This window comes from Micromonospora violae (genome assembly GCF_004217135.1).
In the GTDB taxonomy this organism is placed as follows: domain Bacteria; phylum Actinomycetota; class Actinomycetes; order Mycobacteriales; family Micromonosporaceae; genus Micromonospora; species Micromonospora violae.
This window is the reverse complement of sequence record NZ_SHKK01000001.1, coordinates 6,461,434-6,576,242: the sequence shown is the minus strand read 5'-3', so window position 1 is coordinate 6,576,242 and position 114,809 is coordinate 6,461,434. Positions and strand designations below refer to the sequence as shown.

Genomic DNA, 114,809 nt, shown 5'->3' with positions numbered 1-114,809 from the left:
GTGTTCGGCTTGACCCGCTCCAGGTCCAGGAACTCCGCGACACCCTCGTCGTACGAGCGCAGCAACTGCTCGTAGACCGGCTGCGGCACCGGAGCGCCGTCGATCTCGCGGAAACCGAACGAGCCGAAGAACCGGGTCTCGAAGGTGAGCACGAAGATCCGTGCCACGCCCAACTCCCGGGCCGCCTCGATCAGCTCGCCGACCAGCCGGTGACCGATCCGCCGCCCCCGGCAGGACGGGTCCACCGCCACCGTGCGGATCTCGGCCAGGTCCTCCCACATGACGTGCAGCGCGCCACACCCCACCACGACGTCGTCCTCGGCCCGGACCGCGACCCGGAACTCCTGCACGTCCTCGAAGAGGGTGACGGTGGCCTTGCTCAACAGCCGCCGGTCGTCGGTGTAGGTGTCGACGAGCCGCCGGATGCCCCGCACGTCCCCGGTGCGGGCCCGCCGTACCGTGATCTGGTCTTCGGCCTGGCCGCTCATTCGGCTGACGGCACGTCCACGCACGGCCCCGCCGACCACCAGGGCTCGACCAGTTCCAACGTCTCGTCGCCGAACGGGTTCACCCCGGGACCGGCGCCCAGCGCGTGACCCAGGTGCACGTGCAGGCACTTGACCCGGCCCGGCATCCCGCCGGCCGAGATGCCGGCGATCTCCGGCACCTCGCCGATCGCGTCCCGGCGGGCGAGGTAGTCCTCGTGCGCGGCACGGTAGTGGGCCGCCAGCTCCGGGTCGTTGGTCAGCCGGTCCGCCATCTCCTTCATCAGCCCCGCCGACTCCAGTCGGCTGCACGCCGCGGTGGCCCGGGGGCAGGTCAGGTAGTAGAGGGTCGGGAACGGGGTGCCGTCGGCGAGGCGGGGGGTCGTCTCCACCACGTCCGGAAGGCCGCACGGGCAACGGTGGGCGACCGCCCGGGTGCCGCGGGGCGTCCGGCCGAGCTGCGCGGCCACCGCGGCCAGGTCGGCCTCGGTGGCCGGCTCACGCTGCGGCAGGGGAACGGAATCCGCCGCCGGCTCCGACGGTGGTACGACAGTCACGGTGCCCATCTCTCCTGGTGTGCTGGTCGGTGGCTCACTTGCCCGGCTGCTGGCTGTCCGCCGCCCGCACGCTCGACCAGAGCGTGTCATACCAGGTCACCGGGCCGGTCGGCTCGGCGGATCCGGCCGGCTTCCCGGCGTCCCGGGCAGCGCCCTCCGGGTCGTGCAGCACCACCATCATCTTCTCGCCCGGCCGGCCCATGAAGAACCGTTCCCGAGCCTGCGTCTCGATGAACGCGCGGTCCTGCCACTTCGCGGCCCGCTCGGCGAGGTTGGCGATCTCCCGCTCCTGCGCCGCCTGGGCGGCCTCCATCCGCTCGATGTTGGCCTGCTGGTCCAGGTAGACCCGGACCGGGTAGGTGTAGGCCAGCGCGAGCGCGATCAGGACCGCGAACAGCACGGTGGCCCGACCGGTGAAGCGACGGGGGTGGGGGGCGGCGAGCCGTTTGACGGCACCACCGGCGGCGGTCCGACGAGCGGCGGCCGGGCGATTCGCGGAGCGCACCCCTTCGGCGCCCCGGGCAGCACCCGGAGCGCGACCGGCGGCGCGCGGCTCGGCGCGTACGCCGGCCTCCCGGACCGATCCCCGGGTGACGCGCGCGCCGCCCGGCCGACCGGACTGACCCGGCCGACGGGCGGGACGCTGACCACCCGGTGTGCGGCGCTGCGGCATCGTCACACCCCTCCCCCGAGGCTTCGAGCGTTACAGAGTGTGTCGGGAAGCCCCGCAGCGGGGCTTCCCGACAGCGTCTCAGGCCGAACGGTAGCGCGGGAACGCGCCGGCGCCGGCGTAGCGCGCCGCGTCGGCCAGCTCCTCCTCGATCCGGAGCAGCTGGTTGTACTTGGCGACGCGGTCCGAGCGGGCCGGCGCGCCGGTCTTGATCTGGCCGCAGCCGGTGGCCACCGCCAGGTCGGCGATGGTGGTGTCCTCGGTCTCGCCGGAGCGGTGGCTCATCATGCACTTGAAGCCGGCCCGGTGGGCCAGGTCCACCGCGTCCAGGGTCTCGGTCAGCGAGCCGATCTGGTTGACCTTGACGAGGACCGCGTTCGCCGCCTTCTCCGCGATGCCGCGGGCGATCCGCTGCGGGTTGGTCACGAACAGGTCGTCACCGACGATCTGCACCCGGTCGCCGATCGAGGCGGTCAGGGTCTGCCAGCCGCTCCAGTCGTCCTCCGCCAGCGGGTCTTCGATCGACACGATCGGGTACTCGTCGGCCAGCTTCGTGTAGTAGGTGCTCATCTCCTCGGCGGACTTCGCGGCACCCTCGAACGTGTAGGTGCCGTTGTCGAAGAACTCCGTGGCCGCCACGTCGAGCGCGAACACGATGTCGGTGCCGAGCTGGTAACCGGCCTTCTCGACCGCCTCGGCGATCAGGTCCAGGGCCGCCGCGTTCGTCGGGAGGTTCGGCGCGAAGCCACCCTCGTCGCCGAGCCCGGTGGACAGGCCCTTCTTCTTCAGCACCGACTTCAGCGCGTGGTAGACCTCCGCGCCCGAGCGCAGCGCCTCACGGAACGTTGGCGCGCCGATCGGCGCGATCATGAACTCCTGGATGTCGACGTTCGAGTCGGCGTGCGCGCCACCGTTGAGGATGTTCATCATCGGCACGGGCAGGAGGTGCGCGTTCGGGCCGCCCAGGTAGCGGAAGAGGCTCAGCTCGGCGCTGCCGGCAGCGGCCTTCGCCACCGCCAGGGAGACCCCGAGGATGGCGTTCGCGCCCAGCTCCGACTTGCTGTCGGTGCCGTCGATGTCGAGCATCTTCTGGTCGATCAGCCGCTGCTCGCTGGCCTCGTACCCGATGATCTGGTCGACGATCTTGTCTTCGACGTTGGAGACCGCCTTCTCCACGCCCTTGCCCTGGTAGCGGTCGGCGTCACCGTCGCGCAGCTCGATCGCCTCGAAGGCGCCGGTGGAGGCGCCGGACGGCACGGCGGCGCGGGCGACCGTGCCGTCGTCCAGACCGACCTCGACCTCGACCGTCGGGTTACCCCGCGAGTCGAGAATCTCCCGGGCGACGATTCCCTCGATGGTTGCCACTAAGTCGCTCCTCGTTGTTGTGATCCGGTCCGTGGGTGGGCCGCGACGGTGCGGCTGAGGCAGGTGTTGAACGCAGCGTATCGGGCGGCGCGAACGGGCACGGCGTCGCCCGCGCACCCGGGTCACCCCGCGCTGACGGACATTCCCGGATTTCCGGGCGTCAACCGGCAACGGGTTTGCGCTGCACGGACCAAATCCACCAGGCTGGTCGCCATGCCCGCCGCCTCGACCACCCTCCGCATGCTCGCCGTGTCGGTCATCGCGTCGCTCACGGTCACCGGCTGTCAGACATTCGAGGACGCCGGAGTCGCCATGGGCCGCTCCGAACTCGTCAACGACCTCGCCGCCCGGCTCGATCGAGCACTGGAGTTGACGTACTCGGCCGACTACCAACTGCCCGGCGGCCAGCGCGCCGCGATCGTGCAGGCACAGGACCCGGCCCGGTCCGCCTACACCTACCCGGGCGGGCAGCTCACCGTCACCCCGGAGGCCATCACCCGGTGCACGACCACCGGCGCCCGCCCGCAGTGCACGTTGACCGTCCCGCCCACCCCGGGCGGCAAGCCCACGGTGACGCTGTTCGGCGAGGCCAACCGGCAGGGCCTCGTCACACCGCCGGTGGTCATCGGGCTGCTCACCGCCGCCGCGCTCGACCCGCAGGCGGTCCTCAAGCCGGGTGACACCACCGTCGCCGGGCACCACGCCGCCTGCGTGGCGGTGGAGAGCGCGTCCGGCGACTTCACCGCCTGCGTGACCACCGAGGGCGTGCTCGGCAGCTTCACCGGGTCGGTCGACGGCAAGCCCATGGAACTGGCCCTGAGCGACTACTCCACGACGGTCGACGAGGGCGCGTTCGAGCCGCCCGCCGGGGCCGGCGTCGTCGACCGCCGACCCGGCGGCTCCTGACCGACCCGCCGCCCCAGCTGCGCGTGCTCAGAGGCCGAGCAGGGTGCGCAGGTGGCGCGGGGGCGGGCAGTCGTGGGCGAGCATCGCGTCGTGCCAGTCGCGGACCGACACCCCGTCCGGGCGGGCGGCGGCGATCTCGGCCATCTCGCTGTACCCGACGAAGTACGTGGAGAGCTGGGTGGAGGTGAGCTGCGCGCGCCGCCACTTGCCGGCCGCCTCGCCCTCCTCCTGGAAACCGCGCCCGGTCATCAACGCCATCGCCTCGGCCTCGGGCAACTCCTCGGCGTGCACCAGCTGGTCGAGCAGCGCGTTGATGGTCATCCGGAGTTGCATCTTGAGCTGCTGCAACCGCACCGGCAGACCGCCGAAGCCGAGGCCCGTCATCACCTCCTCCGCGTAGACCGCCCAGCCCTCGATGAACGGGCCGGACTCGGCCAGCGCGCGGACCCGGGTGCCGCCGACGTAGCGGCGGGCGTGGGCGAGCTGGAGGAAGTGCCCCGGCACCGCCTCGTGCACCGTCAGATTGCGGATCATGTGGTCGTTGTATTCGCGGTAGAACGACTCGACCCGCTGCGCCGGCCAGTCCGACGGGGTGGGCGCGATGCAGTAGAAGGTCGGTAGCGCGGCAGCCTCCAGCGGGCCGGGCGCGTCGCAGTACGCCACCGCCACCCCCCGGGCGAACTCCGGCATCTCCTGGATCACGCACCGGTCGTCGACCAGGGTGACCAGGTCGTGCGCCCGGACGAAATCGGTCGCCTCGTCCAGCGTCACCCCGGCCAGCTCGACGATTGTCGCGTCGTTCGGGTGCTCGGCGGCGAGCAGGTCCAGCGCCCGACGTACTGTCGCGTCGTCGGCCGGGCCGCCGACCAGCTCGACGGCGGCCTCGCGGATCTGCGCGGTGACCCGGTCCAGGTTGGCCCAGGCGCGCCGCTGGATCTCGGCGGCGCCCAGCTCGGTGTCGAGGGTGTGCCAGAGTCGGGCCTCCCAGCGACGCCGGCCCAGTCGCGGGTCACGGCCAGGGCCGGCATCGGCGGCCAGACCGGTGCGCAGCCAGGCGACGAACTCGTCCAGCGCGGCGATCGCGGCGGTGGCCGCCGGCTCGACCCGGTCGAGGTGACTCGGTGCCTGGGCGAGCAGCGCCGGCAGCTCGTCGCGGATCAGGGCGGCCGTGCCGGTGAACTGCCCGACCGCCGTCTCCGCATGGATCCGCGGCATGTCCCGCAGCGTCGCGCGGGCGGTGGCGAGGGCGTCCGGTACGGCGGCGAGCCGGCCGGCCAGTTGGGTCAGCCGCACCTCCACGGGGGCGTACGGGCGGGCCAGCAGCGGGTGCAGGAGTGGGCCGGGGTTGTGTCGCAGCGGATCCCACTCGTGCGCGCGGATCTCGGTCAGCTCGAACAGCTCGCGGTCCACGAATGAGGTGAGCAGCGCGTGGTCGACCTGCTCGTCGACGTCGAGGGAATCCGGGTCCAGTTCGGACAGCGCGTTGGCCGCGTCGGAGAGCATCGCCCGGTCGGCGGTCAACCCGTCGGCGGACAGGTCCGGCAGGCGATCGTCGAACCGGTGATCCCCGGCAGCGGTGGCGACCCCCGGCCGCGACTCCAACAGCGCTTCGACGACCCGCTCAGCCAGCACCCCAAACGCTTCCACCCGCCCACCCTACCGACCACCCCGCCCCACTCGACCGGTTCCGCCGGTTCCGTCGATCATGAAGTTATTGCCGTCCGCCTCGGCGGGTCAGGGCAACAACTTCATGATCAACGCGGGTCTGGGGCTTCGGTTTGGCGGATTAGTTCGGCCTGGGTCAGGGTGGTGCGGCGCAGGGCTGCTTCGGGGTCCAGGCCGGCCTCGCGGGCTGCGGCCACCGCGGCCAGCAGGCTGGCACCCAACCTCGCCTCGGCGTCCGGCTCGGCGTCGGCCAGCGGCAGCGGCACCTCGACACCCCGGCGGGCGGCGCGGTCCAGGATCTGCGCCGCCAGGGCCAACGCGGGCTGACTCAGGGCCACGCCGTCCAGCACCGAGTGCCGGGCCTTCTCCCCGCGCTTGATCCGCTCCCAGTTCTCGGTGATCTCCTCCAGGCTGCCCACCTCGGCACCGGCGAAGACGTGCGGATTGCGCCGGATCATCTTGTCGACCAGGCCACCGGCCACGTCGTCGATGGTCCACCGCTCATCCTCGGGCAACTCCTCGGCGAGCCGCGCGTGCAGCACCACCTGCAACAACACGTCGCCCAACTCCTCGCGCAGCGCGTCGGTGTCGTCGGCGCTGATCGCGTCGTACGCCTCGTAGCTCTCCTCCAGCAGATAGCCGGCGAGGCTGCGGTGCGTCTGCGCCCGCTTCCACGGGTCGCCACCCGGAGAGGCCAGCCGATCCAGCACCGCCACCGCGTCGAGCAACCGGGCACCGGGCGGATCCCACGAGCCGTACATCAGCTCCATCTCGGCCAACCCCGGCTGCCGGGCCAGTCGCAGACCCAACTCCCGGGCCAGCGCCTCGTCGCCCGTCGGACCGGCCAGCCACACCACCGTGCCGTGCGTCGCCACCGCGTCCAGCAACGGCTGCGTCGCCGGGCCGTCCACCACCGTGACCTCCGCGCCCGCCTGGCGCACGGCCGTGACCAACTCGCCGTCCGCGCCGGTCAACACCGGGTGCTGGCGTACGACGTCCCAGGCCGCGGCGGTCAACAGGCCGGCGGGCAACCGGGGTGAGGTGACCAGGAGGACGATCCGTGCGGTCATTCTCAGCTGGCCGTGCCCTCGGCCTCCGGCGCCCCGGTCGGCTCCTCCGGGGTGGAAATGTCAGTGACCACGTCGGAGCCCGGCTCACCCAACGGCACGCTCACCGCGTGTGCGTCCTCGGTGAAGCTGAGCAGCGGCAACTCGAGCGGACGGTACCGAGGGCTGATGCTGACGTCGTAACGACCGACCGCCTCGGCCAGGATCCGCTTGGTCGCCAGCGCGCCGCGTAGCTGGTTGCCGTCGAGCTGCTGGGCGACCGCCTCATCGGTGACGTCGGCGGGGATCTTGCCGGCCGCCCGCCCGGCGGCGATCACGTCGGCGAGCTCCTCCTTGGTCGGCTCCACCGACTCGGCCGGCAACCCGGACAGGCAGGTGTACAACTTCGCCACCTGCCGCACGTAACCGGTTTCCGGGTCGAGGCGGAGCTCTTGGGCGGTCTGCTCAGCCGTCACCTGGCTGCGCGGCTGGTAGTTCTTCTCGGCGGAGAGCTTCTCGCACACCTTGGTCAGCACCATGGTCCGAACCACGTCGGCCACCCTGGGCAGCTTCGGTTGTGGCGCCTCGGGCTGCTCGCTGGCGGAGGATTCCGGCGTCGGGTTCTTCGTCCGCAGGTCCTTCATCGCGGCGGTGACCTGAACGTCGGTGATGCGCTGGTCACCGACGTAAGCGGCGATACCAGGCTCAGCACGGCAACCGGAGAGGGCGACGAGGCCGAGCGCCACAGTGGCGACGGCGGCAAGACGGCGAGCACGCATAGCCGTCACTCTCTCACGCCGTCACCCGGGGTTGTGACACCCCCCACCTCCGCCCATCCCACGACCAGGGACGGCGTCGACGCGCGACCGTCCCTGGTCGAGAGCACGCCGCCGGCTCAGGCGCTCGCGGCGACGGCCAGTGGGGCGGGGGCACCGAGCACATCGGAGAGCAGCTGCGCGCACCACTGGAGCAGCGCCTGATCCCGCAGCGGCTCACCGCCGATCCGACGCGTGCTCGGTCGGGGCACGCTGACCTGGTCGGTGGCCTGCTTGTAGACGGCATCCGGGTGGTAGCGCTTGAGCCGCAACTGCTTCGAGTCCGGCAACGGCAGTGGACCGAAGCGTACGTGCTTGCCCTGCATGGACACGTCGGTCAGACCGTAGCGGCGGGCCAGCAACCGGAACCGGGCCACCTCCACCAGGTTCTGCACTGGGGCCGGCGGCTCGCCGTACCGGTCGGTCATCTCGGCGATCACCTCACGCAGCCGCTCCTCGTCGCGCGCCTCGGCGAGCTTGCGGTACATCTCCAGGCGCAGCCGCTCCACGGCCACGTAGTCGTGGGGCAGGTGCGCGTCGACCGGCAGGTCGATCTTGACATCGGTCTCCTCCTCCGGCCGCTCACCCTTGAACGCGGAGACCGCCTCGCCGACCATCCGCACGTACAGGTCGAAGCCGACGCCCTCGATGTGCCCGGACTGCTCGCCGCCGAGCAGATTGCCGGCGCCCCGGATCTCCAGGTCCTTCATGGCCACGTACATGCCGGCACCCAACTCGGTGTGCTGGGCGATGGTCGCCAACCGCTCGTGAGCGTGCTCGGTGAGCGGCTTCTCCGGCGGGTAGAGGAAGTAGGCGTACGCCCGCTCCCGGCCCCGGCCGACCCGGCCCCGGATCTGGTGCAGCTGGGCCAGGCCGAGCAGGTCGGCCCGCTCCACGATCAACGTGTTGGCGTTCGGGATGTCGATGCCCGACTCGACGATCGTGGTGCAGACCAGGACGTCGAACTCCTTCTCCCAGAAGCCGACCATGACCTTCTCCAGGGCGTCCTCGGTCATCTGGCCGTGCGCCACGGCGACCCGCGCCTCGGGGACCAGCTCCCGCAGCCGCCGCGCGGCCCGGTCGATCGACTCGACCCGGTTGTGCAGGTAGAAGACCTGCCCGTCGCGGAGCAACTCGCGGTGGATGGACGCGGCCACCTGCCGGTCGTCCTGCGCGCCGACGAAGGTGAGCACCGGGTGCCGCTCCTCCGGTGGGGTGGCGATGGTGGACATCTCCCGGATGCCGGTGATCGCCATCTCCAGGGTGCGCGGGATCGGCGTGGCGGACATGCTGAGCACGTCGACCGACGCGCGCAGCGTCTTCAGGTGCTCCTTGTGCTCGACACCGAAGCGCTGCTCCTCGTCGACGATCACCAGACCCAACTGCTTGAAGCGGGTCGCCGTCTGCAACAGCCGGTGCGTACCGATGACGATGTCGACGGTGCCGTCGGCGACCATCTCCAGCGTCCGCTCGGTCTCCTTCGCCGTCTGGAACCGGGACAGCTGCCGGATCTGGACGGGGAACTGGCTCATCCGCTCGGCGAACGTGTTGTAGTGCTGCTGCACCAGCAGGGTGGTCGGCACCAGCACCGCCACCTGCTTACCGTCCTGCACCGCCTTGAACGCCGCCCGGACCGCGATCTCGGTCTTGCCGTAGCCGACATCACCGCAGATCAGCCGGTCCATCGGGACGGTCTGCTCCATGTCCCGCTTGACCTCGTCGATCGCGGCGAGCTGGTCCGGGGTCTCCTGCCAGGGGAAGGCGTCCTCCAGCTCACGCTGCCACGGCGTGTCCGGGCCGAACGAGTGCCCCTTGGACGCCTTGCGGGCGGCGTAGAGCTGGATGAGCTGCGCGGCGATCTCTCGAACCGCCTTGCGGGCCCGGGCCTTGGACTTCTGCCAGTCCGAGCCGCCCATCTTGTGCAGGGTCGGCTGCTCCCCGCCCACGTAGCGGGAGAGCTGGTCGAGCTGGTCGGTCGGGACGAACAACCGGTCGCCGGGCTGGCCCCGCTTGCTGGCCGCGTACTCGATGACCAGGTATTCGCGGCTGGCGCCGTTGACGGTGCGCTGCACCAACTCCACGTACCGGCCGATGCCGTGCTGCTCGTGCACCACGTAGTCGCCGGCCTTCAGCTCCAGCGGGTCGATGGTGTTGCGCCGACGGCTCGGCATCTTGCGCATGTCCCGCGTCGAGGTGCCCCGACCGCCGGTCACGTCGTTGCCGGTGAGCAGCACGAAGCGGGACGCCTCGTCGACGAACCCGCTGCTCAGCGCGCCACAGGTGACCACCAGATCGCCGGGGACGGGCGCGGTCGGCACCTCCTCGGTCAACCGGGCACCCAGGCCGGCGTCGCGCAGCACCTCCACCGCCCGCTGGGCGGGGCCGTGCCCTTCGAAGACCAGCGCGATCGACCAGCCCTCACCGGACCAGCGCTTGAGGTCCTCGACCACCCGTGCGGTCTCGCCGTGGTAGAGCGGTGCCGGCTGGGCGGCCAGGGTCACCGCGATGGCGTCGTCCGGCGTGACGGCGGCCTCCTCGGGTGCGTCCTCCCAGGGCTGCCGCGTCTCGGCCGTCTCCCCCTCCATCAGACCGAACGGGGACAGCGTCCACCACGGCTGACCGAGCTTGCCGGCGGCCGCGCGTACCTCGCCGAGGGTGCGGAAGGCGGCGGCGCCGACGTCCACCGGGGCCTGGCCGCCGACCGCGGCGGCGGCCCAGCTGGCCTGCAGGAACTCCTCCGAGGTACGCACCAGGTCGTGCGCCCTCGTGCGGATCCGCTCCGGGTCGCAGAGCAGCACGTGGGTGCCGGCCGGCATGGCGTCCAGCAGCAACTCCAGCGAGTCGGGGCCGACCAGTACCGGAGCGAGGGACTCCATCCCCTCCACCGGGATGCCCTCGGCCAGCTTGTCGAGGATCTCGGCCAGCTCGGGGTGCTGCTCGGCGAGCGCGGCGGCCCGGTCACGGACCGACGGGGTGAGCAGCAACTCCCGGCAGGGGGGCGCCCAGAGCAGCGGAACCTGCTCGATGGTCCGCTGATCGGCCACGGCGAAGGTGCGGATCTCCTCCACCTCGTCGCCCCAGAACTCGACCCGGGACGGGTGCTCGTCGGTGGGCGGGAAGACGTCCAGGATGCCGCCGCGCACCGCGAACTCGCCGCGCTTGGTGACCAGGTCGACCCGGGCGTACGCCATGTCGATCAGCCGGCGGGCGACGTCCTCCAGATCCGCCTCCTCGCCGGCGGCGAGCTGCACCGGTTCCAGATCACCGAGGCCCTTCAGCTGGGGCTGGAGCAGTGAACGGACCGGGGCGACGACCACCCGCAGCGGCCCGGTGCGGCCGTGCGCGTCGGCCGAATCGGGGTGCGCCAGCCGGCGCAGCACGGCCAGCCGCCGGCCCACCGTGTCCGAGCGTGGGGACAGCCGCTCGTGCGGCAGCGTCTCCCAGGAGGGGAAGACGACCACCTGCTCGGCCGGCAGCAACCCGCCGAGCGCGGCGGCCAGGTCGTCGGCCTCCCGGGTGGTGGCGGTCACCGCCAGCACCGGTCGCCCGGCGCCGTCGTTGTCGGCGGCGACCGCCGCGACGGCGAACGGGCGCAGCGCCGCCGGGGCGGTGATGTCGAGGCCGTCGACCTGGGCGGCACCGGAGCGCGCCAGGTCACGCGCCCGGGCCAGCCCGGGGTCGGCCAGGGCGGCGGTGAACAGACCGGTGAGCATGTGATCACATCCAGGGGAGTCGACGCACACGACGGCGGCCCCTCGTCCAGCCGGACGGGGGGTGCACGACAGCCAGCCTATCTCCGTCGACCCGCCAGCTCCGGCTTCCTGATCCACTCGACTTCACGGAAGTCGGGGCATCCGCGACACATGGACACCACGCCTTCCGTGAACCCGAGTGGATCTTCCGCCGGGCGACCGGTTGTCGCGCCGTCCTGGCGACTCTTGACCGCCGCCGGCAGGGCGTGGTCGGGTTTCGGGATGGGTGAGCAGTGGCGGGCGCAGTTCGACGCGGAGGTGACCTTCGCCAACGGCGGCGGGCTGCGTACCGAGGGCTTCCGGCTGGACATTCCTGGTCAGAACATCAGCGACGAGGATCTGGCGGCGCTGTTCGTCCGGCACCTGGGGCTGCTGATGGTCGCCGACGTGCGGATCAGCGCCAAGACGATCATCGAGGAGCCGCACAAGGGCGGCCGGGGTGTCGCCGTCGATCAGCCGACGCCCGCCCGGAGGCTGGTCGAGCTGAGCCACGTGATCAGCGACGGGATGACCACCCTGCCGGGTTGGCCGGGCCCCCGGATCACCGACTGGTTGACCTTCGCCGCCTCCCGGGAGCGGTACGCCCCGGGCACCGAGTTCCACGTGGCCCGAATCGACATGATCGCCAACACCGGCACCTACCTGGACACGCCCGCCCACCGCTGGGCCGGCCAGGACGACCTGACCGCTGTGTCGCTGGACCGCCTCGCCGACCTGCCGGGGGTGGTGGTCCGGGTGCCGGCCGGCACCCGAGCGGTGGACCGGCTCATGCTGGCCCCGTACGAGGTGGCCGGCCGGGCGGTGCTGCTGCACACCGGGTGGGACGTGCACTTCGGCACCGAGCGGTACGGCGCGCCGGAAGCGCCGTACCTGACCGGGGACGCCGCCCAGGCGCTGGTCGACGCCGGAGCGGCAGTGGTCGGCATCGACTCGATCAACATCGACGACATGAGCGCGACGGCTGGGGGCGTACGCCCCGCGCACAGCACTCTGCTCGCCGCCGGCATACCGATCGTGGAGCACCTGACCGGCCTGGACGCATTGCCGCCGAGCGGGTTCCGGTTCACCGCGGCCCCGCCGAGGGTGGCCGGCATGGGCACCTTCCCGGTCCGGGCCTTCGCCATCGTCAACCCCTGACCTCGCCCGCGACGCCGGCGAACGGTCGGACCGGACGTAGATCCACCGGCCACCCGGCCCGCCGGATCGCCCGGCGCGCCACAAAACCGGCCATAAGCTAACAAGGTGGACAAGGAATCGCCCGGCACGGCTCGCGACTGGTCACCGCGCAGCATCGGCCTGCTGTTCGGCACCTTCGTGCTGGCCACGGCCTTCATCGCGGCCTACGTCGGCGCGCTGCACCAGCCCACACCCCGCGACCTGCCGATAGGCGTCGTCTCCGCCGACCAGCGCGCCCAGGCGGCGCTCGACGCCATCCGCGGCCAGACCACCATCCTCAAGCCCGTCGAGTACGACGACGCGAGCGCCGCCGAGCACGGGCTGCTCAGCCGCGCGGTGTACGCCGTACTCAGCACCGGACCCGACAACGGCCTGCTCCTCACCGTGGCGAGCGCCTCCGGCCCGTCCGCCACCAGCGCGATCAAGGAGGTGCTCAGCACCGCCGCCGGCCGTACCGGCACCCCGTTACAGGTCGTCGACAAGGTGCCGGTCACCTCGGCCGACCCGCGCGGGGTGGTGCCCTTCTACCTGAACGTCGGGTACGTGCTCGGCGGCTACCTCGGCTCGACCGTGCTCGGGATCTCCGGCGGCACCACCCCCCGTACGGGCCGAAGAGCCGGGCTGCGCATCGCCGTCCTCGCGGTCTACAGCGTGCTGGTCGGCATCGCCGGCGCGGTCGTGGTCGGACCTGTGCTGGACATCTGGCACCACGACGTGCCGACGATCGCCGCCATCGGCGCGTTGGCCGTCTTCGCCGCCGCGATGTTCGCCAGCGCCATCCAGGGCTGGCTCGGTGTCGCGGGCACGGCGCTGGTCATCCTGCTGCTGGTGGTGCTCGGCAATCCGGGCTCCGGTGGCATCTACGCGCCCGAGTTCCTGCCGGGGGTGCTGCGCAGCATGCACCGGTGGAACGTCCCCGGGCTCGCCAACGACCTGACCAAGGCCGCGGTGTACTTCGACTGGCGATCGGCGGGTTGGCCGGCCTTGGCCCTCGGGATCTGGGCGGTGCTCGGCGGGCTCGGCCTGGTCAGCGCGAGCCTGGTCCGCGGTCGCCGGGCCGCCGCGTCCGCCCCCGGGACGACCCGCGCTGGCTCCTCGCCGGGCCACGGTGGCTGAGATCACGTCGGAAACACCCTCCCGACGGCAGTGGATCACCAGGGGGCCCTCCAGACATCCCCTGTGCGCGGATACCATCCAGTAAGTCGGACAGCGCTGTCCTTCGTACCCACGCAAGGGAGCGCATCGTGACCGACCAGCACGACCACGACGGCCCGGACGCCGCACTGCGCGCCGACATCCGCCGACTCGGCACCCTGCTCGGCCAGACCCTGGCCCGCCAGGAGGGTCGCCCACTGCTCGACCTCGTCGAGGACATCCGCGCCCAGGTCCGCTCCGACGCCCCGGCAGCCGCCCAGCGTCTCGGCGGGCTCGACGTGACCACGGGCACCAAGCTGGCCCGCGCCTTCTCCACCTACTTCCACCTGGCCAACATCACGGAGCAGGTGCACCGGGCACGGGATCTGCGCCGCCGCCGCGCGGTGCAGGGCGGCTGGCTGGACCAGGCCGCCAAGATGATCGCCGAGCGCGGGGTGCCGGCCGAGGAAATCGCCAACGCGGCTCGCCGACTGGCGGTACGACCGGTCTTCACCGCGCACCCGACCGAGGCGGCCCGTCGCTCGATCCTGTCCAAGCTGCGGGCGATCGCCGACGAGTTGGACACCGAGACCGCCAACGCGATCCTCTACGGCGCCAGCGACGAGGGCCCGGCCAACCGCCGGCTGGCCGAGTTGCTCGACCTGATGTGGCAGACCGACGAGCTTCGGCTCGACCGGCCGGACCCGACCGACGAGGCCCGCAACGCCATCTACTACCTGCGCGACCTGTACGCCGAGGCCGCCCCGCAGGTGCTCGACGACCTGGCCGACACGTTGCGCACGCTCGGTGTGGAGACCTCACCGACGGCCCGGCCGTTGAGCTTCGGCACCTGGATCGGCGGCGACCGGGACGGCAACCCGTTCGTCACCCCGGCGGTCACCCGCGAGGTGCTGACCATCCAGCACGAGCACGGCATCGCCGCCACCGAGAAGGCGATGGACCACCTGATCAACGAGGTCTCGGTCTCCCGCCGGCTGCGCGGGGTGTCCCTGGACCTCTCCGCCAGCCTCGCCGCCGACCTGGACGTGCTGCCCGAAGTGGCGCAGCGCTTCCGCCGGGTCAACGCGGAGGAGCCGTACCGGCTCAAGGCACGCTGCGTGAAGGCGAAGCTCGCCAACACGCGGCTGCGGTTGCGCCAGGGCACCGCGCACGTGCCCGGCCGGGACTACCGGGGCTCCGCCGAGCTGATCGCCGACCTGGACCTGCTGCGTGCCTCGCTGGCCCGCAACTCCGGGCAGCTCACCGCCGTCGGTCGGCTGGCCTCGACCATCCGCACCGTCTCCGCGTTCGGTCTGCACCTGGCCACCATGGATGTCCGGGAGCACGCCGAGGCGCACCACGCGGTGCTCGCTCAACTCTACGAGGCGGTCGGTGAGGTCTCCGACTACCCGGCGCTGACCCGGCTGGAACGCACCAAGCTGCTCGCCGACGAGCTGACCGGCCGCCGCCCGCTGTCGACCCTGGACACGTCGCTGTCGGAGCAGGCCCGCAAGACGTTCGACGTGTTCGGCACCATCCGGGAGGCACAGGACCGGTTCGGCACCGAGGTCATCGAGTCGTACATCATCTCGATGACCCTCGGCGTCGACGACGTGCTCGCCGCCGTGGTGCTGGCCCGCGAGGCCGGCCTGGTGGACGTGCACAGCGGGCGGGCCCGGATCGGGTTCGTGCCGCTCCTGGAGACCCCGGCCGAGCTGAACGCCGGCGGCGAACTCCTCGACGAGTTGCTGTCGCTGCCCGCGTACCGGGCGCTGGTGAGCGCCCGAGGCGACGTGCAGGAGGTGATGCTGGGCTACTCCGACTCGAACAAGGAAGCCGGGATCACCACCAGCCAGTGGTCGATCCACCGGGCGCAGCGCGCGCTGCGCGACGTGGCCGCCCGGCACGGGGTGCACCTGCGGCTGTTCCACGGCCGGGGCGGCACCGTCGGGCGCGGTGGCGGGCCGACGCACGAGGCGATCCTGGCGCAGCCGTACGGCACGTTGGACGGCGCGATCAAGGTGACCGAGCAGGGCGAGGTGATCTCCGACAAGTACACCCTGCCCTCGCTGGCCCGGGAGAACCTGGAGCTCACCCTCGCCGCGGTGCTCCAGGCGACCCTGCTGCACACCGCACCCCGGCAGCCAGCCGAGATGTTGGAGCGCTGGGACGCGACGATGGACGTGGTCTCCGAGTCGGCGTTCCGGTCCTACCGGTCACTCGTCGAGGATCCGGACCTGCCCGCGTACTTCTGGGCGTCCACCCCCACCGAACTGCTCGGCGCGCTCAACATCGGCTCCCGGCCGGCGAAGCGCCCGAACACCGGCGCCGGGCTGTCCGGGCTGCGGGCCATCCCGTGGGTGTTCGGCTGGACGCAGACCCGCCAGATCGTGCCGGGCTGGTTCGGCGTCGGCTCCGGGCTGGCCGCCGCCCGCGAGGCGGGGCTGGCGGACGTACTGGCCGAGATGCACCGCAACTGGCACTTCTTCCGCACGTTCCTGTCGAACGTCGAGATGATGCTGACCAAGACCGACCTGAGCATCGCCCGCCGGTACGTCGAGACGCTGGTGCCGAAGAAGCTGCACCCGATCTTCGAGCAGATCGAGCGGGAGTACGAGCTGACCAAGCGGGAGGTGCTGGCGGTCACCGCCGCACCGGCCCTGCTGGAGAACTCGCCGGTGCTCCAGCGCACCCTGGCCGTCCGCGACACCTACCTGGAGCCGCTGCACCACCTCCAGGTGGCGCTGCTGCGGCAGTACCGGGAGTCGGGCGCCGCCGGACGGGCCGTCGCCACCGCCCCGGGCGGCCGACGCGCGCCGAGCGACGGCACGGCCCTGGAACGCGCCCTGCTGACCACGGTGAACGGCATCGCCGCCGGAATGCGCAACACCGGCTGACCCGTCCCCAGCCCTCCAGCCCTCCAGCCCTCCAGCCGATCATGGAGTTGTGGTGCCTCGCGAAAGCCGCTAACAGCGGCAAAGCGGCCACCACAACTCCTCGATCGACCGATTGGGCGGGGGTCAGACCGATCGGGCGGGGGTCAGACCGACTGGGCGGGGGTCAGACCGACTGGGCGGGGGTCAGAAGTCGCCGCCGAAGTCGCCGAAGCCACCGAAGTCGCCGCCGCCGAAGTCCCCACCGGCGTAGTCGCCGCCGCCGAAGTCCCCACCCTGGTCGCCACCGCCGAAGTCGCCGCCGGGGTCGCCGCCTCCGTCGCCCTGGTCGAAGCCGTCACCGAAGCCCTCCTGATAGCCGGCGTCGTAGCCGTACCCGGGGTCGGCGAAGGCGGGCGAGAAGAGCGCATCGGCGATCAGGATGCCGCCGAGCACACCGGCGCCGGCACCCAGCGCGGTCTTCCACCACGGTGTCGAATACCAGCCGGCGGGCACCGGGCGACCCTGATAACGCCCACCGGGGTAGTAGTAGGGCGTCTCCCGGCCGGGTTGCGGCCCGGCCCGGAAGGTCTGCCCCTGCACGTCGACCTCGCGCTCCTTGGTGAGCTGCCCCACGCCCCGGGCGGCGACCAGGGTCGGCACTTCCGGGCCCGGGTCGATGCCCAGCGCCGTACGCGCCGCCCGGATGTAGGCCAGCCCTTCCAGCGCGGTCTCCCGGGCCAGCCCGAACTGGTGCGGCGTGGACGCCTGCTCCAGCTGAGAACCTGCCGCGTTGTACCGCTCACCGGCGTCGGCCAGCGCCTGACGTACCGCCGGTTCGTCGCCGTGCAGGTTCATCAGCTGGCCGCCGAGGCGCTCGTACCACCGTTGGGCCTCAGCGCGGGCGTCGCCGAGCTCGGTGCGCCGACGGGCGCCGGCCTGGGCGCGGATGAGCGCCGCGGCGCCCAGCGCGCCGACCAGCACGACGGCAAGGCAGAGCACAAGTTCCATGTCATCGAACGTACCCCCGGGTGTCACGTCGTATCCGTCTGGCAAGCTCCGGTGATGGACGTCTCGACGCTGCTCCTGGTGGTCGTGTGCCTCGGTGCCGGCGGGGCGGTGGGCTGGTTCGCGGCCCGGTCCCGTTCGGCGGCCGACATCGCCCGGCTGGACGCCACCCTGGCCGCCACCAGGGAGGGCGAGGGGCGACTGGAGCAGTCCATGCGGGCGTTGAGCTACGAGGCCACCGCGCAGTCCCAGGAGGCGGTGGCCCGGGCGGTCGCTCCGCTGCACGACACCCTGCGCCGTTACGAGCAGCGGGTGGCCGAGCTGGAGCACGACCGCGTCGACGCGTACGCCGAGCTGCGTGAGCAGGTCCGTTCGATGACCGCGGTCTCCGGTGAGCTGCGCACCGAGACGAAGCAGTTGGTGGCGGCGCTGCGCGCACCACAGGTGCGGGGCCGCTGGGGCGAGCATCAGCTACGCCGGATCGTCGAGGCTGCCGGCATGCTGGAGCACTGCGACTTCGCCGAGCAGGTCACCGCCGCCACCGACCAGCAGGTCGTCCGACCGGATCTGGTGGTCCGACTGCACGGTGGTCGTTCGGTGGTGGTGGACGCCAAGGCCCCGTTCGACGCGTACCTGACCGCCATGGAGGCCCGCGACGAGCGCGGCCGGGACACCCACCTCGACGCGCACGCGCGGCACCTGCGCGGGCACGTCGACGCGCTGGCCGCCAAGTCATACTGGTCGGCGTTCGACAGCGCACCCGAGTTCGTGGTGCTGTTCGTCCCGGCCGACCCGTTCCTCGACGTCGCGCTCCAACGTGACCCGACGCTGCTGGAGCACGCCTTCACCCGCAACGTGGTGCTCGCGACGCCGGCCACGTTGGTAGCCCTGCTCCGGACGGTCGCCTACTCCTGGCGGCAGGAGGCGCTGGCCCGCAACGCGCTCGCGGTGCACACCCTCGCCCGGGAGCTGTACGGCCGGCTCTCCACCCTGGGCGACCACGTGGGCAAGCTCGGGTCCTCGCTGGCCGGTGCGGTGACCGCCTACAACCGGGCGGTCGGCTCGCTGGAGGCCCGGGTGCTGGTCAGCGCCCGCAAGCTTGCCGAGTTGGGCGTCTCGGACGACGAGTTGGCCACGCCGGCCCAGGTCGAGTTGACGCCCCGGCAGCCGCAGGCGCCCGAGTTCACCGACGGTGAGGTGGGGGCCCGCTCGACCTCGATGTGACGGTGCGTATATCCACATGTCACGAGGTGGCCACAAGGGGCTGACCGGTAGTGACAGTACTCCAGGTCAGGGGTGAGTTGTCAGGACCGGCGGGCGCTCTCCACCACGAACGGGGTGCCCTGCTGGCAGGTGGTCATCATGCCGCGCTCCACCCGACCGGTGACCTCGACCCGCGCACCCGGCGTCAGCACGTCACGCGGGCCGTTGAGCAGCAGATAACCGTCGAGCAGTACGCAGCCGGGCTCCACGCCGCCCTGCACGGTGCCGCTCAGGGTGGTGGCTCCGACGCCCGGCGGCGTGCTCGGGCCGCCCGGTTTCGCGGTCTTCACCCCGGGCGGCGGGGTGGGGGTGACGCTCTCGGGCAGGCCGGTCGGGTCGGGCGTGGGCTGGCTGGTCACCGGCTGCGCTCCCGTCGGTGTCGGGGTGGGTGTGCCGTCCCCGACGCCCTGGCCACCGCAGGCGCTCAGCGCCACGCAGACGGCCAGCGCGGGAACGACGAGCCGAAGAGTCCTCATGCCGGATCTGACGTACGCCAACCTGGGTTCGTTCCCGTGCTCAGCCGCGCGCCGCGGCGGCCTTCATGTCCCGCTTCAGCTCCTGCGGAAGCGAGAACGTGAGCCGCTCGTTGGCGGTGGTGATCTCCTCGACGTCGGCGAAGCCGCGCGCGGCGAGGTGCGCCAGCACGTCCTGGACCAGGTCGTCGGGGACACTCGCGCCCGAGGTCAGGCCGACCGTGGTGGCCCCCTCCAGCCAGGCGTCGTCGATCTCGTGCGCGAAGTCGACCAGGTGACCGGCGCGAGCGCCGGCGTCGAGCGCGACCTCGACCAGGCGCACCGAGTTGGAGGAGTTCGTCGAGCCGACCACGATCACCACGTCGCAGTCGGCGGCGATCTCCTTGACCACGTGCTGCCGGTTGGAGGTGGCGTAGCAGATGTCGTCGCTGGGCGGGGACTGCAACAGCGGCAGCCGCTGCTTGAGCCGGGCCACCGTCTCCAGCGTCTCGTCGACCGAAAGCGTCGTCTGGGAGAGCCAGACCACCTTTTCCGGATCACGAACGGTGATCTTGTCGGCGTCGTCCGGGCCGTCCACCAGCTGGATGTGCGCGGGGGCCTCGCCAGCGGTGCCGATGACCTCCTCGTGCCCCTCGTGGCCGATGAGCAGGATGTCGTAGTCCTCGGCCGCGAAGCGTCGCGCCTCGTGGTGCACCTTGGTGACCAGCGGACAGGTCGCGTCGATCGCCTTCAGCGAGCGCGCCTTGGCCTGCTCGTACACCTCCGGCGCCACGCCGTGCGCGGAGAAGATGACGGTGGCGCCCTCCGGCACCTCCTCGTTCTCCTCCACGAAGATCGCGCCCTGGGCCTCCAGGGTCTGCACCACGTGCTTGTTGTGCACGATCTGCTTGCGCACGTAGATCGGAGCGCCGTAGAGCTTCAGCGCCTCCTCCACGGTCTGCACCGCGCGGTCGACACCCGCGCAGTAGCCGCGGGGCTTGGCCAGGAGCACGCGCTTGCCGGTCCGGTGAGTCGCCTGAGCCTCAGTCACCACCCCATCGTACGTGCCGGCTTTCCCACCGGCAGCGGGCCGCGACCCGCCCAGAATCCCGGTGATCAAGAGGTTTGCGTCAAAAACGCGCCCCGCGCTGACGCAAACCTCTTGATCACCGGGAGGGTCCGTAGGGTGGGCGGGTGAGCGGAGACGGGCGGGTGGGGAGCGGCGGGGCCAGCAGCGCCGAGGAGCCTTGGCCGGTACGGGTGGTCAGCCAGAAGGTGGGGGCCTGGATCGCCAGGCTGGGCTGGGTGTGGGTGGACGGCCAGGTGGCGCAGATCAGCCGTCGCCCCGGGGCCAGCACCGTCTTCCTCACCCTGCGTGACCCGTCGGCCGACCTGAGCCTGACCGTCACCACCAACCGGGACGTCCTGGACGCCGGCGCGCCGGAGCTGCGTGAGGGCGCCCGGGTGGTGCTGCACGCCAAGCCGGAGTTCTACGCCGCCCGGGGCACGCTGAGCCTGCGGGCTGACGAGATCCGCCAGGTGGGGCTCGGGGAGCTGCTGGCCCGGCTGGAGAAGCTCAAGAAGCTACTCGCCGCCGAGGGGCTCTTCGACCGCGCCCGCAAGCGTCGACTGCCGTTCCTGCCCGGCCGGATCGGGCTCATCACCGGTCGCGCGTCGGCGGCGGAACGGGACGTGCTGACCAACGCCCGCCGGCGCTGGCCCGCGGTGGAGTTCCGGACGGTGAACGTGGCCGTGCAGGGCCCGTCGGCGGTCCCGCAGATCGTCGACGCGCTCAAGGTGCTCGACGCCGACCCGAGCATCGATGTGATCATCATCGCCCGGGGTGGCGGCGGCATCGAGGACCTGCTGCCCTTCTCCGACGAGGCGCTCTGCCGCGCGGTGTTCGGCTGTCGTACGCCGGTGGTCAGCGCGATCGGCCACGAGACGGACGCGCCACTGATCGACTACGTCGCCGACGTACGCGCCTCCACACCGACCGATGCGGCGAAACGGGTCGTCCCCGACCTCACCGAGGAGGTACGCCTCATCGGTCAGGCCCGGCACCGCCTCGAACGGGCGGTGCGCAACCTGGTCGACCGGGAGACGCACCGGCTGGACGGGCTGCGTTCCCGGCCGGTGCTGGCCCGGCCCCAGGTGATGGTGGAGCACCGGGCGACCGAGCTGACCGCGTTGCGGCAGCGGGCCGGCCGCTGCCTGGAGCACCGGCTGACCGCCGCCGATGACGACCTGCGGCACACCCTCGCCCGGCTGCGCGCCCTCTCCCCCGCGGCCACCCTCGACCGGGGGTACGCGATCGTGCAGCGCGCGGACGGCCACGTGGTCCGCGCGGCAGCGGAGGTCGGCAAGGGCGACCCGCTGCGGGTACGACTGGCCGACGGCGAGTTGGCCGCCACTGTCGATGGCTGAGTGGCGACGCGGCGCGGCGGGGAGTGGTGTGCTGAGATGAACGCGATGACTGACGACACGAAGGCCGGGCCGGACGAGCGGCTCAGTTACGAGCAGGCCCGCGCCGAGCTGGCCTCGGTGGTGGAGCGGCTGGAGGCCGGCGGCACGTCCCTGGAGGAGTCGCTGGCGCTCTGGGAGCGCGGCGAGGCGTTGGCGGTGATCTGTCAACGCTGGCTGGATGGCGCGCGGGCGCGGATCGACGCCGCCCGGCAGGAGCCGGCTTCCTGACCGCCAGCCAGGGCGACTGACCGCAGCCAGCGCGACTGACACCGCAAGGGGCGACTGCCGCCCTCGATGAGCACGGCTGGAACCGCCGGTGGGGCGGCCGGAGCCACCCCACCGGGGGACGTCAGTTGAACAGGCTGTACAGCTCGGCGGGCGCCTCGACGACCTGGTCCGCCGGCGGCTTCTGCGCGGCGGTGGCGGCGCCGTAGTCGGAGTACGTCATCTTGATCTCCTGAGCGGGGGTCTGCCCGGCGGCCGGCAGTTGCAGCACCAGCTCGCTGAGGCGGCCCTGCGGGTCGACCTTCGCGGTGAACGGGACGGTCTTCGCCTGGGTGCCCAACGCGGCGATCGTGGCGGCGTTCAACGAGCCCGCCTCGGCGGCCTTGGTGACGTCGATGGTGCCGGCGTACGTGCCGGTGCCGGTGCTGCGGACCTCGGTGATGCCCTGGGTGAGCACCGCGCTGCCGGCCGGGTCGACCTTCTCGAAGTCGAAGCCGAGGTTGCGGTTGCCCTTGATCCGGTTCTGGTCCAGGTGCTGGTACTTGCCGAGGTTGAGCTGCTTGATGGCGGGCAGGCTGTTGGCGGTGGGGCCGGTCAGCTCCAGCTTGACCCAGCTGTCCGGCTTGTAGTGGATCACGTCGAGCTTCATCGCCAGGTCGGACGAGGGCCCACCGATCGCGATCTTCAGGGCCGCGCTCTGGCTCGGCTGGTGCACCAGCCCTTCCGCCGTCGAGCCGGCACCCGCCAGGGTGAACCGGAAGTTCCCGTTGCTGATCTCCTTGGTGGAGTCGAGCAGGGCCTGCTTCGCGTCGCCCGCCACCGGGGCACCGGACGGGCTCGCCGAGCCGGACGCGCTCACCGTCGGGGACGGCGTCGATCCGGCGGTGCCGGTTCCGCTGGCGCAGGCGGCCAACGCGGGCGTGATCAGAGCGGCGGCTACCAGGCCGGCGCCGAGTCGTCGAACAGTCATTCGTGTCTCCCAAGGGGGTCACCCGACGACCTGGACGGCGTCGGAAACCGGGCGACGCAGCAGCACCGTCGGCTGCGTCGCGCGATCCGGGCCGAGCGGCGCGCCCGGATCACCCCCTCCTTGTTCCCTGTCGACGCGTCGGACAATCACCCTTCGGGCTGGTTGCCCAGATTCGGTGCCCGATCGCCGGCTCCGGTCAGCGCAGCGAGCCGGCCAGTTCGCGGAGTTCGTTGTCCCGGGCGTCGCCGACGACGATCACCGTGCGGGTCGGTTCCAGCAGGACCAGGGCCTGCTGGTTTCCCCGGGCCGTGTAGAGCTGCCAGGTGCGCCCGGCCAGCTCGGTGGGGCCCTGCGGCTGGCCCTGACGGGTCAGCTCGGCGGGGAGCAGCCGGTCCGCCGGGACGTTGCTCTGCAACAGTTGGACGCCCCGCCCCTCCGGCGTGAGGTAGCCGAGGCGCAGGTTCGCACCGCCCTCGACGCTCTGGTAGCGGGCGCTGACCGTCGTCCAGTCGGCGCTGAGCCCCTGCGGCTGGCTCACCGGGAAGGCGTTCGCCGACCGGGCCTGCTCGATGGCGGGCGCCGGATCGACGGTGGTGGGCTGGTCACCGCCGAGGAATCCCCGGTAGAAGGCGATCAGGAGCGCGATCGGGACGAGCAGCACCAGCAGCGAGATCGCCATGTCCTTCGGCGACCGCTCGGACTTGCCGGCCACCACCGGCGGCGGTGGGGTCGGATCGGTCGCGGCGGGCTCACCACCGGCGCCGGCGGGGACGTCGACCGGCGGCTGAGCGTCGGGCGGCGTGCTGTCGGCGGGTACGCGGTCGGCTGGCTGTGCGGGTTCCACCCCTCCATCTTCGCAGCCGCCCGACCGGCGGTATCCGCGCCATCACCGCCCCGCGCCGACGCCCGGTCGGCCATCGTGTGAGGATCAGCGACAAAGCCGGCAGTGAGGGCCTCCCCACCGCCGGTCGTCCCCGCACCGTCGCGAGGAGGAGTAGCCGTCATGACGAACACCAGGACGCGTATCCCACAGGATCTCGACCGTAACCTTGCCCTCGACCTGGTCCGGGTCACCGAGGCCGCGGCGATGGCCGCCGGTCGGTGGGTCGGTCGGGGCGACAAGGAGGGCGGCGACGGGGCCGCGGTCGACGCGATGCGCAAGCTGATCAACTCGATCCAGATGCGCGGTGTGGTGGTGATCGGCGAGGGCGAGAAGGACAACGCCCCGATGCTCTTCAACGGCGAACACGTCGGCGACGGCACCGGCCCGGAGGTGGACGTCGCCGTCGACCCGGTGGACGGCACCACCCTGATGAGCAAGGGCATGCCGAACGCCGTGGCGGTGCTCGCCGTCTCCGAGCGGGGCGCCATGTTCGACCCCAGCGCCGTGTTCTACATGGAGAAGCTCGCCGTCGGCCCGGCGTACGCGGACGTGATCGACATCAACGCCGGGGTGGCCGAGAACCTGCGCCGGATCGCCAAGGTCAAGGGCACCGACGTCTCCGAGGTGACCGTCTGCGTGCTGGACCGCAGCCGCCATGACGACCTGGTCGCGCAGGTCCGCCGCACCGGGGCGGGTATCCGGTTCATCTCCGACGGCGACATCGCCGGCTCCATCGCGGCCGCCCGGGGCGAGTCGGACGTCGACGTGTTGATGGGCATCGGCGGCACCCCGGAGGGGATCATCTCCGCGTGCGCGCTGAAGTGCATGGGCGGTGCGATGCAGGCCAAGCTCTGGCCGCGCGACGAGCAGGAACGGGAGAAGGCGATCGCCGCCGGGCACGACCTGGACCGGGTGCTGGGCACCGACGATCTCGTCACCGGCGACAACTGCTTCTTCGTGGCGACCGGGGTCACCTCCGGCGACCTGCTGCGCGGGGTGCGTTACCGGGCGGGCGGCGCGTACACCCAGTCGATCGTGATGCGCTCGAAGAGCGGCACCATCCGGGTGATCGACTCGTACCACCGGTTGGAGAAGCTGGCGCTCTACTCCGCTGTCGACTTCGACGGTCGTCCGCTGGCCGAGCAGGAGTGACAACCACCGACACGGCGACCCCGCAGACCCTGTCGGCCGCCCGCCGGATCACCGGCGTCGCGCTGGCGTCGGCCTCCGGGGTCGCGGTGGCGGTGCAGTCGCGCATCAACGGCGAGCTGGGGGTACGCCTCGACGACGGTTTCGCCGCCGCGGTGGTGTCGTTCGGCATCGGCCTGCTGGTGCTGCTGGTGCTGGTGCCCGCGACCCCCGGCGGTCGACGGGGGCTGGCCGCGACGCGGCGGGCCCTGCGGACGGGCACGCTGCGGCCGTGGCAGTGCCTCGGCGGCATGTGCGGCGCGTTCCTGGTGGCCACCCAGGGGCTCACCATCGGCACGTTGGGCGTGGCGGTCTTCACGGTGGCGGTGGTCGCCGGCCAGACCGGCAGCAGCCTCTTCGTGGACCGGGCCGGGATCGGGCCGACCGGCCGGCAGCCGGTCACCGCGCAGCGGCTGGTCGGTGCGGTGCTCACCGTGCTGGCGGTCGGCCTGGCGGTCGGCGACCGACTTGGCGACCCGGGCGCGTTGGCGCTGGCCCTGCTGCCGCTGCTCGCCGGGGTGGGCATCGCCTGGCAACAGGCCGTCAACGGCCGGGTCCGGGCGGCGGCCGACAGCGCGTTGACCGCCACGCTGGTCAACTTCGTGGTCGGCACGGTCACCCTGCTCGTCGCGTTCGCGGTCGACATCGCCGTACGCGGCTGGCCCGGCGGCCACCTGCCGACCGAGCCGTGGCTCTATCTGGGCGGCCCGATCGGCATCGTGTTCATCGCGATCGCCGCCGCGATCGTGCGCTTCACCGGTGTGCTGCTGCTCGGCCTGGCCACCATCGCCGGGCAGATCGTGGGCGCCGTCCTGCTGGATCTGAGCCTCCCCACGGCCGCCTCGCACCCCGGTGTGAACACCCTGCTCGGGGCGGCGCTGACAATGGTGGCCGTGCTGGTCGCCGCGCTCGCCCCGCCGTCGGGCCGCTGAGCCGTCAGCGGACCGGCGACGCAACGGGCGCGGGTCGGCGCACCGGGATGCGTACCTCGACCATCGGGCGGGGACGCGGCCGGACCTGATCGCCTACCCCGACTCCGCTGACGGATCCGGCACGGAAGGCCGCAGCACGGGATAGGACGGCTCCGGCGGATCTGTTGACGTCGGGGGCGTTCCAGACGGCAACCGATCTGGCGGTTGAACCGGATAGGGCGGATCGGCCACCGCGGGCGGACGCGCCGGATAGCGCGGGTCGAACACCGCGGGCGGACGCGCCGAATAGGGCGGATGGAACACCGCAGGCGGACGCGCCGGATAGGGCGGGTCGAACACCGCAGGCGGACGCGCCGGATAGGGCGGGTCCGGCAGGTACCGGCCCTCGAACGCGGTGGCCGGGTCGAACAGCCTGGCGATCCGGACGGCGAGCAGCAGGCCCGGCACCAGAGCCAGCAGGGAAAGCCCCACCGCGATCCTGCTCTGCGCAGGGTTACCGGCCAGCCAACCGGCGAGCGGCAGCAACGACAGGAGCGCGGTGAGCAGCAGCCCGGTAAGTGCCCACCTGATCCATCGGCTCGGCACACCCACGCGAGAGGCTCCGACGAGCATGACCGTCGCTGTCACGACGCCGATGGGCAGAACGACGAACAGCAGCGCCATACCCGTCGAGGAGTCGTCGTTGCGCTCCCAGGCCCCAGCCAGGACGATCCCCGCGACCAGCATCGCCCCACCGCCGGCAACCCCCCACCCGCGCGGGCCTCCACCGCGGCGAATCGCCAGGTGACCAGCGAGCACGGTGACTATGACGCCGAGGGTCAGCGCGAGCGCGAGGGCGAGCTGCAGGTCCGTGTCACGGCTGGCGAGCCCTCCGTCCACCGAGGGCGGGTCGTACCAGCTGCTGCCGTCCACTTCCGAATAGTGGGGGAAGCCGTCGCGTTGCCATCCGCCGTCCGGCCGCCGGTGCAGGATGCCCTCCCGTCCGTTGGCGACCAGCACCTCGTGGCCGCCGCCGACGGCGGGATAGACGATCAGGTCGCGGGAAGCGAAGTGCCGGCGGATGTCACCCGGGTTGTGATAGCGGCGGGCCAACTCCTCGCGGCGCGCGTCCGACACCTCCCAGGCCACCTGCCAGGTCAGGCCGGCGTCGTCACTCTGCTCCACCCGCAGGTGGTCGGCGACCGCCCGGTAGCACCGCTGCGGCTCGGTCGGCACACACGCCTGCCGCTGCCCGGGGCCCTGGCGGGCCAACCGCATCTTCTCGGCCTCCACCGCGGGCCGCCACGTGGTTCCCCCGTCCTGGCTGATCAACCATCGACCGTCAGCCGGCCCGTCCGGCCAGGTCCGGTCGTTGTATCCCACGTCGATCGAGACCGCCGGGTGACCGTCAAGCAGGGCGGTGCCCACGGCGTAGGGGTATTGGTACGGACTGGTGGCGGCCACCGCGAAGACCGCCGGTGGCAGCACCACCAGCATCCGGACCAGCCGGGCGGCCCGTCGACGCACCGGCCGCCTCCGCGACCGCGTCCAACTCCACCAGGCCAGGCCGAGCGCCGGCAGGGTGAGCAGGTCGGTCCAGTCGGCCCGGACCAGCGAGGGTCCGGCCAGCACGGTCCAGGCCGAGGAGGCGAGTTCGGCGGCGTACCCGCTGGATTTGACGACCGCGAACCCGGCACCCACCACGATCAGGCCGGCCAGCGCGGCGGCCCGGGCCGGCAGTCGCGGCACCAGGAGCGTCAGCAGCACCGCGACAAGCGGTGGTGCCAGCACCAGGCCGGCTACGTCGCTCAGTTTGCCGGTCAGCAGGCCGGGGAAGGCCGCCTTCAACACGTGATCGTTGACCAGCAGCAGAATCAGCGCGAACAGGGTGCCGGGGTGGCAGAGCCAGGACAGCGTGGCCGGCGCGCCGTCCCGCGGTGTCGTGGAACCCGTCATCGTTTCAGGATCCGGTCGACCAGTCTCGATCCGGACTCAGGTCGGCGTGGGTCCGATACCGACGGTCAGCCGGCGTCGGAGGAGTGCCCGGGGAAGAGGTGGGCGCTCGGGTCGATGACCACGGCCGCGTTGTTGACAGCCGTCGCCGCCTCACCGAAGCCGGTGGCGATCAGCCGGACCTTGCCCGGGTACTCGGTGATGTCACCGGCCGCGAAGACCCTCGGCAGGTTGGTGGCCATCGCGCTGTCCACCAGGATGTGGCGGCGGTCCAGCCGTAACCCCCACTCGGCGAGGGGGCCCAGGTCGGCGGTGAAGCCCAGAGCGGCCACCACGACGTCCACGGGCAACGTCTCGGTCGCGCCGCCGCGCACGGTCACCTCGGCACCGGTCACCGCGCCCTCCCCGAGCAGCCTGGTGACCTCGGCGTTGATCACCACCCGTACCGGCAGAGAGAGCACCCGGGCGACCGTCGAGGCGTGGGCCCGGAACTTCTCCCGCCGGTGCACCAGGGTCACCGACCGGGCCAACGGTTGCAGCGCCAGCGCCCAGTCGAAGGCGGAGTCGCCACCGCCGACGATCAGCACGTCCCGATCGGTCAGCTCGGTCGGCTCGGTCACGAAGTAGACGATCCCCGAGCCGGGGGCGCCGTCGGCACATGGCAGCGGTCGAGGGCTGAAGCTGCCGAGCCCGCCGGTGACCACGATCGCGCCGCACGCGAGCTGCTCACCACCGGCCAGGCCGAGCACCGGGCGGCCGTCGGCGTACGAGAGTTTCTCGGCCCGGGTGCCGAGCAGGTACTGCGGAGTGAACGGGGCCGCCTGGGCCACCAGGTTGGCCACCAGGTCACGGCCCTTGATCGCGGGGAAGCCGGCGACGTCGAGGATCAGCTTCTCCGGGTACATGGCGGTGACCTGGCCGCCCGGCTCGGGCAACGCGTCGATCACCGCCACTGACAACCCGCGGAACCCGGCGTAGTACGCGGCGAAGAGGCCGGCCGGACCGGCCCCGATCACGGCGACATCGACCTCGCGCATGGCGTACCGTCGCTTTCCGCTCACGGATCAACGCGTGCTGATCTCGACCGTAGGCGGGCGGCGACGGTCGGGCAAGCACGTCCCAGTGGCGCGCCGGGGAATCGCCTCAGGGCAGGCTGAGCGTGCTGCCCGTGTAGTCCGGGCCGTCCACGGCCGGTCGCCGCCGACGGAACAGGATCGCCGCCACCACCCCGCCGAGCAGGCCGAACAGGTGACCCTGCCAGGAGATCCGCTCGTCGGTGGGGAGAATGCCGACCAACTGCCAGCCGTAGAGCAGGCCGACGAGGAGGAAGACCGCGAAGTTCCACCAGCTGCGCTCGACGATGCCCCGGGTGAGCAGGATGCCCAGGTAGCCGAAGATGACGCCGCTGGCGCCGACCACCACCGAGTTGGGTGAGCCGGTGAACCACACGCCGAGCCCGCTGACCAGGATGATGATCAGGGTCGACCAGAGGAACCGGCGGGCACCGGCGGCGAGGACGAAGGTGCCCAGCAGGATCAGCGGGATGCTGTTGCTGTAGAGGTGGTCGAAGCCGTGGTGCAGGAACGGGGAGAAGAAAACCCCGTCCAGCCCGTCGATGCGTTGCGGGATGATCCCGGCGGTGGCGTCCAGGCCGAACGCGAGCCCCTGGTCGACGGCCTCGATGAGAAAGAGGAACGGCACCACCGCGCACATGGCGACGAACGCTCGGCCGAGCGCGGCGTAGAACGCCTCGGTGCCGAACCGGAACGGGTCGCCGCTGGACGGGTGCAGGCTCACTCCACAACTGCTATCAGCAAAAGCGGCCGACCGCCACTCACGTCCCGTCCGGGGTACGCGCAAAAGCGGGGCGGGTGGTGCTCCACCCGCCCCGCTTCTGGCAGCCGTCAGTAGTGGCCGTTGTTCTGGAAGTACGTCCAGGCGCCGCAGGGCGTGTCGTACCTGCCCTTGATGTAGCCCAACCCCCAGATGATCTGGGTGGCCGGGTTGGTGCGCCAGTCGGATGCGACCGAGCCCATCTTGCTGCCGGGCAACGACTGCGGGATGCCGTACGCGCCGGAGGACGAGTTGCTGGCCTTGTGGTTCCAGCCGCTCTCCTTGGTCCAGAGCTTCTCCAGACAGGGGAACTCGGCGATGCCGAAGCCCTTTTCGATCATCAGCGCACAGCCGATCTTGCGGTTGCCGCTGTACTCCGCGCAGGACTCCGGGATCGGCCCGTTGTACGGCTTGGCGGCGGCGTTCGCCGCATCGCGTTCGCGCTTACGGGACGCGGCGGCGGCCTCGGCCCGGCGAGCCCGCTCGGCGGCCTCCTTCGCGGCCTGCTTCGCCCGCAGCTTGGCCTGGTATTCGGCGGCCCGCTGCTTGGAGAGCTGCACCTGGTGGGCGGCCTGCCGCTCGCGCTGGTACGCGAAATCAGCTCGGTCGACCTCGACACTGACCTGGTCGGTCAGGCCCTGTTGCTGGGTTTCCCGGTCTTCGCCCAGGTAGAAGCCACCGGCGACGCCCACGGAGAGCAGCGCTACAGCAGCCGTACGGGCGCCCAACCGGCTCCACAGCCGACTCACGAAGTGGTCCCTTCGTCGGGAGCAAGGACGTGGCGCGGCGCAGGTCACAGGTGGGCCGTCAGCCGTGCCACGAGCGCCCCGACCGGTTGCCGGTCGCGCCGACGCACCGACCTTCACCGATGTCGTCCGTGTTGGGACGAACGATCACCAACGATTCCGGTGGTGCATGGACGCTCGTGGGACACGATTGCGCACAGTGAGGCTGATGGGAAACGAACCGGCCCCTTTGTGATCTGCGCCACACTTCAAATGCGGACAAAAGACCGCATAAGGCCCATTAGATCGGGATGTCCTCCAGAAGGTCCGTGACCATCGCGGCGATCGGCGACCGCTCCGAACGGCTGAGGGTGACGTGCGCGAAGAGCGGATGCCCCTTGAGCGCTTCGATGACAGCCGTCACCCCGTCGTGCCGACCAACCCGCAGATTGTCCCGCTGGGCCACGTCGTGGGTGAGCACCACCCGGGAGCCCTGCCCGATCCGGGACAGCACGGTCAACAGCACCCCGCGCTCCAACGACTGGGCCTCGTCCACGATCACAAAGGCGTCGTGCAGGCTGCGCCCCCGAATGTGGGTCAGCGGCAGCACCTCCAGGATGCCCCGCGAGGTGACCTCCTCCAGCACGTTCTCGTGCACCACCGCGCCGAGCGTGTCGAAGACCGCCTGGGCCCACGGCGACATCTTCTCCGACTCCGAGCCCGGCAGGTAGCCCAACTCCTGCCCGCCGACCGCGTACAGCGGACGGAACACGATCACCTTCTTGTGCCGGCGCCGCTCCATCACCGCCTCCAGCCCGGCGCAGAGCGCCAGCGCCGACTTGCCGGTGCCGGCCCGGCCGCCCATCGAGACGATCCCGATCGACTCGTCCAGCAGCAGGTCGAGCGCGATTCGCTGTTCGGCCGAGCGGCCGTGCAGCCCGAACGCCTCCCGGTCGCCCCGGACCAGGCGCACCGACTTGTCCGGCAGCACCCGACCGAGCGCGGAGCCACGCGCCGAGTGCAGCACCAGGCCGGTGTGGCAGGGCAGCCCGGCCGCCTCGTCGAGGTCGAGCGTCTCGCCGGCGTACAACTGGCCAATCTGCTCTTCGCTCAACTCCATCTCCGACATACCGGTCCAGGTCGGGTCGCTGGCCTGACCGTGGCGGTACTCGTCGGCGCGCAGACCCACCGAGGCCGCCTTCACCCGCAGCGGCATGTCCTTGCTGACCAGGGTCACCTCCCGCCCCTCGGCGGCGAGGTTGAGCGCGACGGAGAGGATCCGGGCGTCGTTGCTCTCGGTGCGGAACCCGGGCGGCAGCACGCCGTCGTCGGTGTGGTTGAGCTCCACCCGCAGGGTGCCCCCGACGTCGTTGGCGGGCACCGGGCGGTCAAGTCGGCCGTGCCGGACCCGCAGGTCGTCGAGCATTCGCAGCGACTGCCGGGCGAACCAGCCCAGCTCCGGATGGTGCCGCTTGCCTTCCAACTCGGTGATGACCACCAGAGGTAGCACCACCTCATGCTCCGCGAACCGGTGGAACGCGGCCGGATCGGAGAGCAGCACCGAGGTGTCCAGGACGAAGGCCTGGCCGGCTGGTCGTGGCTCCTTGGGGTCGGCCGGCGCGGCGGCCGCCGAACGGCGGCTCCTGGTGGCGCGGCGGGTCGTGGCAGTCGCGGCCGGGGTCTGGTCGGCACCGGCGATGGTACGGCGAGTCGTCACAGGCCTGCTCCGACGGATGGGCACCCGCCACCCGTGTTCCGCCTCCTCCGGTGCCCGGGGACACGGGGTCGGATGCGGAACCCCGTGCGCGAGGTCGCAGATCCGGGCGGACCGGCTGGCTCGGGAGAACCCCGTGCCATGCCTAGACGCTAGCCCCGCCGGACCTTCCCGGCTAGAGGCCGAACGTGGATCTCCCAAGACGCGCTCGTGAACAGCGCTCCGCCGACGCCCGTACCAGCCGAGCGGCGGGGTCGCGGGCACGGCGGACCCGGCCGGGATGCATGCCCCCTGCGCGCATCCCGGCCGGTGGGGCCACCGTCACCGGTCTGACGTGACCCCGACGGTGCGTGTCCGCCGCGGACGACGCACCGCGCTCGTGGCGCCGGTCGGCGGAGTGTTCCGCCGACCGACCTCAACCGGTACGTCGGACGAGCGTGCCGGTCGGGTGCCGCCCGGTGATCGGGGCGGCCGGTGCGCTGAACGACGAGCCGGTGTACGTGGTGCCGGGGCGGGCGACCGTACCGGCGGAGCGGACCACGCCCGCGGGTGAGACCGACAGGGCCGAGGCGATCGCCGCCTGGGCGTCGCGACGACGCCGGTTCCAGGCGCCCCGGTCACCGTCGAAGTAGCCCTGCCGGTAACCGAAGCGGTAGCCGATGCGGTAGCTGAGCTGCCCGTGCAACCGACCGGCCGCGTAGCTGGTGGCACCGAGCACCAGGACGAGGAACACTGCGAGAAACGGGCTCATCGGGCAGCTCCGGCCCAGCCGGGACGCCAGGTCATCGCTCCTCCGGCTCGATCGTGGTGGGGTCGGCGACGAGCAGCCGGTCCAGGTCGTCGGTGCTGACCTCCTCGACCAGCTCGACGCTGATCCGGCAGCCGTCCAAGACGACCTCGGCCACCGAGGACCGCCGGATCTCGCCGCCGGCGTCGTAGACCCGGACGCTCAGCTCCGGGCAGCCGAGATGGGTACGCCAGGCGTTCCACTCGACCCGGTCACCGACGCTCAGCGACAGGTAGCGGCAGCCTCGGGCGAGGTAGAGGCGCCAGGGCGCGGTCAGCCCGGCGGCGACCCCCTCGGCGATCAGCCCGAAGGCCTGGGCGCGGGTGGCGAGCTCGGTCACCACGACCCCCTGGCACCGGGGGCGTGACGCATGTGAGCACCAGTCGTCTCATGCACGTGACACACCGTAGATTGTCCCATGGGCGTGACAGTATCAGCTTTTCGTCCGCTTACGTTTGCCACTACGTTCATCTATTCTGCCCGCGTGACACCCCTCAACAGTGGCACTGACTCGTTTACCGCAAATCCGAACGCCTCGTCACGTATGCGTGACAGTGGCGAGCCGGGGCGCGCACCCGTTGCCGGCTGGCCGTACCGTCACGGGGTGACCGAGACGGCCAATGCGCGGAAGATCGCCTTCGCCACCTTCGTCCGACGGGCCCTGGACGAGGCACGGGCAACCAGAGCCTGGAGCGGCACCGAGGTGTCCCGGCGCACCGGCGTCTCCCGGCAGACCATCAACCGTTGGGTCCGGGGCGACTGGGCCAGCGACCCTGAGGCCGAGCGGGTGGTCGCCTTCTGCGAGGGCCTCGGGTTGAACCCCGCCGCCGCCTTCGCCGCACTCGGCTGGGACCGCACCGCGGCCGGCCCCCGCGCCGGCCAGGCCGCCCCTCCGATGGACCCCGACGTGGAGGCGCTGCTCCGCCGGCTGGTCGATCCACAGGTGTCGGACGCGGAGAAGTTCCACATCCGGGAAACCATCAGATACCTCGCATACCGCCCAACGCTGCCGGTCGATGTCCGAAAAAGGGGCAATCAGGCAGGCTAGTTCCTCAGATAGCGAAAGAACGCCTGGTCAGGTTCATTCGTTTGCCTCCGGGGTTGGAACGGGCACGCTAGCGTCCCTATTCGTACTGCTTGGGCTCGTCATCGGCGGGGGGACGGGACAAGGCCGAACCCAGCCCTGCGGGACAGAAGGAGGGGTCTGTCCATGACCCTGAAATGGTTGGCAGTCGTGGTCGCGACGGTGTCGGTGACACTGTGGGCGACCGGCAACACGGTGACCTTCGCGGTCGACGGCGGGCAGCTTCCGCTGCTCGTCAACCTCTTTGCGCTCATCACCGCCGGCACCGCGGTCGTCCTGGCCGTCGTCGCCGAGCTGCACGAGCGCCTGAACGATCGAATCAGCGCGCTCACCGAGTTCCTGGTGGCACGGCTCAACGAGATCGAGAACCACACCGGTGATCGCAACACCGGGTTCGTGGAGGGCTACCTGTTGAGCCACGGCCAGGACGCCGCGGTGGTGCCGTTCGGCCGGCGCGGACGAGGAGCCGCCGAACGCTGATCGCCTACCGCTCAACGGGGCCGCTCGACCAGGAATGAGCCTGGATCGCCGGGGTACGCTGACGCGCGTGCCGCCGTTGAATCTAGGCAATCAGCAGCCGAGGACCCCGTTGAACGCCGACCAGGCCTGGCGGACAACCGCCAGCCGGGCGGCCGGGACCGTGCTCTTCTTCGACTTCGACGGCACGCTCGCGCCCGTCGACGACGACCCAACCGCGGTACGCCCGGCTCCCAAGGCGTTGGCCGCGATCGAGGCGCTCGCCTCGGTCGTGCAGCGGGTCGCGATCGTCTCCGCCCGACCCGTCGAGTTCCTTCGGGATCAGCTCGGCGGGCTCGACGGCGTGGACCTCTACGGCCTCTACGGGCTGGAGCACAGCCACTCCGGCGGGGAGACCGTCACCGAACCGGCCGCGCTGCCCTGGGTGCCGACCATGGCGGAGCTGGCCGACCTGGCCCGGGCGGAGCTGCCGCCCGGCACGCTGGTGGAGTACAAGCGGCTCTCGGTCGCGCTGCACTGGCGTACCGCCCCGCAGCTCGGCCCGACGGTGCAGCAGTGGGGGCAGGCGCAGGCCGACCGTCTGGGGTTGCGTTCGCAGGCCGGGCGGATGGTGCTGGAGCTGAAGCCGCCGGTCGACCGGGACAAGGGCATGGTGATCGGCGAGGCGATCAAGGAGGCCTCCGGCGCCTGGTACTTCGGCGACGACGTCTCCGACATCAAGGCCTTCGCCGCGCTGCGCGCCCGCGCCGCCGCCGACCCGGACTTCCTCGGCGTCTGCGTGGCGGTGGCAAACCCGGAGACCGGGCACGAGGTCGCCAACGCCGCGGACCTGACGATCGAGTCGCCGGCCGCCCTGGGCGACTTCCTCACCCGGGCGCTGACCCAGCTGCCCTGATCGAGCGGCGAGCGCGACGCCCGGTCAGACGCCGTAGCGGCGTTGTCGGGTGGCGTACGAGCGCAGGGCCCGCAGGAAGTCGATGTGCCGGAAATCCGGCCAGTTGAGCTCGCAGAAGTAGAACTCCGAGTGCGCGGACTGCCAGAGCATGAAACCGGACAGCCGCTGCTCGCCGCTGGTACGGATGACCAGGTCGGGGTCGGGTTGGCCGCGGGTGTAGAGGTGCTCGGAGATGTGCTCGACGTCCAGCACCTCGGCCAGCTCCTCAAGCGTGCCGCCGGCGGCGGCGTGCTCCAGCAGCAGCGAACGGACCGCGTCGGTGATCTCCCGGCGACCGCCGTAGCCCACCGCGATGTTGACCTCCGCGCCGCCGGTGCGCTCGCGGGTGCGCTCCTCGGCCCCCTTGAGCGCCGCCGCGGTCTGCGCCGGCAGCAGGTCGAGCGCCCCGACGATGCGCAGCCGCCAGGGGTTGCCCTCCTCGGCCAGCTCCACCACCAGATCCTCAATGATCTTGAGGAGCGGGTCCAGCTCGCTGGCCGGACGGCGCAGGTTGTCGGTGGCCAGCAGGTAGAGGGTCACGTGCCCGATACCGGCCTGGTCACACCAGCCGAGGACATGTTTGATCTTCGCCGCGCCGACCCGGTGCCCGTCGTTCGGGTCGACGAAGCCCATCTCCCTCGCCCATCGGCGGTTGCCGTCGCACATCACCCCGACGTGCCGGGGCACCGGCTTACCCGCGAGCTTCGCCGTGAGCCGGCGCTCGTACACGGAGTAGATAAGGTCCCGCAGCGTCATCACCTAGCAGCGTAGCGACCCTTCGGCCAGTTCACTGCCTCGGAGCCCCTTCCCCGCCGCCGAGACCGACGCCGATCATCGCGAGCGTACGAGCGGTGAGGCGTCCGTCACCCAATCCCAGCTCGACCACGTCGTGGAAGACCCGGTCGTCCCGACGGGCGGCACGGACCGCCGCGTCCACCACTCGACGTCGCCGGGCCAGCCAGGCCGCGACTGAGCTGTGCCGCAGGTGCGTGCCGAGGCGGCGGCGCAACCCGTGGGCGTAGCGGCCGGCCGCGCCCTCGGGCGACCGGGCCGCCGCCGACCCGGCGAGCGCACCGGAGAGCAGCGCGTAGAAGATCCCCTCCCCGGTGAACGGATTGATCAGCGACAGCGCGTCCCCGGCCAACAGCGTGCGCTCTCGACCCGGCGTCGGCCGGTGGGTGGACAGCGGCAGGTGATGGGCGCGCAACGCGGTCACGGTCGCCAGGTCGGTGCCGGGCAACAGCGCGGCCAGCCGGTCCAGCAGGTACCCACGGCTCAACGGCTCACCCCGCAGAACCTCCCCGTACCCGACGTTCGCCCGCCCGTCGCCGATCGGAAACGACCAGGCGTACGCCGGCCAGCGCGCCTTCGAGGTGACGATGAGCTGCTCGGACGGGCCGGGCAGCACCGGGGCGTACCCCCGGATGGCCAGCGCCAGGTGCCGGTCGGGGTTCGGCGGATGGCCGAGCGCCCGGCGTACCACCGAGCCGGCCCCGTCCGCGCCGATCACCACCCGGCCGGACACCTGCCCGTCGAGCACCACCCGGTCGGCGCGCGACTCGACCCGGCGCACGGCGTGCCGGCGCAGCTGCGCCCCGGCGGCCACGGCGGCCGCCACCAGCCGCGCGTCGAAGACCTCCCGGGGCACGGTGTACGCGGGTCGGGGCAGCGCCCTCGCCACCGCACCGCCGCCCGGCGCGATCATGCGTAACGCCGGCAGCGGCGCGTATCCCGCCACCGCCTCGGTCACCCCCAGCTCGGCGAGGACGTCAACCGAGTGCGCGGCGATGCCGTCACCGCACGCCTTGTCCCGGGGGAAGTCGGCCCGGTCCAGCAGCAGCACGCTGGCACCGGCCCGGCGCGCCGTCAGCGCGGCAGCCGCCCCGGCCGGCCCCGCCCCCACCACCACCACGTCAAACTCGTCGTCCACCGCGCGCCTCCCTCCAGTCCCGACGCGGCGCGGCCGCTCCCGCCGGGCGACCCGGTCGGCCTCGCGGCCGGCCGCGCCGACGATCTCCGCAGCCGCCCGACGCCGAGCGCTGTGACCGACGCCACCCGCCATCCTGCCCCCTGCCCGCCCGTGAAGGCCGCTCCCGCACTGGACCGACAGGTCTCACCACCTCCCTTTGCTCTGCACCCGCGGATGCGACGGTTACCGTCCGCGACTGTCGCCTATAGGGGTGCAGAGCAAAGGAGGGTGCAGAGCAAAGGGGTGGGTGGGCCGGGGCCGGGGCCGGGGCAGGGGCCGGGCAAGGGCCGCGGTCGGGCGAAGGCCAGGGCGGGCCGCGGCCGGGCGAAGGGCTGGGGCGTCAGCCAGGGGCGCCGGTTCGGGCAGCCGCCGCGGTCAGGGTTGGGGTTCAGGCTGGGCGGCGTCGGGGGCGCGGGCGGCGCGGCGCAGGCCGTAGAGGGTCAACCCGGCCGCCGCGACCAGGGGGGCGCCGTCGCGGACCAGGCCGTCGACCCCCAGCAGCCACCAGCACAGCGGCAGGTCCACGGCGAGTACGGCCACCGTGACGACGACCAGCAGGCCGCGCGCCCAGTGCTTGCCCCGCATCAGGAACGCGGTGCAGAACAGCACCGCGTAGCTGGCCGTGATGCCCGCGCCGAACCAGAACAGCACGGCCGGCACCGCGGTCAGCCGACCATCCAGGATGGAGCCCCCGGCCACCAGGGCCGGCACCAGCATCAGCGGGCTGTAGGTGAAGGCCGCCACCCGGCTCGTCAACAACCAGGCGCTGGCCTGCGGTCGGCGCGGAGGCGTTTCCCGCCAGGAGATACCGTCCCGGTCGATGACGAGGCGTGGACGGTGCCGGACCAGGTGCCCGGCCAACGCCGACGAGCGGTAGAGAAGCCAGACCACCGCCGCACAGAGCGCCGTGAGGAACGCGAAGCCGAGTACACCGGGCAGCGGCGGCACCCCCTGCCGGGGCACGATGAGCCGCCCGACCGCGAAGATCGTGGTGACCGCGAGGATCAGCCCGAACGGGCGGGCCACCGTACGACCGCGGCGCACGTGGCCGATCAGCAGCAGGAAGCCGAACGAGCGCAGCATGGCCCAGCCGGTCCGGACGGCCAGCCCGAAACCCTGCTCCGGGGCGTACCACCAATTGAGCAGCTCGACCACGACGGTGGCCGCCGCCGTCGTCGCCAGCAGGATGGTGAGCACCCGGACGGCGGACGGCCGCCGGACCTGGGTCTCGGCGGCCGTCCTCATGGGATCCGACAATGCCCTCACCGGGCCATTTTCACACCTAGCGCTGCGGCGGCACGGCGTCGAGGCGGGCGCGCAGCGCGTCCAACTCGGCCCAGAGCACACCGGGCAGCTTGTCACCGAACTTCTCGAACCACTCGGTGATCATCGGCAGCTCGTTACGCCACTCGTCCGGGTCGACCTTCAGCGCGATCCGGACGTCCTCCGGGGTCATGTCCAGGCCCTCGACGTCGAGCGCGTCCGGTGCGGGGACCATGCCGACCGGGGTCTCGACCGCGTCGGCCGTGCCCTCGATCCGCTCGACGACCCACTTGAGCACCCGGGAGTTCTCGCCGAAGCCCGGCCAGAGGAACGAACCGTCCGGGTCCTTGCGGAACCAGTTGACGTAGTAGATCTTCGGCAGCTTCGCCGCATCGCCGTCGGCGCCCTTGCCCATCTCGATCCAGTGCCGGAAGTAGTCGCCCGCGTGGTAGCCGATGAACGGCAGCATCGCCATCGGATCCCGACGGACCACACCGACCGCGCCGGACGCGGCGGCCGTCGTCTCCGACGAGAGCGTGGCACCCATGTAGACGCCGTGCACCCAGTCACGGGCCTCGGTCACCAGTGGGATGGTGTCCTTGCGGCGACCACCGAAGAGGATCGCGTCGATCGGCACGCCGTTGGGGTCGAAGTACTCGTCGGCGAGGATCGGGCACTGGGTGATCGGGGTGCAGAACCGGCTGTTGGCGTGCGAGGAGAGACCCTCGCTCTCCGGGGTCCAGTCGTTGCCCTTCCAGTCGATCAGGTGCGCCGGCGGCTCCCCCATGCCCTCCCACCAGATGTCGCCGTCGTCGGTGAGACCCACGTTGGTGAAGATCGAGTTGCCCCGGTCCAGCGTGCGCATGGCGTTGGCGTTGGTCTTCCAGTCGGTGCCGGGCGCGACGCCGAAGAGGCCGTACTCCGGGTTGACCGCGTAGAGCCGGCCGTCCGGGCCGAACCGCATCCAGGCGATGTCGTCACCGATGGTCTCGACCTTCCAGCCCGGGATGGTGGGCTCCACCATGGCCAGGTTGGTCTTGCCGCAGGCCGAGGGGAAGGCGCCGGCGATGTGGTGGACCTTGCCCTCCGGCGAGGTGATCTTGAGGATCAGCATGTGCTCGGCGAGCCAACCCTCGTCCCGCCCCATGACGCTGGCGATCCGCAGCGAGTAGCACTTCTTGCCGAGCAGCGAGTTGCCGCCGTAACCCGAGCCGTACGACCAGATCTCCCGGCTCTCCGGGAAGTGCGAGATGTACTTGGTGTCGTTGCACGGCCAGGCGACATCCTGCTGGCCGGGGGCGAGCGGGGCGCCGATCGAGTGCAGCGCGTGCACGAAGTCCGCGTCGTCGCCCATGGCCTCGAGGACCTTCGCGCCCATCCGGGTCATGATCCGCATCGACGCGACCACGTACGGGCTGTCGGTGATCTCGACACCGAACATCGGGCTCTCGGCCTCGACCGGGCCCATCACGAACGGAATGACGTACATGGTGCGACCGCGCATCGAGCCCCGGTACAAATCCGTCATCGTCCGCTTCATCTCGGCCGGCGCCATCCAGTTGTTGGTGGGGCCGGCGTCCGCCTCGTCGACGGAACAGATGTAGGTGCGCTCCTCGACCCGGGCGACATCGGTCGGGTCGGTGCGCGCGTAGAACGAGTTGGGCTTCTTCTCCGGGTTGAGCCGGATCAATGTGCCGGCCTCAACCAGCTCATCGGTGAGGCGGCGCCACTCCTCGTCGGACCCGTCCACCCAGACGACACGGTCTGGGGTGGTCAGTTCCGCGACCTCACGGACCCAGGCGAGCAGTTTCGGATGGGACGTCGGGGCCTGATCGATACCCCGCACAACAGCCGGAGCAACCATGACACATCTCCTTGTGGTCGACGCTGACCGATCTATGGGATGCACGAGACTCGGCGGCGCGATGCGTCGCCTTCGTGGAAACCTGGGATTGGCCTCAGCGTAAACCGGGCAGCCTTCCGAGTCAGTGGGACAGGTTGTGAAGAACTGCACAAGCTACGGCCTCGCTGCGGCATCACGAGCTGATACCCGCTTTCCCGCGCAGTTTCACGCAAATCTTGTTGTGCACCCCGGCGGACGCTTGTTGCGGTCGGGCCGTGGACCTGCCCCGCCGACCGGTGCGGGGATTCCCGTTCCGCACCGACTCACTCCTCCCAGTTGGCTACGCTCTGTGCAGTGGTTACGTACGCGGCGCTGGCCCCCTCCGGGAGACCACGCCCGCTTGCCGTTGCTACCCCTGTCACTGGCCGGCAGCCGGTAGGCTCCCTCCGTGGCCGCCACGATGACCGGGGAACAACCGGGTCCCCGGCAGACCCGACGGGGTCTCGTCGGCATACTGTTCGACCGCTTCGGTCATCTCCTCCGCGAGCTGAGCAAGTTCGCCACCGTGGGGGGTTTCGCCTTCCTCATCGACTTCGCGCTCTTCAACTACCTGACGAGCAAGCACGGCGTCGAGGAGCTGACCGCGAAGACGATCTCCACCGTGATCGCGGCCTCCGTCGCCTTCCTGGGCAACCGGTTCTGGACCTGGCGGCACCGCCAGCGCAACAACGCCGCCCGCGAGTACGCGCTCTTCTTCTTCTTCAACGCGGTCGGCCTCGGCATCACGGTCGCCTGTCTCGCGCTCAGCCACTACGGGCTCGGGGCCATCTGGCCGACCGTGTTCCAGACGCGCCTGGCGGACAACCTCGCCAGCTACATCGTCGGCACCGGGCTCGCCACGCTGTTCCGATTCTGGTCCTACCGGCGGTTCGTCTTCGTCGAAGCGGGAACCCCGACCCTTCCGCAGGTGAATCCCGAGCCTGACCACAGGGCGTGACCTGCCGCCCATCTCGTTCGGCCGGTGATCGCCGGCCGCACCGACTGCCCTAAGGTGTTTCGCATGCGTCTTGTCCGTCTGCTGCCTGAGCGCTGGCAGAAGTTCATCCACGAGGCGCTCAAGTTCGGCATCGTCGGCGGCATCAACACCGTCATCAATTACGCGGTGTTCAATGCCCTCGCACTGACCGTTTTCGTCAACGGTCAGCTGAAGGCGACCGTGATCGCGACCATCGTCGCCACCATCACGTCGTACCTCATGAATCGGCACTGGACGTACAGCGATCGCCCGAAATCAGCGCTTCGCCGGGAATATCTCCTTTTCTTCCTTTTCAACGGCGCCGGGCTGCTCATTGAGCTGGGTGCCGTGGCTGCCGCCAAGTACGGGCTCGGCCTGCACGGCCTGCTGGCGCTGAATCTGGCCAAGACCGTCGGCGTCATGCTGGCCACGCTCTTCCGGTTCTGGTCATACCGAACCTTCGTCTTCCAACCCGTCGCACCGGTCGAGGACGAGGCCGCGAAGCCCGAGTCCACCTGGCACAGCATTCCGCGCGACGAGTGGGACACCATGGCGGAGATGGACCCGGTCGCCGAGCTGGCGGAATCCGTGTCCGAGCTGGAGGAGGCGGAGTCCACGCAACGCGCCGACCACCCGCCCGCCACACCCACCCAGGGCCGGCCCCCGCGGCTGAGCGTCAGCCCCGCCGCCGACCTGGACGCGGAACTCGCCGCCGAGCTGCACGTCAGCACCCGTCGCGCGCCCCGCCGGTGACGACTCCCGACTCGCGCTCCGGCACGGGGCGACCGGCCGAGCTGTTCTTCGAGGATCTCGTCCCGGGGCTCAGCGTCGACCTCGGCGTGGTCAGCGTGGACGGCGACGAGATGGTCGCGTTCGCCCGGCGCTTCGACCCGCAGTGGTACCACGTCGACCCTGACCTGGCCGCGGCGAGCCGGCACGGTGGCCTGATCGCCAGCGGCTTCTACACGGTCAGCCTGTTCATGCGCGCGTACGTCGACCACCTGCTGTCCCGGGCCGCCGCGGACGCGTCCCCGGGCCTGGAGGAGCTGCGCTGGCTCGCCCCCGTGCGGGCCGGCGACCGGCTCGCGGTCCGGGTCGACGTGATGGGCGCCCGACCGTCGACCGCCCGCCCCGGGCTGGGCACCGTCAGCCTCACCGGCACCATGCTGCGCCTCGGCCCGGACGACCGGCCCGAGCAGGAGGTGCTGCGGACCCGTTTCCGTGGCTGGTTCGCCCTCCGGCCGGTCGCTGCCGACCCGGCCGACGTCGCCCCGACCGACGCTGACCAGCCCGGAGCCAACCGCCCCGACAGCGACCCCGGCGCGGCGGCCCCGCCGACCGTCGCGTCATCAGCTGGCGTCCCGACGCAGGTCAGCGGCCCAGCCGAGCCCCAACGACACAACTGACCCGCCCCCGACATCGCGGCAGGGGCGGGTCAGCAGCGGTGCGGTTCAGCTCGTGGTGTCGCGCAGCCGCTTGCCGTCCTGCATGTCGGCGAGCATGTCGCGCATCTCGTCATCGCCCAGCGAGTGCTTGTCGTGCTGTGCCTCGACCAGTTCGTACAGGGTGGTCTGCACCTTTCCGACGCCCGGCACATCGGCGAGCACCGACTGGCCGCGCTCACCGGCGGACTCGATGGTCAGCGTCCCGCAGCCGAGCAGGCGCTCGATGAAACGCTGGTTCATCGAGTGGTCGTTGACCCGGGCCAGCGGGAGGTCCCGCCGGTCGCGGGAGAAGACGCCCTTCTGGAGCAGGACGCGTTCGTTGGTGAACAGGTAGTGGGTGGTACGCCAGACCAGGAACGGCCACAGGCCGAGCCAGAGCACCGCAACCAGGGCGATCGCCCCGATAACTGCCAGCGCGATCGAACCGCCGCCACTCTCGGGCAGCAGCAGCACGCCGACCACCACCGCGGCGATGGCCAGCACCAGCACCGCGATCGGCCGGATCAACGCCTTCCAGTGCGGGTGCAGGTGCAGCACGACATGCTCGTCCTCGGTGAGCACGTCCTCAGGAAACGCCACGGGAACCTCCAACGCGATTTTCTAGACGCGCAGACCGTAAACCCCCCAAGCCCCACCACAACATCCGCCACGCGGCCCGACTCCGACCTTCGTGATCTTGGACGTGTTCAGCGGAGGTGGAGCACGTCGCCAGCGGCCAGCGTGCGAGCACCGGTCACGGTGGTGATCATCAACTGACCGTCGGGATCCACCCCGGTGGCGGTGCCGGTCAGCGAGCCGCCGTCGGGGAGCAGAACGCGTACCTCGCGGCCGACCGTCGCACAGGCCGCCAGGTAGGCGTCGCGCAGGCCGCTGGCCACCGCGTCCCCGCCCGCCGAACGCCAACGGTCGTACCAGTCGGCGACCGCCCGCAGCAGCGCCCGCAGCAGCGGATCCCGATCCGTGGCCGCCGCGCCGGCCAACTGGAGCGAAGTGGCCGGCAGCCCGGTCGGGTTCACCGGCAGCTCGTCGGCGCGCAGAGTCACGTTGAGCCCGATGCCGAGCACGATCGCCGGCGGTTGATCCGGCGCACGTCCGGGCACCGCCTCGGCCAGCACCCCCGCGCACTTCGCGTCGCCGATCAGCAGGTCGTTGGGCCACTTGAGGGTGGCCTCCAGCTCGGCCAGCCGGGCCACCGCCTCGACCAACGCCACGCCGGCCAGCAACGGCAGCCACCCGTACCCGGTGGGTGTCGCCGGCAGCCAGCCGCGGTCCGGCACAGCCTCGCCGGGCCGCAGCAGCACGCTTGTCGCGATGCCGGCCCGCGCCGGCGACTGCCAGACCCGCCCGCGCCGGCCCCGCCCCGCGGTCTGCCGCTCGGCCACCACGATGAGGCCCTCGGGCTCGTCGGCCCGGGCCGCCTCGGCCACGTCCGCGTTGGTGGAGCCGGTCTCGGCCCGCAGCTCCAGGCGGGCCCACGGCCCGTTCGGCGCGACCAACGCACGGCGCAGCCGGGCCGCCGACAGCGGCGGGCGATCCAGATCGGTGTACGGGGAGCCCGGCATCCCGCCAGCCTACGACGGTGACCGGGGCGGCACTGAGGCGTACTGCACAGCGGCACCCACCTGAACCATCGTTATATTCCGTGGGTGACTACCGAGACCGGGACCAACATCCACAGCACCGCGGGCAAGCTGGCGGACCTGGAGCGCCGGGTCGACGAGGCGGTGCACGCCGGATCGGCGCGCGCCGTCGAGAAGCAGCACGCCCGGGGCAAGAAGACCGCCCGCGAGCGGATCGAGATGCTCCTGGACGAGGGCTCCTTCGTCGAGCTAGACGAGCTGGCCCGGCACCGGTCCACGGCCTTCGGGCTGGAGCGCAACCGCCCGTACGGCGACGGTGTGGTCACCGGCTACGGCACGGTCGACGGCCGGCAGGTGTGCGTCTTCGCGCAGGACTTCACCGTCTTCGGCGGCTCGCTCGGCGAGGTCTTCGGCGAGAAGATCGTCAAGGTGATGGACCTGGCCATGAAGATCGGCTGCCCGGTGGTCGGCATCAACGACTCCGGTGGCGCGCGCATCCAGGAGGGCGTCGTCTCGCTCGGCCTCTACGGCGAGATCTTCTTCCGCAACGTGCGGGCCTCCGGCGTCATCCCGCAGATCTCGCTGGTGATGGGGCCCTGCGCCGGCGGCGCGGTCTACTCCCCGGCGGTCACCGACTTCACCGTGATGGTCGACCAGACCTCGCACATGTTCATCACCGGCCCGGACGTGATCAAGACGGTGACCGGCGAGGACGTCGGCATGGAGGAGCTGGGCGGCGCGCGTACGCACAACTCCCGCAGCGGCAACGCGCACTACCTCGCCAGCGACGAGGACGACGCGATCGACTACGTCAAGGCGCTGCTGTCGTACCTGCCGTCGAACAACCTCGACGAGCCGGTCGTGATCGAGGCCCCCGCTTCGCTTGAGGTCAGCGACGAGGACCGCGAGCTGGACACCCTGATCCCGGACTCCGCCAACCAGCCGTACGACATGCACACGGTGATCGAGCACATCCTCGACGACGGGGAGTTCCTGGAGGTCCAGCCGCTCTACGCGCAGAACATCGTGGTCGGCTACGGCCGGGTCGAGGGGCGGCCGGTCGGTGTGGTCGCCAACCAGCCCATGCACTTCGCCGGCACCCTGGACATCGCCGCCTCCGAGAAGGCCGCCCGGTTCGTGCGAACCTGCGACGCGTTCAACATCCCGGTGCTGACCTTCGTCGACGTGCCCGGCTTCCTGCCCGGCACCGGCCAGGAGTGGGACGGCATCATCCGCCGGGGCGCCAAGCTCATCTACGCGTACGCCGAGGCGACCGTCCCCAAGGTCACCGTGATCACCCGCAAGGCGTACGGCGGGGCGTACGACGTGATGGGCTCCAAGCACCTCGGCGCGGACCTGAACTTCGCCTGGCCGACCGCGCAGATCGCGGTGATGGGCGCGCAGGGCGCGGTGAACATCCTCTACCGCTCCGAGCTGGCCGGCGCCGAAGACCCGGCGGCGGTCCGGGCCGAGAAGATCGCCGAGTACGAGGACACCTTGGCCAACCCGTACGTGGCGGCCGAGCGCGGCTACATCGACTCGGTGATCCCGCCGCACGAGACGCGCACCCAGATCGTCCGGGCGCTGCGCGTCCTCCGCACCAAGCGGGAGACCCTGCCGCCCAAGAAGCACGGCAACATCCCGCTGTAACGCCCGGTCCGGCGTCGCCCTCAGCAGTTCGGGGGTGGGGCGTTGGCGTTCGTGCACAGGCGCGCCACGGCCGCGACGGCGACCTGTTGGAGTTCCGACTCGGTGCCGTCGCGACCGAGGCTGAGCACCGAGACGAGATCGCCGACCTGCACCACCGCAGTGTTGGTCGGGCGCGTCTTGTCGTTGAGCGTCGCGCCGGTGTTCACGTCCCGGGCCTGGGAAACCGTGTGGGTCAGCAGGAGGCCGCCCTGCCCCCCAGAGTCCAGCGGCCGGACCTGCCACCGGTGCACCGCCTCCGCCGTAACGGTCTTCCCGTTCCGCTCGTACGGCCCGCGACTGCGCCACTCGTCGCACGGGTCCACCAGACCCTGGAGGGTCACGAGCGCCAACGTCGCCTCGTCCTGTCTTGGCATCCGGTAGACGTCCTGCATCACGAGGACGTCGGCGTTGCCGGGCTCGGTTCCGGCGGGACGCGCCCGAAGCAGGGTCTGTGAGCGGGACACGCGGGAGAACCGCCACCCCTCCGGCAGCCCCAGGTTCGCCCGGCACTGATCGAGCATCGGGTCGACCCGGACCGGCTCCCCCATGCCCGCCTGGCTGAGCTGCACCTCGATCGGGCGCGTCAGGTCGGCCGGCTGGAGCAGGGCGTCGGTGGCGATCTCGTGCTGGGTCGGCGTGGCGTCGGGCGCGGCCGAGGCGGCCGGTGTGGACGGCGGAGATCCGCCGGTTGCGACGAGCGCAACGGCGGTGCCCCCGGCGAGGGCCAGTACGGCGGTGGCCGCCACGATCCTGCGCTGGCTGCGGCGGCGGGCCCGGGCACGGATCTCCTCCGGGGCGGGCCAGCGCACGTCGTGCAGGTCCCGCCGAACCCGTTCGGCGAAGGTCAGGTCGTTACGCATCAGCGGCCTCCTCCAGGTCAGAGACGGCGAGCAGGCCGGCGAGCGCGGCACGCCCCCGGGAGAGTCGGGCCTTCACCGTGCCCACCGGGGCTTCGGTCTCCCGTGCCACCTCGGCGACCGGCATACCGACCAGGTAGTAGAGGGCGATGGCGACGCGCTGTTCCTCGGGCAGCCGACGCAGAGCGGCGACCACCTCGACGGTGTCGGTGCCCGGGCCGGGAACGCTCTCGGTGGCGCCGTGCCGCAGGTACGCGCGGGCCCGGCTGCGCAGGCTGCGCCACCTGCTGACGGCGATCCGGCTGGCCACCACCCGCACCCAGGCCTCCGGGTCGTCGTAGCCGCTGATCGTGGACCAGCGCTGCCACGCCCGGATGTACGCCTCCTGCACCGCGTCCTGCGCCTCACCCCGGTCGCCGGTGAGCACGTAGACGAACCCGAGCAGCCGTTGCCGACTTCCCTGGTAGAACTCGTCGAACCCATCGACGTCCGGCACCCTCCACCTCCCCGTGTCGGTCGCAGGGAACACGCACCGGACGGGGGCATCGGTTGCCCCGATCAGGCGATCATCTTCTCCAGTTCGGCGAGCGGGAACGCCCCGGCCCCGATCCGCTCCCGGACCGCCCGGCGTACCGCCCGCTGGACGGCGACGTTGGCCGGCGTCGGTACGCCGTGCAACCGGCCGAGCAACGCGATCTCCCCGTTGAGGTGGTCCACCTCGGTCGAACCGGTGCCCCGGGCCAGACTCTGCCAGGTGGAGCCACCGGAGCGGGCCTCGCCGTCGACCGGGCGCTGCCCCACCAGGTCACCCCGTTCGGCCTTCTCCTCCTCCGGCGAGGTGTGCGCGATGCCGGCGGCGGCGAGCGCGGCGACGCCCTCGGCGCGTACCCGCTCGGCCAGCGCGTCCGGGATGTCCCGCCCGAGCAGGGCCTGAAGGCCGTTACCGAGGTTGCTGAGCAGCTTGCCGTACTTCCAGCGCAGCACGTCGGTGCGGACCGGGGCGACGAAGCCGGCGGCGGTCAGGTCGGCGGCGACCGCCCGGTCGGTGTCGTCGGCACCCCCGGGGTACCGCCCGATGTGGAGCATCCCAGGGTGCGGGTACCCGTTGGCGACCACCACGCCCGGGTCCAGGTGGGTGGCCGGCAGCCAGACGCAGACCGGATGCACGTCGGCGAAGAGGCGCAGCGCGGCCCGCTCGTTGGCCACCCCGTTCTGCGCGGTCACCAGCGGCAGACGTTCGCCCGCCGTACCGCCACCGACCACCGGCGCGTCCACCCAGGCGGCCAGCGCGCCGGCCGTGTCCTGCGACTTCACGGTGAGGATCAGGACGGTGTCCGCTGGCAGCGGCTGGTCGCCCGGCCGGTCCACCGCCGTGAGCCGGGCGGTGACCTCACCGTCGGGCTGCCGCAGGGTCAGACCCCGCGCGCGGATCGCGTCCAGGTGAGCACCACGGGCCACCACTGTGACCTCCCGGTCGGCCTGAGCCAGCCGTACGCCGATGGTCCCGCCGACCGCGCCCGCCCCGATGATCACGTATCGCATAACCCCATTCTGCCCGCCCGCGCTGCCCCACCGCCCCCGCGCCGCCCCGCGCCGCCCCCGCGCCGCCCCCGCCGTCGATCATGGAGTTGTGGTGCCTGATTAAGGATAGATTGCGGCTTTCGCGGCCCACCACAACTCCATGATCGACCGGGGAGAGGGGTTGGGGGTTGGGGTTAGGGGTTCGTGGGGAGGAACGGGCCGGCTAGCAGGAGGGCGCCGGCCAGCAGGGCTGCCAGGTTGACCAGGGTGAAGATGCCTACCCAGAACAGCGGCGGGAACGGGGTCAGGCCGGCTAGCTGGTCGGCGTCGGAGGCGGGCATCCGGCCCCGCGAGCGCAGCCGTTGCAGCTCGACCACCGGCCGCACCCCGCCGAGCAGCAGAAACCACACCCCGGTGTACGCGAAAGCGGCCTGGACCTGCGGTGTCGCGTACCACGAGACGGCGAACACCAGCGCGCCGGTGACCAGCAGCGACACCACACCGAAGGCGTTGCGGATCATGACGAGCATGGCCAGCAGCAGCGCCACGGCCACCCAGAGCAGCAGGGTGATCCGGTTGCCGCCGAGCAGCCAGGCCCCGGCCAGCCCGACCAGCGGCGGGGCGACGTATCCGGCGAGCAGGGTGAGGATCATGCCCGGCCCGGTGGGGCGGCCGGCGGAGAGCGTCAGCCCGGACGTGTCCGAGTGCAGCCGGATGCCGCGCAGCTTGCGGCCGGTGAGCAGAGCGACCAGGGCGTGCCCACCCTCGTGCGCGATGGTGATGGCGTTACGGGCGATCCGCCACGGCAGCCGGGTGGAGACCACCACCAGTGCGACGGCCCCGGTGATCAGCACCAGCAGCGGGGGCGGGTCCGGCTGCGCGCCGAACAGGGTGTCCCACAGATCGCTCAACCCGTCGATCGACATCATGGGGCGCGAGCCTACCGCCGGCGTTCCGTGTCACTCCCGAGGCGCCGGCTCGTATCCTGTGAAACTGATCGGGTGGCGAGTGAAGCGGGAGGTGAGCGCGGATGAGTGCGGAACCCCTGGGACACCACGTCGGGCTCTGGACCGAGGCCGACTACTTCGCCCTGGGTGAAACCCCGGACCGGATCGAGCTGCTCGACGGGAGCCTGATCGTGAGCCCTGCCCCGAGCCGACGGCACCAGCGGGTGTCGCGCCGGCTGGCGAACAGCATCGAAGCAGCAGCAGAGCCCCTGGGCCTCCTGGTCTATGACGCGATCAACGTCCGGCTCGGCGTCGACCGCGTCGTCATTCCGGATCTCGTCGTCACCGACGCCGACGACGACGGCACCTATCTCGACTCCGACCGGGTGTCATTCGTCTGCGAGATCGTCTCGCCCGGCAACGCCGCCGCCGACCGCCTGGTCAAGATGCAGCTCTACGCCATTGCGCGAATCCCCTGGTATCTCCTGGTCGAGCAGGACGGGGACGCACACTCGTTGCGGCTGTTCCGGCTCGACGGTGAGCACTACGTGGAGGACCAGGTGGCCAAGCCCGGCGAGACGCTGACCGTCGTCGAGCCGTTCCGCTGGCAGCTCGACCCGGCCACACTGAGCTGACCCGTCCCGCGCCGACCAGCGGACCTCCACGGCCCGTCGATGAAGCTTTTTTCAGTCACCCTTGTGATCTAGGGCACTTACCTCCAAAGATGGACGTCGATAGAGCGACGTCCTTGGAGGCACTCATGGCCCGTACCTCATCATCGCTGCGCCGCGCGCTCGCGGCCGGCCTCACCGTCCTCGCCACCGCGGCGGCGGTCCTGGTCGCGACCGCCGGACCGGCGGCCGCCGCCACCACACCCGGTGTCGACGTTTCCCACTACCAGGGCAGCATCAACTGGACCAGCGTCCGCAACGCGGGCGTCCAGTTCGCCTTCATCAAGGCGACCGAGGGCACCAGCTACAAGGACCCGAACTTCAACGCCAACTACGTCAACGCGTACAACGCCGGGGTGATCCGCGGGGCGTACCACTTCGCCCGCCCGAACATCTCCGCCGGCTCGACCCAGGCCAACTACCTGGCCTCCAACGGCGGCGCCTGGTCCGCGGACAGCCGCACCTTGCCCGCCGCGCTGGACATCGAGGGCAACCCGTACAGCGGCGGCTACTGCTACGGGCTCAGCACGACCGGGATGCGCAACTGGATCCAGGACTTCCTGAACACCTACCGCTCCCGCACCGGCCGGTACGCGGTCATCTACACCACCACCAGCTGGTGGAACCAGTGCACCGGCAGCTGGACCGGGCCGTGGGCGAACCACCCGCTCTGGCTGGCCCGCTGGGCGAGCGCGCCCGGCGCCCTGCCGGCCGGCGCTTCGGTGTGGAGCTTCTGGCAGTACACCAGCACCGGCGCGGTCTCCGGGATCAGCGGCAACGTGGACCGCAACTACTGGAACGGCGACCGGAGCCGCCTGATCGCCCTCGCCAACAACACCTGACCGGGCCGTTGGCGGCAGCGGGATCGATGGTCACCGCACGGTCGACAATCGGTCCGGCTGCCGCCACACCACCGGGTACGGGTCAGGCCCGCCGCCGGCTCAGGGCCGGCACCACAGCATCCTCGCGAGCCAGCGCGCCCCGGCGGGTCATCCGCCAGGCGGCCACGCCACAGCCGGCAACGATCACGACGCCGAGCAGTGCGACGATCACCGAGACCCCCGCGCTGACCAGCAGCAGGATCGCGTCGCCGAGCGCCACGAGCATCCACAGTGCCAGCCGGGGCCGAGGGTCCCTCAGTCGGTAACCCATGTCGTGCCTCCTTCCGTCGTCGAAGGTCAATTACCCCCGACGACGGAAGGTCATGCGAACGAGTTTCAGTCCTTACGGTCGGGCACGAAACCCTTGGCGATCCGGTCGAAGTCCGGCAGCTTGGCCTGCCAGTCCTTCTCCGCGATCTCCCACCGCAGGGCGTAGCCCCGGTTGCTGGCCGTCACGAACCCCCGGTTACGGACGTGGATCCGCTGCCCGTCGCGGGTCTCCAGCCACTCCCAGTCACCGCAGGTCTTCCAGAAGTCGCATTCCACGATGCTGAGGTACTTGTAGTCCCTGACGAGCCTTTTGCGGTTTGGCTCCTGCTCCCGCCAGTCCGCTACCGCGTCCTTCTTCGGGGTGGGGGTCCACTGCACGAGCAGCTTTCCCGGCCCGTTGGACTGGTTGAAGACGACCGTGTTGCCGTTGACCTGGCTACGCACCCACCCGTCGGGGATCGGCAGGGCGAAACCGGTCGGGTCCCGGTGCAGCTTCCAACCCGCCGGCAGCGCGTTCGGGTCGACCGAAGGCGTGGCCGAGGCCGACGGGGTCGGCGCCCCGGAGGTGGGCGGCGGCGCCGCAGCGGAGGTCGGCGCGGGTGCCGAGGTGGCGGCAGCACCGGTCGGGTCGGCCTGCGGGGCCTTGTCGCCGTCGCCGCTGGTCAGCAACGGCACGACCACCGCGAGGCCGATCAGCAGCACGGCAACCAATGCCCCGATCAGGAGGTTACGTCGGGTGTTGTTCGGCTTCGTGCCGTCCGAGGGCGGCACCGCCGCACGGCCGGCCGGACTCACCGGAGGCATCAGCGACGTCGGCGTGGTTGGCTTGCGCTGCTCCGGGGCCACCGGCGGACCGTCCACAACAGTCGGCTCGTCGTCGACGTGAGTCGTACCGTCGCCGCTCGTATCGGGCGCGGCCGTGACCTTCGCGGTGGGCTCAGCCCCGGACGGGCCGGCGTCGGTCGGCGTCGCGCGGTCGATGGCGGCGGTCGGCTCGGCCGGCACCGCCGCGCTCGCGTCGCCGGAAACCACGGCGGTCGGGTCGGCGGCCGCACCGGAGGAGACAACGGCCGTCGGCGTGGCGTCAGCGGCGGCAGCGGGGGTGGTGGCAGCGGGAGTCGCGGCGGCGGCCGGCGGCGGCGACACCGGCCGGTCGACGCTCCCGGCAGGTCGCGGGGCCGGCACCACCGGCAGGCGCGGCTCGCGCGGACCGTTCGGCCCCGGCCGGCGTACGCCATCAAGCAGGGAGATCCCCCGCGACCGCTTGCCCCCGGCGCGGCGCAGCAACCGCTCCGCCACCTCGGCGGTGATCCGCTCGTTCGGGTCCTTGCGCAGCAGCCCGTTCAGGACGGCCTTCAGCGGACCGGCGTTCTTCGGCGGCGGAATCGGCTCGGTGGCCAACGCGGCCAGGGTGCCGATCGCCGACGGCCGCGCGTACGGCGACTTGCCCTCGACCGCCGCGTAGAGCGTCGCGCCCAACGACCACAGGTCGGCCTCCGGACCGGCAGTGCCGTCCCGGGCCCGCTCCGGCGAGATGTACGCGGGTGAGCCGAGCACCATGCCGGTGCGGGTCACGTTGGGGTCGCCGGGGATCGTGGCCAGACCGAAATCGGTCAGCACCACCCGGCCGTCGTCGCCGAGCAACACGTTGCCGGGCTTCACGTCGCGGTGCATGACGCCCGCCTTGTGCGCGGCGCTGAGCGCACCCAGCACGCCCAGGCCGATCTCCACCGTGCGGGCCACCGACACCGGGCCGTCCTCGGCGAGAGTGTCCTGCAACGACTTCGACGCCACGTACTCCATGACGATCCACGGATCGCCGTCGGTGCGCAGCACGTCGAAGATGCGCACCACGTTGGCGTGGTTGAGTCGGGCGATGGCTCGCGCCTCCCGCAGCGAGCGCTCGCGCATCTCGCGGCGCTCCTCATCGGTGAGGCCGGGCGGTGGCACCAACTCCTTGATGGCGACGTCGCGGTGCAGCACCTCGTCGCGCGCCTTCCACACCCGGCCCATGCCGCCCTGGCCGAGCGGCGACAGGAGCCGGTATCGGTCAGCGACAAGTTGGGGAAGCGCGTTCGACATCGGTGAGACGGTACCCGGACCCGCCGACGCTCACACCGCCGGCACGCCACTGTGCGCTCCGGGTAACTTCGCGCCGCGTACCCTGGCGGCATGTCTGCCGAAGAGCCGCTGTTCCGGGTCGTTCGCGGCGTGCCCACCGCCGAGGAACTGGCCGCTCTGGTGGGGGCGATCATCACCCGAACCCGCCCGGCCGCCGCCCCCGCGCCGACCACCACGTCCGCCTGGGCGCGCAGTGGTCGCCCGGCCCCCGCCCGTGGGTGGCGCGCCGCCGGCCTGCCCCGCTGACCCGACCCGCCGTACGGGGGCTGCCAGGGTGGCGTAGAGCCGTTAATCTCACTCAGGGAAACGGTGCCGTTACGGGTAGGGAGGATCCATGATCCCCGAAGAGGACCGGCCAGCACCCTGGCTACGCGGTTACGGCGGCATCGAAGCCGACATCAGCCAGCTCAGAGAGTTCGCCGACCGGCTCGCCGCCGAGGTCGACAGCAACTACGCGCCACACCTGTCGTACATCGCCGAAGACATGTCCGCGAAGCTGCCCAACCCGTGCGACGCCTTTATCGAGTTGGTCACGTTCCTGCACGCCCACCATGAGACGCAGCAGGCCACCGCCGACATGGTGTACGCCGTCCGAGGCGCCACCGGCCACCTCGCCGCCGCCGCCGACCAGGTCGCCACCCACTACGCCGACAGCGACGCCTTCACCGCCGCCCGAGTGGTCGACGTGCAACGAGCCCTCGCCAACCCTCTGAACATGCTGCCCGGCGGCCCCACCTCGATGCTGACCGACCCGACCAGCCCCGACGCCGAAGGACCGGTGGTGCTGCCGTGATCGAACGGGGCAGCGGCCGCACCTCCGGCCTCACCGACTGGCACCTCATGGACGTCCACAGCATGTGGGCCTGCCTGCAAGACCACGACACCGCCAACCACTGGAAACAGGTCGCCGGCTGGCGCAAGGTCTGCGACCTGGCACAAACCCACCTCGGCCGGCTCCAGCAGTACCGACGCGGCCTCGCCGAAGCCTGGCCCCCCGAAACCAGCGCCGCCTCCCGCACGTACCTCGCCGAACTCGACGAACTCATCGACAAGGTCCAGCGCACCCACGACGCCGCCGCCGCGAACTACACCGCACTCTCCGCCGCAACCCAGGCCATCGCCACCACCCGCGCCGCACTCCGCAAAATCCATGAGGAGTACGCGACCAAGTTCCAGCAGAAGCAGGCGTACGAGTCGATCGCCGCCGACCCGAAAGCGGTTATGGGCAACCGGTCCGCGCAGCCGCCGGTTAGTGATGGGGAACTGGAACGGCTGAACGTTCAGGCCCGGTCGATGATGTTCAACCTGAGCGGCGAACTCCAACAAGCCCAAGCAACCCTCCAAAAACCACCCGCAGCACCCAAGATAAATCCCGGAATCGATCAAAGCGATCCAAATGTTTACGGCGGAACTCCCGCCCCCGTAATTCCTCCCGTAATCGCGGTACCGCTTCCAACATCCCCCACGACTCGACCAAGTGCTTCCGCGAGTCAAGGTTTGCCATCGACAAGCCTCGGCGTCGGGCCAGTTCTTGGTGGGACAGGCAACACCATCGCCCCTGGCTCACCACCCTCAATCCCGCCAACTGGAACTACGCCGCCAGTAGTGTCCGGTCCAACACTTGGAGTCGGGGCACCATCCGTACCGCCTGTCATCTCCTCACCTCGTGACGCTTCCGGGGTATCGCGCTTGCCCCGCTCGGCTACTCCGCCAGCCAACACCGCTGGCTCTGCGGGCAATCCTGCGGCGCAACCCCGTCCGATGCCTCCGGGTGGCCTAATCGGCGGGATGCCTGGCATGGGACTCGGCTCACCCCCCGCCGGCGGCGGCGCACCCCTGCGGCGCATCAATCCAGTAGGCGGTCTAATAGGTGGCGGTGGCGCCGGAACAGGGCCCACTGGCGGTGCGGGTTCTCGCCCTGGAAGCGGCCGAGGGTTGAATGCGCTTCAGGGGACTCCTCCCTTTGGCTTCGCCCCTGGAATCGGCCAAAGCCCGAGTGGCGCAGCACCCCCACGGCCCGGCATCCGAATGGATGCGGATGCGGAGAAGCGACCGTGGGACCCCGACAATCCCTGGATAACAGATGAGGGCGTCGCCCCGATTGTTCGCCCACCTCAGGAGGAGGGCCCCATCGACCCGGGCCCAGCCATTGGCATAGACCGTTGATCCTGCGGGCATTGGGAACGCTGCTAACCATCCTCAGCCTCACCTTTGCATTGCTTACATCTCCGGCGCAGGCGCATGTAAATCCCGGGCCGGCGGATGTCGAGCGCATACGCAAAGATCAGTGGCACTTGGAATACCTACACACCGCCGAGGCCCAGAAATTAAGCAAAGGCGACGGTGTAATTGTTGCCGTCCCGGACACTGGCGTCGCACCGCACCCTGACCTTCGCGAGAACCTCACAAGTGGCACCGACCTTACCTTCCCCCAAGACGGCGACGGCAGGCATGACGAAAGTAGCCACGGAACCGGAATGGCTGGGATAATTGCAGCCCATGGGCAGCCCGACAACCTCGGCGCTCTGGGCATCGCCCCTGAGGCAAAAATCTTACCAATTCGAACCAGTCGAACAGATCAAGACGGCAACAGCGACGACCTCGCAACCGGGATCGAGTTCGCCGTTGCCAACGGCGCTTCAGTTATCAGCATTTCCTCTGTTGCAGGGCCGAATAATCGCCTAAAGCGAGCCATTGAGACGGCAGCGCAAGCAAATGTCATCGTGGTTGCAGGAGTAGGCAATAAGCCTAGAGACAAATATGTCAGCTTCCCGGCAGCCTATCCGGGCGTGGTATCTGTAGGCGGCATAGATCGAAACGGGGTTCACGCCAGCTTCTCGGTAACTGGGCCGGAGATTGACGTGGTTGCGCCCGCGGTCGACATCTACAGCACGAGCATCAACGGCAAATACCGCAAAGGCACCGGAACCTCTGACGCGACGGCGATTGTGGCGGGCGCGGCTGCGCTGATCAGGTCCAAGTACCCGTACCTGCCGGCGCGCGAGGTGGCGCATCGACTGACGGCTACCGCGGTCGACAAGGGTCCGCCGGGGCGCGACGACCAGTACGGCTATGGCGTGATCGATCTTGTGGCGGCGCTGACGGCGGACGTACCGCCGCTGGGGTTTGAACCGGTGAGCGCTCCGGCCGGTGCTGGCCCGACCACGACGGCTGATGCTCAGGGTGACCAAGGTGATGGTGCGACTGCGCGCGGCGTGGCCACCCTGGCGGTGATCGTGGCTGTCGGGGTCGGGTGGGCGGTGATTGTGCGGCGACGCCGGCGTGGTGATGATCCGCCGCCACGAATCAGTCGCTGACCGATCGACGGAGCGTTGATCGACTCGGGTTTCATGATGTCGGGGTGTCCGGGACGGCGGGATGCCCCGACATCGCGGAGAGCGAGCCGATGTCGCGCCGGGCGAGGGGCGGTTGGGCGGTGATCCACTCGCGTTTTAGGAAAACGGGGTGTCCGGGGCGGCGGGATACCGCGTTTTCCTGAAAGGCGAGTGGATCAAGGGCGCACCCCCCACCACGCGCACCGGGACCGCCAGGACCACCGGGACCGCCAGGACCCCAGCCGGCGGTCGTGGGTCTTCACCATCGGGCTGGGCGGTAACGTCGGGCGGGTGTCTGAGACTTTGCCGCTCCGCCTCGTGCTCGCCTCGGCGAGCCCTGCCCGTCGTAAGTTGCTCCAGGCTGCCGGCGTTGAGCCGGAAGTGCTGGTCAGTGGGGTGGACGAGTCCTTGGTGGTGACCGAGCGGGCCGAGGAGTTGTGTCTGGAGTTGGCTCGTCTGAAGGCGCAGGCGGTGTTGACCCGGTTGAGCCCGGCGCCAGATCAGCGGACGTTGGTGATCGGCTGCGATTCGGTGCTCGCCTTCGACGGGGAGATTCTCGGTAAGCCGGCGGATGCGGCCGACGCGACCAGGCGGTGGCAGCGGATGCGGGGGCGCAGCGGGGTGCTGCACAGCGGGCACTGCCTGGTCGATCTTGTCGCGGGGCGGCGCGCGGAGGCGGTGGCGTCGACCACGGTCCACTTCGCTGACATCAGTGACGACGAGATCGCCGCGTACGTGGCCACGGGTGAGCCGCTGGCGGTGGCGGGCGCGTTCACGATCGACGGGCTGGGTGGGCCGTTCGTGGAGCGGATCGAGGGTGACCCGGGGACGGTGGTGGGGCTGTCGATGCCGCTGCTGCGTCGGCTCCTCGCCGAGCTGGATCTGCGGATCACCGACCTGTGGACGAAGGTCGCGCCGGGCGGCCAATCCGTGGAGCCGCTGGGTAACGTCCGGTCATGACCACCAAGTCGATCCCGCTCACCAACGAGCTGCACGCCTATCTGGTCGCGCACGGCTCCCCGCCGGACGAGATCATCCGGGACCTGGCCGAGGAGACCCGGTCGGTGCTGCCGGAGCACGCCAGCATGCAGGTGGCCCCGGAGCAGGCCGCGTTCCTGACGTTCCTCACCCGGCTGCTCGACGTACGGCAGGCCGTCGAGGTCGGCACGTTCACCGGGCTGTCGTCGTTGGCGATCGCCCGCGGGTTGCCGGAGGGCGGGCGACTGACCTGTTTCGACATTTCCGAGGAGTTCACCGGTGTGGCCCGGCGCTACTGGGCGCGGGCCGGCGTGCAGGATCTGATCGACCTGCGTATCGGCCCGGCCGCGGACGGGCTGCGGGGGTTGCCGCACGAGCGGTACCTGGACTTCGCGTTCATCGACGCGGACAAGACCGGCTACCCGATCTACTGGGCGGAGCTGGTGCCGCGGATGCGCCCGGGTGGGGTGATCGCCGTCGACAACGTGCTGCGTGGCGGGCGGGTGATCGCCCCGCAGGACGAAGGTGACCGGGCCATCGCCGCGTTCAACGACGAGGTCCTCGCCGACGTACGGGTGGACCCGGTGATGCTGCCGATCGCGGACGGCCTGACCCTCGCCCGGGTTCGCTGAGGAACCTCGAGGAACAGCCGTCGAGCACGCAGACCGGGGTGTCCCCCACCAAGGGGACACCCCGGAAGCTGCTCAGGCCAGCGTCAGCGGACGCTACGCGCGAACTGACGGGCGGCCCAGTAGACGCCCAGCGCAGCGAGGACCGCGGTGATGGTGAGGCCCTGCCAGACCTTGTCGCTGCCCAGGTCACCGGCGAACAGTGACCGGGTGCCGTCGACCGCCCAGGAGAACGGGTTCCAGTTGGCGATGCCCTGCAACCAGCCCGGTGCGAAGGTCAGCGGCAGCAGGATGCCGGAGAGCAGCAGCACCGGCTGCGCCACGGTGTTCATCAGGGGGGCCAGCGCGTCCTCGCTCTTGACCTTGAGCGCGACGCCGTAGGAGACCGCCGAGGTCATGAGGGCGATCAGGGCGAGCATCAGGTACGCCAGCAGCAGGTCCCCGATGAACACCCGCAAATCGAACAGGAGCGCCAGCAGCGTGATGATGACCGCCTGCACGATGAGCGAGACCACGTCGCGCAGTGAGCGGCCGAGCAGCAGGGCGAGTCGGCTGATCGGGGTGACCCGGGAGCGTTCGATGACGCCGGCTCGCAGTTCGGCGATCAGGCCGAAGCCCTGGAACAGGCCACCGAAGATGGCCAGCAGCACCAGCAGACCCGGTACGAAGATCTTGTAAGCGGCGGCCTGGGTGGGCGCGTTCAGGGCGGGCTTGAGCAGCGGCGCGAAGAGCAGCAGGTACATGACCGGCTGGAAGACGCCGACGAAGACCCAGACCGGGTTGCGGAGCAGGAGTTGCGTCTGGCGCTGGAAGATCAGCCACGTGTCACGGGCGAATTTCATGAGAGTGTCGTCTCCGAGGGTCAGGACTCGCGCAGCGAGCGGCCGGTCTTGGTGAGGAAGACGTCGTCCAGGCTGGGTCGGTGCAGCTCGATCGAGCGCAACTCCAGCCCGGCGTTGTCGAGTCGGCGTAGCACCTGCGGAATGGCGGTGGCGCCCTCGTCGACGTAGAGGCGCAGGCCGCCCTCGTCGACCGTCTCGAGCTTGTTGACGTACGGCTCGCCGTCGAGCGCCTTGGCGGCCTGCGGGGTGGCGGTCAGGTCGAGACCGACCAGCACCACGTCGCCGGAGATTTCTCGCTTGAGCGCGGTTGGCGTGCCCTCGGCCACCACCTCGCCGTTGTCCATGATCGCGATCCGGTCGCAGAGCGCGTCGGCCTCGTCCAGGTAGTGGGTGGTGATGAAGACGGTCATCCCGTCCCCGCGTAGCCGTCGGATCTCGTCCCACATGTGGGCGCGGCTCTGCGGGTCGAGGCCGGTGGTGGGCTCGTCCAGGAAGACGATCTTCGGCTCGTGGATGATGCCGAGGGCGATCTCCACCCGGCGGCGCTGGCCACCGGAGTAGGTCTTGCACTTGCGGTCGGCGTACTCGGTGAGCTGGAAGGCATCCAGGGCGCGGGCGGCGCGCCGCTGTGCGTCGCCTTTGCTGATGCCGTACATCCGGGCGTGCAGCACCAACTCTTCCCGGGCGGTGGACTCGTCCCAGGTGCTGCCGCCCTGCGGGACGTAGCCGATGCGTCGGCGCACCTCGGCCGGGTCCTTGCGCAGGTCGGCGCCCGCGATGGTGGCCTCGCCGCCGTCCGGTTCGATCAGCGTGGCGAGCATCCGCAGCGTGGTGGTCTTGCCGGCGCCGTTCGGGCCGAGGAAGCCGAAGATCTCGCCCTTGGCGACCTCAAGGTCGACGCCGCGTACGGCGTCCACCGTCTTCGTCTCTCGACCCGCGCGGGAGCGGAACGACTTCCGCAGCCCCCTGGTCTCGATCATTTCTGCTCCTGGTCGTTCGGGCCGGTCGGGCCGGCCGTCGAGTGGGACGACGCCGGAACGGCGCACTCCCCCGCTGTGCCGTCAGCAGGCTAACGCGATATAGCTTTTTTAGTCAACGTTGATTATTCCGCGTCAGCGCCGGGCGCCTCCACGCCGTCCCTCCACCCTGACCAACCCTGCGCTTCATCGACCTCAGCAGGCAGGTACGACACTCCGGAATCGATGCGCTCCGCAATCTGCTCGCACCAGTTCATCTCCGCCTCCGCTCGCGCCGACCACAGCTCGAACATCCAGCCCACGTGCGTCGGCTTGCGGTTGCGCACCCAGTCCGACCCCAGCGAGGCGCGCATCGAATCGACGCCGGCGCGCAGCAGGTTGGCCCGGTTACGCAGGGCTGCTGCGGCCTCGTCCCGCGGCATGGCCGGCAGGAACGAGAAGGCCGCCACGAACGGGTCGGTGGGCTCACTGAGGTTCCACCAGGAGTTGCGCAGCAACGTCTCGAACTCGTCCTCCCCCTTGACGGTCACCTCGTACGTGGTGCGGGCCGGACGCGCGCCGACCTGCTCGGTCGCGACGGCGCGGAGCAGCCCTTCCTCGGTGAGCTTGCGCAGGGCGTGATAGATCGAGCCGGGTTGCACGTTCGCCCACTTGTCGGCGCTCCAGCTCAGCAGCTCACGGCGCACGTCGTAGCCGTGCACGGGCTGCATCCACCGCACCAGACCGAGAATCATCATCCGAGTTGAAGACACCCAATAAGCGTAATAGCCAAGTTTGACTAAACCGTGGCGGGTGCAGTGCGGCATCCCACACTGAGCGATCGTTAGGGCCGCCGCGGGCGGCCGATACACTCCCCGTCAGTAACCTGCCCGGGAGGAGCCACGAAGGTGCGCAAGGTACTCATCGCCAACCGCGGCGAGATCGCCGTCCGGGTGATCCGCGCGTGCCGCGACGCTGGCCTGGGCAGCGTCGCCGTGTACGCGGACTCCGACCGCGACGCCCTGCACGCCACCCTCGCGGACGAGGCGTACGCGCTCGGCGGGGACAGCGCGACCGAGACCTACCTGCGCATCGACAAGCTGCTCGACGTCGCCGCTCGGGCCGGCGCCGACGCCGTACACCCGGGTTACGGCTTCCTCAGCGAGAACGCCGACTTCGCCCAGGCCGTCAGCGACGCCGGGCTGACCTGGATCGGCCCGACCCCGCAGGCGATCCGCGACCTGGGCGACAAGGTCACCGCCCGGCACATCGCCCAGCGGGCCGGCGCGCCGCTGGTCCCCGGCACCCCGGACCCGGTGGGCAGCCCGGACGAGGTGATGGCGTTCGCCGTCGACCACGGCCTGCCGGTGGCCATCAAGGCCGCTTTCGGTGGCGGTGGGCGCGGCCTCAAGGTCGCCCGCACGATGGAGGAAATTCCCCAGCTGTTCGAGTCGGCCACCCGGGAGGCGGTCGCGGCGTTCGGTCGGGGCGAGTGCTTCGTCGAGCGGTACCTGGACCAGCCCCGGCACGTCGAGGCACAGGTCCTCGCCGACCAGCACGGGAACGTGATCGTGGTGGGCACCCGGGACTGCTCGTTGCAGCGACGCCACCAGAAGCTCGTCGAGGAGGCGCCCGCGCCGTTCCTCACCGACGCCCAGCGCACGCAGATCCACGAGAGCGCCAAGGCGATCTGCCGCGAAGCGGGCTACCACGGCGCCGGCACGGTGGAGTACCTGGTCGGCGTCGACGGCACCATCTCCTTCCTGGAGGTCAACACCCGACTCCAGGTCGAGCACCCGGTCACCGAGGAGACCGCGGGCATCGACCTGGTCCGCGAACAGTTCCGGATCGCCGACGGCGAGAAGCTGCGGATCACCGAGGACCCCACGCCGCGCGGGCACGCGATCGAGTTCCGGATCAACGGCGAGGACCCGGGCCGCAACTTCCTGCCCGCCCCGGGCACGGTCACCGCGCTGCGCCTGCCCAGCGGGCCGGGCGTGCGGGTCGACACCGGCATCTCGGCCGGCGACGTGATCGGCGGCAACTTCGACTCGCTGCTGGCCAAGGTGATCATCACGGGCGAGACGCGGACCGAGGCGCTGGAGCGCGCCCGCCGCGCGCTGGACGAAATGGTCCTCGACGGGATGGCCACCGCGCTGCCGTTCCACCGGCTCGTCGTGCGCGACGAGGCGTTCACCGCCGAGCCGTTCACCGTGCACACGCGGTGGATCGAGACCGAGTTCCACAACACCGTGCCGCCGTTCACCGCCGCCGCCGGCACCGCCGACGCGCCGGCCGAACGCGACACCGTCGTGGTCGAGGTGGGCGGCAAGCGCCTTGAGGTCAGCCTCCCCGCCGGCTTCGGCGGGAGTACGACCACAGCGGCACCCGCCTCCCGCAGGGCGACCCGGCGCAGTGGCGGGGCCAAGGCCGGTGCCCCGGTCGGCGGCGACGCGCTCACCTCGCCGATGCAGGGCACCATCGTCAAGATCGCGGTGGCGGACGGCGACACCGTGGCCGAGGGTGACCTGGTCGTGGTGCTGGAGGCGATGAAGATGGAGCAGCCGTTGCACGCGCACAAGGCGGGCACGGTCAGCGGTCTCAGCGCCGAGGTCGGTGCCGTGATCACCGCCGGCGCACCCATCTGCACCATCGCCTGAGCGGACCGGCGGGCGGCCTGAGCCGCCGGGCGGGCTGTCAGCGCAGGGTTTCGGCGGCGACCGCGCGGACGGCGGTGGTCAGGGAGTTCAGCACATCGGACTCCAGCCGCCAGTGCTGCCAGTACAGCGGGACGTCCAGGTGTCGGCCCGGCGCGAGGTCGACGCAGCGGCCGGCGGCGAGGTCGGCCTGGGCGATCTGTTCCGGCACCAGACTCCAGCCCAGCCCGAGTCGGATCGTCTCGCTGATCGCCGGCACCGACGGCACGTAGTGCACCGGCGGGTCCAGCGGCCGCCCGGCCACCGACCGGATGAAGCGGTGTTGCACCCGGTCCTTCCGGTCGAAGAGCACCAACGGGGTGGTGGCCAGCGCGGCGGCGGTGAGTCCGCCGGCGAAGTGGGACGCCGCGAATTCCGGTGTCGCCAACGCGTGGTAGCGCATGGCTCCGAGCCGCAGCACCCGGCAGCCCTGCACGGCCTCCCGCTGGGCGGTGACCGCCGCCGTCACCGAGCCGTCGCGCAGCAGCGCGGCGGTGTGGTCCTGATCGTCCTGCCGCAGGTCGAACGAGAGCCCGGCCCGCTGCGGCAACCGAGCCAGCGCGACGGGGAACCAGCTGGCCAGTGAGTCGGCGTTGACCACCACGGCGACCCGGGTCCGGCCGCCGCCGCCCAGTGGGCCGCGGGCCTCGGCCAGTGCCTCCCGTTCGAGCAGCGTGAGCTGGCCGGCCAGGCGCAGCAACGGGCGGCCGGCGTCGGTTGCCACGCACGGTCGGGCGCGGCGGACCAGCACCTGACCGACGGTCTCCTCCAGCGCCTTGATCCGTTGACTCACCGCCGACGGGGTGACGTGCAGCAGTCGGGCCGCCGCGTCGAAGCTGCCTTCCGCCACCACCGCCGCGAGCGTACGGAGCTGCGCCGAATCGAGACCATGCATCAGCACAGCTTAAGTTGTATAAGAATCTTTAGCTGGACTGGTGGCTGTCGACCGCCCTAGCGTCCAGTCCGTGCTCACCTCCGCCGTCGCCGGCTTCTCGATCTCCATCGCGCTCATCGTCGCCATCGGCGCGCAGAACGCCTTCGTCCTGCGCCAAGGGCTACGGCGCGAGCACGTCGTACCCGTGGTGCTGACCTGCGCCGCGTCGGACGTGCTGCTGATCATGGCGGGGGTGGCCGGGGTCGGTTCGCTGGTGGCCGACCGACCCGGCCTCCTGGCGGCGATCCGCTGGGGCGGTGCGGCCTTCCTGCTCTGCTACGCGGCGCTCGCCGCCCGTCGCGCCGTACGCCCCGGAGCCCTGCTGCCCACCGATCGGCCACCGGCCACCCTGGGGGCGACCCTGCTCGCCTGCGCCGCCTTCACCTACCTGAACCCCCACGTCTACCTGGACACCGTGCTGCTCCTCGGCGGCGTGGCCCAACAACACCCGCACCGGTGGGTCTTCGGCACGGGCGCCGCCCTCGCGAGTGTGCTCTGGTTCACCGCGCTCGGCGTCGGCGCGCAGCGCCTCGCGCCGCTGCTCTCCCGTGCCGCCGCCTGGCGGGTGCTGGACGCGGTAATCGCCGTGGTGATGGCCGGGCTCGCCGTGGCACTCCTGCTCGGGTGACCGGTTCACCGCCGGCCGAGCTCGCTGCGGCGCTCCTGCCGCGTTGTCCGGTTGCCACGGTCAGTACCGACGTCGCCAGCCGGACCGGGGCCAGCGGCGGTGCGAGTGTTTTCCGCGACCACCGGCGGTGGAACCGACCGCGAGCGGGAATGATTGCCCGGTGCGGTTCCTTCACGGCGCGGTTCCCGCGCACGACCTGACCTATACCGACGTCTTCATGGCGCCGGCCCGCTCCGACCTGGGCTCCCGGCTCGACGTCGACCTGTCCACCGGCGACGGCACCGGCACCACCATTCCGTTGGTCGTGTCGAACATGACAGCGGTCGCCGGACGGCGGATGGCCGAGACGGTCGCCCGCCGGGGAGCCATCGCGGTGATCCCGCAGGACATCCCGATCGAGGTGGTGGCGAACGTCATCGCCTGGGTCAAGCAGCGGCACCTGGTCTACGACACGCCGATCACGCTGGGTCCGACGGACACCGTGGGCGACGCCATCCACCTGCTGCCCAAGCGCTCGCACGGTGCGGTGATCGTGGTCGACGACGCCGGCCGACCGATGGGTGTGGTCACCGAGGCGGACACCACGGGCGTGGACCGGTTCGCCCAGCTGCGTCATGTGATGTCCACCGAGCTGCACACCGTCCCGGCGGACGCGGACCCGCGTACCGGTTTCGACCGGCTCTCGGCCGGCCGTCGCCGACTCGCCCCGGTGGTGGACACCGAGGGCCGGCTGGTCGGGGTGCTGACCCGACAGGGCGCGCTGCGCGCCACCCTCTACACGCCGGCCGTGGACGACCGGGGCCGGCTCCGGATCGCGGCGGCCGTCGGGATCAACGGAGACGTGACCGGCAAGGCCGCGGCGCTGCTGGAGGCGGGGGTGGACACGTTGGTCGTGGACACCGCGCACGGCCACCAGGCCCGAATGATCTCCGCGCTCCAGGCGGTCCGGAAGCTGGACCCGGGGGTGCCGGTGGCGGCCGGCAACGTGGTCACCGCCGACGGCGTACGCGACCTGGTGGAGGCGGGGGCGGACATCATCAAGGTGGGCGTCGGTCCGGGCGCCATGTGCACCACCCGGATGATGACCGGTGTGGGTCGGCCCCAGTTCTCCGCCGTCCTCGACTGCGCGGCCGCCGCCCGCCAACTGGGCCGCCACGTGTGGGCCGACGGCGGGGTGCGACACCCCCGGGACGTGGCGCTCGCGCTCGCCGCCGGCGCGTCGAACGTGATGATCGGCTCCTGGTTCGCCGGCACCTACGAGTCCCCGGGCGACCTGTACACCGACGCGGACGGTCGGCGCTACAAGGAGAGCTTCGGGATGGCCTCGGCTCGGGCGGTCAGCGCCCGAACCGCCGACGACAGCCCGTACGACCGGGCCCGCAAGGCGGTCTTCGAGGAGGGCATCTCCTCGGCCCGGATGCACCTGGACCCGGCCCGCCCCGGCGTCGAGGACCTGATCGACGAGATCATCGCGGGGGTACGCAGCGCCTTCACCTACGCCGGCGCACGGGACCTGACCCAGTTCCACGAGCGGGCAATCGTCGGCGTACAGAGCGCCGCCGGCTTCACCGAAGGAATGCCCCTCCCAACAAGCTGGTAAGGCGGTCCCCCACCCCGCCCCACCTCGCCCCACCTCGTCGATCATGGAGTTGTGGTGCCTCACAAAAGGCGCAGCGATGGGCGAACTGCCCACCACAACTCCATGATCGACGCGCGGGGGTGGGGGTGGAGCGGGGTGGGGCGGGGTGGGGTGGGGCGGGGCGGTTAGGGCGCCAGGCGGCGCAGGACTGCGCGGGCTGCTTCGCGGGGGTTGTCGCCTACGCGGTCGGGGAGCGCGTTGGCCAGCCAGAGGGTGGCGAAGCCGTGGGCGATCGACCACGCTGCCAGCGCGTCCCGGTCGGTGTCGGCGGGTGCGCCGCCGGTGGGTAGCGTCGCCACACCGGAGCGGAGTGCGGCAGCGGCCCGGCCCTGGGCGGCGATCAGCTCGGCGTCGTCGGCCCGGTGCAGCTCCGGCCGGAACATCACCTCGAAGTACGCGCGGCGCGTGACGGCGAAGTCGACGTAGGCGACGCCCGCCTCCAACAGGTCGTCACCCGCTGCGGTCAACGCCTGGGCCAGCAGGTCGAACCCCTGGGCGGCGAGCGCGGTGAGCAGCCCCGCCTTGTCGCCGAAGTGGTGTGCGGGCGCGGCATGCGAAACGCCGGCCCGGCGGGCCAGGTCGCGCAGGCTCAGCGCGCCGGGCCCGACCTCCTCGACGGCCTCCAGCGCCGCGGTGAGCAGAGCGCGGCGCAGGTCGCCGTGGTGATAGGCGCGCGTGTCGGTCATGCCCGAACTCTATCTTGTCATTGACAAGATGCCACCCCGCAGGGCAATCTTGTCACTGACAAGTTCCCCCGAGGAGGATTCCGATGGCACCCCTGATCGCCCTGATCGTCGGCACCGCGCTGGCCCGACTCACCGGCCTGGCCGGCATCTCCGCACTGGACGGTTGGATTCCCGCGCTGCGCGTCGGGCTGGCCATGATGTTCACCCTGACCGCCGTCGCGCACTTCGTCGGCCAGCGCCGCACCGACCTGATCGCGATGGTCCCGCCCCGACTGCCCCGGCCGGACCTGCTCGTCACCCTCACCGGCGTGCTGGAACTGGTCGGCGCGATCGGCCTGCTGGTGCCGGCGACCGCACGGATCGCGGCAGCCGGGCTCGGCCTGCTCATGCTCGCGCTGTTCCCGGCCAACGTGTCGGCCGCCCGCCGCAAGCTGACCCTCGCCGGCCGCCCGGTCACCCCGCTCGCGCAACGCACCGCCCTACAGGTCGTGTTCGTGGCCGCCGCCACCGCAATTTCGTTTGGTGCCTGACTATCAGGGGGCTAACCTACCTGTCGTGGAACTCGTGACCCTTCAGGACGTGCCGCTCGGTCGACTCCTGGTGGTGGCCGGACACCTCGTCGGGCAGCGGTGGAACCGCTACCTCGCCGAGGAGCACGGCCTCACCCAGGCCGGCATGATCACCCTGATGACGCTCGCCCGACACGGCGAGTTGCCCCACCGGGAGGTCGCCGAGAAGGGGTTCGTCCGCCCGGCGACGCTGACCGGCATCGTCGACACGCTCGAGCGCGATGGTCTGGTCGAGCGGCAGCGCGACAACAGCGACCGGCGCAGCATCCGACTCGCCATCACACCCGCCGGGCGGGAGCGGGTGGCGGCGCTCGACGCACTCATGCACTCCGGACGGCCCCTCACCTCGGTCGACGCCGACCCGGCGAAGGCCAAGGTGATCCGAGAGTTCCTACTTGAGGTCATCGGCAGCGGAGACGACCCGCGGATGGCCGGACGCCCCACCGAAACGAAGGACCCGGCGTGCTGATCCGACTCCTGCGCGGGCAACTGCGCACCTATCAGAGACCGTTGCTGGCGGTGGTGCTGCTCCAGTTCGTGGGCACCATGGCCTCGCTCTACCTACCCAGCCTCAACGCCGACATCATCGACCAGGGCGTGGCCCGGGGCGACACCGACTACATCGTGCGCACCGGCGGTTGGATGCTGCTGGTCAGCCTGATCCAGATCGTCTGTTCGATCGCCGCCGTCTACCTGGGCGCCCGGGTTGCGATGGGCTTCGGCCGAGACGTACGCGCCGAGCTGTTCGGGCACGTCAACCGCTTCTCGGCCCGCGAGGTGGCCCGGTTCGGGGCGCCGTCGCTGATCACCCGCAACACCAACGACGTGCAGCAGGTGCAGATGCTCGTGCTGATGAGCTGCACGATGCTGGTCGCCGCACCGATCATGAGCGTCGGCGGCGTGGTCATGGCGCTGCGCGAGGACGTCGGGCTCTCCTGGCTGATGCTGGTCAGCGTGCCGGTGCTGGCCATCGCGCTCGGCGCGATCATCCGTCGGATGGTGCCGGGCTTCCGGTTGATGCAGACCCGCATCGACACGGTCAACCGGGTGCTGCGGGAGCAGATCACCGGCATCCGGGTGGTCCGCGCGTTCGTCCGCGAGCCGTACGAGACGGACCGGTTCGCCGTCGCCAACGCCGACCTGACCGCCACCGCGCTGCGTACCGGACGGTTGTTGGCGTTGATCTTCCCGGTGGTCATGCTGGTGCTGAACGTCTCCAGCGTGGCGGTGCTCTGGTTCGGCGCGCAGCGGGTGGACGCCAACGCGATCCAGATCGGCGCGCTGACCGCCTTCCTGCAGTACCTGATGCAGATCCTGATGGCGGTCATGATGGCCACCTTCATGCTGATGATGGTGCCCCGGGCCTCGGTCTGCGCCGAGCGGATCGTCGAGGTGCTGGACACCGACTCCTCGGTGGTCCCGGCCAGCGCGCCGGTCACCGAGCTGCCCACCCGAGCCGAGCTGGAGCTGCGCGGGGTGCGCTTCCAGTACCCGGGCGCGGTGGAGCCGGTGCTGCGCGACATCTCCTTCCGGGCGGCACCGGGCACCACCACGGCGATCATCGGCAGCACCGGCGCGGGCAAGACGACCCTGCTGTCGCTGATTCCCCGACTGGTCGACGTCACCGCCGGCGCGGTGCTGGTCGACGGGGTGGACGTACGCGAGTTGGCGCCGGACGAGCTGTGGCGGCGCATCGGCCTGGTGCCACAGCGGCCGTACCTGTTCACCGGGACGGTCGCCAGCAACCTTCGCTACGGCAACCCGGACGCCACCGACGAGGAGTTGTGGACGGCGCTGGAGATCGCCCAGGCCCGGGACTTCGTGGCCCAGATGCCCGGTGGGCTGGACGCCCCGATCGCGCAGGGCGGCACCACCGTCTCCGGTGGGCAGCGGCAGCGCCTGGCCATCGCCCGGGCCCTGGTCCGGCAGCCGGAGATCTACCTCTTCGACGACTCGTTCTCCGCGCTCGACCTGGGCACCGACGCCCGTCTGCGAGCGGCACTGCGGCCGGTCACCGCACAGTCGGCGGTCGTGATCGTGGCCCAACGGGTCTCCACGATCATCGATGCCGATCAGATCATCGTTCTTGAGGACGGAGGGGTCGTCGGAGTGGGACGACACGCCGAGTTGTTGGACACCTGCCCGACGTACGCCGAGATCGTGGCCTCGCAGCAGACGACGGAGGTGCCGGCATGAGCGAGCGTGACGAGCCGCGCGCCGCGGCCGTACCCAGTCAGAAGCCGGCCGCCGACCCGCGGACGCCGGGAGGCGACGCGCAGCAGGCCGGCGGCGGAGCCGCGCAGCAGGCCGGCGGCGACGCGCGGACGCCGAAACGGCTGCCACCCGGCCGGCAGGGTGGTGGCCCGCCGTGGATGGGTGCCGGGATGCCCGCCGAGAAGTCGATGAACTTCGGCCCGTCGGCCCGCCGGTTGCTCGGCCGGCTGCGCTCGCACCGACTGCACCTGGCCGCGATCATCACGCTGGCCGTGGTGAGCGTCGGGTTCAGCGTGGCCGGGCCGAAGATCCTCGGCCACGCCACCGATCTGATCTTCAGCGGGGTGATCGGCCGGCAACTGCCCGCCGGCACCACCGCCGAGCAGGCCGTCGCGGCGGCCCGGGCCAGCGGCAACGACAGCTTCGCCGACATGCTGGCCCGGATGGACGTGCTGCCCGGGGTGGGCATCGACTTCAGCGCCCTGAGTCGGGTGCTGCTGCTGGCACTCGGGCTCTACCTGGCGGCGAGCGTGCTGTCCTGGTGGCAGGGCTGGCTGCTCAACGGGGTGGTTCAGCGCACCGTGCTGCGGCTGCGCGCCGAGGTGGAGGAGAAGCTCAACCGGCTGCCGCTGCCCTACTTCGACCGGCAGCCGCGCGGCGAGTTGCTCAGCCGGGTCACCAACGACATCGACAACATCTCCACCAGCCTCCAGCAGACCCTCAGCCAGCTGCTCACCTCACTGCTGACCGTCATCGGCGTGCTGTCCGTGATGTTCTGGATCTCGCCGGTGCTGGCCCTGGTGGCCCTGGTCGCGGTGCCGCTGTCGGTGCTGGTCACCCAGCGCATCGCCAAGCGCTCGCAGAAGCAGTTCATCGCCCAGTGGACGCACACCGGGGAGCTGAACGCTCAGATCGAGGAGGCGTACACCGGTCACGAGCTGGTGAAGGTCTTCGGTCGGCAGCGTGAGGTCGAGGCCGCGTTCCACGCGAAGAACGAGGAGCTGTTCCGGGCCAGCTTCGGGGCGCAGTTCATCTCCGGGATCATCATGCCGTCGATGATGTTCATCGGAAACCTCAGCTACGTGGCGATCGCCGTGGTCGGCGGGCTACGGGTCGCCTCCGGCACGATGAGCCTCGGCGATGTGCAGGCGTTCATCCAGTACTCCCGCCAGTTCACCCAGCCGCTCACCCAACTCGCCTCGATGGCCAACCTGCTCCAGTCCGGGGTGGCGTCGGCCGAACGGGTCTTCGCCGTGCTCGACGCGGACGAGCAGACCCCCGACCCGGTCGAGCCGGCCCGGGTCAGCGACCCGCACGGTCGGGTCGAGTTCGAGCACGTCTCGTTCCGCTACGAGCCGGACAAGCCGCTGATCGACGATCTGTCGCTGGTCGCCGAGCCCGGGCACACCGTGGCCATCGTCGGCCCGACCGGTGCCGGCAAGACCACGCTGGTCAACCTGGTGATGCGGTTCTATGAACTGGACGCCGGCCGGATCACCCTCGACGGGGTGGACATCACGACGATGCGCCGCGACGACCTGCGCGGCCGCATCGGCATGGTGCTCCAGGACACCTGGCTGTTCGGCGGCACCATCCGGGACAACATCGCCTACGGGCGGCCGGACGCGACCGAGGAGGAGATCCTCGCCGCGGCGCGGGCCACCTTCGTGGACCGGTTCGTACGTAGCCTGCCCGACGGTTACGACACGGTCATCGACGAGGAGGGCAGCAACGTCAGCGCCGGCGAGAAGCAGCTCATCACGATCGCGCGGGCGTTCCTCGCCGAGCCGTCGCTGCTGATCCTCGACGAGGCCACCAGTTCGGTGGACACCCGCACCGAGGTGCTGCTGCAACGGGCGATGGCCGCGCTGCGCTCGGACCGGACCAGCTTCGTCATCGCGCACCGGCTCTCCACCATCCGCGACGCCGACCTGATCCTCATGATGGAGAACGGTCGGATCGTCGAGCAGGGCACCCACGAGCAGTTGCTCGCCGCCCAGGGCGCGTACCACCGGCTCTACCGCTCACAGTTCACCGGAGCGGTGGTCGACGAGGAGCCGCTCGCCCAACCGGCGTCGGTCTAGAGCATGGGGCAGCGCCCTGGGCCGGCGGGCCGGTCAGTCCGCCGGCAGCAGGTCGGCCGCTCGGGCGGCGACCTGCCCGACGATCAGGGCGAGCGCGGCGTCGGCGGGCATCGGGGCCAGGGCGCGGCCGTCGCGCAGCCGCAGCGCGAGGCGGTCGTCGGCCGCCTCCCGGGCACCCACCACCCCGAGGTACGGGACGCGGCGGCGGGCCGCGTCCCGGACCCGGGCGCCCAGCGACCCGGCGACGTCGACCTCGACCCGCAGGCCGGCGTCACCCGCCCGTCGGGCCAGGTCGGCCGCCACGTCGACCTGGCCGTCGTCGACCGGCAGCAGCACCAACTGGACGGGCGCGTACCAGGCCGGGAACGCCCCCTCGTGCACCTCGATGAGGTACGCGAACAGCCGCTCCATGCTGCCGACCAGGCTGCGGTGCAGCATGACCGGCCGACGCCGACTGCCGTCCGAGTCGGTGTACGACAGGTCGAACCGCTCCGGCTTGTCGAAGTCCACCTGGATGGTGGAGATGGTCGACTCCCGGCCGGCGGCGTCGACGATCTGAATGTCGATCTTCGGACCGTAGAAGGCGGCCTCCCCCGCCGCCTCGACGTACTCCACCCCGGCCAGCGCCTCCCGGAGCAACTCCTCGGCGCGGGCCCACTGCGCGTCGTCGCCGACGTACTTCTCGCCCGGCCCGCGCAGCGACAGCCGGAACCCGGCCGCTCGGACGCCGAGGGCGGCGTGCGCGGCACGGATCAGCCCGAGGATCTCGACGACCTCGGCGCCGACCTGCTCGGGGGCGCAGAAGGTGTGCGCGTCGTTGAGCGAGATGGCGCGCACCCGGGACAGCCCGCCGAGCACCCCGGAGCGCTCCGAGCGGTACATCCCTCCCAGTTCCGCGATCCGCAACGGCAACTCCCGGTAGGAACGACCGCGCGCCCGGAAGACCAGGGCGTGGTGCGGGCAGAGCGCCGGCCGGAGCACGAACTCGTCGTCGGCGCTGAGCCGCATCGGCGGGAACATGTCGTCGGCGAAGTAGCCGAGATGGCCGGAGAGTTCGAAGAGTTCCCGCTTGCCCAGCGGCGGCGAGTAGACGTGCTGGTGGCCGGAGCGGCGCTCCAACTCCCGGACGTACTCCTCGACGGCGTGCCGGGCGGCGGCGCCGGCCGGCAGCCAGATCGGCAGGCCGGCACCGGCCAGCGGGTCGGAGACGAAGAGGTCCAGCTCGCGGCCGAGCCTACGGTGGTCGATCATGTCGGGCTCCTGGATCGGGTACGACCCGGAGGCGACCTGAGCTCCGTTCGGCGCGCTGCCCTCGGGGGCGGATCGCCCCGGGGCCTGGTCGACGGTGGTTACGTCAGAGCGGCGCGCCGGGGATACCCGGCGTCGTGGTGTTTGCTACCGCGCTGCGCATCTGCCGACCGTACCCGCGCGAGGATCGGGGACGCACCCGAAATTACGACGCAGGGGTGGGCCGCCGGCGCGGGACCCGCCGGCGGCCCGGGCGGCCGAATCGTCAGGAACGGGGGACCCGACGGGCGAGGCCGCGCCGACAACGGTACGCCGACGAACGCCGTTCTGCCGCCCGCCCGGGACCGCTGGACCGGCCCGCGAACCCGTCACCCGGCAGCGACCAGCCTCGTTGTACCTGGGTGGCCCAGTCGTGTCGACGGTCACGACGGGCCAGGGCCGTCCACCGTGACGCCGGACACGACGTCAGGCTCAAGACACCCAATCGGCCGCATCCGGCGAGGTGGCAGGCGTGCCCGAACTTCTGACTGACGTCGCGTCGCCGACGTGGGCGTACCTGGTGCTGCTCGCTCTGCTGATCGCGGACGCCTTCGTGCCGGTTATTCCCACCCAGATCGTCATGATCACCAGCGGTGCACTCACTGTCTACGGCGGGCTGAACCTGCCGATCACCATCGCCGTCGGCGCGCTCGGCGTATTCGCCGGCGACCTGGCCTGCTACCTGCTCGGGCGGAGCGCACCGGACCGCCGGCCACCCCGGCACGCCGAGCTGAGCCGGGCCCGCCGGGTGGCCAGCCGGGTCACCCAGGGGCTGCGACAACCCGGGCCGCTGGTCATCCTGCTCTGCCGGTTCGTGCCCGGCGGCCGGATGGCGGCCTGCTTCTCGGCCGGGCGCAGCCGCTACCCGTACCGCCTGTTCATGCTCTACGAGGCGGTCGCCGCGCTGGGTTGGGCCACCTACGGCGCCCTGGTCGGGCATCTGGGCGGCACCGCACTGACCGAGTCGGCGTGGCGGCTGGCCATCATCGCCACCGCCGCGGCAGCGGGCTTCGCCGCGGCCGGATGGGCCATGACCCTGGTCAACGCCCGCCACGCCCGCGCCGCCGCCGCGGTCGCCGCAGTCGATGTCCCCATCGACTGAGTGTCGTTGATGCCCCCAGGGCCTCTAGGGGTGGTCCCGGGGGGTAATTTCGGTGGCTGTCCCGGATTCGGCTGGGGTGTCCGCGGCGACAGGCTGAGGTATGCCTGCAACTCGGAACACCGGCCTGCTGGCCCTCGGCGGGATCGCCCTGGCGGCGCTGCTCACCGTCATCGGCCACCTCGAAGTCAACGATGACCTCAACCCGTGGGCGTTGACCATCAGCGACTTCGCGGTCTCCGACCGGGGCGGCGTCATCGACATCGCCATGGTGGTGCTGGCGTTCGCCACCGTGGCGCTGCTCTACGGGCTGCGTCGCGGCGCGCCGGCACGGCCCGGCCGGGCAGCCGAACTGCTGCTCGGCGCGTGGGTGACCGGGCTGCTGCTGGCCGCGGTGGTGCCGACGAACGAACCGGGCACCGCCATGACCACGGCGGCCTACGTGCACCGGTACGCCTCGGTGGTCGCCTTTCTGGCACTGCCGGTGGCCGGTTGGCTGCTCGCCCGTCGGTCCGAGTTGGCGCCGGTCGCCCGCACGCTACGCACCCTCGTTCTGCTGAGTCTGACCCTGGCGGGGGCGATGATCTGGTCCGCCTACCCCGGCGACCGTCTGCTGATCGGCCTGGCCGAGCGGCTGCTCATCGTCTCCGAGGTGGCGGTGCTGGCAACCATCGCGCTGACCCAGGCCCGCGCGGCCGTCGATCATGGAGTTGTGGTGCCTCATAAAAGGGGCATCGCGGCATGAACCGCCCACCACAACTCCATGATCGACGCTGGAGATCGACAACGCCACCAAGCAGATGACCGTGCTCCAGCTTCCCGCGCGGGGTCCGGGGGCCGCAGCGAGAACGGGTGCGCTACTCCAGCTCGTGCAGCATGAGCTGGCGGGCCGCTTCGGTGATCGAGCCAGACAACGACGGGTAGATGGTGATGGTCTGGGCCAGCTCGTTGACGGTGAGGTTGTTCTCCACCGCCATGGTGATGGGCAGGATCAGCTCGCTGGCCTTCGGCGCGACCACCACACCGCCGATCACCTGACCGCTGGCCGGCCGGCAGAACAGCTTCACGAAACCGTCGGAGAGGTCGTCCATCTTGGCTCGGGCGTTGCCGGACAGCGGCAACATCACCTGTCGGGCCGGCACCTTGCCCGCGTCCACCTCGTCCTGCGAGACACCCACGGTGGCCAGCTCCGGATCGGTGAAGACGTTCGCCGCGACGGTACGCAGCCGCAGCGGGCGGACCGCCTCGCCGAGCGCGTGCCACATGGCGATCCGGCCCTGCATCGCGGCGACGCTGGCCAGCAGCAGCACGCCGGTGCAGTCGCCGGCGGCGTAGATGCCGGGCACGTTGGTCCGGGACGCCCGATCGACAGTGATATAGCCGCCCCGGCCCAGCTCGACCCCGTACTCGGTCAGGCCCAGGTTGGCCGTGTTCGGGATCGAACCGACGGTGATCAGCGCGTGCGAGCCGGTCACCTTGCGGCCGTCGGAAAGCTCCACCTCGACGCCGTCGGCGGTACGCCGGACCGCGTCGGCCCGGGAGTTGTTGAGGATCTCCATGCCCCGGTTGCGGAACACCCGCTCGATGGCGGAGGCGGCGTCGGCGTCCTCGTGTGGCATCACCCGGTCCCGGCTGGAGACCAGGGTGACCTCGACCCCCATCGCCAGGTACGCGCTGGCGAACTCCGCACCGGTCACGCCGGACCCGACCACGATCAGGTGCTCGGGCAGCTCCGGCAGGTCGTACACCTGGCGCCAGGTCAGGATGCGTTCACCGTCGGGTACGGCGGTGGGCAGTTGGCGGGGTGTCGAGCCGGTGGCCACCAGCACGGTGGACGCGTCGATCGAGTACTCCTCGCCGCCGTCGGCGGGGGTGACGACGACCCGGTGGGTGTGCCCGAGGGAGTCCTCGCCGAGCCGGGCGGTGCCGGCCACGAAGGTGACCCCCGCCTTCAGCAGCTTGGCGTGGATGTCCGCGGACTGCGCCAGGGCGAGCCGCTTCACCCGCTCGTGCACCGCCCGCGCGTCCACGGTGACCGCCTCCAGGCCGTCCGAGTGCACCCCGAACTCCTCGGTGTCGCGGTAGCCGGTGACCACCCCCGAGCTGGCGATGAAGGTCTTCGACGGTACGCAGTCGGAGAGCACGCAGGCACCACCGGCGCCGTCGGCCTCCACCACTGTGACATCGGCGTCCAGCTGGGCGGCGACCAGTGCCGCCTCGTACCCGGCCGGCCCCCCGCCGATGATCACGATCCGGCTCACAGCATTCGCCCTTCGTCCATGCTCACAGTGACTTTCTTCTCCCGAGCGCGTTCGACACGCACTGTCGTATTCTCCCCCACCCGTCAGCCGGGCTATCGTCATCGCCGTGCGTCATCACGCCGCCTACGGCTCAAATCTCGACCCCGCCCGGATGCGTGCCTACTGTCCGCATTCGCCGATGGTGGGTACCGGCTGGCTGGAGGGCTGGCGGCTGACCTTCGCCGGGGCGGACGTGATCGGCTGGGAGGGTGCGGTGAGCACCCTGGTCGAGTCCCCCGGTGACCGGGTCTTCGTAGCGCTCTACGACATCCACCCGTACGACGCGGGCCAGCTCGACGAGATCGAGGGGGTGACCGCCGGCACGTACCGCAAGCTGCACGTCCGGGTCTCCACCCTCGACGGCGACGTGACCGCGTGGATCTACGTCTTCAACGGGTACGAGGGTGGTCTGCCGACCTCGTGGTACCTGTCGGAGATCGCGAACGCCGCCGAGAAGGCGGGCGCCCCGGACGACTACGTCACCGAGCTGCGGTCCCGCCCCACCGGCACCGCATCGGCGTAGCAGCGCGTATCGCACCCCGCCAGTCTGCTACCGCCGTCGACCGGAGGCCCGGTCGGGCCCGTCCAGGGTCGTCAATCACACACGGGCCGCCGGGACGGAGAGTTCGTACATGTCGGTCCACCGGGTCTCCCGCAGGCCCACCGACCGGTAGAGCGATAGCGGGGCGGTCGGGTTGGTGAGGTCGACGCCCAGGCCGGCCGCCCGCCGGCCCTTCTCGGCGTAGCGGGCGAACGCGCGGCGCAGCAGCGCCGCACCCACCCCCCTGCGTCGGTAGCCGGACAACACGGACAGGCTCTTCACCCAGCCCGACTGCTGGTCGAGCGCCTGATCCGAGGACTGCAACGCGCCGACCGGCACCCCGTCGACCTCGGCGACGAACCACTCGTCCCAGGCGGTCAGGTCGCCGAGCCGGGCCCGCCACCGCTCGTACGGCAGCGGCTCGTGGTCCGGGGTGTCGCCGAAGGCGGCCTCGTAGATCCGGTGGAACTGCACGAGGTCGGTCTCGTCGTCTGGGCGGATTGGTCGCACCGTCACGGCCGGCGCCCCGGCCAGCTCGTCCGCCAGGTCGTCCAGCGGCCGGCTCATCCGGACGTACCGCTTCACCAGGGTGAATCCGCGTGCGCGCAGGGCGCGTTCCCAGTCACGTTCCGGGGCGAACACGGCGCACCGGACGGTGAGCGAGGGCAGGCCCCGCTCGGCGGCGCGCTCGGCGACCCGGTCCAGTTGACGGGCCAGCAACGGCGCGCGGACGGCGGCGCCCCGTACCGGATCGACGTAGACCTCCACGAACTCCCGGCCCACCCCGGTCGGGTTGTCCACCGTCGCCCAGCCGACCACGGTATCGTCCGGGTCGATCGCCAGCCAGGAGTCCTGGGTCGGGTCGAAGTGGGGGGCGGTCAGCGACGCCGCGACATCCTCGGCGTCGAAGTCGGGATGGCCGATGGCGAAGGTGTCGGCGGCGTGCACCACCGCGAGGATCGCCGGTACGTCGTCGAGGGTGGGCCGGCGCGTTGTCCAACCAGCGGGAAGGGTCACGGCAGGACATCCTGACAGCCGATCTGCCCGGACGCCGCCCATTTTCCGGCCGACGGGCGGCTCCGGTGTCGGCGGGCGGCTCAGGCCAGGTCGGCTCGGGTGCGGTGCAGCAACTCCACCAACTCCGCGCCGACGGCGGGACCGAGGGCCGCGAACGCCGGCGCGGCCAGCCGGTTGGTCACCGCCTCGGCCCAGAGTCGGCGGCGTACCAGCGGCCCGACCGGCGGGTACGGCGGCGGCCAGCCACAGGCCACCGCCCCGGCCTCGCCCTCCGGGCCGGCCAGTACGGCCTCCAGCGGGGTCATCCCGGCGGCGCGTACCGCCAGCAGGTAGGCGCCGGTGAAGTGTTCCCGCAGCAGACGCAGCCCGGCGGCGCTGCGGGCGCCGGGCGAGAGATCCGGAAGCGGCATGGCCCGCCACGCGGCGAAGAGCGGCATCCCGCTGGCCTCCGCCGCGACCACGGCCCGCTCGACGAGCGCCGACAGACGCTCGGTGCCGGGCAGCGGGTCGAGCCGCTGCGCCCCCCAGCGGCAGCACTCGGCAAGGCTCGCGGCGGCCACCTCGAACGGCCGGACGACCCGGGCGGCGGCGTCCCAACCGTCGGCGACCGCGTCCGGGGCGATGAACCCGAGGGCGGCAGCGGCCGTCTCGGCCCGCACATCGCCGAGCGCGCCGGCCCGCCCACTGATGTAGAAAGCCCAGCCGGAGATGCCGAGCAGTCGGGCCCGGCGCAGCGTGGTCGGGTCTCGGCTGAAGGCGTCACCCAGGTCGAGCACGACGGGCTTGCTGGCGGCCGCGACCTGTTCCGGAGTCACCGGGGTGCCGCCCTCGGGCAACCTGACCCGCCGACCACGACCACGCCCCGACCCGCGGCCACCCGCCGTGTACGGCCCGCACACTCGTCGTCATCCATCGATGGTCAGTCTGCCGCGCCACCGCCCGCGTCCGCATCCCCCTCTTCGGCCGCCAGCGCCTCGACCGCCGCCTCGACCTCACCGGCGCGCCGCCGGGCCACGGTGACCGCTCGCTCGGCGGCGCGCCGCGCCAGCTTGGCCCGGCTGAGATCCTGCTCGGCGACCGCGCGCCGCCGCTCCAGCTCGGCCAGTTCAGCCTCCAGGCCATCGAGTACGACCGCACCGTCGCGTTCCTGCCCGGTCGCCTCGGTCAGCTCGGCCTCGGCTCGCTCCTGGTCGGCCCGGGCCTTCGCCAACTCCCGGTCGAGGGCGCGGCGCTGCCGGGCCCGCTCGGCTCGGGCCGCCCGCTGCGCGGCCCGCTCGGCCTGCTCGGCACGCGCAGCCGCCCGGTCCGGGCCGGGCGCCGCCTCGGGACGGCCCCGCTGGGGGCCGGGGCGGCGGGCCGGGCGTTCCTCCGCGCGCTCCTCGTCATCGCCGGTGACCAGCCGCAGCTGCGGCCGGGGCACCTCACCGAAGCCGGCGTAGCTGGCTGCCCGCAGCAGGCGGCCCGCCCGCACCTGCTCGGCGACCTCGACGTCGGAGAACGCCGCGTTCAGCGTCGCCTCCACCTCGGCCAGGGGCAGCCGGTTCGCCGGGGGCGCGTCCGGCTCGGCCGCGGCGAGCTTGCGGACCTCGGCGACCAGGGCGCTGACCACCGCCCGGCGCTGCGCGGACAGCTCCCGCAGCCGGGGCCCGCGCAACTCCCGCTGGGCGGACCGCAGCGCGTCGGCGAGCTGCACCAGATCGGCGACCAGCTCCGGACGTCGGATGGCGAGCAGGTTCACCAACCAGGCGGCCACCGTCGGACGACGCAACCGGGCCAGTTGTCGGGCGGTGGCCGGGTCACCGGCCTGGCGGGCCTCGGCCACGGCGGCGTCCCGGGCGGCCACGAACCGGTCCGGTGGGGTGCGGTAGAGCTGCTGCACCAGCTCCGCGGAGAGGCCCGGCATCGGCTCAGACGTCCACCCGGCTGCCGGGCTCCAGTCGCTGGTACTCGGTGCCCGACAACGCGCTGTACTGCCGGTCCAGCACGCCCAGCCCGTTGTCGTTGAGCAACGCGTCGTGCAGGGCGTACGCGCGCCGCGGCGCGACCGCGCGGATGAAGTCGACCACCTCGGAGAACTTCGACCAGGGTGCGTGGATCGGCGCGAAGAGCGTGTCGACGGGTGTCTCGTCGGGCACCACCAGCGAGTCGCCCGGGTGGTAGACCACGTCGTTGATCAGGTAACCGAGGTTGTCGACCACCGGAATGTCGGGGTGGATCACGGCGTGCCGCCCCCCGTACGCGCGTACGGCCACCCCGGCGGCGGTGAACGACTCCCCGACGCTCACCGGGCTCAACACGTCGGCGGCGTCGCCGAGGGTCTCGGCCAGCGAGGCGGGCCCGTGGATCGGGAACGGCTGTCGGTCGAGCTGGAGGCGCACCGCTGCCAGGTCGAGGTGGTCGGGGTGAAGGTGGGTGATCAGCACCGCGTCCGCACCGTCCAGCGCCGCCGCGGTGTCGCTGAACACCCCGGGGTCGACGACGAGGACTCCCCCGTCGTGTTCCACCCGAAGGCAGGAGTGGGCGTACTTGGTGAGCCGCATCGTGACTCCTCGATTATCGAATCGTGACGTCCTCAGCGCAGTCTGCCGGAACCAGCCGGCGGGTGCGTCGCGTCCGAGCTATCGCCACACCGGTTGACGACGATGGGAGCGGGGATGGACGGACGGGTGGGACGACGCCGCAGCGCGCTGGCGGTGACAGCACTGGCGGCGGCGCTGGCGCTGGCGGGGTGCGGTGCTGGCGGCAGCGACAGCGGGGTGCCCGACAGCGCCGGCGCGAAGGCCGAGGCGCCAGCGGCCAATGGCGGGGTGGGCCGGGACGCCGCCGCGGGCGCACCGGAGGCGGCCGGTGCCGGAGCGCCGGATCTGCGGGTCGACCAGCGGGCGATCATCTACACCGGAACGATGCGGGTGCAGGTGGACGATGTGGACGCGGGCGCCCGCGAGGCCGCCGCCGTGGCCACCCGGGCCGGTGGCTTCGTGGGTGGGGACCAGCGGCACAGTGTCGACGCCGACGCGGTGGCGGAGTTGGAGCTGCGGGTGCCGGCGGCGAAGTTCACCGGCGTGGTGGAGGAGATCGCGAAGCTCGGTCGGCAGCAGAGCCGGGAGATCAACACTCAGGACGTCACCGAGGAGACCGTCGACCTGGATGCCCGGATCACCAGTCAACGTGCCCGGGTGGAGAGCGCCCGCCGGTTGCTGGCCCGGGCCACCACGATCACCGACCTGGTGTCGCTGGAGAACGAACTGGGCCGCCGGGAGGCCGACCTGGCCTCGCTGGAGGCCAAGCAGCGACGCCTGGCCGACCTGACCGCCCTCTCCACGATCACCGTGTCACTGGCCGGGCCGGCGGCGAAGGTCACCGAGGAGAAGGAGGAGACCGGCTTCCTGGTCGGGCTCAGGGGCGGCTGGAAGGCGTTCGTCGTCTCGATGACCGTCCTGCTCACCGTGCTGGGCGCGTTGCTGCCGTGGCTGGTGGCGTTCGGCGTACCGGTGGCGGTGCTGCTGGTGGTGTTGCGGCGACGGCGCAAGTCCCCGGCTCTGGTCGCGCCGGTCAGCGCGCCGCCGCAAGTGCCCGCAGCGCGGTCTGCACCATGACGCGGACGCCGACACCGATGGCCCGCTCGTCCACGTCGAAGCTGGCGCGGTGCAGGTCGACGTTGGGGCCGGAGCGACCCACGCCGAGCCGGGCGAGGGCGCCGGGGACGTACTCCAGGTACCAGGAGAAGTCCTCGCCGCCCATGCTCTGCGGTGTCTCGGCGATCCCGTCCGGGCCGAGTGCGGCGGAGGTGGCGGCGGTCAGCACCTGGATGGCGCGGGAGTCGTTGCAGACCGGTGGCCGGCCGCGCAGATATTCCAGGTCGACCGTGGCACCGGTCGGCGCGATCACGTCCCGCACCACCTGAGCGACGATCTTGGGAGCCTGCTCCCAGGTGTCGCGGTCCATCACCCGGAGGGTGCCCGAGGCGCTCGCCTCGGACGGGATGACGTTGTAACGGGTGCCGGCCGAGGCGTGGCCGAAGACCAGCAGCAGGCCACTGTTGGCCGGCACCCGGCGGCTGACCAGGGCGGGCACCTCGGTGATCAACCGACCGAGCGCGTCGACCATGTCGACGGTCAGGTGCGGACGGGCGGTGTGCCCGCCCGGGCCGGAGAGCCGGACGGTCACGTTGTCGGCGGCCGCGGTGATCGGGCCGACCCGCAGGCCGACCTGGCCCACCGGCAGGTTCGGGTCGCAGTGCAGCGCGAAGATCTGCACCACGTCGTCCAGGCCACCGGCCTCGATGACCTCCAGCGAGCCGCAGGGCAGGATCTCCTCGGCCGGCTGGAAGATCAGCCGGACCCGACCGTCCAGCTCGCCGAGGTCGGCGAGCTGGGCCAGCAACATGCCGACGCCGAGCAGGACCGTGGTGTGCACGTCGTGCCCGCAGGCGTGGCAGACGCCCTCGACGGTCGACCGGTACGGGACGTCCTTGGGGTCGTCCAGCGGCAGGGCGTCGATATCAGCGCGCAGCGCCACGACCGGGCCGTCCGGCCGGCCGTTGACATCGCAGATCACGCCGTTGCCCTTGGGCAGCAGTCGCGGGTTCAGCCCGGCCAACGACAGCTCCCGGGCGATCAGCGCGGCCGTCTCGAACTCGGTGCCGGAGAGCTCAGGGTGCGAGTGGAGGTGACGGCGCGTAGCGATGAGTCCCGGTACCCGGAGCGCGAGGAGGTGGTCCAGCTCGCCGGGCAGGGGTTGGGATCCGGGCGGCGTCTCCAGCCAGGACGACGCCAGCTGGCCACTCGTGGGCAGCGTCAACGCACTCGTCACGTCGAATTCTCGATCACTAGGAATGGATGGATCATCGGGGACAGCAGACAGCCTAGACCTCCGACGGTGACGCTGCGCAACCTCGTTACGGTGATGATCGGACCGCGCAGAGTCACGTATGCCCTGCTGAGGGCGCTCGCCGAGGCGGGAGACAGCAGGTAGATCACGGTCGAACGCCGTCATCAGCCCCTCACCTCCTACAACGCGTAACCGATCGCGGTGGTCACGAATCCCGGCACCAGTCGGAACCCGTTGCCAAATTGTCGCATTAGTCGGGGTGGTGAACTGACACTCCGACAATTAGCCGACCACACTCCGCAACGAGCCGGATAAGGACGCTCACACGCAGCGACACCCCGTGGCCGCACAGGGTGTGCGTCCCGGCTCAACCGACCGGATACCCGCTGAACCCGCTGGGCACACCGCACCCCGAGGGCCGCGGCCGCGGCGGAACGCTCAGAAATGAGCGCGGCGGACGCTCAGAAGCGGTCGGTGGGCCGGTACAACCCCCACACCTCGCGCAGCGTCCCGCAGACCTCACCCACGGTCGCCCGGGCCCGCAGCGCCTCCTTCATCGGGTACAGCACATTGTCCGTGCCCTCGGCGGCGGTCCGAAGATCGGCGAGCGCCCGCGCCACCGCGTCGGCGTCCCGCTCGGAGCGCAGCCGGGCCAGCCGGTCGGCCTGGGCGGCCTCGATCGCCGGGTCGACCCGCAGCGGCTCGTACGGCTCCTCCTCGTCCACGGTGAACCGGTTGAGCCCGACCACCACCCGCTCCCCCGAGTCGATCTCCTGGGCGATCCGGTACGCGGACTGCTCGATCTCCCGCTTCTGGAAGCCGGCCTCGATCGCGTCCACCGCCGAGCCGTGGTCGGCCACCCGCTCCATCAACTCGACGGCGGCGGCCTCGATCTCGTCGGTCATCGCCTCCACCACGTACGAGCCGGCGAACGGGTCGACGGTGGCGGTCAGGTCCGTCTCGTAGGCCAGCACCTGCTGGGTACGCAGCGCGAGCCGGGCCGCCTTCTCGGTGGGCAGCGCGATGGCCTCGTCGAAGCTGTTGGTGTGCAGCGACTGGGTGCCACCGAGCACGGCGCCCAACCCCTGCACCGCCACCCGAACCAGGTTCACCTCCGGCTGCTGGGCGGTGAGCTGCACGCCGGCGGTCTGGGTGTGGAACCGCAGCATCATCGACTTCGGGTCCTTGGCGCCGAAGTCGTCGCGCATCAGCCGGGCCCAGATCCGCCGGGCGGCGCGGAACTTGGCCACCTCCTCCAGCAGGGTGGTGCGGGCCACGAAGAAGAACGACAGCCGGGGCGCGAAGTCGTCGACGGCCAGCCCGGCGGCCAGCGCCGCCCGGACGTACTCCACGCCGTTGGCCAGGGTGAACGCGATCTCCTGCGCGGGCGTCGCGCCGGCCTCCGCCATGTGGTAGCCGGAGATGGAGATGGTGTTCCACTTCGGCACCTCCTTGCGGCAGTACGCGAACGTGTCGGCCACCAGGCGCAGCGACGGCTTCGGCGGGAAGATGTACGTCCCCCGGGCGATGTACTCCTTCAGGATGTCGTTCTGGATGGTGCCGTTGAGCGCAGCGCCCGGCACCCCGTTCTCCTCGGCCACGAGCTGGTAGAGCAGCAGCAGCACCGAGCCGGGCGCGTTGATCGTCATCGAGGTGGACACCTTGTCCAGGGGGATGTCGGCGAAGAGCAGCCGCATGTCCTCGATGGAGTCGATCGCGACCCCCACCTTTCCGACCTCGCCGTGCGCGATCGGCTCGTCGGAGTCGTAGCCCATCTGGGTCGGCAGGTCGAACGCGACCGAGAGGCCCATCGTGCCGGCCCGCAACAGTTGGTGGTAACGAGCGTTGGACTCGGTGGCGGTGCCGAAACCGGCGTACTGGCGCATGGTCCACGGGCGGGAGGTGTACATGGTGGGGTAGACACCCCGGGTGTACGGAAACTCGCCGGGGCTGCCGAGCCGGGAGTCCAGGTCCTCCGGAAGGTCGGCCTCCGTGTAGACGCCGTTGATCGGGAAACCGGACTCGCTTGACCGCCGTTGGTTCATCCCCGGATGGTAGGACGCCTGGCCACGTCGTCGGGTGAGGGATACCGCACAGTGCGTCCCGTCCGGTCGACACCACGTGAACGACAGGGCACGTTCTGTCGCGTTCGATAATCGTCCGTCGCGTCGGCTTTCGCATCGGGCGTCGGAACCAGCAAGATAGGGGGGTTGTGTCCCAGCCCCCCTCGATTTCCCCCGGTGGCTTTTCTGTGACTCAGATCCCGACGTGGAGCGGCGGACCAGTCAGTCCCGCCAACGGACGAGCGGCGCCCGGCACCACCATTGGTGGCCGGTACTCGCTGCGATCCTCGGTGGGCAACGGCGGCATGGGCACGGTGTGGCGCGCCACAGACACCCTGCTGCGCCGTGACGTGGCGGTGAAGGAGGTCGTCCTGCCTCCCGGGCTGGCCCCCAGCGACCGTGACGCGATGTACGAACGCACCCTGCGCGAGGCCCGCGCCGCCGCCGCCATCCAGCACCCGGCGGTCGTGCAGGTGTACGACGTGGTCACCGAGGCCGGCCGGCCGTGGATCGTGATGGAGCTGCTGGACGCCCGCAGCCTCGCCGACATGGTGATCGAGGACGGGCCGGTCGCGCCCCGTGCCGTCGCCAAGATCGGTATCGCGCTGCTCGGCGCGCTGGAGGTCGCCCACGCGATCGGCGTGCTGCACCGCGACGTCAAACCGGCCAACGTGCTGATCTGCACCGACGGGCGCTGCGTGCTGACCGACTTCGGGGTCGCCCGGATGCCCACCGACGTGCAGCTCACCACCCCCGGCATGGTGCTCGGCTCGCCGCACTTCATCTCGCCCGAGCGGGCCATGGGCCAGGAGTTCGGCCCGCCGAGTGACCTCTTCTCGCTGGGTGTGACGCTCTACACCGCGGTCGAGGGGCGACCCCCGTTCGACAAGGGCGACCCGATCGAGACCATGCACGCCGTGGTGGAGGACCCGCCCGCCCCGCCGCAGCGCAGCGGCCCGCTGACCCGCGTGCTGATGGGTCTGCTGGAGAAGGACCCGGCGCGCCGCCTCGACGTGCACACCTCCCGGGCCATGCTGCGTGAGCTGCTCGCCGGCCCGCTGGGCAGCACGGCGACGGCGGTGCACTCGGTCACCGACCCGTACGCGGTGGTGCCGGTGCAGCAGCGCCCCGTGCCCGTCCTCCCACCGGCCCAGCCGGAGCCGAAACCGGACAGCCAGATCGGCGGCCCGGCGATGCTGGCCCCGGGTGAGTCCCTGACCGACCGGCTGGCCTCGCTGCGCCGGGGTGAGCGCTCCCAGGCGGCCCCTTCGGCCGGCAGCACCGGTGGAATGGACGAGACCAGCGCCGACGCGTTGGCCGGCCCGCTGCACACGCCGACCGGCGCGATGCCGCCCGCCGGCCGGCCGGCGGCCGGACGCACCTACGGCGGCAACGCCGACGCCACCCAGCGGGTGGACGCCGGCGGGCACCCCGACGCCACCCAGCGGGTCACGTACGGCAGCCCGGCCGACGCCACCCAGCAGGTCGGGTACGGCGGCGCGCCGGAGGCCACCCAGCGCATCGGCGGCACCTACGGCGGCGGCAACCAGTGGTCGGTGCCGGGCACCGGCCAGCCCTGGGCCACCCCGCCCGCCGCTTCGGGCGGCAGCGCTCTGGACAAGGCCAAGGCCACCGGAGCGCAGCTCGTCACCACGGTCAGGGGTTGGCCGCGCAAGGTGCAGCTCGCCGCAGCCGGCGGGCTGGTCGTCGTGCTGGCGCTGACCGTGGTGGCACTGTCCGGTGGTGACGACGCCCCGCCGAGCGCCCCGGTGGCGCAGCCCACCGCGTCCGCCCCGGAAGCTCCACCGATCGAGATGCAGGAGCATGCGGCCCGCGGGATCCAGGTCATGGTGCCGAAGGGCTGGAAGAAGGCCACCGGCGGCTCGTACACCGACTATGTCGACCCGGAGGACAGCGGCCGTAAGGTCCGCATCATCACCGAGAAGTGGTCCAGCAGCTCCACGCGGTGGGCGGAGACGGCCGAGAACGGCCTCAAGACCCGGAGCACCTCCTGCGTCAAGCCGTACAACCAGATCTCCTCCCAGGAGACCGAGCTGGCCAGCAAGCCGGCCGCCGAATTCGAGTACACCTGCGGCGAGGGGGACGCCATGCGGCACGGCGTCTGGCGGGGTGTGGCGCAGGACGGCAAGGCGTACTCGTTCTACCTCACCGCCACGGACGCCAAGTTCGAGGAGAGCAAGCCGATCTTCGAGGAGATGGTGCGGACCTTCCAGCTCACCGGGAACGGTTGAGCCGGAGGGAACCCACAGGGGTGATCCGTCGCCGTGCTATCAAGGGGCATGGCGGCGGACACCACTGACATCGACGACATTCGTGAGCAAGCCCGGCGTTGGCTGGCCGACGACCCCGACCCGGCCAGCCGGGACGAGCTGACGGCGGTGCTCGACGGACTGCCGGCGACCGCCCCGGAGCTGGCCGACCGGTTCGCCGGCCCGCTGACCTTCGGCACGGCAGGCCTGCGCGGCCCGCTGCGCGCCGGCCCCAACGGCATGAACCTCGCCGTGGTCACCCAGGCCGCTGCCGGCCTGGTCACCTGGCTCGCGGCCCAGAGTGGCACCGGCCCGCTGGTGATCGGGTACGACGCCCGGCACGGCTCCCGGGAGTTCGCCGAGCGCACCGCCCAGGTGGCCACCGGCGCTGGCCGCCCGGCGCTGCTGCTGCCTCGCCCGCTGCCCACCCCGGTGCTGGCGTACGCCGTGCGGCACCTCGGCGGTGTCGCCGGAGTGATGGTCACGGCCAGCCACAACCCGCCGCAGGACAACGGTTACAAGGTCTACCTCGGCGCGGAGTTGGGTGGCGAGTTGGGGGCCGGCGCGCAGATCGTGCCCCCCGCCGACGCCGGCATCGAGGCGGCCATCCGATCGGTCGGCCCGCTGACCCGGGTGCCGCTGGGTGCGCCCGGTCAGGTGCTCGGCGACGACCTCGTCGCCTCGTACGTCGAACGGGCCACCGCGGTGATCGACCCGGACGGGCCGCGCGACCTCACGGTGGCGTACACCCCGCTGCACGGGGTGGGCGCGGCGGTGCTCACCGCCGCCTTCGCCCGCGCTGGTTTCCCGACCCCCGGTGTGGTGCCCGACCAGGCCGAGCCGGACCCGGCGTTCCCCACCGTGTCGTTCCCCAACCCGGAGGAGCCGGGTGCGGTGGACCGGCTCATCGCCCTGGCCGACTCGACCGGCGCGGACCTCGCCATCGCCAACGACCCGGACGCCGACCGTTGCGCGGTGGTCGTCCGGGACGACCAGGACGGCTGGCGGATGCTGCGCGGCGACGAGGTGGGTGTTCTGCTCGCCGACCATCTGATGCGTCGGGGGGTGACCGGGCTCTACGCCACCACCATCGTGTCGTCGTCACTGCTGCGGGCGATGTGCGCGGCCCGGGGCCTGCCCTACGACGAGACGCTGACCGGCTTCAAGTGGATCGTGCGGGCCGGCGGTGGGAGTGCGCCGCTGGTCTTCGGCTACGAGGAGGCGCTCGGCTACTGCGTCGCTCCGGAGCACGTCCGGGACAAGGACGGCATCACCGCCGCGTTGACCGTGGCCGAGTTGGCCGCCGGGCTCAAGACGCAGGGTCGTACGTTGACCGACCGGCTGGACGAGTTGGCCGCCGAGTTCGGTGTGCACCACACCGACCAGCTCTCCGTGCGGGTGGACGACCTGCGGGTCATCGCCGACGCGATGGCCCGGATCCGGGCGGACACCCCGACCACCCTGCTCGGCCATCCGGTGGACAGCGTCCGGGACCTGCTGCCCGAGTCGGACGTGGTGATCCTGCGTACCGCAGTGGCCCGGGTGGTGATCCGCCCGTCCGGGACCGAGCCCAAGCTCAAGGCGTACCTGGAGGTGGTGGAACCGGTCGCGGCCGGTGACGTCCAGACGGCCCGCAGCAGGGCGGCGTCGGCCGTCGCCGCGCTTCGCGCTGAGGTCAGCGCTGCCCTGGGCATCTGAGCCGGGCAGCATCCACCCCCGACAAGTCCGCCCTTTGCTCTGCACCCGCGGAAGCGCCATGCACCTGTCGGCCCGTCATGGTGCACGGGCGCGGCCCGTGGTGGTGCACGGGCGGGTGCAGAGCAAAGGGCACTCCGCCCGGCGTCGACCCGGCAGTCAGCGGCGCGGCCCCTGGCGCATAGGCGGGTGCAGAGCAAAGGGGCACGCCGAGCGAGGTCGACCCGGCGGTCAGCGGCGCGGGCCGAGGGCCTGGTCGACGGCGGTGGCCAGGGCGGCGACGACCAGGCCGACCGACGGGCGGACCACCGAGTCGTCGGTGCTCACCTCGCCGGAGAACCCGGCGCCGGTGGCGATCTCCGTCAGCCGGCGGCGGGCGGCGGCGGCGGCCGACCCGCTCACCCCGAGCGCGGACTCCATCCGCAGCACCACGACCAGGGTGGCCAGCGCGGCGGTCCGCTCGTCCGGGGCTGCCGAGCCGGTCAGTGCCTCGGCCAACCGCTGGCGGGTCTCCGCCTCGACGGAGGAGTCCACGACCGGGTAACGGTGCACGTGGATGAAGCCCAGCTCGGTCTCGTCGATGTCCCGCACGACGCCCTGCCGGCACAGGTCGGCGAGGATCCGGTCGCGCAGGCCGTGCCGCAGACGCTGCACCCAGGACGCCGGGGTGTGCGGGGTGTCGGCGGCGATCCGGTTGAGGACGTCATCGCTGAACGGCTCGCCGGTCGGCGTCGGGTCGATCACCGTCAGCGACCCGTCGTCGTACGCGATCCGGCCGGCCAGGGCCAGGTCGACCAGCACCGCGGCGGCCATGCCCAGGTCCAGGCTGATCCGCGGCATGGTCGCCTTGCCGGTCGTGTCGTCGTAGGCGAGAAGCAGCAACTCCTCGGCGAGCGCAACACCAGTCATGGCCGAAGACGGTAGCGGGTCCGCACACCAACGCGCGCGGACCCGCCGGACCCGGCACCGGCCGGGCAACGCCTCAAAAGCGGGGCATGCCACCGAACTGGCGGTCGCCGGCGTCACCGAGCCCGGGGACGATGAACATGCGATCGTTGAGCCCCTCGTCGATCGAGGCCGTGACCAGGCGCAACGGCAGGCCGGAGCGCTCCAGCCGCTCGATGCCGACCGGGGCGGCGAGCACACAGAGCACGGTGATGTCGGTGCAGCCGCGGTCGGCCAGCAGCCGGCAGGAGTGCTCCAGCGAGCCACCCGTGGCCAGCATCGGGTCGAGCACCAGCACCGGCAGCCCGGTCAGGTCGCGCGGCAACGACTCCATGTACGCGCGCGGCTCGTACGTCACCTCGTCGCGGGCCAGGCCGACGAAACCCATCGAGGACTCGGGCAGCAGGCCCAACGCGGCGTCCGCCATGCCCAGCCCTGCTCGCAGCACCGGGACCAGCAGCGGCGGGTTGGCCAGCCGGGTGCCCTCGGTGCCGGTGACCGGCGTCTGCACCGGGTACCGCTCGACGGGGAAGGTGCGCGCCGCCTCGTACACCAGCATGGTGGTCAGTTCGTGCAGCGCGGCCCGGAACGTCGAGGAATCGGTGCGCGCGTCCCGCATGGCGGTCAACCTGGACTGGGCCAGCGGGTGGTCAATGACGTGTACATCCACGATCGCTCAACCTACCGGTCCGTAGCGTGCCGCGGTGCGGGTGCGGCCGGACCAGGGACGCCGCTCACGTCGGCGCGACTCTGCGCGCTCGTGAGCAAGATCACTCAGTGCTCCGGTGCGTAGACTTCTCGGCATGACGGCGACAACGACGTCGGCCCGGTCGGAGCTCTCCGAGCTGGGACGATCCGAGACCGCTCTGCGGACCTTCCTGCACGGCCTGCCCGGCGTGGACCAGGTCGGCGCGGAGCAGCGGGCGGCACAGCTCGGCACCCGCTCCATCAAGACCACCGCCAAGGCCCAGGCGATCGACCTGGCGATCCGGATGGTCGACCTGACCACCCTGGAGGGGGCGGACACCCCGGGCAAGGTGCGCGCGCTCGCCGCGAAGGCGCTGCGCCCCGACCCGGCCGACCCGTCCTGCCCGCACGTCGGCGCGGTCTGCGTCTACCCGACGATGGTTCCCCACGTGGCCGAGGTGCTGCGCGGAAGTGGTGTGCACCTGGCCAGCGTGGCGACCGCGTTCCCGTCGGGGCAGGCGCCGTTGGAGATCAAACTGGCCGACACCCGGGCCGCCGTCGCGGCCGGCGCCGACGAGATCGACATGGTGATCAACCGGGGCGCGTTCCTGGCCGGGCGGTACAAGGAGGTCTACGACGAGATCGTGGCCACCAAGGAAGCCTGCGGGGACGCCCACCTCAAGGTGATCCTGGAGACCGGCGAGCTGGCCACCTACGACAACGTCCGGCGGGCCTCCTGGCTGGCCATGCTGGCTGGCGGCGACTTCATCAAGACCTCCACCGGCAAGGTCCCGATCGCGGCGACGATGCCGGTGAGCCTGGTGATGCTGGAAGCGGTCCGCGACTTTCGCGAGGCGACCGGGCGGCAGGTCGGCGTGAAGCCGGCCGGTGGCATCAAGACCACCAAGGACGCGATCAAGTACCTGGTGATGGTCAACGAGACCGTCGGCCCGGACTGGCTCGACCCGGACTGGTTCCGCTTCGGCGCGTCCAGCCTGCTCAACGACCTGCTGATGCAGCGCACCAAGCTGACGACCGGCACCTACTCCGGTCCCGACTACTTCACCCTGGACTGATAGCCGATGTTCGAATACGCCCCTGCCCCCGAGTCCCGCTCGGTGGTGGACCTCAAACCCTCGTACGGGCTGTTCATCGACGGCGCGTTCGTCGACCCGACCGACGGTGGCAGCTTCAAGTCGATCAACCCCGCCTCGGAGGAGGTGCTGGCCGAGGTCGCCGAGGCCGGCGCCTCGGACGTGGAGCGTGCGGTGCGTGCCGCCCGCACGGCGTACGACAAGGTCTGGGGTCCGATGCCGGGCCGGGACCGGGCGAAGTACCTGTACCGGATCGCCCGCTTGATCCAGGAGCGCTCCCGCGAGCTGGCCGTCCTGGAGTCACTGGACAACGGCAAGCCGATCCGCGAGTCCCGGGACGTCGACCTGCCGCTGGTCGCCGCGCACTTCTTCTACTACGCCGGCTGGGCCGACAAGCTGGAGCACGCCGGTTTCGGGCCCGACCCGAAGCCGCTGGGCGTGGCCGGGCAGGTCATCCCGTGGAACTTCCCGCTGCTCATGCTGGCCTGGAAGATCGCCCCGGCGCTGGCCGCCGGCAACACGGTGGTGCTGAAGCCGGCCGAGACCACCCCGCTGACCGCGCTGGTCTTCGCCGAGATCTGCCAGCAGGCCGACCTGCCGGCCGGTGTGGTCAACATCCTCACCGGCGCCGGCGACACCGGTCGGGCGCTGGTCGAGCACCCCGGCGTGGACAAGGTCGCCTTCACCGGCTCCACCGACGTGGGCCGGGCCATCGCCCGGTCCGTGGCCGGCAGCCGCAAGAAGCTCACCCTGGAGTTGGGCGGCAAGGCCGCCAACATCGTCTTCGACGACGCCCCTGTCGACCAGGCCGTCGAGGGCATCGTCAACGGCATCTTCTTCAACCAGGGTCACGTCTGCTGCGCCGGTTCCCGACTGCTGGTCCAGGAGAACGTGGCCGACCGGGTGCTGGAGTCGCTGAAGCGGCGGATGGCTCAGCTGCGCGTCGGCGACCCGTTGGACAAGAACACCGACGTCGGCGCGATCAACTCGGCCGCCCAGTTGGAGCGGATCCGCGAGCTGTCCGACGCCGGCTCGGCCGAGGGCGCGGAACGCTGGTCGCCGCCGTGCGACCTGCCCGAGCGGGGCTTCTGGTTCGCGCCGACCATCTTCACCGGCGTCACCCAGGCACACCGGATCGCCCGTGAGGAGATCTTCGGTCCGGTGCTGTCGGTGCTCACCTTCCGTACCCCGGCCGAGGCCGTGGAGAAGGCCAACAACACGCCGTACGGGCTGTCGGCGGGGATCTGGAGCGACAAGGGCTCCCGGATCCTGTGGATGGCCGACCGGCTGCGCGCCGGGGTCGTCTGGGCCAACACCTTCAACAAGTTCGACCCCACCTCGCCGTTCGGTGGGTACAAGGAGTCGGGCTACGGTCGCGAGGGCGGCCGGCACGGGCTGGAGGGCTACCTCAATGTCTGAGCGGGTCGCGGTACGCAAGACGTACAAGCTCTTCATCGGCGGGAAGTTCCCGCGCAGCGAGTCGGGACGGTCGTATCTGGTGCAGTCCTCGAATGTGTCACTGGCCTCCCGCAAGGACGCCCGGGACGCGGTGGTCGCCGCTCGCGCCGCCGTCAAGGGCTGGGCCGGCGCGACCGCGTACAACCGGGGTCAGATCCTCTACCGGGCCGCCGAGATGCTGGAGGGCCGCCGCGAGCAGTTCGTCGCCCTGGGCATCCCCGGCGACGAGGTGGACGCCGCGGTCGACCGCTGGGTCTGGTACGCCGGCTGGGCCGACAAGCTGGCCCAGGTGTACGGCGGCGCCAACCCGGTCGCCGGCCCGTACTTCAACATCTCCGCGCCCGAGCCGACCGGCGTGGTGGCGGTGGTCGCCCCGGAGCGCCCGGCGCTGCTCGGCCTGGTCAGCGTGATCGCCCCGGCGATCGTGACCGGCAACACGGTGGTGGTGGCGGCCTCCCCGAGCGAGCCCCTGGCGGCGGTGACGCTGGCCGAGGTGCTGGCCACCTCCGACCTGCCCGGCGGTGTGGTCAACATCCTGACCGGCGCGGTCACCGAGACCGCGCCGACGTTGGCGGCGCACATGGACGTCAACGCGATCGACCTGACCGGCGTCACCGATGCCGCGTTCGCCACCGACCTGGAGGTCAAGGCGGCGGAGAACCTCAAGCGGGTGCTCCGACCGGCCCCGGCCGACCACGACTGGACCGCCGACCCGGGGGTGGCGCCGATGACCGCCTTGTTGGAGACGAAGACGGTGTGGCACCCCAAGGGGGTGTGATCGGTCTCGGCCCTTGGGTTTTCCGGGAGAGCCCGACCACTCCGGGCGGTCAGGCTTGATCCCTGCGTGGTCGGGCTCCCCCGGAAAACCCTGACCTGGGCCGGGTTCGTCGGGTGGGTCAGCTTGCGGGTGCTGCCTTGGGTTGGGTTGCCGGTCGGTCCGCCGGTCCTAGTCGGCGATCATGGGGTTGGCGGGGCGTTTGATCTCGCTCGGCCCGGTCAACCTCATGATCACGACTGGGTGGGATGGGGTGGGGTGGGTGGGCGCGGGGACCTGGGGGTCTACTACCGGGGGTAGGATTGGTTTGTGACTCGGTTGGGCGATCTTGAGCGTGCGGTGATGGACGTGCTATGGGACGTGGTTCCCGGCACGTCGGACGGTGTGACCGTGCGCGAGGTGGCCGACGCACTCGATGGCCGCGAGCTGGCGTACACCACGGTGATGACCGTGCTGGACCGGCTCGCCGGCAAGGGCATGGTGCAGCGCGAGCGGGAGGGGCGGGCCTGGCGGTACCGGCCCTCCGCCAGCCGCGAGGCGCACATCGCCCAGCTCATGCTCGACGCCCTCGACCTCGGTGGCAGCCGGGACGCCGCACTGGTGCGGTTCGCCCGCTCGGTGACCGGCATCGAGGCCGAGGTGCTGCGGGCGGCCCTGGGCAGCGAGGCCGGCCTGACCGGGCCGGGCTCCATCGGCGGCGACGCGGGCGGGGCCGCCGGCCTGGCCGACCGGGTGGACGGGCCGGCGGGCCGACGACCCGCTGGCGAGGCAGCGGAGCGGTAGGGCGACCGCCATGGCCTACGCCGTGCACTTCGCCGCCACGATGCTGGCCTGCTATCTGACCGCGCAGGTGTTGGCCCGTTCCACCTGGACGTGGCGCAGCCCGCGGGTGGCGATCGTCTGCTGGCAGGCCGTCGGGCTGGCGTTGGGCCTCTCGGCGATGGGCCTGCCGATGGCGCTCGGGTTGAGTGCGTACGACCGGCCGACCGGTGGCGCGCTGCTCGCCCTGGCCAACGACCTGGTCCATGGTGCCCTGCCGATCGGGGTGGGCACGTTCCACCTGGCCGGGGTCGGCGTGGGCTTCGGCATCGGCGCGGTGCTGGTCACCACGACCGTGCGCAGCATCCACGGCACCGTACGCGCCCAGCGTCGCCACCGGGACCTGCTCTCCCTGGTCGCCCGGAACGATCCGGCCGCGCCGGGCGCGCTGGTGCTGGATCATCCGAGCGCCGCCGCGTACTGCCTGCCGGGCGTGAAGCCGCAGGTGGTGGTCAGCGCGGGCACCCTGAGCCTGTTGGACCGCGCCGAGTTGGCCGCGGTGCTCAGCCACGAGCGTGCGCACGCCAACGAGCGGCACGACCTGGTGCTGCTGCCGTTCACCGCGCTGTGCCGGGCGCTGCCGTGGTTCGGCTGGGTGCGCGACGCGCACGAGCGGGTCGCTCTGCTGGTTGAGATGCGCGCCGACGACAAGGCCCGCGAGCTGCACGCCGACGCCCCGCTGGCGGGGGCGCTGCGCCGGTTCGCCGCTGCCGGGCACCGGGTCACCCCGGCCGGCGCGTTGGGCATGGGCGACCGGGATCTCGACGTACGGGTGCAGCGCCTGCTGGTCAGTGACCGGCCGCCCCGGGTGCTCGGGGCCACCGCCCTCGCGGTCGCCACCATGCTGGTCGCCCTCCCGGTCACCCTTTTCCTGAGCTGACCTTCCGGGCCCCGCCCGTCACCCAGCCGTCAACCCCCCTCTATTACTACGAATCGTAGTAGAGTTATCTACGACAGAGCGTAGTAGGCAGACGTGTAGCGATGCTACGTGTAGGGTGGCTACGACAAGAGAGCCAACGCAACGGAGGCCGGTCATGGACACCCTGCTCCTCGCCCGCCTGCAGTTCGCCACCACCACCTCGATCCACTTCCTGTTCGTGGTCGTCACGCTCGGGCTGGTCACCCTGCTGGTCGGCATGCAGACCGCCTGGGTGCTCACCGGCAACCCGAAATGGGAGCGACAGACCCGCTACTGGGGTCAGCTCTACGTGATCAACTACGTGCTCGGCATCGCCACCGGCATCGTGATGGAGTTCCAGTTCGGGCTGAACTGGAGCGGCCTGTCCCGCTACGTCGGCAACGTGTTCGGGGCGCCGCTGGCCATCGAGACAATGGTGGCGTTCTTCCTGGAATCCACCTTCCTCGGGATGTGGATCTTCGGTTGGCACCGGCTCCGCAAGGGCGTCCACCTCGCGCTGCTCTGGGGCGTGGCGATCACCGCGTACGCCTCGGCGTTCTGGATCATGGTGGCCAACTCCTGGCTACAGAACCCGGTCGGGTACGAGGTCCGCGACGGAGTCGCCCACCTCACCGACTTCGGCGCGCTGCTCACCAACCCCAGCCTCAGCATGGCCCTCGGGCACGTGGTCTCGGCGGCGCTGCTGGTCGGCGGAATGCTGATGGCGGCGGTCAGCGCCGGGCACCTGATTCGGCGTACCCCCGACTTCGCCTTCTTCCGCACCTCGCTCCGGATCGGCCTGGTCACCGCGGCGCTGGCCATCTCGATGGTGCAGAGCTTCGGTTTCGCCCAGTTCGATCCGGTCGGCTCGGTGCAGCCGACCAAGTTCGGCGGCGACGGGCCGGAGAGTCAGGCGCTGATCGCCGAGTGGACCACGCAGTTCGGCCCGGGCGACTACACCCCGCCGGTGCTGGCCAGCGTCGGGCTGGGCTTCATGATCCTGATCGGCTTCACCCTCGGCTGCATCTGGCTGCTGCTGCCCCTGCTCTTCCGGGACTGGATCATCCGACTGCGCTTCCCGCTCTGGCTGATCCTGCTCGCCCTGCCGCTGCCGTTCATCGCGGTGATCCTCGGCTGGATCGCCCGGGAGGTCGGCCGTCAACCCTGGGTGGCGTACGGACTGCTCCCCACCGAACAGGCCGTCTCCCCGGTCAGCGCACCGCTGATGCTCGCCTCGCTGATCGGGTTCAGCCTGCTGCTGGGCACCCTCGCCGTCACCAACTGGATGCTGCTCGCCCGGCACGCCATGCGCGGTGCGACCGACCCGGCGCTCGGGCGTCCACCGGCGGCGCCCAGCGAGCCGGCCCACCCCGAACCCGCCCCCATCTGAGCACCGAGGAGTAGAGACCGTGGACCTCGCCTGGTATGCCCAGCTCGGGCTCTTCTTCACCGGCTACCTGGTGCTCGCCGGCTACGACTACGGTGTCGGGCTGCTGCTCGCCCGCGGCGTCGGCCCGGCCGGGCGACGGGCGGCGCTCACCGCGCTCGGCCCGTTCTTCCTCGGCAACGAGGTCTGGCTGGTGGCCGCCCTGGGCATCCTCTTCGGCGCGTTCCCCCTCCTGGAGGGCGAACTGCTCGCCGGCTGCTATCCGGCCGTCGTCGGGGCCCTGGTCGGCGTCATCCTGGTCACCGTCGGGGTGCAGCTGCGCAGTCGGCCCACTGACGAACGGATCCGCGCCCGATGGGACCGGGTCGTGCTCATCGGCAGCGCCCTCGCCGCGCTGGGCTGGGGTGTGGTGCTCGCCGCGCTGTGGCAGGGCGTACCCCTGGGGGCCGACGGGCACGTCGCCGGAGTGACCCACCTGGCCACCCCGTTCGCGGCCGCCGCCGGGCTGGCGATGGTCGCCCTGGTCGCGGTGCACGGGGCGACCTTCCTCACCCTGCGCCTCCCCGCCGAGGCCGCCGCCGTGGTCGGCGGTACGGCCCGCCGGCTGGTGCCGGTGGCGCTCACCGCGGTCGCGCTGGCCACCGTCGCGGGCCTGCTCTCCTCCCGGGTACGCGACGCCGTGCAACGGCCGGCGGTGGCCGTACTCCTGCCCGTGCTGCTGGCGGCGGCGCTGCTGGCGGCCCGCGCGGCGCTGGCACGGCGGCGGCCGGGGTGGGCTCTGCTCGCCACCGGCGCGGCCCTGGCGCTGCCGGTGGTGCTGGTCGGGGCCGCTCTCTGGCCCTACGTGCTGGTGTCCACCACCGACCCGGATGCCTCGCTGAGGGTGGCCGACGCCGCCGCCAGCGCGCCTACCCTGCGGCTGCTGGGCTGGGTGGCGCTGCCGCTGCTTCCGGCCCTACTAGGCTTCCAGGCGATGTGCTGGTGGGTTTTCCGAGGACGGACCGACGGTAGGGCACCGGTGTACTGGTGAGCCGCCGTCCGTTCGACCCGCGTCTGCTGCGCCGGGTCCCCGCGGCCCGGGGCGACCTTGCCGTGCTCGCGCTCCTGGGGGTGCTCGCCGCCGGGTTGATCGTCGCGCAGGCCACCGCGCTCGCGTCGCTGCTGGCCACCGCGATCGACGGCAGACTGGACCGACCGGCGCTGGCCGGTTTCGTGGTCACGGTCGCCGCCCGCTCGGCCCTGGTCTGGGCGCAGGGCACGGTCTCCGCGCGGGTCGCCGCCACGGTCAAGGCCACGCTGCGGGCCGACCTGCTCGGCGCGGTGGGCCGGCACGGGCCCGGGTGGGTGGCCGGGCAGCGGGCCGGTGAGATCGCCACCCTGGCCGGGCGCGGGTTGGACGCGCTGGACGCGTACTTCACCGGGTACCTGCCGCAGCTGGTGCTCAGCGTGACGGTGCCGCTGGCGGTGCTGGCCCGGGTCGTCTTCGCCGACTGGAGCTCAGCGGTGATCATCGCGCTGACCCTGCCGCTGATCCCGGTCTTCGGCGCGCTGCTCGGCTGGCAGGCGCAGGCCGCCACCGAGCGGCAGTGGCGGCGGCTGGCACTGCTCGGCGGGCACTTCCTGGACATGGTGGCCGGGCTGCCCACGCTGCGCGCATTCGGGCGGGCCCGGGCACAGACCGACGTGGTACGCCGGATGGCCGACGGTCACCGGGTCGCCACCATGAAGACGCTGCGGATCGCGTTCCTCTCCGCGCTGGTGTTGGAGCTGGTCGCCACCCTCTCGGTGGCGCTGGTCGCGGTGCCGGTCGGCATCCGGCTGCTCGGCGGTGGGCTGGCCCTGCAGACCGCGCTGCTGGTGCTGCTGCTGACCCCGGAGGCGTACCTGCCGCTGCGGGCCGCCGGTAGCCGCTTCCACGCCAGCATGGAAGGGCTGACGGCGCTGGACGAGGCGTTGACCCTCTCCGCCGCGCCCACCGCGCCCCGGGCCGCCGAGGGCGCCCCCACCCCCGACGCGCGAGCCGAGATCCGGTTCGAGGGGGTGACCGTGGCGTACGAGCGGACCACCGCGCTGCGCGACGTGACACTGACCATCCGGCCCGGCGAGCGGATCGCCATCATCGGGCCCAGCGGCGCCGGCAAGAGCACCCTGCTCGGCCTGCTGCTCGGCTTCGTGACGCCGACCAGCGGCCGGATCACCGTGGACGGGGTCGACCTCGCCACCGCCGACCCGGACGCCTGGCGTCGGCAGCTCGCCTGGGTGCCGCAGCGGGCGCACCTCTTCGCCGCCTCGCTGGCCGACAACATCCGCCTCGGCGCACCGGACACCCCGGCCGACGCACTCACCGCCGCGGTGCACGACGCCGCCCTGGATGACGTGGTGGCCGGCCTGCCCGACGGCCTGGACACCCTGCTCGGCGAGCGCGGCCACGGGCTGTCCAGCGGGCAGCGGCAGCGGGTGGCCCTGGCCCGGGCGTTCCTGCGGGCCGCCCCGGTGGTGCTGCTCGACGAGCCCACCGCCCGACTCGACACCGCGGCCGAGACGGTGGTGCTCGACGCCACCCGTCGCCTGGTCGCCGGGCGGACCGCGCTGCTGGTCGCGCACCGACCGGCGCTGCTCGCCGACGCCGACCGGATCCTGCGCATCGAGGACGGCCGGGTCACCGAGTTGACGCCCGAACCGACCGGAAAGACCACCCGATGACCACGGAACACGGGCCGCAGGCGGTGGCCGGCGGGGCACCGACCGGGCGGGCCGCCGCCGAGCGCGTTGTGCTGCGACTGGCCCGACCGTACCTGGGCCGGCTGGTCGGGGCCGGGCTGCTGGCCGCCGCCACCGAGTTCGCCGGGCTCGCCCTGATGGCCACCGCCACCTGGCTGCTGATGAGCGCCGCCGGTCAGCCCCCGCTGGACCGGCTCACCGTGGCGATCGTCGCGGTCCGGGCACTGGCGATCAGCCGGGGCGTGTTCCGCTACACCGAACGGCTCGCCGGGCACGACGCGGTGCTGCGCATGATCACCGATGTCCGGGCCCGGGTCTTCGCCACCCTGGCGGCCCGCCGGGGCACGACGCACCGCTCGGGGGACGTGCTGAGCCGCCTGGTCTCCGACGTGGAGGCCGTTCAGGACCTGCTGCTGCGGGTGCTGGTCCCCGCTACGGCGGCGGCCCTGGTCGGCGTGGTGGCGGTCGCCGTGGCAGCGCTGATCTCCGCACCGGCCGCGGGCGCGCTCGCCGTCGGGCTGCTGGTCGCCGGGGTGGCGCTGCCCGCACTGGCCACCACGGTCACCCGCCGCAGCGCGGCCGAGGTGGCCCCCCTGCGGGGCGCGCTGGCCACCGACGCGGTCGACCTCACCCACGGTGCCGCCGACCTGGCCGCGTTCGGGGCGACCGACGTCACGCTGCGCGCCGCCGAGCAGCGCGCACACCGGCTGGCCCGACTGGAACGTCGGCTGGCCGCCACCGGGTTCGCGGTGGACGCGGCCGGCGTGCTGACCGCCGGCGTGACCGCCGCGGCGGTGGTGCTGGTCGCGCTCGCCGCCGACGTGTCGGGGGTGCTGGTGGGCGTCCTGGCCGTCGGCACACTGGCCGCCGTCGAGGTGACGCTGGCGCTGGTCACGGCGGCCCGGCAGTGGACGCAGCTGCGCCCCGGCCTGACCCGGGTGGCCGACCTGCTCGACGCGGAGCCATCGACCCCGCCACCCGCGACCGGTCCAACGGACCTGACCGGCCCGCACGAGCTGCGCTTCGTCGACGTGACAGTCCGGTACCGGGCCGGCGCGGCACCCGCCCTGGACGGCGTCAGCCTGGACCTGCCGGCAGGACGCCGGATCGCGGTCGTCGGCCCGAGCGGCGCCGGCAAGAGCACACTGGCCGCCGTGCTGACCGGCACCGTACGCCCCGCGTCCGGCCGGGTCACCCTGGACGGCCACGACCTCTCGGCGTACGCCGAGGAGGCGCTGCCCCGCGCGGTCGGCGGGCTGCTGGCCGAGGCGTACGTCTTCCATGCCACGGTGCGGGAGAACCTGCTGCTCGGGCGGGCCGGAGCCGACGAGGAGGAGCTGACCGCGGCCACTGCGGCCGCTGGCCTGCTGGACTGGGTCCATGCTCAACCGGCCGGCTGGGACACGATGGTCGGCGAGGAGGGCGGGCAGCTCTCCGGCGGGCAGCGGCAGCGGCTGGCGCTCGCCCGGGCCCTGCTCGCCGCGCCGCCGGTGCTGGTGCTCGACGAGCCCACCGAAGGTCTGGACCCGGCCGCCGCGGACGCGGTGCTCGCCTCCGCGCTCGCCGCCACCCCCGTCGGGCACTCGGCGCTGCTGATCAGCCACCGGCTCAGTGGACTGGCCGAGCTGGACGAGATCGTGGTTCTGGACGGCGGCCGGGTGATCCAGCGCGGTCGGCACGCCGAGCTGGTCGCCGCCCCGGGCTGGTACCGCGACCAGTGGCTGCTCCAGGTGGCGGCCGAACGGGGTTACCTGGCGCTCGCCCCCTGACCCGACTCGGGGGTCGACCAGGGTTCTCCCGGACGTCAACCCGCCGGAGTCCGTGGCAGGGTGGTGCCATGGCGCGCGGTGAGGACGTGATGGTCGACGAGCACCTGCGGGAGCTGGCCGCTCGGTTGCAGGGGCCGGCCCGACTCAAGTCCGACCTGCTGACCGAGGCTCGGCACGGGTTGCTGGACGCCGTCGAGGCGTACCGCGAGCGCGGGGTGCCACCCACCGAGGCGCAGCGCCGGGCGGTTGTCGAGTTCGGCTCACCGGCGCAGGTGCTGCCGTCCTGGCAGGCCGAGTTGGCGGTGGGCGCGCTGCGCGGGCTGTCCCTACGGATGTTGGCGATCGCCGGGGTGGGGGTGGTCGCCGGCGACCTGACCTGGCGAGGGTCGAGCTGGAGTGGCGGCCCGCGCCCCCCGGCCGGCTACCTGCTGCTCTCCAGCTCGGTCGACTGGATCTGGATGGGTGCGCTGCTGCTCTCGGTGGCCGGTCTGCTGGTGGTCTGGGCGAGCGCGCGGGCACCCCGACCGGGCCTGGCCGTGGCCCAGCGTGCGGTGGGCGTCGGCCTGACCGGTGTCCTCGTTCTCGGCATGATGGCCGGCTGCGCCCTCTTCGCCTGGTCGCTCAACCTCTGGGACGCGGCGCTGCACTGGCCCCCGATGATCATTGGGGCGGTGTTGGTGGGCGGCGGATACTTCTCACTGACCCGGGCGGCGCGCGGTTGGCTGTTGGCCACCGCCCGCTGACCAGCGCACCCCAACGCGGGCGGGCCAGGCGTCGGGTGGGCCAGGCTGAGGCGAGCGTGGGCCTGGCTGAGGCGGGCCGGGGCGGGTCAGGCCGGGGTGGGCGGGCTGCCGGGGTCGAGGAACCGGCCGACGGTCAGTTGGAACTCGCGCCAACCGGCGCGCTCCCCGGCCAGCGCCCGCCGGCCGGAGTCGGTGAGCTGGTACGTCCGCCGTTCCCGGCCGCCGACGGTGCTCCAGGTGCTCGCCACGTGGCCGGCGCGTTCCAGGCGACGCAGCGCCGGATAGATGGTGCCGGTGGGTAGGTCCAGACTGCCGTCGCTGCGGGCACGCAGCGCCTCGATGATCGCGTAACCGTGCAGCGCACCCTGTTCGAGCACGGCGAGCAGCAGAGCGTCGAGGTGGCCGTGCAGCGCCTGGGCCTTCATACGTAGCAACGCTACTTGTCGAACGGCCGCTCCGCCAGGGGTGACCCCCAGCAGGTCGGACCTGTGCGCCAAGCGGCCCCCGGGGTGCGGGCATCGGTCACCCAGGGCCGCCGACTAGGGTATGTGCCCAGAGTCACTCGCCGGTCAGAGACCCGGTGGGTGGGCAACCCGAAGCACACGGAGGTCAGCGTGGCCCGCCAGTCGCCCCAACGGCCCGACGCCGACGAGCCCGAGCTCGACGACACCACCGGCGCCGCCGAGCCAGATGAGACCGAGGGGACCGACCGCCCGTCGGCGTCGATCGACCGCTCCCTCTGGGACGAGCTGCGCATCGACCCGGTGGAGATCGCCCTGCCCGCCGGCACCGGCTTCACGCTCCGGGCGTACCGGCCGGCCAGCTCGCTGACCCCGACCGACGTGACCGAGCGCGACCAGGACGACCCGTTCCTCGCCCGCCGCCAGGCGATCGAGGAGGAAGAGGACGACGAGACCGTCGTCATCCTCGACGAGGAGTTGGCCGAGGAGTTCGCCGCCGAGGACGAGGACGACGAGTCGACCCGCCGCCGCCGTGACGCCGCCGACACCGACGACGAGTCGGACGAGGCCGTCGCGGACGAGGCGGACGAGGCGGACGACGAGGAGGTGCCGGTCTTCCTCAGCAACCGGGGCAAGCTGCTGCTGTTCAAGACCCCCGAATCGCTTGTCAGTTTCATCCGATCCGGTGCGCCCAACGATCTGTCCCAACTGGACAGCTGGAATGAATTGTCCGAACGGGTGGAGCCGGCGGATATCGCTCCGCTCGACGAGGACACCTACGAGCTCGACCTGGTCGTGGAGAACCTGCGCGGCGGGCACGACACGTGGGATTCGACCCTGCTGATCGAGGCGGGCGAGGTCGCGCGCGACCTCTCGTACGCATTGCGGCTGCCTGCGGTACTCGACATGCTCTCCGCCGGCTCCAGCCTCGACGACCTGGACGAGGCGCTGCGGGCCACCGCCAACGGTGGGATCGGCGCGTTCATGGGTCGGCGGCGGCTCAAGAAGATCGGGGCACAGACCGCGAGTTTGGGTTGGCGCACCATTGTCGGCAAGATCTCTGCGGTCGTGGACTGGCGCGACTGACCCGTACCGGGGAGCATCAGTTGCTGGCAGAGGAAAGACCTGTCCCGGGAGGAGGACGACGCCGTGGCGCTCGTGCGCGTTTACTGCGGTCTGGCCTCGGCGGATCCGGCTGACCGACCGGCCTCCGCCGGTTCGACGCTGACGTCCGCTGTGGTCGACGACGCAGGCCGTCTGCTGCATGTCTGCGAGATCGGCGATGACGCCGCTGGCTACGCCCAGCTCGTCGCGCTGCTCGTGGAGCGGTCGGGCGGGCCGAGCGGTGCGGCCATCGCCGCCGACAGCGACGACCACACGGTCACCTCGCTGCTGAGCGCGGCCGGGCGACCCCTGGCGATCGCCGACGACGACTCGGTGGACGACTTCGCCGAGCGGTTCGCCGATGACGACTCCCTTGAGGAGATGCAGTCACCTCCGGCCGAACGACGGGCGGTCGGCCTCGCCCGCGCGTTGCAGGCGGGGGCGCTCTCCGCCGTCACCCTGCCGGCACCCCGGGACCTCGCCGGCTACAAGCAGGTGCTCTCCGCGCACGCCGCGTTGGCCAGCGGGCGGCACTCGGCCGCCGTGGCGCTGCGGGAGGTTCTGCGGGAGCTCTACCCGGCGGCCCTCCGCGCCTACCCGGACCCGGCCGAGCCGGTCTCGCTGGCGGTGCTGGACGCGCTGCCCGAGCCGGGCATGCTCGGCGGCACCGTGGCCCGGGGCCGCGAGGTGTCGGTCGCGGCGGACGCCATCGCCGCGCACCTCGCGGCGGACGGGGTCGCCGACGCCGAGGAGATCAACGAGGCGGTCACCGCCCTGCGCGTCGCCATCTCCGAGACACCCCGACGCGCCGCGGTCAACCGGGCTCTCACGTCCGCGGTGGCCGAGACGGTCCGTCAGGCCGTCGCCTCCGTACGGGCCTGCGATGCCGGGTGTGAGGCGCTGGTCAGCGCGCTCAGCTCCCGGGCCAGCACGCCGGCCCAGGCACCCGGCCGCCGCGCCGCTGCCCGCCGTGGCGACTCCGTCGGTGAGCTGACCGGCCTGGCCGGCGCCAACGCCGGGTTGAGCGGCCTCGCCGGCACCAACGCCGGCCTGCGGTCGGTCCGACCCACCCCACCGGCCGTCGAGCCGGCACCCGCCGCCGGGCGGCGCAGCCGCCCCGAGCCGCTCCCGGGCAACGCGCCGCTGGCGTCGCCCCGCCCGCTCGGGCCGCCGCCGGTCGCCCCGGCGCCGGTCACGCCGCCGCCGGTCGCACCCGCCCCGATGACTCCGGCGGCGATGGCTGGTCCGCCATCGTCCACGCTGCCCAGCCGCACCGAGCCGGCCTCCAGCCGGATCGACGGTCCGACCAACCGGCCGGTCTCCGCACCGCCGCCTCCGCCACCCGGGATCACCCCGATCGCGCCGGCGCAGCGCGGCCAGGTGCCGCCGGCCGAGGCCGGTGAGCCGTTCCGGCCGACGCTGACCACCGCCGCGATCAACAACGCGCGCGCCGAACGGCAGCGTACGGTCATTCCGCCCCGGCCCAAGACCAACGGCGAGCCCCGGCCGAGCCATCTGCAACGCCCGGTCGACGAGCCACCCACCGGCGGGTTCAGCGCCACCGACCTCAGCATTCCGGTGCCGACCCCCCGGCCCGGGCAGGAGTCCGCACCACCCGGCTCGCGTGCCAACTGGCCGCTGGTCAACAACCCGGAGGACCCGGCCGACAGCTCACCGGACAACCCGGTGGCCTACTCGTACGGCGGCAGCCGCGGTGTCGACGCCCCCACCGACCCGGGTCGGGCCGACGGTCGGGTCACCCCGCCCTGGTTGGCGGACGACCTGCCACCGGAACCCCCGATGCTGCGGCTGGTCGAGCCGCCGCCGCTGGCCGACCGGGCGCTGCGCGAGGGGCTCAACCCTCCTGCGGACCAGCACCTGGAGACGCCACCGCTGCGCCTGGTCGACCGCGAGCAGGCCGCTCGCAACGGTCGGCCGCCCGCCCGCACCGAGCGTGCCGCCGAGCACCGGCCGCCACCCCCGGTCGAGCACCGGCCTCCGCCGATGGAGCACCGGCCTCCGCCGGTCGCTGACGAGGGCGACGGCGATTTGCTGATCTTCGCGCAGGCCAAGTCGGCCTGGTTCGTCGGGCACGCCGAGGAGTCCGACCTGGACTGGTCGACCACTGCCGACACCGGCTGGCAGGCCGCGGAGCAGGCCGCCCGCCCGGCGGTGGGCGCCGAGACCAACGCCGGTCTGCCGAAGCGGGTGCCGCAGGCCAACCTGGTGCCGGGTTCCCCGCTGCGCGAGGAGCGCCCATTGCGGATAGTGCGTGATGCGGCAAGCCTCGCGGAGAACACCACCGGCTACTTCCGTGGCTGGCGTCGCGGCCAGGAGATCGGCGGTTTCGCGGTGGGCGGTCGGCCCGGCCGCGAGGCGGCCGGCGGTTGGGACTTCAGCCGTGACCACGGAGACCGCGACGACGACCGGGAGTACGAGTACCGTTCGGCGGGCTACCAGTCCTGATCCTTGGCACATACGTGGGAGCGCCCTCAGTCAGCTGACTGGGGGCGCTCCCACGTATGACGATGGACCCCGGACACGGTTACGCCGCCTCCTCGACGATGCCGAGGAGCCACGGCCCCGGGTGCGGGGGTCGACAGCTTCCACGATCGTCCCAGGAGGCGGCGTGGCGGGCGCACAGACGCCCGGTGGTGCAGCGGGCAGGGTGCTACGCCCGGTGGCGGCCGGAGCCACCACCGGGGCGTGCAGCGCCAGCGATCAGGCCGGGGCGACGGCGCGCGTACGGCGCATGGTCAGCACGTACTCGACCAGCGAGATCAGCACGTGCTTCGTCGACTCCCGGTTACGGGCGGCGCAGGCCACCACCGGCACGTCGCTCGAGATCGCCAAGGCGTCCCGGACATCCTGCGGGTCGTGGTACTGCATTCCGTCGAAGCAGTTGATCGCCACCAGGTACGGCAGGCGTCGGTGCTCGAAGAAGTCGATCGCCGCGAAGCAGTCGGCCAGCCGGCGGGTGTCCACCAGCACGACCGCACCGATCGCACCCCGCACCAGTTCGTCCCACATGAACCAGAAACGGGTCTGACCCGGCGTACCGAAGAGGTACAGGATCAGGTCACGGTCGATCGAGATCCGGCCGAAGTCCATGGCCACCGTGGTCGTCGTCTTGCCCGGCACCTGCCGGGTGTCGTCGACGCCCACGCCAGCGGAGGTCATGATGGCCTCGGTGGTCAGCGGCGTGATCTCCGAGACCGAGCCGACCAGCGTCGTCTTACCGACGCCGAATCCACCGGCGATAACGATCTTCGCCGACGTCACGCGGCCGCTCGGGCTCGGCGGGCGGTGCGACATGTCAGAGCCTGCGAAGTCCACTCAGCACCCTCTCCAGCAGTTCAGTGCCCACCGCGTCGTCGGAGTCGTCCAAAATGGTCGGCTCGTGGACCGCGACCAGGCCGTCCGTCGCCATGTCGGCGATGAGCACCCGGGCCACACCAAGCGGGAGCTGCATCCGCGCCGCGATCTCTGCGAGCGATTGCACGCGTCCGTCACACAGCGCGGCGATGTACTGGTGTTCGCGGCCCTGGCCGCCGTTGCCATTGGCAGCGGCCCGGCCGCGCACCGTCGTCTCGACGAGCGCCTCCAGCGCGATGTCGAGCCGGGGACGGGTGCGACCACGGGTCACGGCGTATGGACGGACCAACGCCCCGGTTGGTTCGTCACGATCGGCCATCTCGCCGCTCACCTCCCTCGCACCCGTTACCGGCTCCCACCGGTGAAACCCGTCGTTGTCGTTGTTGCAGTCGTGCCGACCTCACGATCGGCAAGGGTGTCAGCCCAGCATGCCCGCAGCCGCACGCGGCTGCGGGGTCAGCGCGTCGCCCACCCGGTCGACCAGCAGCGCCATCTCGTAGCCAACCTGGCCTACGTCGGAGCTGCGGGCCGCCAGCACGGCGAAGGACGAGCCGTCCGAGATGGACATCAGGAACAGGAAGCCATTGTCCATCTCCACGACGGTCTGCAACACCGCGCCTCCCTCGAAGCAGCGTGCTGCCCCCTGGGTCAAACTGACCAGACCCGACGAGATCGCGGCGAGCTGGTCTGCCCGGTCACGCGGCAGATCCCGTGACGACGCGAGGAGTAGGCCGTCCGCGGAGACGGCGACCGCATGCGCGACGCCGGGCACCCGGTCGGCGAAGTTGGCCAGTAGCCAACCAAGATCCTGCGAGGTTGTCATCCTTCTTGCTCCTTCTGCCCGCTCCCGGCCACCGGGCCTGAGCCAGACTGCGAGGATTGCCCTCCCGGAGTCGCCTCCGGGCTGGTCGGGTTGTCCGAGGTGCTACGCCCTCGCTGCACGCCCCGATGGTAGGCGGAGAGCAGGCCACGAACCGCCTCCGGGGAGCGCCGCTGGACCGAGGTGGTGGGCTTCTCCACCGCGCCGGGCACCAGCTGCGCCATCGGCTTACGTTTCGGCAGGCCGGTGGTGGTGGTCTCGCTCACCGGCACCGCGCCGGCCGCCGCGGAGGCAGCCCGCCAGCCGTCGTCGGCAGCGGTCTGCCAGCCGTTGCTCTGCGGTTGAGGCCGGCGGTTCGGCAGGCTCTCGGCGAGACCGGGGTGGGCGCCCTCACTCGCTGTGGAGCCGTTGTCCCGCGGCGCCCCTCCGACCGTCGGAGTGTCTGCCATCGGTGTGTTACCTGTCGTCCCGGGTGGTGTCTTGTGGACTGCCCGACCGGTGGCGTCGACCGTGGCGAACTGCTGGGTCGCGGAGTCGCCGTTCGTCGCCGGCTGGCCGCTGGCCGTCTCCTCCGAGCCCGGGCGGCGGGTACGGAACCAGGCCGACTCGAGCTCCCGGAAGATCGGTAGCTCCATCGTCTCGTCCGCGTACCGCTGACGGTTCTGCGCCTGCGGCTGCTGCGGTGCCGGCCGGGTCTGCGGGGCCGGAGCCGGAGCCGGCTGCGGTGCCGGAGCCGGCGGCTGGGCTGCGGCCGGCTGCTCGCCGGGTCGCGGCACACGCGGCAGTTCGGTCGTCATGTCCAGCGCGGCGGCGAGCCGCTCGGGGACCGGCGGGGTGGCCGTGTCCCGGTCGCCACCTGGCACTGGCGGCCAGGCCGGCGGTGCCGGGGCGCTGGCTGCCTGCGCGGGCGGGGCCGATCGCGGCTCGAACCCGCTGAACGACTGGGCGGTGGCGGGCGGCGCCGAGTACGGCTGAGCCGAGTACGGCTGCCCGGACGCTGGCGACGCCGAGACCGGCGACGCCGACACCGGCGGACCGGCGTACGGCTGCCCGGAGGCCGGAGCGGCGGAGACCGGCGCACCGCCGTACGGCGCGCCCGAGTACGGCTGCCCGGAGTAGGGCTGCCCCGAGGCCGGAGCGGCGGAGACCGGCGCGCCGGAGTAGGGCTGCGCGGAGACCGGCGGCGCCGAGTACGGGTGCGCCTCGGGGCTGCTCGGCAGCTGGCGCGGAATCGACTGCTGCTGGCCGGTGGTCGGGGTGTCGTCCCCGGCCCGGCGCTGCGGCAGCGGGTCGGTCCCCTGGCCGTTGGCCGACCGGGGGGTGAACCCGTCGCCGCCGTTCGTGCCGGCCGCGCCGGTCAGATCGGACCAGGCCGGCATCGAGCGGTACGAACCGCCGTTGGCGGGGGTGCCGGCGCCGTTGCGCGAGGCGGGCTCGAACGGACGACCGCCCAGGGTGACCTGGTTGCCCGACTCGCTCGGGCGCGGGCCGTTGCCCAGCGCAGGCAGCGCACCGAAGGCGGGCGCGGACCCACCGACCTGCGGAGCACCGGACTGCGGCCCACCGAACTGGGGAGCGCCGGCCGCCGGCAGCGCCGGCGACTGCTGAACCCGACCGGAGAGCGCCCGAGGCACCAGCACCGACGTGGGAAGAGTCACGTCGGCGACCGTGCCGCGGTCGTTGCCGGGGCGCAGCTCGACCCGGACACCGTGCCGGGACGCCAGCCGGGCGACCACGACCAGGCCCATCATCCGGGACACGGCCACGTCCACCTGCGGCGGCGTGGCGAGCCGCTCGTTGAGGTCCTGCAACTGGTCGGCGCTGATGCCGATGCCGCGGTCCTCCACGTACAGCGAGGCGCGGTCGCCGACCCGGCGAGCCTCGACCATGACCTGCGAGTCGGGCGGGGAGAACGCGGTGGCGTTGTCGAACAGCTCCGCGACGAGGTGCACCAGGTCGTTGACCGCATGCGCGGCGACCTCGATGTCCCGGTCGATGACACCGAACTCGATCCGGGTGTAGTGCTCGACCTCGGACTGCGCGGCGCGGAGCACGTCGATGAGAGCGGCCGGCTCGCGCTGCACACGGGTGGAGTCGGCACCGGCGAGCACCAGCAGGTTCTCGTCGTTACGGCGCATCCGGGTCGCCAGGTGGTCGAGCTGGAACAGCTCGGCCAGCCGGTCCGGGTCCTCCTCGCCGCGCTCCAACCGGTCGAGGTGACCGATGAGACGGTCGACCAGGATCTGTGAACGGCGGGCCAGGTTGACGAACATGGTCGCGACGGAGGCGCGCAGCGCCGCCTGCTCGGCCGCCGTCCGGACGGCTTCCAGGTGGACGGCGTTGAACGCCTCGGTCACCTGGCCGAACTCGTCCTTGGTGCGCACCGGGAGCGGCTCGGCGATCTGGTTGGCCAGCTGCACCGGGGAGAGCTGCCCGACGACCTGCGGGTCACGCAGGCGGGCCACCGCCTGCGGCAGGCCGTACTGGGCGACGGAGAGCGCGCCCTGCCGCAGCTCGCGAAGGGATCGGGCCATCGAGCGGGCGACCATGTACGCGAAGAGAATGGCCAGGAGCAGCATGCTGAGCAGCAGGCCGGTCTCCAGGAATACCTGGCGCTGGACGTCCGAGCGGATGCTGTCGGCCTGGCTCACCACTTCGCGGTCGAGCTTCGTCTCGACGGTGCGGATCAGCTTGGCGTTGGCCGTCATGGCGGCTTCCCACTGGTCCGGGCCGAACGGCGCACCGCGCATGTCGCCGGTGGTGTTGCCGTCGATCCAGCCGGTGTAGTTCTTTGCCTGCCGGAGGTCGCCGCCCGCGATCGTCTGGTCGTGGAACTTCGCGTCCTCCGGGGTCGCCACGGCCTTGAAGCTCTGCACAGCCTGGATCTGGCCGGTGTCGCTGGCGATGTAGTCCCTGCGCAGCGTCGGGTTCATGAGCTTTCCGCCCTTGACGCCCAGCGCGCGGTGGACCACGACCCGACGGCCGGAGAGGAACTCCTTCTCCCGGGCGACCGCCGCGGCGGCCCGCATCCGGTCGCTCAGCTGGTTGTCACCGGCGAGCTGCGTGGACGAGTCGCGGATGGCGAGCAGGTCGTCGATCAGACCGTCGTACGCCCGCACGGAGTCGGTGAGCGCGAGCTTCCCGTTGAACACCTGGCTGCGGACGCCCGACAGGTCCTGCAGGTTCTGGTCGATGCTGTCGAGCAGACTCTCGAGGCTGCTCGGCAGATCCTCGATCTCGGCCCGCTGCTTCCGGTACGGGATCGCGTCCTGGTCCACCCGGGAATTCACCCGGTTGTACGCCTCCTGGTACTGCGCTGTCGGCTGCGTCCCGTCCGCGCCCAACATCAGCACGGCGGCGGTCCGCTCGTCCTGCAGGCTGTCGACCAGGTCACCCGAGTAGCTCGACAGATTCGCCAGGTCGCCCGCCCGGTTGGCATTGTTGAGCGTCTCCACGTGGTCGACGAGACCACTGGTGCCCACCACGACCGTGGCGATGGTCGGCACGATCATGATGAGACCGAGCTTGGACCAGATCGGCATGTCCCCGAGCCGGCTGGCCGGCCGGCGCAGCCGCGACAGGAGGGAGCCCGCCATCTTTGGCCGTTTGCTCACAACACCGCCCTCGCGATTACAGCTTCAACGCGTTGCCCCGGGCAACGCCCAGCGACCGACCCGGCGGGTCGGACCCCCGAGATTCCATCACGCCGCTCGACAAGAAGAAAGCCCAGGTTGTCCCCGACCGAAGGTGTGATGAGATGTTGATACGATTTGATAGCAGTCTGTCTGGCCGGAGTAACTGAAGGTAATGGAACATCCGCACCGAGTGGTCCTACTGGCCGGCCCGTCAGGGTCCGGAAAGTCGTACATAGCGCAGCAAACCGGCTTGCCGGTGCTCTGCTTGGACGACTTCTACAAAGACGGCGATGACCCTACGTTGCCGAGACGAAACGGCCAGGTGGATTGGGAATCGCCGCAGTCCTGGGACGCCCCCGGTGCGGTGGAAATTATTGCCCGACTTGCCCGCGAGGGTCGGGCCGATGTGCCGGTTTATGCGATCGGTGCCGATCGACGGGTGACCACCCGGCCATTTGATGTCGCCGGATCGCCACTTTTCGTGGCCGAAGGGATCTTCGCGGCCGAGATCGTCGAGGAGTGCCGACGACTTGGCCTGCTCGCCGGGGCGTACGCGCTGCGCCGCCCGCGCGGGGCGACCTTCCTGCGCCGACTCGCCCGTGACCTTTCCGAACAGCGCAAAGCGCCCCGGGTGTTGATTCGCCGCGGGGTGGCGCTCCTACGGGCCGAGCCCGCGGTGCTGCGTCGGCAGATGGGCCTGGGCGCGGAGGCGGCCCGAGCCCGGGAGGTGCTGCACCGGGTGGCCGGCCTGCTCGCCGGCCACCCCCACCGCTGAGCTCAGGCCAGCAACTTCGCGTACGCCGGCTTGATCACCTCATCGATGATCCGCAGCCGCTCGTCGAACGGGATGAAGGCGCTCTTCATCGCGTTGATGGTGAACCACTGCAACTCTTTCCAGCCGTAGCCGAACGTCTCCACCAGCAGCGACATCTCCCGCGACATCGAGGTGCCGCTCATCAACCGGTTGTCGGTGTTGACGGTCACCCGGAAGCGCAGGTCCCGCAGCAGACCGATCGGGTGGTCCGCGATCGAGGCCACCGCGCCGGTCTGCACGTTCGACGAGGGGCACAGCTCCAGCGGGATCCGCTTGTCCCGGACGTACGCGGCCAGCCGGCCGAGCGAGCCGTCGGCGCCGATGTCGTCGACGATCCGCACCCCGTGGCCGAGCCGGTCCGCTCCACACCACTGGATCGCCTGCCAGATCGACGGCAGCCCGAACGCCTCGCCGGCGTGGATGGTGAAGTGGAAGTTCTCCCGCTGGAGGTACTCGAAGGCGTCCAGGTGCCGGGTGGGCGGGAAACCCGCCTCGGCGCCGGCGATGTCGAAGCCGACCACCCCGGCGTCCCGGTGCCGCACGGCCAGCTCGGCGATCTCCTGGGAACGGGCGGCGTGCCGCATCGCGGTGAGCAGGGTGCCCACCCGGATGGTCAGGCCCGCCTCGACCGCCTGGGCGGTGCCCTCGGCGAACCCGGCCAGCACCGCCTCGACCACCTCGTCCAGGCTCAGGTCCCGTTCCAGGTGCTGCTCCGGGGCGAAGCGCACCTCCGCGTAGACCACCCCGTCGGCGGCCAGGTCCAGGGCGCACTCGCGGGCCACCCGACGCAGCGCGGGCGCGGTCTGCATGACCGCCACCGTGTGCGCGAACGTTTCGAGGTAGCGCTCCAGGGAGCCGGAGTCCGCCGCGTCCGCGAACCAGCGTCCGAGCGCCTCGGGGTCGGTGGTGGGTAGTTCGTGACCCACCTCGGCGGCCAGGTCGACGATCGTCGCCGGCCGCAGCCCGCCGTCGAGGTGGTCATGCAGCAGCGCCTTCGGGACCTTGACGATGTCCTCGTACCGGATAGTTGCGACCATGCTCAGACCCTAGTCAGCCAACCCGTCGGGACCGAGCCGGCCCGCTCAGGGTCGCCAGCCGTAGATGCGCGTGACCAGGAGTCGGATCACCAGCCGACCGTCGGCGACCATCGCCGACCGGTACTCCGCCCAGTCGGGGTGCTCGCCGCGGACGCGTCGGTAGACCTCGACCAGTTCCTGCACGGTGTCGTCGTCCTCGGCTGCGGCGGGCGGCGTGAGGGTGGCGACGCCCTCGGCGACGGCGTACGCCCCACCGTCCGGGGTCGTGACGTGGAAGCTCGCTCGTGGATCGCGGCTCAGGTTGCGCGCCTTTGCCCGGCTGCTGACGGTCGAGCACCTGATCAGCTCGGGCTCGGCCAGGTAGTCGAGGTTGGAAAGTTGGGGTCGACCGTCACGGCGCATGGTCACCAGCACTCCGCGCCCGCGCTCACCGAAGAGTTCCCAGAGTCGTTTCGTTGACATGTCATCGACCTTAGGTACCCAATCGATGACATGTCAACGAAACGGCTAGACTCGGAGCATGGCCGCTCCACGATGGCTCGACGAACGAGAGGACCGCGCGTGGCGCGGCTACCGCCGAATGCGTCGGCTGCTCGACCTGGAGCTGGCCCGGCAGCTGACCCAGGACGCCGGCCTCTCCGAGGCCGACTACGACGTGCTCTCCGACCTCTCCGAGACACCGCAGGGGCGGCTGCGGCTGCGGGAGCTGGCAGATCGCATGCTCTGGTCGCGCAGCCGGCTCTCCCACCACCTGACCCGCATGCAGCAGCGCGGCCTGGTCACCCGCGAGGAGTGCGCCGACGACGCCCGAGGGTCGATCGTCGTCCTCACCCCCGCCGGGCGGCAGGCCATCGGGTCCGCCGCCCCCGGCCACGTGGCCGCCGTCCGCCGGCACCTGATCGACCTGCTCACGCCGGCGGAGATCGACGCGCTCGGCGCGCTCACCCACCGGGTGGTCGACCACCTCGGCGCTCGGGCGCCCCACCCACGGCACGATCCGGAGGCCTGACGCGTGGACCCCCGCATCCTCGATCGACTGCGCTGCCCGGTCTGCGGCGAGCCGCTGGAGCAGGCCACCGACACGAAGGCCCTGCGCTGCCCGCGCCGGCACAGCTTCGACATCGCGCGCCAGGGTTACGTCAACCTGCTCACCGGCCGCGCCCCGCACGTCGGCGACACCGCCGAGATGGTCGCGGCCCGCGCGGACTTCCTCGCCGCCGGGCACTACGACGTCATCTCGGCCGCCCTCGCCGCTGCCGCGACGGACGCTGTCGTCCGTCTCGGCGCGACGGGCGCCGAGCCGCCAGCGCCCGACGTCGGCGCGTACCCCCTGGTGGTGGATGCCGGCGCCGGCACCGGCCGGTACCTCGGCGCGGTGCTGGCGGCGCTGCCGCACGCCGTGGGTCTGGCCCTGGACGTGTCCAAACCGGCGCTGCGCCGCGCGGCGCGCGCGCATCCCCGGGCCGCCGCCGCGCTCGCCGACACCTGGCAACGACTGCCGCTGGCGGACGCCTCGACCGCCGTGCTGCTGAACGTCTTCGCCCCGCGTAACGGCACCGAGTTCCACCGGGTGCTCGATCCGGCCG

105 protein-coding genes (2 of these 105 only partly in view) are annotated in these 114,809 nt (G+C 71.6%); 51 read left to right on the top strand and 54 right to left on the bottom strand.

What is annotated here, in order from left to right:
- The 4 genes from EV382_RS29845 to eno form a co-directional block, all read right to left on the bottom strand.
- A protein-coding gene (locus EV382_RS29845; protein ID WP_130407366.1) for an amino-acid N-acetyltransferase crosses the window boundary here: on the bottom strand, positions 1-488 show its 5' portion. Its footprint begins 34 nt before the window's first position; the window shows 488 of its 522 coding nt (coding positions 1-488); it begins with the start codon at positions 486-488; its stop codon lies beyond the left edge, outside the window.
- Positions 485-1,042, bottom strand: coding sequence for a DUF501 domain-containing protein (locus EV382_RS29840; RefSeq protein WP_130407364.1), 558 nt, complete (start codon positions 1,040-1,042; stop codon positions 485-487). The genes EV382_RS29845 and EV382_RS29840 overlap by 4 nt, the downstream gene beginning before the upstream one ends.
- Positions 1,043-1,076: 34 nt before the next feature.
- Positions 1,077-1,715 carry an FtsB family cell division protein gene (locus EV382_RS29835; protein WP_130407362.1) on the bottom strand — a complete coding sequence of 213 codons (639 nt, stop codon included), beginning with the start codon at positions 1,713-1,715 and terminating at the stop codon, positions 1,077-1,079.
- Between the two features lie 78 nt (positions 1,716-1,793).
- On the bottom strand, positions 1,794-3,077 hold the full coding sequence (eno, locus tag EV382_RS29830; RefSeq protein WP_130407360.1) for a phosphopyruvate hydratase: 1,284 nt from the start codon (positions 3,075-3,077) through the stop codon (positions 1,794-1,796).
- A gap of 213 nt (positions 3,078-3,290) precedes the next feature.
- Here eno and EV382_RS29825 point away from each other — a divergent pair, with 213 nt between their 5' ends.
- Positions 3,291-3,983: a hypothetical protein gene (locus tag EV382_RS29825; protein ID WP_130407358.1), complete on the top strand. Its 693-nt coding sequence runs from the start codon at positions 3,291-3,293 to the stop codon at positions 3,981-3,983.
- 27 nt (positions 3,984-4,010) lie between these two features.
- Here the strand turns inward: EV382_RS29825 and EV382_RS29820 are convergent, their stop codons facing one another.
- The 4 genes from EV382_RS29820 to mfd form a co-directional block, all read right to left on the bottom strand.
- Positions 4,011-5,630: a DUF885 domain-containing protein gene (locus tag EV382_RS29820; RefSeq protein WP_130407356.1), complete on the bottom strand. Its 1,620-nt coding sequence runs from the start codon at positions 5,628-5,630 to the stop codon at positions 4,011-4,013.
- A 107-nt stretch (positions 5,631-5,737) separates the two neighbouring features.
- Positions 5,738-6,718 carry a nucleoside triphosphate pyrophosphohydrolase gene (locus tag EV382_RS29815; protein ID WP_130407354.1) on the bottom strand — a complete coding sequence of 327 codons (981 nt, stop codon included), beginning with the start codon at positions 6,716-6,718 and terminating at the stop codon, positions 5,738-5,740.
- Positions 6,719-6,720: 2 nt separating this feature from the next.
- Positions 6,721-7,473, bottom strand: coding sequence for a hypothetical protein (locus tag EV382_RS29810; RefSeq protein WP_130407352.1), 753 nt, complete (start codon positions 7,471-7,473; stop codon positions 6,721-6,723).
- Positions 7,474-7,589: 116 nt separating this feature from the next.
- Positions 7,590-11,222, bottom strand: coding sequence for a transcription-repair coupling factor (gene mfd, locus EV382_RS29805; protein WP_130407350.1), 3,633 nt, complete (start codon positions 11,220-11,222; stop codon positions 7,590-7,592).
- A gap of 261 nt (positions 11,223-11,483) precedes the next feature.
- Between mfd and EV382_RS29800 the strand changes: the two genes are divergently transcribed.
- The 3 genes from EV382_RS29800 to ppc all read left to right on the top strand — a co-directional run bounded on the left by EV382_RS29800 (position 11,484) and on the right by ppc (position 16,468).
- Positions 11,484-12,398 (top strand): cyclase family protein, encoded by a 915-nt coding sequence (locus EV382_RS29800; protein WP_130407348.1) that lies wholly within the window; start codon positions 11,484-11,486, stop codon positions 12,396-12,398.
- A 105-nt stretch (positions 12,399-12,503) separates the two neighbouring features.
- Entirely contained in the window at positions 12,504-13,553 is a 1,050-nt protein-coding gene (locus tag EV382_RS29795; protein WP_130407346.1) for an ABC transporter permease, read from the top strand.
- Between the two features lie 128 nt (positions 13,554-13,681).
- Positions 13,682-16,468, top strand: a complete 2,787-nt coding sequence (gene ppc / locus EV382_RS29790; protein ID WP_130407344.1) for a phosphoenolpyruvate carboxylase — start codon at positions 13,682-13,684, stop codon at positions 16,466-16,468.
- A gap of 183 nt (positions 16,469-16,651) precedes the next feature.
- Here ppc and EV382_RS29785 read toward each other — a convergent pair whose 3' ends face one another.
- On the bottom strand, positions 16,652-17,455 hold the full coding sequence (locus tag EV382_RS29785) for a hypothetical protein (RefSeq protein WP_130407342.1): 804 nt from the start codon (positions 17,453-17,455) through the stop codon (positions 16,652-16,654).
- Between the two features lie 54 nt (positions 17,456-17,509).
- Between EV382_RS29785 and EV382_RS29780 the strand changes: the two genes are divergently transcribed.
- Positions 17,510-18,676, top strand: a complete 1,167-nt coding sequence (locus EV382_RS29780; protein WP_130407340.1) for a DNA recombination protein RmuC — start codon at positions 17,510-17,512, stop codon at positions 18,674-18,676.
- 80 nt (positions 18,677-18,756) lie between these two features.
- Here the strand turns inward: EV382_RS29780 and EV382_RS29775 are convergent, their stop codons facing one another.
- Positions 18,757-19,191 carry a hypothetical protein gene (locus tag EV382_RS29775; protein WP_130407338.1) on the bottom strand — a complete coding sequence of 145 codons (435 nt, stop codon included), beginning with the start codon at positions 19,189-19,191 and terminating at the stop codon, positions 18,757-18,759.
- Between the two features lie 40 nt (positions 19,192-19,231).
- On the bottom strand, positions 19,232-20,218 hold the full coding sequence (locus EV382_RS29770; protein WP_130407336.1) for a 4-hydroxy-3-methylbut-2-enyl diphosphate reductase: 987 nt from the start codon (positions 20,216-20,218) through the stop codon (positions 19,232-19,234).
- A 143-nt stretch (positions 20,219-20,361) separates the two neighbouring features.
- Between EV382_RS29770 and xseA the strand changes: the two genes are divergently transcribed.
- Together xseA and EV382_RS29760 are read left to right on the top strand one after the other, a co-directional pair.
- A complete protein-coding gene (gene xseA / locus EV382_RS29765) occupies positions 20,362-21,594 on the top strand; it encodes an exodeoxyribonuclease VII large subunit (protein ID WP_244236849.1) in 1,233 nt (410 codons plus the stop codon).
- 45 nt (positions 21,595-21,639) lie between these two features.
- Complete coding sequence (locus EV382_RS29760; protein WP_030328827.1) at positions 21,640-21,861, top strand: exodeoxyribonuclease VII small subunit; 222 nt, start codon at positions 21,640-21,642, stop codon at positions 21,859-21,861.
- 121 nt (positions 21,862-21,982) lie between these two features.
- Here the strand turns inward: EV382_RS29760 and EV382_RS29755 are convergent, their stop codons facing one another.
- Positions 21,983-22,828, bottom strand: coding sequence for a hypothetical protein (locus tag EV382_RS29755; protein ID WP_130407334.1), 846 nt, complete (start codon positions 22,826-22,828; stop codon positions 21,983-21,985).
- A gap of 196 nt (positions 22,829-23,024) precedes the next feature.
- On the bottom strand, positions 23,025-23,672 hold the full coding sequence (locus tag EV382_RS29750) for a DUF4245 domain-containing protein (protein WP_130407332.1): 648 nt from the start codon (positions 23,670-23,672) through the stop codon (positions 23,025-23,027).
- Between the two features lie 159 nt (positions 23,673-23,831).
- Here EV382_RS29750 and glpX point away from each other — a divergent pair, with 159 nt between their 5' ends.
- Positions 23,832-24,863, top strand: coding sequence for a class II fructose-bisphosphatase (gene glpX, locus EV382_RS29745; RefSeq protein WP_130407330.1), 1,032 nt, complete (start codon positions 23,832-23,834; stop codon positions 24,861-24,863).
- Positions 24,860-25,831, top strand: a complete 972-nt coding sequence (locus EV382_RS29740; RefSeq protein ID WP_130407328.1) for a DMT family transporter — start codon at positions 24,860-24,862, stop codon at positions 25,829-25,831. Before glpX ends, EV382_RS29740 begins: the two co-directional genes overlap by 4 nt.
- 93 nt (positions 25,832-25,924) lie before the next feature.
- Here EV382_RS29740 and EV382_RS29735 read toward each other — a convergent pair whose 3' ends face one another.
- From EV382_RS29735 to EV382_RS29705, 7 genes are all read right to left on the bottom strand, one after another.
- On the bottom strand, positions 25,925-27,766 hold the full coding sequence (locus EV382_RS29735) for a hypothetical protein (protein ID WP_130407326.1): 1,842 nt from the start codon (positions 27,764-27,766) through the stop codon (positions 25,925-25,927).
- Between the two features lie 65 nt (positions 27,767-27,831).
- Positions 27,832-28,800 carry an NAD(P)/FAD-dependent oxidoreductase gene (locus EV382_RS29730; RefSeq protein WP_130409318.1) on the bottom strand — a complete coding sequence of 323 codons (969 nt, stop codon included), beginning with the start codon at positions 28,798-28,800 and terminating at the stop codon, positions 27,832-27,834.
- Between the two features lie 106 nt (positions 28,801-28,906).
- Positions 28,907-29,560, bottom strand: coding sequence for a rhomboid family intramembrane serine protease (locus EV382_RS29725; RefSeq protein WP_130407324.1), 654 nt, complete (start codon positions 29,558-29,560; stop codon positions 28,907-28,909).
- Positions 29,561-29,667: 107 nt separating this feature from the next.
- Complete coding sequence (locus EV382_RS29720) at positions 29,668-30,345, bottom strand: aggregation-promoting factor C-terminal-like domain-containing protein (protein ID WP_130407322.1); 678 nt, start codon at positions 30,343-30,345, stop codon at positions 29,668-29,670.
- Between the two features lie 277 nt (positions 30,346-30,622).
- Positions 30,623-32,038, bottom strand: a complete 1,416-nt coding sequence (phoH2, locus tag EV382_RS29715; RefSeq protein ID WP_130407320.1) for an RNA 5'-3' helicase PhoH2 — start codon at positions 32,036-32,038, stop codon at positions 30,623-30,625.
- A gap of 412 nt (positions 32,039-32,450) precedes the next feature.
- A complete protein-coding gene (locus EV382_RS29710; RefSeq protein WP_130407318.1) occupies positions 32,451-32,786 on the bottom strand; it encodes a hypothetical protein in 336 nt (111 codons plus the stop codon).
- Between the two features lie 31 nt (positions 32,787-32,817).
- Positions 32,818-33,162 (bottom strand): hypothetical protein, encoded by a 345-nt coding sequence (locus EV382_RS29705; protein WP_130407316.1) that lies wholly within the window; start codon positions 33,160-33,162, stop codon positions 32,818-32,820.
- A 264-nt stretch (positions 33,163-33,426) separates the two neighbouring features.
- Between EV382_RS29705 and EV382_RS29700 the strand changes: the two genes are divergently transcribed.
- From EV382_RS29700 to otsB, 3 genes are all read left to right on the top strand, one after another.
- Complete coding sequence (locus EV382_RS29700; RefSeq protein ID WP_130407314.1) at positions 33,427-33,870, top strand: XRE family transcriptional regulator; 444 nt, start codon at positions 33,427-33,429, stop codon at positions 33,868-33,870.
- Positions 33,871-34,032: 162 nt separating this feature from the next.
- A complete protein-coding gene (locus tag EV382_RS29695) occupies positions 34,033-34,386 on the top strand; it encodes a hypothetical protein (protein WP_130407312.1) in 354 nt (117 codons plus the stop codon).
- Positions 34,387-34,453: 67 nt separating this feature from the next.
- Positions 34,454-35,278, top strand: coding sequence for a trehalose-phosphatase (gene otsB / locus EV382_RS29690; protein ID WP_130407310.1), 825 nt, complete (start codon positions 34,454-34,456; stop codon positions 35,276-35,278).
- Positions 35,279-35,302: 24 nt separating this feature from the next.
- Here the strand turns inward: otsB and EV382_RS29685 are convergent, their stop codons facing one another.
- From EV382_RS29685 to EV382_RS29670, 4 genes are all read right to left on the bottom strand, one after another.
- Entirely contained in the window at positions 35,303-36,073 is a 771-nt protein-coding gene (locus EV382_RS29685; protein WP_130407308.1) for an isoprenyl transferase, read from the bottom strand.
- A gap of 31 nt (positions 36,074-36,104) precedes the next feature.
- Positions 36,105-37,247, bottom strand: coding sequence for an NAD(P)/FAD-dependent oxidoreductase (locus EV382_RS29680; protein ID WP_130407306.1), 1,143 nt, complete (start codon positions 37,245-37,247; stop codon positions 36,105-36,107).
- A 414-nt stretch (positions 37,248-37,661) separates the two neighbouring features.
- Positions 37,662-38,531: a hypothetical protein gene (locus tag EV382_RS29675; protein WP_130407304.1), complete on the bottom strand. Its 870-nt coding sequence runs from the start codon at positions 38,529-38,531 to the stop codon at positions 37,662-37,664.
- 37 nt (positions 38,532-38,568) lie between these two features.
- Positions 38,569-40,413, bottom strand: coding sequence for a phosphoenolpyruvate carboxykinase (GTP) (locus EV382_RS29670; protein WP_130407302.1), 1,845 nt, complete (start codon positions 40,411-40,413; stop codon positions 38,569-38,571).
- Positions 40,414-40,852: 439 nt separating this feature from the next.
- Between EV382_RS29670 and EV382_RS34040 the strand changes: the two genes are divergently transcribed.
- From EV382_RS34040 to EV382_RS29655, 3 genes are all read left to right on the top strand, one after another.
- Positions 40,853-41,389 (top strand): GtrA family protein, encoded by a 537-nt coding sequence (locus tag EV382_RS34040; protein WP_130409316.1) that lies wholly within the window; start codon positions 40,853-40,855, stop codon positions 41,387-41,389.
- A gap of 63 nt (positions 41,390-41,452) precedes the next feature.
- Positions 41,453-42,160: a GtrA family protein gene (locus EV382_RS29660; RefSeq protein ID WP_130409314.1), complete on the top strand. Its 708-nt coding sequence runs from the start codon at positions 41,453-41,455 to the stop codon at positions 42,158-42,160.
- On the top strand, positions 42,157-42,813 hold the full coding sequence (locus EV382_RS29655; protein WP_130407300.1) for a MaoC/PaaZ C-terminal domain-containing protein: 657 nt from the start codon (positions 42,157-42,159) through the stop codon (positions 42,811-42,813). Before EV382_RS29660 ends, EV382_RS29655 begins: the two co-directional genes overlap by 4 nt.
- A gap of 45 nt (positions 42,814-42,858) precedes the next feature.
- Here EV382_RS29655 and EV382_RS29650 read toward each other — a convergent pair whose 3' ends face one another.
- Positions 42,859-43,431 (bottom strand): PH domain-containing protein, encoded by a 573-nt coding sequence (locus EV382_RS29650; protein WP_130407298.1) that lies wholly within the window; start codon positions 43,429-43,431, stop codon positions 42,859-42,861.
- A gap of 107 nt (positions 43,432-43,538) precedes the next feature.
- The gene (locus EV382_RS29645) at positions 43,539-44,414 is read right to left on the bottom strand and encodes a biotin--[acetyl-CoA-carboxylase] ligase (RefSeq protein WP_130407296.1); all 876 of its coding nucleotides are present in this window, start codon (positions 44,412-44,414) and stop codon (positions 43,539-43,541) included.
- 84 nt (positions 44,415-44,498) lie between these two features.
- Between EV382_RS29645 and EV382_RS29640 the strand changes: the two genes are divergently transcribed.
- A complete protein-coding gene (locus EV382_RS29640) occupies positions 44,499-46,082 on the top strand; it encodes an acyl-CoA carboxylase subunit beta (protein ID WP_130407294.1) in 1,584 nt (527 codons plus the stop codon).
- 20 nt (positions 46,083-46,102) lie between these two features.
- On the opposite strand, the gene EV382_RS29635 is transcribed toward EV382_RS29640, so the two are convergent.
- From EV382_RS29635 to EV382_RS29620, 4 genes are all read right to left on the bottom strand, one after another.
- Positions 46,103-46,981: a hypothetical protein gene (locus tag EV382_RS29635; protein ID WP_130407292.1), complete on the bottom strand. Its 879-nt coding sequence runs from the start codon at positions 46,979-46,981 to the stop codon at positions 46,103-46,105.
- Positions 46,974-47,474: a SigE family RNA polymerase sigma factor gene (locus EV382_RS29630; protein ID WP_130407290.1), complete on the bottom strand. Its 501-nt coding sequence runs from the start codon at positions 47,472-47,474 to the stop codon at positions 46,974-46,976. Before EV382_RS29630 ends, EV382_RS29635 begins: the two co-directional genes overlap by 8 nt.
- A 62-nt stretch (positions 47,475-47,536) precedes the next feature.
- Positions 47,537-48,520, bottom strand: coding sequence for a ketopantoate reductase family protein (locus tag EV382_RS29625; protein WP_130407288.1), 984 nt, complete (start codon positions 48,518-48,520; stop codon positions 47,537-47,539).
- 173 nt (positions 48,521-48,693) lie between these two features.
- Positions 48,694-49,428 (bottom strand): M50 family metallopeptidase, encoded by a 735-nt coding sequence (locus tag EV382_RS29620; protein ID WP_130407282.1) that lies wholly within the window; start codon positions 49,426-49,428, stop codon positions 48,694-48,696.
- Between the two features lie 101 nt (positions 49,429-49,529).
- Here EV382_RS29620 and EV382_RS29615 point away from each other — a divergent pair, with 101 nt between their 5' ends.
- Positions 49,530-50,081: a Uma2 family endonuclease gene (locus tag EV382_RS29615; protein ID WP_130407280.1), complete on the top strand. Its 552-nt coding sequence runs from the start codon at positions 49,530-49,532 to the stop codon at positions 50,079-50,081.
- Between the two features lie 125 nt (positions 50,082-50,206).
- Entirely contained in the window at positions 50,207-50,959 is a 753-nt protein-coding gene (locus EV382_RS29610; RefSeq protein ID WP_130409312.1) for a GH25 family lysozyme, read from the top strand.
- Between the two features lie 82 nt (positions 50,960-51,041).
- On the opposite strand, the gene EV382_RS29605 is transcribed toward EV382_RS29610, so the two are convergent.
- Complete coding sequence (locus EV382_RS29605) at positions 51,042-51,269, bottom strand: hypothetical protein (protein WP_130407278.1); 228 nt, start codon at positions 51,267-51,269, stop codon at positions 51,042-51,044.
- A gap of 65 nt (positions 51,270-51,334) precedes the next feature.
- Entirely contained in the window at positions 51,335-53,350 is a 2,016-nt protein-coding gene (locus EV382_RS29600; RefSeq protein WP_130407276.1) for a serine/threonine-protein kinase, read from the bottom strand.
- 90 nt (positions 53,351-53,440) lie between these two features.
- Here EV382_RS29600 and EV382_RS29595 point away from each other — a divergent pair, with 90 nt between their 5' ends.
- The 5 genes from EV382_RS29595 to EV382_RS29565 all read left to right on the top strand — a co-directional run bounded on the left by EV382_RS29595 (position 53,441) and on the right by EV382_RS29565 (position 58,334).
- The gene (locus EV382_RS29595; RefSeq protein ID WP_130407274.1) at positions 53,441-53,635 is read left to right on the top strand and encodes an acyl-CoA carboxylase epsilon subunit; all 195 of its coding nucleotides are present in this window, start codon (positions 53,441-53,443) and stop codon (positions 53,633-53,635) included.
- An 88-nt stretch (positions 53,636-53,723) separates the two neighbouring features.
- Positions 53,724-54,182, top strand: a complete 459-nt coding sequence (locus tag EV382_RS29590; RefSeq protein ID WP_130407272.1) for a hypothetical protein — start codon at positions 53,724-53,726, stop codon at positions 54,180-54,182.
- 1,375 nt (positions 54,183-55,557) lie between these two features.
- Positions 55,558-56,706 (top strand): type VII secretion-associated serine protease mycosin, encoded by a 1,149-nt coding sequence (gene mycP / locus EV382_RS29580; RefSeq protein WP_425272011.1) that lies wholly within the window; start codon positions 55,558-55,560, stop codon positions 56,704-56,706.
- Positions 56,707-57,015: 309 nt separating this feature from the next.
- Positions 57,016-57,684 carry a Maf family protein gene (locus tag EV382_RS29570; RefSeq protein WP_130407268.1) on the top strand — a complete coding sequence of 223 codons (669 nt, stop codon included), beginning with the start codon at positions 57,016-57,018 and terminating at the stop codon, positions 57,682-57,684.
- Positions 57,681-58,334, top strand: a complete 654-nt coding sequence (locus EV382_RS29565; protein WP_130407266.1) for an O-methyltransferase — start codon at positions 57,681-57,683, stop codon at positions 58,332-58,334. The genes EV382_RS29570 and EV382_RS29565 overlap by 4 nt, the downstream gene beginning before the upstream one ends.
- An 83-nt stretch (positions 58,335-58,417) precedes the next feature.
- On the opposite strand, the gene EV382_RS29560 is transcribed toward EV382_RS29565, so the two are convergent.
- The 3 genes from EV382_RS29560 to EV382_RS29550 form a co-directional block, all read right to left on the bottom strand.
- The gene (locus EV382_RS29560) at positions 58,418-59,173 is read right to left on the bottom strand and encodes an ABC transporter permease (protein WP_130407264.1); all 756 of its coding nucleotides are present in this window, start codon (positions 59,171-59,173) and stop codon (positions 58,418-58,420) included.
- Positions 59,174-59,193: 20 nt separating this feature from the next.
- Entirely contained in the window at positions 59,194-60,153 is a 960-nt protein-coding gene (locus EV382_RS29555) for an ATP-binding cassette domain-containing protein (protein ID WP_130407262.1), read from the bottom strand.
- Positions 60,154-60,275: 122 nt separating this feature from the next.
- Positions 60,276-60,887, bottom strand: coding sequence for a PadR family transcriptional regulator (locus EV382_RS29550; protein WP_130409308.1), 612 nt, complete (start codon positions 60,885-60,887; stop codon positions 60,276-60,278).
- Between the two features lie 150 nt (positions 60,888-61,037).
- Here EV382_RS29550 and EV382_RS29545 point away from each other — a divergent pair, with 150 nt between their 5' ends.
- Positions 61,038-62,789: an acetyl/propionyl/methylcrotonyl-CoA carboxylase subunit alpha gene (locus EV382_RS29545; protein ID WP_130407260.1), complete on the top strand. Its 1,752-nt coding sequence runs from the start codon at positions 61,038-61,040 to the stop codon at positions 62,787-62,789.
- Positions 62,790-62,826: 37 nt separating this feature from the next.
- Here EV382_RS29545 and EV382_RS29540 read toward each other — a convergent pair whose 3' ends face one another.
- Positions 62,827-63,720 carry a LysR family transcriptional regulator ArgP gene (locus EV382_RS29540; RefSeq protein WP_130407258.1) on the bottom strand — a complete coding sequence of 298 codons (894 nt, stop codon included), beginning with the start codon at positions 63,718-63,720 and terminating at the stop codon, positions 62,827-62,829.
- Between the two features lie 70 nt (positions 63,721-63,790).
- Here EV382_RS29540 and EV382_RS29535 point away from each other — a divergent pair, with 70 nt between their 5' ends.
- Positions 63,791-64,387, top strand: coding sequence for a LysE/ArgO family amino acid transporter (locus EV382_RS29535; protein ID WP_130407256.1), 597 nt, complete (start codon positions 63,791-63,793; stop codon positions 64,385-64,387).
- Positions 64,388-64,547: 160 nt separating this feature from the next.
- Positions 64,548-65,987, top strand: coding sequence for a GuaB1 family IMP dehydrogenase-related protein (locus EV382_RS29530; protein ID WP_130407254.1), 1,440 nt, complete (start codon positions 64,548-64,550; stop codon positions 65,985-65,987).
- Between the two features lie 164 nt (positions 65,988-66,151).
- On the opposite strand, the gene EV382_RS29525 is transcribed toward EV382_RS29530, so the two are convergent.
- On the bottom strand, positions 66,152-66,712 hold the full coding sequence (locus tag EV382_RS29525) for a TetR/AcrR family transcriptional regulator (protein ID WP_130407252.1): 561 nt from the start codon (positions 66,710-66,712) through the stop codon (positions 66,152-66,154).
- An 83-nt stretch (positions 66,713-66,795) separates the two neighbouring features.
- On the opposite strand from EV382_RS29525, the gene EV382_RS29520 reads away from it, so the two are divergent.
- The 4 genes from EV382_RS29520 (at position 66,796) to EV382_RS29505 (ending at position 71,579) form a co-directional block, all read left to right on the top strand.
- The gene (locus tag EV382_RS29520; RefSeq protein WP_130407250.1) at positions 66,796-67,242 is read left to right on the top strand and encodes a DoxX family protein; all 447 of its coding nucleotides are present in this window, start codon (positions 66,796-66,798) and stop codon (positions 67,240-67,242) included.
- Between the two features lie 25 nt (positions 67,243-67,267).
- Positions 67,268-67,750 (top strand): MarR family winged helix-turn-helix transcriptional regulator, encoded by a 483-nt coding sequence (locus tag EV382_RS29515; protein WP_130407248.1) that lies wholly within the window; start codon positions 67,268-67,270, stop codon positions 67,748-67,750.
- On the top strand, positions 67,744-69,477 hold the full coding sequence (locus EV382_RS29510) for an ABC transporter ATP-binding protein (protein ID WP_130407246.1): 1,734 nt from the start codon (positions 67,744-67,746) through the stop codon (positions 69,475-69,477). Before EV382_RS29515 ends, EV382_RS29510 begins: the two co-directional genes overlap by 7 nt.
- Before the next feature lie 176 nt (positions 69,478-69,653).
- The gene (locus EV382_RS29505; RefSeq protein ID WP_244237012.1) at positions 69,654-71,579 is read left to right on the top strand and encodes an ABC transporter ATP-binding protein; all 1,926 of its coding nucleotides are present in this window, start codon (positions 69,654-69,656) and stop codon (positions 71,577-71,579) included.
- A gap of 33 nt (positions 71,580-71,612) precedes the next feature.
- Here the strand turns inward: EV382_RS29505 and thrS are convergent, their stop codons facing one another.
- Positions 71,613-72,830, bottom strand: a complete 1,218-nt coding sequence (thrS, locus tag EV382_RS29500) for a threonine--tRNA ligase (protein WP_130407244.1) — start codon at positions 72,828-72,830, stop codon at positions 71,613-71,615.
- Positions 72,831-73,338: 508 nt separating this feature from the next.
- Between thrS and EV382_RS29495 the strand changes: the two genes are divergently transcribed.
- On the top strand, positions 73,339-73,968 hold the full coding sequence (locus tag EV382_RS29495; protein WP_130407242.1) for a DedA family protein: 630 nt from the start codon (positions 73,339-73,341) through the stop codon (positions 73,966-73,968).
- Positions 73,969-74,068: 100 nt separating this feature from the next.
- Positions 74,069-74,710 carry a DUF998 domain-containing protein gene (locus EV382_RS29490; protein ID WP_130407240.1) on the top strand — a complete coding sequence of 214 codons (642 nt, stop codon included), beginning with the start codon at positions 74,069-74,071 and terminating at the stop codon, positions 74,708-74,710.
- A gap of 112 nt (positions 74,711-74,822) precedes the next feature.
- Here EV382_RS29490 and EV382_RS29485 read toward each other — a convergent pair whose 3' ends face one another.
- The gene (locus tag EV382_RS29485; RefSeq protein WP_130407238.1) at positions 74,823-76,226 is read right to left on the bottom strand and encodes an NAD(P)H-quinone dehydrogenase; all 1,404 of its coding nucleotides are present in this window, start codon (positions 76,224-76,226) and stop codon (positions 74,823-74,825) included.
- Positions 76,227-76,332: 106 nt separating this feature from the next.
- Between EV382_RS29485 and EV382_RS29480 the strand changes: the two genes are divergently transcribed.
- Positions 76,333-76,788, top strand: a complete 456-nt coding sequence (locus tag EV382_RS29480) for a gamma-glutamylcyclotransferase family protein (RefSeq protein WP_130407236.1) — start codon at positions 76,333-76,335, stop codon at positions 76,786-76,788.
- A 75-nt stretch (positions 76,789-76,863) separates the two neighbouring features.
- Here the strand turns inward: EV382_RS29480 and EV382_RS29475 are convergent, their stop codons facing one another.
- The 4 genes from EV382_RS29475 to EV382_RS29460 all read right to left on the bottom strand — a co-directional run bounded on the left by EV382_RS29475 (position 76,864) and on the right by EV382_RS29460 (position 80,363).
- Positions 76,864-77,823 (bottom strand): GNAT family N-acetyltransferase, encoded by a 960-nt coding sequence (locus tag EV382_RS29475; RefSeq protein WP_130407235.1) that lies wholly within the window; start codon positions 77,821-77,823, stop codon positions 76,864-76,866.
- Between the two features lie 80 nt (positions 77,824-77,903).
- A complete protein-coding gene (locus EV382_RS29470; RefSeq protein ID WP_130407233.1) occupies positions 77,904-78,638 on the bottom strand; it encodes an SCO6745 family protein in 735 nt (244 codons plus the stop codon).
- Between the two features lie 104 nt (positions 78,639-78,742).
- A complete protein-coding gene (locus tag EV382_RS29465; RefSeq protein WP_130407231.1) occupies positions 78,743-79,726 on the bottom strand; it encodes a hypothetical protein in 984 nt (327 codons plus the stop codon).
- Between the two features lie 4 nt (positions 79,727-79,730).
- A complete protein-coding gene (locus tag EV382_RS29460; protein ID WP_130407229.1) occupies positions 79,731-80,363 on the bottom strand; it encodes an MBL fold metallo-hydrolase in 633 nt (210 codons plus the stop codon).
- Positions 80,364-80,456: 93 nt separating this feature from the next.
- Here EV382_RS29460 and EV382_RS29455 point away from each other — a divergent pair, with 93 nt between their 5' ends.
- Complete coding sequence (locus EV382_RS29455) at positions 80,457-81,419, top strand: DUF4349 domain-containing protein (protein ID WP_130407227.1); 963 nt, start codon at positions 80,457-80,459, stop codon at positions 81,417-81,419.
- On the opposite strand, the gene EV382_RS29450 is transcribed toward EV382_RS29455, so the two are convergent.
- On the bottom strand, positions 81,376-82,635 hold the full coding sequence (locus EV382_RS29450; RefSeq protein ID WP_130407225.1) for an amidohydrolase: 1,260 nt from the start codon (positions 82,633-82,635) through the stop codon (positions 81,376-81,378). The genes EV382_RS29455 and EV382_RS29450 overlap by 44 nt on opposite strands.
- A 479-nt stretch (positions 82,636-83,114) precedes the next feature.
- Positions 83,115-84,698 carry an acyl-CoA mutase large subunit family protein gene (locus tag EV382_RS29445; protein WP_130407223.1) on the bottom strand — a complete coding sequence of 528 codons (1,584 nt, stop codon included), beginning with the start codon at positions 84,696-84,698 and terminating at the stop codon, positions 83,115-83,117.
- Positions 84,699-84,904: 206 nt separating this feature from the next.
- Here EV382_RS29445 and EV382_RS29440 point away from each other — a divergent pair, with 206 nt between their 5' ends.
- Positions 84,905-86,968 carry a serine/threonine-protein kinase gene (locus EV382_RS29440; RefSeq protein ID WP_130407221.1) on the top strand — a complete coding sequence of 688 codons (2,064 nt, stop codon included), beginning with the start codon at positions 84,905-84,907 and terminating at the stop codon, positions 86,966-86,968.
- Positions 86,969-87,016: 48 nt separating this feature from the next.
- A complete protein-coding gene (locus EV382_RS29435; RefSeq protein WP_130407219.1) occupies positions 87,017-88,684 on the top strand; it encodes a phospho-sugar mutase in 1,668 nt (555 codons plus the stop codon).
- 228 nt (positions 88,685-88,912) lie between these two features.
- On the opposite strand, the gene EV382_RS29430 is transcribed toward EV382_RS29435, so the two are convergent.
- Together EV382_RS29430 and upp are read right to left on the bottom strand one after the other, a co-directional pair.
- Positions 88,913-89,590 carry a GOLPH3/VPS74 family protein gene (locus tag EV382_RS29430; protein WP_130407217.1) on the bottom strand — a complete coding sequence of 226 codons (678 nt, stop codon included), beginning with the start codon at positions 89,588-89,590 and terminating at the stop codon, positions 88,913-88,915.
- A 73-nt stretch (positions 89,591-89,663) separates the two neighbouring features.
- A complete protein-coding gene (gene upp, locus EV382_RS29425) occupies positions 89,664-90,296 on the bottom strand; it encodes a uracil phosphoribosyltransferase (RefSeq protein WP_130407215.1) in 633 nt (210 codons plus the stop codon).
- A 133-nt stretch (positions 90,297-90,429) separates the two neighbouring features.
- On the opposite strand from upp, the gene deoC reads away from it, so the two are divergent.
- From deoC to EV382_RS29375, 10 genes are all read left to right on the top strand, one after another.
- Positions 90,430-91,389: a deoxyribose-phosphate aldolase gene (gene deoC, locus EV382_RS29420; protein ID WP_130407213.1), complete on the top strand. Its 960-nt coding sequence runs from the start codon at positions 90,430-90,432 to the stop codon at positions 91,387-91,389.
- A gap of 6 nt (positions 91,390-91,395) precedes the next feature.
- On the top strand, positions 91,396-92,826 hold the full coding sequence (locus EV382_RS29415) for an aldehyde dehydrogenase family protein (protein ID WP_130407211.1): 1,431 nt from the start codon (positions 91,396-91,398) through the stop codon (positions 92,824-92,826).
- Positions 92,819-93,643, top strand: a complete 825-nt coding sequence (locus EV382_RS29410) for an aldehyde dehydrogenase family protein (protein WP_130407209.1) — start codon at positions 92,819-92,821, stop codon at positions 93,641-93,643. The genes EV382_RS29415 and EV382_RS29410 overlap by 8 nt, the downstream gene beginning before the upstream one ends.
- Positions 93,644-93,949: 306 nt before the next feature.
- Entirely contained in the window at positions 93,950-94,423 is a 474-nt protein-coding gene (locus EV382_RS29405; RefSeq protein WP_130407207.1) for a BlaI/MecI/CopY family transcriptional regulator, read from the top strand.
- Between the two features lie 10 nt (positions 94,424-94,433).
- Positions 94,434-95,339: a M56 family metallopeptidase gene (locus EV382_RS29400; protein ID WP_130407205.1), complete on the top strand. Its 906-nt coding sequence runs from the start codon at positions 94,434-94,436 to the stop codon at positions 95,337-95,339.
- 154 nt (positions 95,340-95,493) lie between these two features.
- Positions 95,494-96,747: a cytochrome ubiquinol oxidase subunit I gene (locus EV382_RS29395; protein ID WP_130407203.1), complete on the top strand. Its 1,254-nt coding sequence runs from the start codon at positions 95,494-95,496 to the stop codon at positions 96,745-96,747.
- A gap of 19 nt (positions 96,748-96,766) precedes the next feature.
- A complete protein-coding gene (locus tag EV382_RS29390) occupies positions 96,767-97,774 on the top strand; it encodes a cytochrome d ubiquinol oxidase subunit II (RefSeq protein WP_130407201.1) in 1,008 nt (335 codons plus the stop codon).
- The gene (cydD, locus tag EV382_RS29385) at positions 97,771-99,447 is read left to right on the top strand and encodes a thiol reductant ABC exporter subunit CydD (RefSeq protein WP_130407199.1); all 1,677 of its coding nucleotides are present in this window, start codon (positions 97,771-97,773) and stop codon (positions 99,445-99,447) included. The genes EV382_RS29390 and cydD overlap by 4 nt, the downstream gene beginning before the upstream one ends.
- Positions 99,444-101,234 (top strand): thiol reductant ABC exporter subunit CydC, encoded by a 1,791-nt coding sequence (gene cydC, locus EV382_RS29380; protein ID WP_130407197.1) that lies wholly within the window; start codon positions 99,444-99,446, stop codon positions 101,232-101,234. The genes cydD and cydC overlap by 4 nt, the downstream gene beginning before the upstream one ends.
- 68 nt (positions 101,235-101,302) lie before the next feature.
- A complete protein-coding gene (locus tag EV382_RS29375; protein WP_130407195.1) occupies positions 101,303-101,977 on the top strand; it encodes a permease prefix domain 1-containing protein in 675 nt (224 codons plus the stop codon).
- A gap of 86 nt (positions 101,978-102,063) precedes the next feature.
- Here the strand turns inward: EV382_RS29375 and EV382_RS29370 are convergent, their stop codons facing one another.
- Positions 102,064-102,402 (bottom strand): PadR family transcriptional regulator, encoded by a 339-nt coding sequence (locus EV382_RS29370; RefSeq protein ID WP_130407193.1) that lies wholly within the window; start codon positions 102,400-102,402, stop codon positions 102,064-102,066.
- 159 nt (positions 102,403-102,561) lie between these two features.
- Here EV382_RS29370 and EV382_RS29365 point away from each other — a divergent pair, with 159 nt between their 5' ends.
- Both EV382_RS29365 and EV382_RS29360 read left to right on the top strand, forming a co-directional pair.
- A complete protein-coding gene (locus EV382_RS29365; protein WP_130407191.1) occupies positions 102,562-103,524 on the top strand; it encodes a DNA primase in 963 nt (320 codons plus the stop codon).
- 39 nt (positions 103,525-103,563) lie between these two features.
- Positions 103,564-106,008 (top strand): transposase, encoded by a 2,445-nt coding sequence (locus EV382_RS29360; RefSeq protein WP_130407189.1) that lies wholly within the window; start codon positions 103,564-103,566, stop codon positions 106,006-106,008.
- A 255-nt stretch (positions 106,009-106,263) separates the two neighbouring features.
- Here the strand turns inward: EV382_RS29360 and EV382_RS29355 are convergent, their stop codons facing one another.
- The 4 genes from EV382_RS29355 to EV382_RS29340 form a co-directional block, all read right to left on the bottom strand.
- Positions 106,264-106,857 carry a GTP-binding protein gene (locus EV382_RS29355; protein WP_130407187.1) on the bottom strand — a complete coding sequence of 198 codons (594 nt, stop codon included), beginning with the start codon at positions 106,855-106,857 and terminating at the stop codon, positions 106,264-106,266.
- Between the two features lies 1 nt (position 106,858).
- Positions 106,859-107,236 carry a DUF742 domain-containing protein gene (locus EV382_RS29350; protein ID WP_030329021.1) on the bottom strand — a complete coding sequence of 126 codons (378 nt, stop codon included), beginning with the start codon at positions 107,234-107,236 and terminating at the stop codon, positions 106,859-106,861.
- A 99-nt stretch (positions 107,237-107,335) separates the two neighbouring features.
- Positions 107,336-107,740 carry a roadblock/LC7 domain-containing protein gene (locus EV382_RS29345; protein WP_130407185.1) on the bottom strand — a complete coding sequence of 135 codons (405 nt, stop codon included), beginning with the start codon at positions 107,738-107,740 and terminating at the stop codon, positions 107,336-107,338.
- Positions 107,737-111,351, bottom strand: coding sequence for a sensor histidine kinase (locus EV382_RS29340; protein WP_130407183.1), 3,615 nt, complete (start codon positions 111,349-111,351; stop codon positions 107,737-107,739). Before EV382_RS29340 ends, EV382_RS29345 begins: the two co-directional genes overlap by 4 nt.
- A 502-nt stretch (positions 111,352-111,853) precedes the next feature.
- Between EV382_RS29340 and EV382_RS33685 the strand changes: the two genes are divergently transcribed.
- Positions 111,854-112,147 (top strand): hypothetical protein, encoded by a 294-nt coding sequence (locus EV382_RS33685; protein ID WP_244236847.1) that lies wholly within the window; start codon positions 111,854-111,856, stop codon positions 112,145-112,147.
- Between the two features lie 2 nt (positions 112,148-112,149).
- Here the strand turns inward: EV382_RS33685 and EV382_RS29330 are convergent, their stop codons facing one another.
- Positions 112,150-113,223, bottom strand: coding sequence for an adenosine deaminase (locus EV382_RS29330; RefSeq protein ID WP_130407179.1), 1,074 nt, complete (start codon positions 113,221-113,223; stop codon positions 112,150-112,152).
- 45 nt (positions 113,224-113,268) lie between these two features.
- Positions 113,269-113,685, bottom strand: coding sequence for a PPOX class F420-dependent oxidoreductase (locus EV382_RS29325; protein ID WP_130407177.1), 417 nt, complete (start codon positions 113,683-113,685; stop codon positions 113,269-113,271).
- A 58-nt stretch (positions 113,686-113,743) separates the two neighbouring features.
- On the opposite strand from EV382_RS29325, the gene EV382_RS29320 reads away from it, so the two are divergent.
- Together EV382_RS29320 and EV382_RS29315 are read left to right on the top strand one after the other, a co-directional pair.
- Positions 113,744-114,232, top strand: coding sequence for a MarR family winged helix-turn-helix transcriptional regulator (locus tag EV382_RS29320; protein ID WP_130407175.1), 489 nt, complete (start codon positions 113,744-113,746; stop codon positions 114,230-114,232).
- Positions 114,233-114,235: 3 nt separating this feature from the next.
- Positions 114,236-114,809: the 5' portion of a putative RNA methyltransferase gene (locus EV382_RS29315; RefSeq protein WP_130407173.1), read on the top strand. The gene runs 311 nt beyond the window's last position; only the first 574 of its 885 coding nucleotides appear in the window; the start codon lies at positions 114,236-114,238; its stop codon lies beyond the right edge, outside the window.

What these genes read in the sequence shown, in the direction of transcription:
- EV382_RS29835 (WP_130407362.1), bottom strand. Translation starts at nt 1,715, where the DNA reads ATGCCGCAGCGCCGCACACCGGGTGGTCAGCGTCCCGCCCGTCGGCCG.
- EV382_RS29825 (WP_130407358.1), top strand. Translation starts at nt 3,291, where the DNA reads ATGCCCGCCGCCTCGACCACCCTCCGCATGCTCGCCGTGTCGGTCATC.
- EV382_RS29815 (WP_130407354.1), bottom strand. Translation starts at nt 6,718, where the DNA reads ATGACCGCACGGATCGTCCTCCTGGTCACCTCACCCCGGTTGCCCGCC.
- EV382_RS29810 (WP_130407352.1), bottom strand. Translation starts at nt 7,473, where the DNA reads ATGCGTGCTCGCCGTCTTGCCGCCGTCGCCACTGTGGCGCTCGGCCTC.
- mfd (WP_130407350.1), bottom strand. Translation starts at nt 11,222, where the DNA reads ATGCTCACCGGTCTGTTCACCGCCGCCCTGGCCGACCCCGGGCTGGCC.
- EV382_RS29800 (WP_130407348.1), top strand. Translation starts at nt 11,484, where the DNA reads ATGGGTGAGCAGTGGCGGGCGCAGTTCGACGCGGAGGTGACCTTCGCC.
- EV382_RS29785 (WP_130407342.1), bottom strand. Translation starts at nt 17,455, where the DNA reads ATGGAACTTGTGCTCTGCCTTGCCGTCGTGCTGGTCGGCGCGCTGGGC.
- EV382_RS29780 (WP_130407340.1), top strand. Translation starts at nt 17,510, where the DNA reads ATGGACGTCTCGACGCTGCTCCTGGTGGTCGTGTGCCTCGGTGCCGGC.
- EV382_RS29775 (WP_130407338.1), bottom strand. Translation starts at nt 19,191, where the DNA reads ATGAGGACTCTTCGGCTCGTCGTTCCCGCGCTGGCCGTCTGCGTGGCG.
- EV382_RS29760 (WP_030328827.1), top strand. Translation starts at nt 21,640, where the DNA reads ATGACTGACGACACGAAGGCCGGGCCGGACGAGCGGCTCAGTTACGAG.
- EV382_RS29755 (WP_130407334.1), bottom strand. Translation starts at nt 22,828, where the DNA reads ATGACTGTTCGACGACTCGGCGCCGGCCTGGTAGCCGCCGCTCTGATC.
- glpX (WP_130407330.1), top strand. Translation starts at nt 23,832, where the DNA reads ATGACGAACACCAGGACGCGTATCCCACAGGATCTCGACCGTAACCTT.
- EV382_RS29735 (WP_130407326.1), bottom strand. Translation starts at nt 27,766, where the DNA reads ATGACGGGTTCCACGACACCGCGGGACGGCGCGCCGGCCACGCTGTCC.
- EV382_RS29730 (WP_130409318.1), bottom strand. Translation starts at nt 28,800, where the DNA reads ATGCGCGAGGTCGATGTCGCCGTGATCGGGGCCGGTCCGGCCGGCCTC.
- EV382_RS29710 (WP_130407318.1), bottom strand. Translation starts at nt 32,786, where the DNA reads ATGAGCCCGTTTCTCGCAGTGTTCCTCGTCCTGGTGCTCGGTGCCACC.
- EV382_RS29695 (WP_130407312.1), top strand. Translation starts at nt 34,033, where the DNA reads ATGACCCTGAAATGGTTGGCAGTCGTGGTCGCGACGGTGTCGGTGACA.
- EV382_RS29685 (WP_130407308.1), bottom strand. Translation starts at nt 36,073, where the DNA reads ATGACGCTGCGGGACCTTATCTACTCCGTGTACGAGCGCCGGCTCACG.
- EV382_RS29675 (WP_130407304.1), bottom strand. Translation starts at nt 38,531, where the DNA reads ATGAGGACGGCCGCCGAGACCCAGGTCCGGCGGCCGTCCGCCGTCCGG.
- EV382_RS29670 (WP_130407302.1), bottom strand. Translation starts at nt 40,413, where the DNA reads ATGGTTGCTCCGGCTGTTGTGCGGGGTATCGATCAGGCCCCGACGTCC.
- EV382_RS34040 (WP_130409316.1), top strand. Translation starts at nt 40,853, where the DNA reads ATGACCGGGGAACAACCGGGTCCCCGGCAGACCCGACGGGGTCTCGTC.
- EV382_RS29660 (WP_130409314.1), top strand. Translation starts at nt 41,453, where the DNA reads ATGCGTCTTGTCCGTCTGCTGCCTGAGCGCTGGCAGAAGTTCATCCAC.
- EV382_RS29645 (WP_130407296.1), bottom strand. Translation starts at nt 44,414, where the DNA reads ATGCCGGGCTCCCCGTACACCGATCTGGATCGCCCGCCGCTGTCGGCG.
- EV382_RS29635 (WP_130407292.1), bottom strand. Translation starts at nt 46,981, where the DNA reads ATGCGTAACGACCTGACCTTCGCCGAACGGGTTCGGCGGGACCTGCAC.
- EV382_RS29625 (WP_130407288.1), bottom strand. Translation starts at nt 48,520, where the DNA reads ATGCGATACGTGATCATCGGGGCGGGCGCGGTCGGCGGGACCATCGGC.
- EV382_RS29620 (WP_130407282.1), bottom strand. Translation starts at nt 49,428, where the DNA reads ATGATGTCGATCGACGGGTTGAGCGATCTGTGGGACACCCTGTTCGGC.
- EV382_RS29615 (WP_130407280.1), top strand. Translation starts at nt 49,530, where the DNA reads ATGAGTGCGGAACCCCTGGGACACCACGTCGGGCTCTGGACCGAGGCC.
- EV382_RS29610 (WP_130409312.1), top strand. Translation starts at nt 50,207, where the DNA reads ATGGCCCGTACCTCATCATCGCTGCGCCGCGCGCTCGCGGCCGGCCTC.
- EV382_RS29605 (WP_130407278.1), bottom strand. Translation starts at nt 51,269, where the DNA reads ATGGGTTACCGACTGAGGGACCCTCGGCCCCGGCTGGCACTGTGGATG.
- EV382_RS29600 (WP_130407276.1), bottom strand. Translation starts at nt 53,350, where the DNA reads ATGTCGAACGCGCTTCCCCAACTTGTCGCTGACCGATACCGGCTCCTG.
- EV382_RS29595 (WP_130407274.1), top strand. Translation starts at nt 53,441, where the DNA reads ATGTCTGCCGAAGAGCCGCTGTTCCGGGTCGTTCGCGGCGTGCCCACC.
- EV382_RS29590 (WP_130407272.1), top strand. Translation starts at nt 53,724, where the DNA reads ATGATCCCCGAAGAGGACCGGCCAGCACCCTGGCTACGCGGTTACGGC.
- EV382_RS29565 (WP_130407266.1), top strand. Translation starts at nt 57,681, where the DNA reads ATGACCACCAAGTCGATCCCGCTCACCAACGAGCTGCACGCCTATCTG.
- EV382_RS29560 (WP_130407264.1), bottom strand. Translation starts at nt 59,173, where the DNA reads ATGAAATTCGCCCGTGACACGTGGCTGATCTTCCAGCGCCAGACGCAA.
- EV382_RS29555 (WP_130407262.1), bottom strand. Translation starts at nt 60,153, where the DNA reads ATGATCGAGACCAGGGGGCTGCGGAAGTCGTTCCGCTCCCGCGCGGGT.
- EV382_RS29550 (WP_130409308.1), bottom strand. Translation starts at nt 60,887, where the DNA reads ATGATGATTCTCGGTCTGGTGCGGTGGATGCAGCCCGTGCACGGCTAC.
- EV382_RS29540 (WP_130407258.1), bottom strand. Translation starts at nt 63,720, where the DNA reads ATGCATGGTCTCGATTCGGCGCAGCTCCGTACGCTCGCGGCGGTGGTG.
- EV382_RS29525 (WP_130407252.1), bottom strand. Translation starts at nt 66,712, where the DNA reads ATGACCGACACGCGCGCCTATCACCACGGCGACCTGCGCCGCGCTCTG.
- EV382_RS29520 (WP_130407250.1), top strand. Translation starts at nt 66,796, where the DNA reads ATGGCACCCCTGATCGCCCTGATCGTCGGCACCGCGCTGGCCCGACTC.
- EV382_RS29505 (WP_244237012.1), top strand. Translation starts at nt 69,654, where the DNA reads ATGGGTGCCGGGATGCCCGCCGAGAAGTCGATGAACTTCGGCCCGTCG.
- thrS (WP_130407244.1), bottom strand. Translation starts at nt 72,830, where the DNA reads ATGATCGACCACCGTAGGCTCGGCCGCGAGCTGGACCTCTTCGTCTCC.
- EV382_RS29490 (WP_130407240.1), top strand. Translation starts at nt 74,069, where the DNA reads ATGCCTGCAACTCGGAACACCGGCCTGCTGGCCCTCGGCGGGATCGCC.
- EV382_RS29465 (WP_130407231.1), bottom strand. Translation starts at nt 79,726, where the DNA reads ATGCCGGGCCTCTCCGCGGAGCTGGTGCAGCAGCTCTACCGCACCCCA.
- EV382_RS29460 (WP_130407229.1), bottom strand. Translation starts at nt 80,363, where the DNA reads ATGCGGCTCACCAAGTACGCCCACTCCTGCCTTCGGGTGGAACACGAC.
- EV382_RS29445 (WP_130407223.1), bottom strand. Translation starts at nt 84,698, where the DNA reads ATGAACCAACGGCGGTCAAGCGAGTCCGGTTTCCCGATCAACGGCGTC.
- EV382_RS29435 (WP_130407219.1), top strand. Translation starts at nt 87,017, where the DNA reads ATGGCGGCGGACACCACTGACATCGACGACATTCGTGAGCAAGCCCGG.
- EV382_RS29430 (WP_130407217.1), bottom strand. Translation starts at nt 89,590, where the DNA reads ATGACTGGTGTTGCGCTCGCCGAGGAGTTGCTGCTTCTCGCCTACGAC.
- deoC (WP_130407213.1), top strand. Translation starts at nt 90,430, where the DNA reads ATGACGGCGACAACGACGTCGGCCCGGTCGGAGCTCTCCGAGCTGGGA.
- EV382_RS29415 (WP_130407211.1), top strand. Translation starts at nt 91,396, where the DNA reads ATGTTCGAATACGCCCCTGCCCCCGAGTCCCGCTCGGTGGTGGACCTC.
- EV382_RS29410 (WP_130407209.1), top strand. Translation starts at nt 92,819, where the DNA reads ATGTCTGAGCGGGTCGCGGTACGCAAGACGTACAAGCTCTTCATCGGC.
- EV382_RS29400 (WP_130407205.1), top strand. Translation starts at nt 94,434, where the DNA reads ATGGCCTACGCCGTGCACTTCGCCGCCACGATGCTGGCCTGCTATCTG.
- EV382_RS29395 (WP_130407203.1), top strand. Translation starts at nt 95,494, where the DNA reads ATGGACACCCTGCTCCTCGCCCGCCTGCAGTTCGCCACCACCACCTCG.
- cydC (WP_130407197.1), top strand. Translation starts at nt 99,444, where the DNA reads ATGACCACGGAACACGGGCCGCAGGCGGTGGCCGGCGGGGCACCGACC.
- EV382_RS29375 (WP_130407195.1), top strand. Translation starts at nt 101,303, where the DNA reads ATGGCGCGCGGTGAGGACGTGATGGTCGACGAGCACCTGCGGGAGCTG.
- EV382_RS29370 (WP_130407193.1), bottom strand. Translation starts at nt 102,402, where the DNA reads ATGAAGGCCCAGGCGCTGCACGGCCACCTCGACGCTCTGCTGCTCGCC.
- EV382_RS29355 (WP_130407187.1), bottom strand. Translation starts at nt 106,857, where the DNA reads ATGTCGCACCGCCCGCCGAGCCCGAGCGGCCGCGTGACGTCGGCGAAG.
- EV382_RS29350 (WP_030329021.1), bottom strand. Translation starts at nt 107,236, where the DNA reads ATGGCCGATCGTGACGAACCAACCGGGGCGTTGGTCCGTCCATACGCC.
- EV382_RS29345 (WP_130407185.1), bottom strand. Translation starts at nt 107,740, where the DNA reads ATGACAACCTCGCAGGATCTTGGTTGGCTACTGGCCAACTTCGCCGAC.
- EV382_RS29330 (WP_130407179.1), bottom strand. Translation starts at nt 113,223, where the DNA reads ATGGTCGCAACTATCCGGTACGAGGACATCGTCAAGGTCCCGAAGGCG.
- EV382_RS29325 (WP_130407177.1), bottom strand. Translation starts at nt 113,685, where the DNA reads ATGTCAACGAAACGACTCTGGGAACTCTTCGGTGAGCGCGGGCGCGGA.
- EV382_RS29320 (WP_130407175.1), top strand. Translation starts at nt 113,744, where the DNA reads ATGGCCGCTCCACGATGGCTCGACGAACGAGAGGACCGCGCGTGGCGC.